General features: G+C 68.0%; 96 protein-coding genes, 1 tRNA gene, 1 pseudogene and 1 riboswitch (2 of these 99 running past the window's edge). Of the genes and pseudogenes, 66 read left to right on the top strand and 32 right to left on the bottom strand.

The window, feature by feature from the left end:
* Positions 1-1,156, bottom strand: partial view of an acyl-CoA dehydrogenase family protein gene (locus HF877_RS11920; protein ID WP_169621368.1) — the 5' portion only. It extends 29 nt beyond the left edge of the window; 1,156 of the gene's 1,185 nt are visible here — the first part of the coding sequence; it begins with the start codon at positions 1,154-1,156; its stop codon lies off the left edge, out of view.
* A gap of 110 nt (positions 1,157-1,266) precedes the next feature.
* On the opposite strand from HF877_RS11920, the gene HF877_RS11915 reads away from it, so the two are divergent.
* The 12 genes from HF877_RS11915 (at position 1,267) to HF877_RS11860 (ending at position 13,170) form a co-directional block, all read left to right on the top strand.
* Positions 1,267-1,452 (top strand): ferredoxin, encoded by a 186-nt coding sequence (locus HF877_RS11915; RefSeq protein WP_169621367.1) that lies wholly within the window; start codon positions 1,267-1,269, stop codon positions 1,450-1,452.
* A gap of 130 nt (positions 1,453-1,582) precedes the next feature.
* Entirely contained in the window at positions 1,583-2,488 is a 906-nt protein-coding gene (locus HF877_RS11910) for a 3-oxoacyl-ACP reductase (RefSeq protein ID WP_169621366.1), read from the top strand.
* 427 nt (positions 2,489-2,915) lie between these two features.
* On the top strand, positions 2,916-3,680 hold the full coding sequence (locus tag HF877_RS11905) for an ABC transporter permease (protein ID WP_169621365.1): 765 nt from the start codon (positions 2,916-2,918) through the stop codon (positions 3,678-3,680).
* A gap of 19 nt (positions 3,681-3,699) precedes the next feature.
* On the top strand, positions 3,700-4,548 hold the full coding sequence (locus tag HF877_RS11900; protein ID WP_169621364.1) for an ABC transporter permease: 849 nt from the start codon (positions 3,700-3,702) through the stop codon (positions 4,546-4,548).
* A gap of 10 nt (positions 4,549-4,558) precedes the next feature.
* The gene (locus tag HF877_RS11895) at positions 4,559-5,737 is read left to right on the top strand and encodes an MCE family protein (protein WP_169621363.1); all 1,179 of its coding nucleotides are present in this window, start codon (positions 4,559-4,561) and stop codon (positions 5,735-5,737) included.
* A gap of 2 nt (positions 5,738-5,739) precedes the next feature.
* Positions 5,740-6,759: an MlaD family protein gene (locus HF877_RS11890; protein WP_169621362.1), complete on the top strand. Its 1,020-nt coding sequence runs from the start codon at positions 5,740-5,742 to the stop codon at positions 6,757-6,759.
* A complete protein-coding gene (locus tag HF877_RS11885) occupies positions 6,756-7,814 on the top strand; it encodes an MCE family protein (protein WP_169621361.1) in 1,059 nt (352 codons plus the stop codon). The genes HF877_RS11890 and HF877_RS11885 overlap by 4 nt, the downstream gene beginning before the upstream one ends.
* 11 nt (positions 7,815-7,825) lie before the next feature.
* Positions 7,826-9,160, top strand: a complete 1,335-nt coding sequence (locus HF877_RS11880) for an MCE family protein (protein ID WP_240952324.1) — start codon at positions 7,826-7,828, stop codon at positions 9,158-9,160.
* Positions 9,157-10,374, top strand: coding sequence for an MCE family protein (locus HF877_RS11875; protein ID WP_169621359.1), 1,218 nt, complete (start codon positions 9,157-9,159; stop codon positions 10,372-10,374). Before HF877_RS11880 ends, HF877_RS11875 begins: the two co-directional genes overlap by 4 nt.
* Positions 10,371-11,786: an MlaD family protein gene (locus tag HF877_RS11870; RefSeq protein WP_169621358.1), complete on the top strand. Its 1,416-nt coding sequence runs from the start codon at positions 10,371-10,373 to the stop codon at positions 11,784-11,786. The genes HF877_RS11875 and HF877_RS11870 overlap by 4 nt, the downstream gene beginning before the upstream one ends.
* Positions 11,786-12,403, top strand: coding sequence for a hypothetical protein (locus HF877_RS11865; protein ID WP_206036971.1), 618 nt, complete (start codon positions 11,786-11,788; stop codon positions 12,401-12,403). The genes HF877_RS11870 and HF877_RS11865 overlap by 1 nt, the downstream gene beginning before the upstream one ends.
* A gap of 212 nt (positions 12,404-12,615) precedes the next feature.
* A complete protein-coding gene (locus HF877_RS11860) occupies positions 12,616-13,170 on the top strand; it encodes a twin-arginine translocation pathway signal (RefSeq protein ID WP_296549168.1) in 555 nt (184 codons plus the stop codon).
* 94 nt (positions 13,171-13,264) lie between these two features.
* Here the strand turns inward: HF877_RS11860 and HF877_RS11855 are convergent, their stop codons facing one another.
* The 3 genes from HF877_RS11855 to HF877_RS11845 all read right to left on the bottom strand — a co-directional run bounded on the left by HF877_RS11855 (position 13,265) and on the right by HF877_RS11845 (position 17,159).
* Positions 13,265-15,376, bottom strand: a complete 2,112-nt coding sequence (locus tag HF877_RS11855) for an FAD-dependent oxidoreductase (RefSeq protein WP_346765124.1) — start codon at positions 15,374-15,376, stop codon at positions 13,265-13,267.
* A 63-nt stretch (positions 15,377-15,439) separates the two neighbouring features.
* The gene (locus tag HF877_RS11850; protein WP_169621357.1) at positions 15,440-16,951 is read right to left on the bottom strand and encodes a trehalose-6-phosphate synthase; all 1,512 of its coding nucleotides are present in this window, start codon (positions 16,949-16,951) and stop codon (positions 15,440-15,442) included.
* 37 nt (positions 16,952-16,988) lie between these two features.
* The gene (locus HF877_RS11845) at positions 16,989-17,159 is read right to left on the bottom strand and encodes a hypothetical protein (RefSeq protein WP_169621356.1); all 171 of its coding nucleotides are present in this window, start codon (positions 17,157-17,159) and stop codon (positions 16,989-16,991) included.
* 191 nt (positions 17,160-17,350) lie between these two features.
* On the opposite strand from HF877_RS11845, the gene HF877_RS11840 reads away from it, so the two are divergent.
* The 3 genes from HF877_RS11840 to HF877_RS11830 all read left to right on the top strand — a co-directional run bounded on the left by HF877_RS11840 (position 17,351) and on the right by HF877_RS11830 (position 20,007).
* Positions 17,351-18,151: an alpha/beta hydrolase gene (locus tag HF877_RS11840; RefSeq protein ID WP_169621355.1), complete on the top strand. Its 801-nt coding sequence runs from the start codon at positions 17,351-17,353 to the stop codon at positions 18,149-18,151.
* 237 nt (positions 18,152-18,388) lie between these two features.
* Entirely contained in the window at positions 18,389-19,777 is a 1,389-nt protein-coding gene (locus tag HF877_RS11835; protein ID WP_169621354.1) for a SidA/IucD/PvdA family monooxygenase, read from the top strand.
* Positions 19,774-20,007, top strand: coding sequence for an MbtH family protein (locus HF877_RS11830; protein WP_072702139.1), 234 nt, complete (start codon positions 19,774-19,776; stop codon positions 20,005-20,007). Before HF877_RS11835 ends, HF877_RS11830 begins: the two co-directional genes overlap by 4 nt.
* A gap of 31 nt (positions 20,008-20,038) precedes the next feature.
* Here the strand turns inward: HF877_RS11830 and HF877_RS11825 are convergent, their stop codons facing one another.
* A complete protein-coding gene (locus HF877_RS11825; RefSeq protein WP_346765123.1) occupies positions 20,039-21,607 on the bottom strand; it encodes a threonine/serine exporter family protein in 1,569 nt (522 codons plus the stop codon).
* Positions 21,608-21,725: 118 nt separating this feature from the next.
* On the opposite strand from HF877_RS11825, the gene HF877_RS11820 reads away from it, so the two are divergent.
* Positions 21,726-21,797 (top strand) — tRNA-Thr (locus HF877_RS11820).
* Between the two features lie 251 nt (positions 21,798-22,048).
* Here the strand turns inward: HF877_RS11820 and HF877_RS11815 are convergent.
* On the bottom strand, positions 22,049-22,522 hold the full coding sequence (locus HF877_RS11815; RefSeq protein ID WP_169621353.1) for a general stress protein: 474 nt from the start codon (positions 22,520-22,522) through the stop codon (positions 22,049-22,051).
* Positions 22,523-22,650: 128 nt separating this feature from the next.
* Here HF877_RS11815 and HF877_RS11810 point away from each other — a divergent pair, with 128 nt between their 5' ends.
* Positions 22,651-23,262 carry a TetR/AcrR family transcriptional regulator gene (locus HF877_RS11810; protein ID WP_169621352.1) on the top strand — a complete coding sequence of 204 codons (612 nt, stop codon included), beginning with the start codon at positions 22,651-22,653 and terminating at the stop codon, positions 23,260-23,262.
* A gap of 37 nt (positions 23,263-23,299) precedes the next feature.
* Positions 23,300-24,169 (top strand): ribokinase, encoded by an 870-nt coding sequence (locus HF877_RS11805; RefSeq protein ID WP_169621351.1) that lies wholly within the window; start codon positions 23,300-23,302, stop codon positions 24,167-24,169.
* 22 nt (positions 24,170-24,191) lie between these two features.
* Here the strand turns inward: HF877_RS11805 and HF877_RS11800 are convergent, their stop codons facing one another.
* The 3 genes from HF877_RS11800 to HF877_RS11790 all read right to left on the bottom strand — a co-directional run bounded on the left by HF877_RS11800 (position 24,192) and on the right by HF877_RS11790 (position 25,747).
* Positions 24,192-25,022: an ABC transporter gene (locus HF877_RS11800; RefSeq protein WP_169621350.1), complete on the bottom strand. Its 831-nt coding sequence runs from the start codon at positions 25,020-25,022 to the stop codon at positions 24,192-24,194.
* Positions 25,023-25,073: 51 nt separating this feature from the next.
* Positions 25,074-25,388, bottom strand: a complete 315-nt coding sequence (locus HF877_RS11795) for a multidrug efflux SMR transporter (RefSeq protein ID WP_169621349.1) — start codon at positions 25,386-25,388, stop codon at positions 25,074-25,076.
* A gap of 11 nt (positions 25,389-25,399) precedes the next feature.
* Positions 25,400-25,466: riboswitch (guanidine-III (ykkC-III) riboswitch) on the bottom strand.
* A gap of 74 nt (positions 25,467-25,540) precedes the next feature.
* Positions 25,541-25,747 (bottom strand): hypothetical protein, encoded by a 207-nt coding sequence (locus HF877_RS11790; protein WP_169621348.1) that lies wholly within the window; start codon positions 25,745-25,747, stop codon positions 25,541-25,543.
* Positions 25,748-25,920: 173 nt separating this feature from the next.
* Here HF877_RS11790 and HF877_RS11785 point away from each other — a divergent pair, with 173 nt between their 5' ends.
* Positions 25,921-27,024, top strand: a complete 1,104-nt coding sequence (locus HF877_RS11785) for an alpha/beta hydrolase (RefSeq protein ID WP_169621347.1) — start codon at positions 25,921-25,923, stop codon at positions 27,022-27,024.
* 6 nt (positions 27,025-27,030) lie between these two features.
* Here HF877_RS11785 and HF877_RS11780 read toward each other — a convergent pair whose 3' ends face one another.
* From HF877_RS11780 to HF877_RS11765, 4 genes are read right to left on the bottom strand one after another with little or no spacing between them, the layout of a single operon-like run.
* Positions 27,031-28,539: an MDR family MFS transporter gene (locus HF877_RS11780; protein ID WP_169621346.1), complete on the bottom strand. Its 1,509-nt coding sequence runs from the start codon at positions 28,537-28,539 to the stop codon at positions 27,031-27,033.
* 45 nt (positions 28,540-28,584) lie between these two features.
* Positions 28,585-29,010: an HIT family protein gene (locus HF877_RS11775; RefSeq protein WP_169621345.1), complete on the bottom strand. Its 426-nt coding sequence runs from the start codon at positions 29,008-29,010 to the stop codon at positions 28,585-28,587.
* Between the two features lie 18 nt (positions 29,011-29,028).
* A complete protein-coding gene (locus HF877_RS11770; RefSeq protein WP_169621344.1) occupies positions 29,029-29,511 on the bottom strand; it encodes a helix-turn-helix domain-containing protein in 483 nt (160 codons plus the stop codon).
* A complete protein-coding gene (locus tag HF877_RS11765; RefSeq protein ID WP_169621343.1) occupies positions 29,508-30,599 on the bottom strand; it encodes a serine hydrolase in 1,092 nt (363 codons plus the stop codon). Before HF877_RS11765 ends, HF877_RS11770 begins: the two co-directional genes overlap by 4 nt.
* A gap of 134 nt (positions 30,600-30,733) precedes the next feature.
* Between HF877_RS11765 and HF877_RS11760 the strand changes: the two genes are divergently transcribed.
* From HF877_RS11760 to HF877_RS11745, 4 genes are all read left to right on the top strand, one after another.
* Positions 30,734-31,399: a nucleoside/nucleotide kinase family protein gene (locus HF877_RS11760; RefSeq protein ID WP_169621342.1), complete on the top strand. Its 666-nt coding sequence runs from the start codon at positions 30,734-30,736 to the stop codon at positions 31,397-31,399.
* A 10-nt stretch (positions 31,400-31,409) separates the two neighbouring features.
* Positions 31,410-32,663, top strand: a complete 1,254-nt coding sequence (gene purD, locus HF877_RS11755; protein ID WP_169621341.1) for a phosphoribosylamine--glycine ligase — start codon at positions 31,410-31,412, stop codon at positions 32,661-32,663.
* 86 nt (positions 32,664-32,749) lie between these two features.
* Entirely contained in the window at positions 32,750-34,570 is a 1,821-nt protein-coding gene (locus HF877_RS11750) for a CocE/NonD family hydrolase (RefSeq protein WP_169621340.1), read from the top strand.
* 31 nt (positions 34,571-34,601) lie between these two features.
* Positions 34,602-35,780: a pyridoxal phosphate-dependent aminotransferase gene (locus HF877_RS11745; protein WP_169621339.1), complete on the top strand. Its 1,179-nt coding sequence runs from the start codon at positions 34,602-34,604 to the stop codon at positions 35,778-35,780.
* 20 nt (positions 35,781-35,800) lie between these two features.
* Here the strand turns inward: HF877_RS11745 and HF877_RS11740 are convergent, their stop codons facing one another.
* Entirely contained in the window at positions 35,801-37,429 is a 1,629-nt protein-coding gene (locus tag HF877_RS11740) for a GMC oxidoreductase (protein WP_169621338.1), read from the bottom strand.
* A gap of 145 nt (positions 37,430-37,574) precedes the next feature.
* Between HF877_RS11740 and HF877_RS11735 the strand changes: the two genes are divergently transcribed.
* The 7 genes from HF877_RS11735 to HF877_RS11705 all read left to right on the top strand — a co-directional run bounded on the left by HF877_RS11735 (position 37,575) and on the right by HF877_RS11705 (position 44,235).
* Positions 37,575-38,183 (top strand): TetR family transcriptional regulator, encoded by a 609-nt coding sequence (locus tag HF877_RS11735; RefSeq protein ID WP_169621337.1) that lies wholly within the window; start codon positions 37,575-37,577, stop codon positions 38,181-38,183.
* A gap of 30 nt (positions 38,184-38,213) precedes the next feature.
* Positions 38,214-39,635, top strand: coding sequence for an adenylosuccinate lyase (purB, locus tag HF877_RS11730; RefSeq protein ID WP_169621336.1), 1,422 nt, complete (start codon positions 38,214-38,216; stop codon positions 39,633-39,635).
* Positions 39,636-39,724: 89 nt separating this feature from the next.
* Positions 39,725-40,321, top strand: coding sequence for a TetR family transcriptional regulator (locus HF877_RS11725; RefSeq protein WP_169621335.1), 597 nt, complete (start codon positions 39,725-39,727; stop codon positions 40,319-40,321).
* Positions 40,318-40,746: an HIT family protein gene (locus tag HF877_RS11720; RefSeq protein WP_169621334.1), complete on the top strand. Its 429-nt coding sequence runs from the start codon at positions 40,318-40,320 to the stop codon at positions 40,744-40,746. Before HF877_RS11725 ends, HF877_RS11720 begins: the two co-directional genes overlap by 4 nt.
* Positions 40,747-40,750: 4 nt before the next feature.
* A complete protein-coding gene (locus HF877_RS11715; protein ID WP_169621333.1) occupies positions 40,751-42,355 on the top strand; it encodes a lactate permease LctP family transporter in 1,605 nt (534 codons plus the stop codon).
* 54 nt (positions 42,356-42,409) lie between these two features.
* Positions 42,410-43,435, top strand: coding sequence for a Dyp-type peroxidase (locus tag HF877_RS11710; RefSeq protein ID WP_169621332.1), 1,026 nt, complete (start codon positions 42,410-42,412; stop codon positions 43,433-43,435).
* On the top strand, positions 43,432-44,235 hold the full coding sequence (locus tag HF877_RS11705) for a family 1 encapsulin nanocompartment shell protein (protein ID WP_169621331.1): 804 nt from the start codon (positions 43,432-43,434) through the stop codon (positions 44,233-44,235). The genes HF877_RS11710 and HF877_RS11705 overlap by 4 nt, the downstream gene beginning before the upstream one ends.
* A 31-nt stretch (positions 44,236-44,266) precedes the next feature.
* On the opposite strand, the gene HF877_RS11700 is transcribed toward HF877_RS11705, so the two are convergent.
* On the bottom strand, positions 44,267-44,752 hold the full coding sequence (locus HF877_RS11700) for a MarR family transcriptional regulator (protein WP_169621330.1): 486 nt from the start codon (positions 44,750-44,752) through the stop codon (positions 44,267-44,269).
* Between the two features lie 47 nt (positions 44,753-44,799).
* Positions 44,800-45,462, bottom strand: coding sequence for an alpha-ketoglutarate-dependent dioxygenase AlkB (locus HF877_RS11695; RefSeq protein ID WP_169621329.1), 663 nt, complete (start codon positions 45,460-45,462; stop codon positions 44,800-44,802).
* Between the two features lie 145 nt (positions 45,463-45,607).
* Between HF877_RS11695 and HF877_RS11690 the strand changes: the two genes are divergently transcribed.
* The 3 genes and pseudogenes from HF877_RS11690 to HF877_RS11680 all read left to right on the top strand — a co-directional run.
* Positions 45,608-46,426 carry an SDR family NAD(P)-dependent oxidoreductase gene (locus HF877_RS11690; protein ID WP_169621328.1) on the top strand — a complete coding sequence of 273 codons (819 nt, stop codon included), beginning with the start codon at positions 45,608-45,610 and terminating at the stop codon, positions 46,424-46,426.
* Between the two features lie 59 nt (positions 46,427-46,485).
* Entirely contained in the window at positions 46,486-47,457 is a 972-nt protein-coding gene (locus HF877_RS11685) for a phosphotriesterase (RefSeq protein ID WP_169621327.1), read from the top strand.
* Between the two features lie 142 nt (positions 47,458-47,599).
* A pseudogene (locus HF877_RS11680) lies at positions 47,600-48,148 on the top strand (N-acetyltransferase family protein); the annotation flags it as partial.
* A 59-nt stretch (positions 48,149-48,207) separates the two neighbouring features.
* Here the strand turns inward: HF877_RS11680 and HF877_RS11675 are convergent.
* Entirely contained in the window at positions 48,208-48,930 is a 723-nt protein-coding gene (locus tag HF877_RS11675) for a 2OG-Fe(II) oxygenase (protein WP_169621326.1), read from the bottom strand.
* A gap of 55 nt (positions 48,931-48,985) precedes the next feature.
* Positions 48,986-49,414 carry a MarR family transcriptional regulator gene (locus tag HF877_RS11670; RefSeq protein WP_169621325.1) on the bottom strand — a complete coding sequence of 143 codons (429 nt, stop codon included), beginning with the start codon at positions 49,412-49,414 and terminating at the stop codon, positions 48,986-48,988.
* Positions 49,415-49,499: 85 nt separating this feature from the next.
* On the opposite strand from HF877_RS11670, the gene HF877_RS11665 reads away from it, so the two are divergent.
* Positions 49,500-51,356 carry an ABC transporter ATP-binding protein gene (locus tag HF877_RS11665; protein WP_169621324.1) on the top strand — a complete coding sequence of 619 codons (1,857 nt, stop codon included), beginning with the start codon at positions 49,500-49,502 and terminating at the stop codon, positions 51,354-51,356.
* A 1-nt stretch (position 51,357) separates the two neighbouring features.
* On the opposite strand, the gene HF877_RS11660 is transcribed toward HF877_RS11665, so the two are convergent.
* From HF877_RS11660 to HF877_RS11645, 4 genes are read right to left on the bottom strand one after another with little or no spacing between them, the layout of a single operon-like run.
* A complete protein-coding gene (locus tag HF877_RS11660) occupies positions 51,358-51,999 on the bottom strand; it encodes an isochorismatase family protein (RefSeq protein WP_169621323.1) in 642 nt (213 codons plus the stop codon).
* A 29-nt stretch (positions 52,000-52,028) separates the two neighbouring features.
* A complete protein-coding gene (locus HF877_RS11655) occupies positions 52,029-53,678 on the bottom strand; it encodes a (2,3-dihydroxybenzoyl)adenylate synthase (RefSeq protein WP_169621322.1) in 1,650 nt (549 codons plus the stop codon).
* Positions 53,679-53,708: 30 nt separating this feature from the next.
* Positions 53,709-54,479, bottom strand: a complete 771-nt coding sequence (locus tag HF877_RS11650; RefSeq protein WP_169621321.1) for a 2,3-dihydro-2,3-dihydroxybenzoate dehydrogenase — start codon at positions 54,477-54,479, stop codon at positions 53,709-53,711.
* Positions 54,476-55,618, bottom strand: coding sequence for an isochorismate synthase (locus HF877_RS11645; RefSeq protein WP_169621320.1), 1,143 nt, complete (start codon positions 55,616-55,618; stop codon positions 54,476-54,478). The genes HF877_RS11650 and HF877_RS11645 overlap by 4 nt, the downstream gene beginning before the upstream one ends.
* Before the next feature lie 177 nt (positions 55,619-55,795).
* Between HF877_RS11645 and HF877_RS11640 the strand changes: the two genes are divergently transcribed.
* The 7 genes from HF877_RS11640 (at position 55,796) to HF877_RS11610 (ending at position 77,413) form a co-directional block, all read left to right on the top strand.
* A complete protein-coding gene (locus HF877_RS11640; RefSeq protein WP_169621319.1) occupies positions 55,796-63,565 on the top strand; it encodes a non-ribosomal peptide synthetase in 7,770 nt (2,589 codons plus the stop codon).
* Positions 63,566-63,657: 92 nt separating this feature from the next.
* A complete protein-coding gene (locus HF877_RS11635) occupies positions 63,658-64,677 on the top strand; it encodes an ABC transporter substrate-binding protein (protein ID WP_169621318.1) in 1,020 nt (339 codons plus the stop codon).
* A gap of 114 nt (positions 64,678-64,791) precedes the next feature.
* Positions 64,792-74,088, top strand: a complete 9,297-nt coding sequence (locus tag HF877_RS11630; RefSeq protein WP_169621317.1) for a non-ribosomal peptide synthetase — start codon at positions 64,792-64,794, stop codon at positions 74,086-74,088.
* 35 nt (positions 74,089-74,123) lie between these two features.
* Positions 74,124-74,345, top strand: a complete 222-nt coding sequence (locus HF877_RS11625; RefSeq protein ID WP_169621316.1) for a phosphopantetheine-binding protein — start codon at positions 74,124-74,126, stop codon at positions 74,343-74,345.
* A gap of 10 nt (positions 74,346-74,355) precedes the next feature.
* Positions 74,356-75,606 carry an enterobactin transporter EntS gene (entS, locus tag HF877_RS11620; RefSeq protein WP_169621315.1) on the top strand — a complete coding sequence of 417 codons (1,251 nt, stop codon included), beginning with the start codon at positions 74,356-74,358 and terminating at the stop codon, positions 75,604-75,606.
* A gap of 90 nt (positions 75,607-75,696) precedes the next feature.
* Positions 75,697-76,371, top strand: a complete 675-nt coding sequence (locus HF877_RS11615) for a YrhK family protein (RefSeq protein WP_169621314.1) — start codon at positions 75,697-75,699, stop codon at positions 76,369-76,371.
* A 118-nt stretch (positions 76,372-76,489) separates the two neighbouring features.
* A complete protein-coding gene (locus tag HF877_RS11610) occupies positions 76,490-77,413 on the top strand; it encodes a DUF5996 family protein (RefSeq protein ID WP_169621313.1) in 924 nt (307 codons plus the stop codon).
* Positions 77,414-77,467: 54 nt separating this feature from the next.
* Here HF877_RS11610 and HF877_RS11605 read toward each other — a convergent pair whose 3' ends face one another.
* The 3 genes from HF877_RS11605 to HF877_RS11595 form a co-directional block, all read right to left on the bottom strand.
* Positions 77,468-77,875 (bottom strand): hypothetical protein, encoded by a 408-nt coding sequence (locus HF877_RS11605; RefSeq protein WP_296551430.1) that lies wholly within the window; start codon positions 77,873-77,875, stop codon positions 77,468-77,470.
* A gap of 75 nt (positions 77,876-77,950) precedes the next feature.
* Positions 77,951-78,823, bottom strand: coding sequence for a siderophore-interacting protein (locus HF877_RS11600; protein WP_169621312.1), 873 nt, complete (start codon positions 78,821-78,823; stop codon positions 77,951-77,953).
* Positions 78,824-78,853: 30 nt separating this feature from the next.
* A complete protein-coding gene (locus HF877_RS11595; protein WP_169621311.1) occupies positions 78,854-80,293 on the bottom strand; it encodes an MDR family MFS transporter in 1,440 nt (479 codons plus the stop codon).
* Between the two features lie 104 nt (positions 80,294-80,397).
* Between HF877_RS11595 and HF877_RS11590 the strand changes: the two genes are divergently transcribed.
* Both HF877_RS11590 and HF877_RS11585 read left to right on the top strand, forming a co-directional pair.
* Positions 80,398-81,282, top strand: coding sequence for a phosphoribosylaminoimidazolesuccinocarboxamide synthase (locus HF877_RS11590; protein ID WP_169621310.1), 885 nt, complete (start codon positions 80,398-80,400; stop codon positions 81,280-81,282).
* A gap of 6 nt (positions 81,283-81,288) precedes the next feature.
* Positions 81,289-83,451 carry a S9 family peptidase gene (locus tag HF877_RS11585; protein ID WP_169621309.1) on the top strand — a complete coding sequence of 721 codons (2,163 nt, stop codon included), beginning with the start codon at positions 81,289-81,291 and terminating at the stop codon, positions 83,449-83,451.
* Positions 83,452-83,700: 249 nt separating this feature from the next.
* Here HF877_RS11585 and HF877_RS11580 read toward each other — a convergent pair whose 3' ends face one another.
* Positions 83,701-85,077, bottom strand: coding sequence for an MBL fold metallo-hydrolase (locus HF877_RS11580; protein ID WP_169621308.1), 1,377 nt, complete (start codon positions 85,075-85,077; stop codon positions 83,701-83,703).
* A 265-nt stretch (positions 85,078-85,342) separates the two neighbouring features.
* Between HF877_RS11580 and HF877_RS11575 the strand changes: the two genes are divergently transcribed.
* From HF877_RS11575 to HF877_RS11545, 7 genes are all read left to right on the top strand, one after another.
* Complete coding sequence (locus tag HF877_RS11575; RefSeq protein WP_169621307.1) at positions 85,343-85,942, top strand: rhodanese-like domain-containing protein; 600 nt, start codon at positions 85,343-85,345, stop codon at positions 85,940-85,942.
* A gap of 2 nt (positions 85,943-85,944) precedes the next feature.
* Positions 85,945-86,814: a sulfite exporter TauE/SafE family protein gene (locus tag HF877_RS11570; protein WP_169621306.1), complete on the top strand. Its 870-nt coding sequence runs from the start codon at positions 85,945-85,947 to the stop codon at positions 86,812-86,814.
* A gap of 117 nt (positions 86,815-86,931) precedes the next feature.
* Positions 86,932-87,201: a metal-sensitive transcriptional regulator gene (locus HF877_RS11565; protein WP_169621305.1), complete on the top strand. Its 270-nt coding sequence runs from the start codon at positions 86,932-86,934 to the stop codon at positions 87,199-87,201.
* A 76-nt stretch (positions 87,202-87,277) separates the two neighbouring features.
* Positions 87,278-87,772, top strand: coding sequence for a glutathione peroxidase (locus tag HF877_RS11560; RefSeq protein ID WP_169621304.1), 495 nt, complete (start codon positions 87,278-87,280; stop codon positions 87,770-87,772).
* 5 nt (positions 87,773-87,777) lie between these two features.
* A complete protein-coding gene (gene bluB / locus HF877_RS11555) occupies positions 87,778-88,473 on the top strand; it encodes a 5,6-dimethylbenzimidazole synthase (protein WP_169621303.1) in 696 nt (231 codons plus the stop codon).
* A gap of 63 nt (positions 88,474-88,536) precedes the next feature.
* Complete coding sequence (locus HF877_RS11550; protein WP_169621302.1) at positions 88,537-89,241, top strand: DUF2334 domain-containing protein; 705 nt, start codon at positions 88,537-88,539, stop codon at positions 89,239-89,241.
* 59 nt (positions 89,242-89,300) lie between these two features.
* Positions 89,301-90,944, top strand: a complete 1,644-nt coding sequence (locus tag HF877_RS11545; RefSeq protein WP_169621301.1) for an FAD-binding dehydrogenase — start codon at positions 89,301-89,303, stop codon at positions 90,942-90,944.
* A 26-nt stretch (positions 90,945-90,970) separates the two neighbouring features.
* Here HF877_RS11545 and HF877_RS11540 read toward each other — a convergent pair whose 3' ends face one another.
* Positions 90,971-91,615: an MBL fold metallo-hydrolase gene (locus HF877_RS11540; RefSeq protein WP_169621420.1), complete on the bottom strand. Its 645-nt coding sequence runs from the start codon at positions 91,613-91,615 to the stop codon at positions 90,971-90,973.
* Positions 91,616-91,749: 134 nt separating this feature from the next.
* Here HF877_RS11540 and HF877_RS11535 point away from each other — a divergent pair, with 134 nt between their 5' ends.
* Together HF877_RS11535 and HF877_RS11530 are read left to right on the top strand one after the other, a co-directional pair.
* A complete protein-coding gene (locus HF877_RS11535; protein WP_169621300.1) occupies positions 91,750-92,229 on the top strand; it encodes a carboxymuconolactone decarboxylase family protein in 480 nt (159 codons plus the stop codon).
* Between the two features lie 3 nt (positions 92,230-92,232).
* Complete coding sequence (locus HF877_RS11530; protein WP_169621299.1) at positions 92,233-93,147, top strand: LLM class flavin-dependent oxidoreductase; 915 nt, start codon at positions 92,233-92,235, stop codon at positions 93,145-93,147.
* A gap of 51 nt (positions 93,148-93,198) precedes the next feature.
* Here HF877_RS11530 and HF877_RS11525 read toward each other — a convergent pair whose 3' ends face one another.
* Positions 93,199-95,445 (bottom strand): heavy metal translocating P-type ATPase, encoded by a 2,247-nt coding sequence (locus HF877_RS11525; RefSeq protein ID WP_169621298.1) that lies wholly within the window; start codon positions 95,443-95,445, stop codon positions 93,199-93,201.
* 180 nt (positions 95,446-95,625) lie between these two features.
* Here HF877_RS11525 and purS point away from each other — a divergent pair, with 180 nt between their 5' ends.
* The 14 genes from purS to purM all read left to right on the top strand — a co-directional run bounded on the left by purS (position 95,626) and on the right by purM (position 112,070).
* Positions 95,626-95,871, top strand: a complete 246-nt coding sequence (purS, locus tag HF877_RS11520; protein ID WP_072701971.1) for a phosphoribosylformylglycinamidine synthase subunit PurS — start codon at positions 95,626-95,628, stop codon at positions 95,869-95,871.
* The gene (purQ, locus tag HF877_RS11515) at positions 95,868-96,545 is read left to right on the top strand and encodes a phosphoribosylformylglycinamidine synthase subunit PurQ (RefSeq protein WP_169621297.1); all 678 of its coding nucleotides are present in this window, start codon (positions 95,868-95,870) and stop codon (positions 96,543-96,545) included. Before purS ends, purQ begins: the two co-directional genes overlap by 4 nt.
* 179 nt (positions 96,546-96,724) lie before the next feature.
* The gene (locus tag HF877_RS11510; protein ID WP_346765122.1) at positions 96,725-97,570 is read left to right on the top strand and encodes an SDR family oxidoreductase; all 846 of its coding nucleotides are present in this window, start codon (positions 96,725-96,727) and stop codon (positions 97,568-97,570) included.
* Positions 97,571-97,615: 45 nt separating this feature from the next.
* Positions 97,616-98,773, top strand: coding sequence for a serine hydrolase domain-containing protein (locus tag HF877_RS11505; RefSeq protein ID WP_169621296.1), 1,158 nt, complete (start codon positions 97,616-97,618; stop codon positions 98,771-98,773).
* Between the two features lie 20 nt (positions 98,774-98,793).
* Positions 98,794-101,043, top strand: a complete 2,250-nt coding sequence (locus HF877_RS11500) for a cytochrome P450 (protein WP_169621295.1) — start codon at positions 98,794-98,796, stop codon at positions 101,041-101,043.
* A gap of 72 nt (positions 101,044-101,115) precedes the next feature.
* On the top strand, positions 101,116-101,730 hold the full coding sequence (locus HF877_RS11495) for a TetR/AcrR family transcriptional regulator (protein ID WP_206036968.1): 615 nt from the start codon (positions 101,116-101,118) through the stop codon (positions 101,728-101,730).
* Positions 101,731-102,013: 283 nt separating this feature from the next.
* A complete protein-coding gene (locus tag HF877_RS11490; protein WP_169621294.1) occupies positions 102,014-103,312 on the top strand; it encodes a M18 family aminopeptidase in 1,299 nt (432 codons plus the stop codon).
* A gap of 97 nt (positions 103,313-103,409) precedes the next feature.
* On the top strand, positions 103,410-104,000 hold the full coding sequence (locus HF877_RS11485; RefSeq protein WP_169621293.1) for a Uma2 family endonuclease: 591 nt from the start codon (positions 103,410-103,412) through the stop codon (positions 103,998-104,000).
* Between the two features lie 67 nt (positions 104,001-104,067).
* Positions 104,068-106,347, top strand: coding sequence for a phosphoribosylformylglycinamidine synthase subunit PurL (gene purL / locus HF877_RS11480; protein WP_169621292.1), 2,280 nt, complete (start codon positions 104,068-104,070; stop codon positions 106,345-106,347).
* A gap of 2 nt (positions 106,348-106,349) precedes the next feature.
* Entirely contained in the window at positions 106,350-108,125 is a 1,776-nt protein-coding gene (locus HF877_RS11475) for an alpha/beta hydrolase (protein ID WP_169621291.1), read from the top strand.
* Complete coding sequence (locus HF877_RS11470) at positions 108,122-108,772, top strand: CPBP family intramembrane glutamic endopeptidase (protein ID WP_346765121.1); 651 nt, start codon at positions 108,122-108,124, stop codon at positions 108,770-108,772. Before HF877_RS11475 ends, HF877_RS11470 begins: the two co-directional genes overlap by 4 nt.
* A gap of 11 nt (positions 108,773-108,783) precedes the next feature.
* On the top strand, positions 108,784-109,170 hold the full coding sequence (locus HF877_RS11465; RefSeq protein WP_169621289.1) for a sterol carrier family protein: 387 nt from the start codon (positions 108,784-108,786) through the stop codon (positions 109,168-109,170).
* A gap of 112 nt (positions 109,171-109,282) precedes the next feature.
* Entirely contained in the window at positions 109,283-110,869 is a 1,587-nt protein-coding gene (gene purF, locus HF877_RS11460) for an amidophosphoribosyltransferase (protein WP_169621288.1), read from the top strand.
* Between the two features lie 127 nt (positions 110,870-110,996).
* Positions 110,997-112,070 (top strand): phosphoribosylformylglycinamidine cyclo-ligase, encoded by a 1,074-nt coding sequence (gene purM / locus HF877_RS11455; protein ID WP_169621287.1) that lies wholly within the window; start codon positions 110,997-110,999, stop codon positions 112,068-112,070.
* Positions 112,071-112,318: 248 nt separating this feature from the next.
* Here purM and HF877_RS11450 read toward each other — a convergent pair whose 3' ends face one another.
* The 4 genes from HF877_RS11450 to HF877_RS11435 all read right to left on the bottom strand — a co-directional run.
* Complete coding sequence (locus HF877_RS11450; protein ID WP_072701946.1) at positions 112,319-112,510, bottom strand: DUF3073 domain-containing protein; 192 nt, start codon at positions 112,508-112,510, stop codon at positions 112,319-112,321.
* 195 nt (positions 112,511-112,705) lie between these two features.
* Positions 112,706-113,662, bottom strand: a complete 957-nt coding sequence (locus tag HF877_RS11445; RefSeq protein ID WP_169621286.1) for an asparaginase — start codon at positions 113,660-113,662, stop codon at positions 112,706-112,708.
* Complete coding sequence (locus HF877_RS11440) at positions 113,659-114,315, bottom strand: MOSC domain-containing protein (protein WP_169621285.1); 657 nt, start codon at positions 114,313-114,315, stop codon at positions 113,659-113,661. The genes HF877_RS11445 and HF877_RS11440 overlap by 4 nt, the downstream gene beginning before the upstream one ends.
* Positions 114,312-115,343, bottom strand: partial view of a folate-binding protein YgfZ gene (locus HF877_RS11435; protein ID WP_169621284.1) — the 3' portion only. 99 nt of this gene lie beyond the right edge of the window; 1,032 of the gene's 1,131 nt are visible here — the last part of the coding sequence; its start codon lies beyond the right edge, outside the window; it ends in the stop codon at positions 114,312-114,314. Before HF877_RS11435 ends, HF877_RS11440 begins: the two co-directional genes overlap by 4 nt.

Genomic DNA, 115,343 nt, shown 5'->3' with positions numbered 1-115,343 from the left:
CGGCCATCGCGATGATGTCGCGCTGGACCTCGTTGGTGCCTCCGCCGAAGGTGAGAATGAGGGAACTGCGGTGCATACGTTCGATCCGTCCGCGCAGCAGCGCGCCCGGAGAGTTCTGACGGATCGTCGACGCGGGTCCCAGAATCTCCATGAGCACACGGTAGGCCTCGGTGGCGAATTCGGTACCGAACACCTTGTTCGCCGACGCCGGCCCGGGCCCGAGCGGCGTCTTGCCGGAACTCGACGCGATATCCCAGTTCATCAACTGGAGGTATTCCGCACGGGCGTGCACCCGCGCCAGGCCCACCTGCACCCATTCCTGGTCCACGACGCGGCGTCCGTCGGGCAGCCTCGTCTGCTGCGCCCAGCGGCGCACCTCGCCGAGCGCGGTGAGCACCGGTCCGGCGGACGTGAGCGCGACACGCTCGTGGTTGAGCTGGTTGGTGATCAGGGACCATCCGGCGTTCTCCTCGCCCACCAGAGCGGACGCGGGGACACGGACGTTCTCGAAATAGGTGGCGCTCGTGTCCGGACCGGCCATGGTGTGGACCGGGGTATACGAGAACCCCTCCGCGTCGGTGGGCACGATGAGAACGCTGATGCCCTTGTGTTTCTTCGCATCCGGGTCGGTCCGCACCGCAAGCCACACGTAGTCGGCGTACGCGATCAGGCTCGTCCACATCTTCTGACCGTTGATCACCCACTCGTCGCCGTCGCGCACGGCCGTGGTGCGCAACGACGCGAGATCCGTGCCGGCTTCGGGCTCGGAGTAACCGATGGAGAAGTGCAGTTCGCCCGCGGAGATGCGCGGGAGGAAATACTCCTTCTGCTCCGCGGTGCCGTAATGCATGATCGTCGGCGCCACCGAATCGATGGTGAGGAACGGGACCGGTGCGCCTGCGATCGCGGCTTCGTCGGTGAAGATCAGCTGGTCCATCGCGGAGCGGTTCTGGCCGCCGTACTCCTCGGGCCAGCCCAGCGTGAGCCAGCCGTCCTTGCCCATCTGCTGCACGATCTCGCGGTAGACGTTGCCGGCCCCGTACTCGCCGGTCGTCGCGGCGAGGGCCTCACGCCGTTCCGGAGTCATGAGATGGGTGAAATAGTGTCGCAATTCCTCACGTAGCGCTTGTTGCTCGGAGGTATAGCTGATGTCCACGAACGCTCCACTTCGCCGCTGCGGGATTAGCGCGAATCATTGCACAGAAATGGAACGCGTTCTAGCCTGAGGCGGTCGGGTCGGTACGAAAGTGAAACGGGGTTCGGGTCATGGATGTCAAGGTCGACTTCGACCGCTGCGAGGCGAACGGCGTGTGTGTCGGGGTGGCGCCCGAGGTGTTCGATCTCAACGACGACGACGAGTTGCTCGTGAAGCACCCGGTTCCCGAGGGTAGTGAGGCGAACGTGCGTGAGGCAATTGCGCAGTGCCCCAGGGCAGCCCTGTCCGAAGGGTGAACTGGGACCCCGTCGCGTCTTGTCATAAACAGGAACACGTTCTACATTCTCTGGACTGTCCCGATGTGGTGCCGGGGACGTCCACCGGGGTGTGGCCGTCCGGCCGGCCCGAATCGCAAGGAGTGCGTGGATGAGTTCTGTCGGCAGCGGTGTGTCCCTCGAAGGCAAGGTCGCCGTGGTCACCGGCGCGGGTGCGGGCCTCGGGCGGGCCGAAGCGATCGCGTTGGCTCGCGCCGGCGCGTCGGTGGTTGTCAACGATCTCGTCGCCAACGACTCCGTGGAGGACACTCTCGCGCAGATCCGCGCCATCGGACCCGGTGCGGCATTCGTGCCGGGAAGCGTCGCCGAGCGCGCGACCGCCGATGCGATGGTTCACGCCGCCGAGAAGGAGTTCGGTGGAATGGACATTGTGGTCAACAATGCGGGCATCACGCGTGACCGGATGCTGCCGAACATGTCCGACGACGAGTGGGACTCGGTCGTCGCGGTTCACCTGCGCGGCCACTTCCTGTTGTGCCGCAACGCCGCCGCGTACTGGCGGGGCAAGTCCAAGGAGGCCGGCGGGCCCGTCTACGGGCGCATCGTGAACACGTCGTCGGAGGCGGGGCTGCTCGGGCCGGAGGGGCAGGCGAACTACGGTGCCGCGAAAGCCGGCATCACGGCATTGACGGTGTCGGCCGCGCGGGGGCTGGCGCGCTACGGCGTGCGAGCAAACGCGATCTGCCCCCGTGCCCGCACGGCGATGACCGAATCGGTCTTCGGCGCCCCGCCGGACGGTGAGGTCGATCCACTCTCGCCCGACCATGTGGCGAATCTGGTTGCCTACCTGGCCTCGCCTGCCGCGGACCACATCAGCGGGCAGGTCTTCATCGTGTACGGGCCGATGGTCGCGCTCATGGCCGCGCCGGTCGTGGAGCAACGGTTCGACGCGGACGTGCAGTGGACACCGGACGCCCTCGCGGCCGAACTGGGGGGTTACTTCGCGGACCGCGATCCGGCTGCGACGTTCTCCGCGTCCGACGCACTGAAACTGTGAACGCTTCCGACTCGCCCGAGCCGGAACTCTCTGCAACCCTGCGTGACACGTATCCTGGGCGAAGGGTACGTATCACGCCGACCGGCCGGTTCCGCGTCGGCAGTGCGCCGCGCGTCGGCGGCAAAGGACACCTGTTCTAGTTTTATCTCCGTTCAATTTCAATATTCAACTGTGTTGAATCGTCTTCCGCGGTTGGGGCGAGCGGGAGAGTAGTGCCGAATCCACGGAAAAACGGCTGATCAATGCGCCTTATGTCCGTATTAACGAGAGTGGGGGCGCGGAGAGTGCGGCCGCGGAAAACACGGATGAATTATCTACAGGATGTTTCTTTGACACGTGAACACGTTCTAGTTACTATGACGCGGGTCACAGCAGATTTCTGCGCACGGTCGGATTTCGGTCGGGCCGGCGAACGAAAGGGGAGACGGTGGTAGATCTCCTCGAGGTTCCACTGCGCGCCGTCGGCGGCCTCTTCGCAATGACCGGCGACACCGCGAGGGCGGTGTTCACCAGGCCCTTCCAGAGACGTGAATTCGTCGACCAGGCGTGGTTCGTCGCGCGGGTGTCTCTCGTGCCGACCGTTCTCGTGGCCATTCCCTTCACCGTCCTGGTGAGCTTCACCCTGAACATCCTGCTCCGCGAGATCGGTGCGGCGGACCTCAGCGGTGCCGGGGCCGCGCTCGGAGCCGTCACGCAGGTCGGGCCGATGGTCACGGTGCTGATCGTGGCCGGTGCCGGAGCCACCGCGATCTGTGCGGATCTCGCAGCCCGCACCATCCGCGAGGAGATCGATGCGATGCGGGTGCTCGGCATCAACCCGATCCATCGGCTCGTGGTCCCGCGCGTACTCGCGTCCACCGTCGTCGCGCTGCTGCTCAACGGGCTCGTCTGCACGATCGGCATCCTCGGTGGCTTCGTGTTCTCCGTCTTCCTCCAGGACGTGAACCCCGGAGCCTTCATCAACGGCATCACGCTTCTCACCGGCTTCGGTGAACTCATGATCTCCCAGGTCAAGGCAGGATTGTTCGGCATGATCGCAGGCCTCGTCGCCTCCTACCTCGGACTCAACGTCAAAGGTGGCCCCAAGAGCGTCGGGGACGCCGTCAATCAGACGGTCGTCTTCGCGTTCATGGCCCTGTTCGTCGTCAACCTCCTCGTCACCGCCGTCGGCATCAAGCTGACGGCCGGATGAGAAACGCGGAGGACACACCATGGCAGTGATCTCCGGGCGATTCCCGAGGGCCGTGCGACGGTTCTCCCGCGCCTCGACGTCGATCGACCGTCTGGGCGAGCAGGCCCTGTTCTACGGCAAGGCGCTCGCGACGATCCCTCGCGCGCTCCGGCAGTACCCGAAGGAAACCCTCCGGCTCGTCGCCGAAATCAGCATGGGGACAGGTGCCCTGGCCGTGATCGGCGGCACCGTCGTCATCGTCGGATTCCTCACCCTGTTCACCGGCGGCATCATCGCGGTGCAGGGGTTCAGTTCCCTCGGCAACATCGGCGTCGAAGCACTCACAGGGTTCTTCGCGGCGTTCATCAACGTCCGCATCGCGGCACCCACCATCGCCGGGATCGGCCTGGCCGCCACCATCGGCGCGGGCTCCACGGCGCAACTCGGTGCGATGCGCGTCTCCGAGGAGATCGACGCACTCGAGACCATGGCCATCCCGTCGATCCCGTACCTCGTCTCCACCCGGGTCCTGGCGGGAATGATCGCCATCATCCCGCTGTACTCGCTCGCGGTGATCGCGTCGTTCGTCGCCAGCCGATTCGCGACCGTCGTCATCTACGGCCAGTCGGCCGGCGTCTACGACCACTACTTCACGACGTTTCTCATACCCACCGACATACTCTGGTCGTTCGTTCAAGCGATCGTGATGGCGATCGCCGTCATGCTCATCCACACCTACTACGGGTTCACCGCCGGCGGCGGACCGGTCGGTGTCGGCGTGGCCGTCGGCAACGCGGTGCGCGCGTCGCTCGTCGCAGTCGTCACCGTCACCCTGCTCATCTCTCTCGCCGTGTACGGCGCGACCGGCAACTTCAACTTGTCGGGATAGGGCGCGGCACATGGACACTCCCTCGTGGAAGAAAAAGCTCGCGGCGTTCGTGCTGGTGGGTGGGCTCGCCGTGATCGTCTTCGTGGCATTGACGATGTTTGCTGCCGGATTCACCTCCACCACGCCCGTCACCGTCACCGCGCAGCGATCGGGCCTGGTGATGGAACCCGACGCGAAGGTCAAACTGCGCGGCGTCGAGGTCGGCAGGGTCTCGTCCATCGAGCACACCCCGGACGGTGCCGTGCTGCGGCTCGCGATGCAGCCCGGACAGATGCACCTCATTCCGTCCGACACGCGCGTGTCGATCGAGTCGACCACCGTGTTCGGTGCCAAGTTCGTCAACCTCGTGGTCCCGGAGGATCCGTCACCGGTACCGCTGCAAGAGGGCGCGGTGATTGCGGCCGACAGTGTGACGGTCGAGTTCAATACGGTCTTCGAGCATCTGTCCGAGGTGCTGACGCAGGTGCAGCCCGAGAAGCTCAACGCCACGCTCGGTGCGCTCTCGGAGGCGCTCAACGGTCGCGGCGATGCGCTCGGGGCCACCCTCGCGGACGCGGACGCCTACCTGGCCGAGATGAACCCCTCGCTCCCGCAGTTGCAATACGACCTGGGAGCTGCTGCCGACGTCGCCAATCTCTATGCGGACACCGTGCCGGATCTGATGACCACGATCGGCAACGTCACCGAGGTCGGTAACACGATCGTCGACGAACAGTCGCAACTCGACCTGTTGCTCATGAATCTCACCGGTCTGGCCGATACCGGTCGTAACGTTCTGGGGGAGAACGAGAACCAAGTGGTCACCGCACTCGACAGCTTGTCGTACACCACCGGGCTCCTCGGCGAGTACTCGCCCGAACTCACGTGCTTCATCATCGGTCTCAACGATGCTCGCATCGCCTTCGAACCGATGGCCGGAACGGGTGAATATGCCGCGCTCACGCTGAGCACGAGCTTCATGGGTGGTGCCACGCCGTACAACGCGGCCCAGGACCTGCCCGTCGTCGGGGCCTCCGGCGGCCCGAACTGCTGGGGCATGCCGGACTACGATCCGCGACGCGACGGGAACGCGAAGTTCGTGGTGACCGATACCGGGACCACGCCGTACAAACCGGCCACGGAGGCATGGGTGCGTTACCCGACGATCTTCCAGTACCTGTTCGGTGACCAACTCGCGGCAGGGCAGTGACGATGCGGCCCACCACGATCAAGTTCCTGATCTTCACGCTCACGATGGTGCTCGTGTTCGCCGGCCTCGCAGTGGTGTTCAGCCAGGCCCGGTTCACCGGAAAAGAGACCTACCACGCGGCCTTCACCGACGTCTCCGGACTGAAATCCGGCGACAAGGTGCGTATCGCCGGTGTCCAGGTGGGGTCGGTCGACGGGGTCGACATCGGGGACGGCAACCACGCGGAAATCGAATTCGGCGTCGATTCCAAGTACACGCTCTTCACCGGCACTCGCGCGACCGTCCGCTACGAGAACCTGGTGGGAGACCGGTATCTGGAACTGCTCGAGGGAGCCGGCAGCGTCGACGTTCTCCAGCCGGGCGGAAGCATCCCGATCGAGCAGACCGAACCTGCTCTCGACCTCGACCTGCTGCTGGGAGGGTTCAAGCCACTGCTGCAAGGGCTCGATTCCCAGCAGGTCAACGACCTGTCCGGCGCGTTGCTGCAAGTGTTCCAGGGGCAGGGCCAGACGCTGGTCTCCTTGCTGGGCAACACGAATTCGTTCACCAATTCGCTCGCGGATCGCGACCGGTTGATCGGCGACGTGATCGACAATCTGAACGGCGTTCTCGGCACCATCGACGACCACGATCGCGAGTTCGCCGAGACCATCGACCAATTGAGTGCCCTCGCCGGTGGGCTGGCCGCAGACCGCGACCCGATCGGCGCCGCGATCCCGGAGATCGCCGGGGGCACTGCGGATCTGGCAGCGCTGCTGCAGAACAACCGGCCCGACCTGCAGTCCGTGATCGCCGAAACCAATCGGTCCATGACACAACTCGATCTGGGTGAGGACGACATCAACCGCACACTCGAACGTCTCCCGTCGGATTACAAGAAACTCATCCGGGTGGGCGCCTACGGCAACTTCTTCCAGTTCTTCCTCTGCGCCAACACCTTCAAGTTCTCCGGACCCGACGGCACCACCGTCAGGTACACGACGGCGAACCACGACACGGGAAGGTGTGCGAAGGTCGAATGAGTGCACCGCGCGAACGCAGTCATCTCCAGATCGGCATCGTCGGTTTGGGTGTGTCCGCCGCCATCGTCCTCGCCGGGTTGCAGTACGACCAGCTCCAGTTCCTCTCGGGCGGGCTGAGCTATTCGGCTCGATTCGAGGACGCGGGTGGACTCGTCGCCGGAGACGAGGTGATGCTCTCGGGTGTCACGGTCGGCGACGTGACCGACGTGAAGCTCGACGGCCAGACCGTACTCGTGAACTTCACGATCCAGGACGGCATCGGCCTCGGCGACGGCACCGGCGCCGACATCAAGACCAACACCGTGCTGGGCCGCAAGTCGCTCGCAGTGCGTCCGGGAGGCTCCGGCGTGATGCGTCCGGGCACGATCATCGAGATCGACCGAACCAACTCGCCGTACTCGCTGACCGACGCGCTCGGCGACCTCACGACCACCGTGTCCGAACTCGATACCGGACAGATCAACGAGTCGCTCGATGCCCTGTCGGATTCGCTGCAGGACACTCCGCCGGAGATACGCGGTGCCCTCGAGGGCATGACCCGGTTGTCCCAGTCGATCAACTCGCGGGACGAGTCCCTGCTGCAGTTGCTCGACCGGGCCGAGGACGTGACCGCGATCCTCTCCGAGCGCAGCGATCAGGTCAACGCGCTGATCGTCGACGCCAACGCCTTGTTCGGCGAGCTGAACCTTCGCCGAGACGCCATCACCGAACTCATCGCGAACATTTCCGCGGTCTCGCGCCAGCTCATCGGCCTCGTCCAGGACAACCAGAGCCAGATGGGGCCGACGCTCGAGAAGCTCAACGCGGTCACCGCGAACCTGCAGGCGAACAAGGACAACATCGCTGGGGCGCTCGACGGTCTCGGACCATACATCAGCGCTCTCGGTGAGTCTGTGGCCAGCGGGCCGTTCTTCAACGCCTACGTGTCGAATATCCTGCCGGCGCCGTGGTGGAAAGCCATCGTGGACAGCCAGGTTGCCCCCGACCTTCTCCCCGAGGATCTCCAGAACGTGATTCCCAAAGAGCCGCCGTCGATCACGAGGGATGGCGAATGAGTACCGACACCATGCCGGTGGACAACCACGAACCGGCGCCTCCGAAGAACTCCCGACTTCCGCGCCGGTTGCTGATCGGTATCGCGGCCGCCGTCGTCCTTGCGCTGGTCGCGGGCTTCGTGTGGTTCGTGCTGCCCGGCCTCGGCAAGCGGACGGTCTATGCCGAATTCGTCTCGACCAGTGGGTTGTACGAAGGTGACGACGTACGCGTGCTGGGTGTGTCGGTCGGGCGCATCACCGATATCGAGCCCGGCGACGACCTGGTTCGGGTGACCATGTCGATCGACGACGCGGTCGACGTGCCGGCCGACGCCGCTGCCGTCGTCATCGCGCAGAGCCTCGTCTCTGCCCGCTTCGTCCAGCTCACCCCCGTCTACTCCGGCGGCGCCGCCCTCGAGGACGGCGCGACGATTCCTCCGCAGCGCACCGCGTCGCCCGTCGAATGGGATCAGATCAAGACCGAACTCATGCGTCTGTCCGAGGCGCTCGGGCCGGAAGAACTCGATCCACAGGGCTCGCTCGGCCGGTTCATCGACACCGCCGCGGAGAACCTCGACGGAAACGGGCAGACCATCCGCTCCACACTGCGAGAGCTGTCCGCGACCATGCATACGCTGTCGGAGGGACGCACCGATCTGTTCTCGACGATCCGGAACCTCCAGACCTTCGTCTCGGTGCTGTCGTCGAGCAACGAGCAGATCGTGCAGTTCGGTGGACGGCTGGCCTCCGTCTCGAATGTGCTCGCACAGAGTTCCGACCAACTCGGGGTCTCGCTCACCGATCTCGGCATCGCGGTCGGCGACGTGCAGCGTTTCGTCCAGGACAACCGTGCCGGACTGACCGAGTCGGTCGAGCGCCTCGCCGACGCCACCGAAGTGCTCGCGCGCAAGCGACCGGAGATCGAGCGGATTCTGCACTCGGGCCCGACGTCGCTGGCCAACTTCTACAACATCTACAAGCCGGCACAGGGGTCGCTGACCGGCGCCCTCGCCATCAACAACCTCGCCAACCCCGTGGAGTGGATGTGTGGGTCGGTCGCTGCCGCCGCGAACGCGACATCCGAACGAAGCGAGGAGTTGTGCCGTCAGCAACTCGGTCCGGTCCTGGCCTCGATGAGCGCCAACTACCTGCCGGTCCTGGCCAACCCGCTCGCCAGTGTGCAGGCCTTCCCCGGGGACATCGTCTACAGCGAACCGTGGCTCGAAGGTGCGTCCGCAGGACGAGGGACCGCACCGCCGCAGGCGGCGCCCGCACCCACGCCGCTCGACGGACTGCTGGGCGGATTACCGAACGTCGCGGTCCCGCAGGACCTGGGGACACTGCTGCAGCCGGGAGGGGGACGATGATCCTGTCGAATGGACGGCGCATCACCGCGGCCGCGGTCGTGCTGGCGGCGACGCTGGCGCTGACGGGCTGTGAATGGGATGGGCTCAACTCTGTTCCCATGCCGGGCACCGCCGGACGCGGTGAAGGCGCCTACCGCGTCGAGATCGAGATGCCCAATGTCACGACGCTGACCCAGAACTCACCGGTCCGCGTCGACGATGTCACCGTCGGGTCGATTGCCGCGATCGAGGTGGACGGATGGCACGCGCTCGTCACGGTGGCGCTCGACAAGGACACCGTGGTGCCCGCCAACGCGACGGCCAAGATCGGCCAGACGAGCCTGCTCGGTTCGCAGCACCTCGAGTTGCTCGCCCCCGTCGACGAACCCGCGCGTGGACGGCTCGCGGACGGCGATCGGATTCCCCTCGAGCGTGCGGGTGTCTATCCGACGACGGAGCAGACGCTCTCGTCGTTGTCGCTGGTACTCAACGGCGGCGGTCTGGCGCAGATCAACGACATCACCACCGAACTCAACGCCGCACTGGTCGGGCGGGAGGATTCCGTCCGCAACCTGCTCCCGCGTCTCGACGAACTCGTGTCCGCGCTCGACACCCAGCGCGGCGATATCGTGTCCGCGCTCGAAGGGATGGACCGGCTCGCGGTCACGGTGAACAACCAGAACGAAACCCTCGTGCGGGCACTGGAGGAACTACCGCCCGCGCTCGAAGTCCTCGTGGACCAGCGGCAGAACCTCACGTCCGCGATGTCCTCGCTCGGTGAGCTGAGCACGGTGGCGAGTCGTGTCGTCGAAAGCTCCAACGACGATCTCAAAGCGAACCTGCAGGGGCTGGCACCGACGTTGCGGGCGCTGGCCGACTCGGGCAGCGCGCTCACCGAAGTCCTCGGCGTACTCCTGACGTACCCCTTCCCTCAGAACGGGATCAACAACGTCATCCGGGGTGATTACGCGAACCTCGCCATGACGATCGACCTCACCCTCGATCGGCTCGACCTGAATTTCCTGACCGGAACCCCACTGGCGGGCCGATTGGCCGGACCGGAGGGAATTCTCGGCAGGGACGCCGGACTCGCCGCCCAGGCCGTCGATCCGTTCCAGGCGCCGCTCGCGCCGCCGCCCGCACAACCCGCCCCGGGACCTGCCGGCACACTCTCGATCCCCGGAATCGGCGAGATCACGATTCCCGGACTTCCCGAGGGAGTGTTCGGACCATGATGCTTTCACGATTCGTTCGTATCCAGCTCTCGATCTTCGCTGTGCTCACCGTGATCGGTCTCGTCGTGATGACGCTGCAGTACGTGCGTCTGCCGGCGCTGCTGGGGGTCGGCCGGTACACGCTCACCGTGGAACTTCCGTCCACCGGCGGCCTGTATCCGCACTCGAACGTGACCTACCGGGGTATCAACGTCGGAACGGTCCAGTCGGTCGCGCTCTCGCCCGCAGGCGTCGACGCGACGCTGTCGATCGGCAGCGACTACAAGATTCCTGCCGATGTGGACGCGGCCGTTCGGAGCGTGTCCGCCATAGGTGAGCAGTATGTCGATCTCGTTCCCCGCGAAGGGGGTTCGAGTGGTGGGTATCTCGCGGACGGCGACGTGGTGCCGGTGGAGCGCGCTACCGTCCCGCAAGAGGTCGGTGCCCTGCTGGACCAGGCGGACGTGTTGCTCGCCAGCATCGGCGACACGCGACTGCAGGCACTCGTGGACGAAGCCTTCGAGGCGTTCAACGGATCCGGTCCCGAATTGCAGGACCTGATCGACTCGACCCGCCTGTTCGTGCAGGAGGCATCGGGGAACAGCGCCGAAACCCGTCGGCTCATCGACGAGGTGGGGCCGCTGCTCGACACTCAGACGGTCACCAGCGACGCCATCCGGTCGTGGACGCGGGACATGGTGACCTTCACCGACCGCTTGCGCGAGAGCGACCCCGATCTGCGGACACTGCTCGAGACCGGTCCGTCGGCCGCGGCCGAAGCCGAAGTGCTGCTGCAGGATCTCCGCCCGACACTTCCGCTCCTGCTCGCGAACCTGGTGAGCGTCGGTGAAGTCGGTGTCATCTACAACTCCGGGATCGAGCAGGTCCTCGTGCTGTATCCGCCGATGACGACCGCGCTGATCACGGCGGCCGGGTCCGGACCGCCGGAGGACGGTGCAGTCGTCGACTTCCATCTCCAGCTTCACGACCCGCCGCCCTGTCTTTCCGGATTCGTCCCGCCGGATCAGTGGCGCAGCCCCGCCGACACCACGATGGTCGACACGCCGGGGGATGTGTTCTGCCAGTTGCCGCAGGACTATCCGAACGCCCAGCGCGGTGCCCGGAACCTGCCGTGCATGGAGTATCCGGGCCGCCGTGCACCGACGCCCGATCAGTGCCGTACCGGCTACACACCGAAATACTCCGACAATCCGTGGCAGGGTCCACCTACGCCGGTAGGGTCCGACAATGTCGTGCCGACGCCTGCGTCATACACCGAAGGCAGCGGTGCTGCGGCACCGGCCGGCGTCACCGCGCGCCGGATCGATCCGCAGACGGGGACGTATATCGGTCCCGACGGCACCGTGTACACCCACGCCCAACTGGGAGACGACCGGAGTTTGGAGACTTTCATGAAGGCACAGCAGGGCTGATGGCGAACGAACACGACAAAGACGGTCCCACCGTCGAGCCCGATACGGTTCCCGACGAGAGCACCACGCCGACGAGTGCGACCGATACCGGGGGCAGCGACACGGCACCGGCTGCCTCCGCGGCACCGGCGGCGCCGACATGGCCCAAACGGGTGGTCGTGGTCGCATCGATTCTGCTGATCGCCGTTGTGGCCGCCGGTGTCTGGCTGATCATCGACCAGCGGTCGGCCGACGAGCGTGACGAGCGACGAGCGGCGTTCGTCCAGGCTGCGCGTCAGACCGTGCTCAACCTGACGACGATCCGCGCCGACTCCGCAGACGCCGACGTGCAGCGGCTGATCGACGGGGCCACCGGCGACTTCAAGGCCGAATTCGAAGGGCGCGAAGGCCCGTTCGTGGAGGTCGTGCAACAAGCCGGCGTCACGACGATGGGGGAGGTGCTCGAGGCCGGAATCCAGAACGAGGACGGTACGTGCGCGTCGTCGCTCGTCGCGTCGCGTGCGATGGTGAGCAATGCCGACCAGACCGAGCCGGAACCACGCGATTTCCGTCTGCGCGTGACGATCTGTGACGAGAACGGCAGACTGCTGGCGTCGAAGGTGGAGTTCGTGCCGTGAGTGAAGACCGGAAAGACAAGCAGGTGACGTCAGTGAACACGGACAGCCAGGCGGACACGAACAGCCGGACGGATACGGCCGGCGAGACGAACACGACCGGCGAGACGAACACGACCGGCGACACCACATCCGGTGAGACCGCGGCCGCGACGGCTTCCTCACCCGGGGATACCGCAGCCGCAGACACCGCTCCGGCTTCCACGGACACGGTCGTGAATTCCGCAGACACCGCTCCGGCACCCGCGGACACCGCACCCGCGCCCGTGGACACAGCACCGTCCTCGCAGTCGTACCTGCGGCACGTCGCGATCGGGCTGTCGGTGCTCGTACTCGTGTTCGCGGTCGTCGTGGGCTGGCTCGCGTACGGAGCGCGGGCCGACTCGGCTGCCGAGGCTGCCCGTACCGAAGCCCGTGTGGCAGCAGAGGAGCAGGCCGTCGCGATGCTCGCCTACACCCACGGCGAGGTGGACGATCAGATCGCCGTGGCGGGCGAGGGCCTCACCGGGGACTTCCGTGACGAGTACACGAATCTGATGAAGAACGTCATCGCGCCGGGGGCCAAGGAGAAGGCCATCAGCGTGCAGGTGAGCGTGCAGGGATCGTCGGTGGTATCCGCCGATGCCGACAGCGCCGTGACCCTGCTGTTCCTCAACCAGATCACCACGAGTTCCGAGAATCCGGAAGCTGTGAGCAGCGGCAGTCGTGTGCGAGTCGAACTCGAAAAACACGACGACCGCTGGCTCGTCAGCCGGCTGACACCGATCTAGGCTCCGGGGGGTCGCTCCCTCAACAGCACCGTGTTCCCGTCAGCACGGTGTTTCTGTCAGAGCACCGTGTTTCTGTCAGAGCACCGTGTTTCTGTCAGAGCACCGTGGCGACGTTCCACGCGGAGTGGATCGCTCCTTCGATGTAGCCGACGTCCGCGGCGTCACCGACCACGTGGATCTCCGGTACCCTGCCCTCGAGCTCGTCGGCGAGCGGCGCCGCGGCCGAGACTCCGGACGCCACGACGACCATATCGGCCGGGGCGGTGAGGGTTTCGTCACCGACGCGGAATTCGACGGTGTCGGCGGTGATGCGCTGCACCTGTGCTCGCCGGTGAATGGTTACGCCGACTTCGCCGGCGTGCCGAACTGCCGTCCAGCGTCGTGGCATGGCCATCGGCACGCCCAGTTGTCCGCCCTCTTCGAGCAGGGTCACCCGGCGCCCACGTTCTGCGAGGAACTCCGCCAGTTCGAGACCGACGAGCGAGCCCCCGACCACGACCACGTCTTTGCCCATGGGCAGGAACTTGCGGGTGACGGCGCGAATCGCCTGTGGGCTCTTGGTGATTCCCGACAGCTTGCCGAGGCGCCCCATGGTGCGGAGGAACAGCGGTTGTTCCGACGTGTCGCCGGCCCCGGTCATCAGGGCTCGCAGCGTATCGCCGGTGTGCACGTGGGGCAGATCGCCACCGGGAACGTCGGGCCGGCCGCGCACCGCGCCGGTGGCGATCACGACGGCATCGGGTGCGAGTGCGGCGACGGAGTGGGCGGTGGCCTCGGTGTTCAGGCGGACGTCGACGCCGAGGCGTTCGATCTCGGAGCGGAGCCACCTCAGCAACTGCTCGTTGTCCGGGGTGGTGAGGGTCGAGAACCAGAGTGTGCCGCCGAGCCGATCCGACTTGTCGAGCACCGTCACCCGGTGTCCTCGCTCGGAGGCGACGCGCGCGACTTCGAGCCCGCCCGGCCCGGCACCCACCACGACGATGTGCTTCGCCGCGGACGTGGGGGTGAACGGCACCAGGGTCTCGTTGCCCAGCGCCGGATTCACCGCGCAGATCGGGGTGTCGTCCCAGAAATTCTCCTGGACACACACATAGCAGTTGATGCACGGCCGCACCTGCTCCGGCGTGCCCGCGGCGAGCTTGCCGACCAAGGAGGGATCCGCGAGCAACTGGCGGCCCATCGCGACGAAATCGGCGTCACCGTCGGCGATGGTCTTCTCGCCCACCTCGGGCAGTACGCGACCGACTGCGATCACCGGGATGCCGACGGCCTTCTTCACCGAGGCTGCCAGGCCCGTGTAGGCGCCGACAGTGTTCGGGAGCGGCCCGTCGGTGAAGTTGGAGAACGGGTTTCGGCCCCAGCCGGTCACGTGGATCGCGTCGGCTCCCGCGGCTTCGAACAACTGTGAAGCGCGCACTGCCTCGTCTGTGCTCAGGCCGTCGGCTTCGCCGAATTCGCGTCCGGCGACGCGCACCAGAATCGCCAGGGAGTCGCCGACTTCGGCCTTCACCGCGCGGATGACCTCGCACGCAAGTCGCGCACGGTTCGCGAACGAACCACCGTATTCGTCGGTGCGCCGATTGTCGGCGCGGCTGAGGAAGGCGCCGAGCACATAGCCGTGCGCACAATGGATTTCGACCGCGTCCGCGCCTGCCGCTTTCACCCGGCCCGCGGCGTCCGCGAAGCAGCGCACGAGCCATGCCAGGTCTTCCTGTGTGGCTTCGTGGTATTCGGCCTGCTTGCCGTGGGTGACCGCAGCCATCTTCTGGAGTTCTTCACCGGTGTTGTCGGCGAGCGCGCTCAGGTCGGGGCTCGAGTTCGGGGTCGAGGGGACGAGCAGCGGCCGATCGTTGACGGTGTCGATCCGTGCCACCTTGCCGTGGTGCGTCATCTGCACGCACAGAGCACTACCGGCCTCGTGGACAGCATCGGCGAGTGCGGTGAGACCGGGGATGAACCTGTCCTCCGACAGTCCGGGTTCCTTGGTGCTGGCGCAGCCGAGCGGATAGGCGACAGCGCAGCATCCGGTGATGATCAGCCCGGTGCCGCCCTCGGCGCGGGCGACGAAATGGTCGATGTCGCCCTGCTCGATCTCGCCGTCGTCACACAGATTCATGTCCATGGCGGGCAGGACGACCCGATTCCGCAGCGTCACGGGCCCGATGGTGCCGGGGGAAAGGAGATGGGGGAAGGTTCCGGTCGTCACACCAAGACGTTATGCCCGCGGGTTGTGTCCCGCGGCATAGTTCCACTCAGTGGGACCGACCGGCTACCCGCTGTTCCCGCTGTTGCCTTCGCCCGGCGTGATCAGTGCGGGTCCCGCGGCGCCGGTGTGCGACAGCGCTTCGAGGAACGAGCGTGCCCACCGGTCGACATCGTGCGTGAGGACCTGACGGCGGAGGGCGCGCATCGTCTTGCGTCCGACGTCGCGGGGTTGTTCGATCGCTGCCTGCATCTTGTCCTTGACGTCCTCCAGGTCGTGCGGATTGCACAGGAAGGACTGACGCAGTTCGGCTGCTGCGCCGGTGAATTCGCTGAGCACCAGCGAACCACCGAGATCGCTGCGGCACGCGATGTATTCCTTGGCGACGAGATTCATCCCGTCGCGCAACGGCGTCACCAGCATCACGTCGGCGGCAACGAAGAAGGCGATGAGTTCCTCGCGCGGCACCGGGCGGTGGATGTAGTGGACCACGGGGCGGCCGACCTCGGCGTACTCACCGTTGATGCGACTGACCATGCGCTCGATCTCGCCGCGCATCTGCACATACGACTCGACGCGTTCGCGGCTGGGAGTCGCGAGTTGCACCATGACGGTGCGGGCCGGATCGACCCGTCCCTCGTCGAGGAGTTCGTTGAGGGCGTCGAGCCGGACGTCGATGCCCTTGGTGTAGTCCAGCCGGTCGACCCCGAGCAGGATGTGGTCCGGGTTGCCCAGCTCTTTGCGGATCGCCTTGGCCCGGTCGCGAATCTTCTTGCTACGCGACTGTTCGTCGAGTTCGCCCGACGCGATGGAGATGGGGAAGGCCCCGACGCGCACCGAGCGGAATCCGACCTGGACCACACCGAGCTTCGAGCGGACACCGATATTGCCGCGCGAGGTCTGGTGGCCGGCGAGCCTGCCCGCCAGGTAGAGGAAGTTCTGGGCGCCGCCGGGGAGATGGAAGCCGATGAGGTCGGCGCCGAGGAGCCCTTCGACGATCTCGGTGCGCCAGGGCATCTGCATGAACAACTCGACCGGCGGGAACGGAATGTGCAGGAAGAACCCGATCGTGAGGTCGGGTCGCAGCATCCGCAGCATCTTCGGCACCAACTGGAGTTGGTAGTCCTGGATCCAGACGGTGGCGTTCGGTGCTGCGGCCTTGGCCGCTTCTTCCGCGAAGCGCCGGTTGACCTCGACGTAGACGTTCCACCATTCGCGCCGGTATTCCGGGCGGACGATGACGTCGTGGTAGAGCGGCCACAGCGTCGCGTTGGAGAACCCCTCGTAGTAGTCGGCGATCTCCTGAGTGCTCAGGGGAACCGAGTACAGCGTGAGGTCGTCCTCGACGATGACGCCGGCATCGGCGTCGGCCACCCCGGCCCAGCCGACCCACGCTCCGTGGTTGGAACGCAGGATCGGCTCGAGGGCGGTGACGAGACCGCCGGGGCTGCGCTTCCATCGGGTCGTGCCGTCCGGCAGGCGTTCGAGATCCACCGGCAGGCGATTCGCGACGACGACGAAATCGGACGGGGTGATCGACTCGGATTCTTCGGTCGCATCCGCGCCGCCTGCTGTCACGTCGTGTCCTCTCGAGGTGCCGGTCCGATGGATCTCGTCAGTACTTTTCGGCCGGGCCGATGCCCAGCATCGACAGCAGCATGCGGCACTCGTCCGCAGTCTCGGCGTAGGCGGCGACGACGCGCTGTGCCTGTCGGGCGGTCTCGTCGGCGACAGGTTCGAGATCGTCGTCGGCGAGAACGTCGGGCGTGGTGGGGTCCGCGGTCATGTGTTCCTCCCGGGTAGCTGCTCGGCGCGAGCATGCATCTGCCTCGACTCTAGGAGAGTGGGACACCGGGGCGCCACCCGCCGGGTGCTGGATCGATCGTGGCCGGGGCCCTCGCGGTACCGTAGGGCTCGTAACGCCGCGCTCGTCGATCTGTGCGCGTTCGTCCCCCGCAGTCTTCGAGGAAGGTCTCCATGCCCATTGCGACGATCAACGGAATCCCGCTGAACTACCAGGTCAAGGGATCCGGCGACCTCGTAGTTCTCGTCATGGGAACCGGTAGCCCCGGCCGGGTGTGGGACCTGCATCAGGTGCCCGCGCTCGTGAAGGCCGGCTACCGCGTGGCCACGTTCGACAACCGTGGCATTGCGCCGTCGGGGGAGAGCCTGAGTGGGATGACGCTCGACGATCTCGTTGCCGACACCGCGGGCCTGATCGAGTTGCTCGGTGGCCCGGCGCATGTCGTCGGCACGTCGATGGGTGCGCGCGTCGCGCAGGAACTGACCTTGGCGCGTCCGGACCTCGTCCGCAAAGCGGTGTTCCTCGCCGGCCATGCACGGATGGACCGGTTCCAGATGACGCTCACCGAGGGGGAGCGGCAGTTGTACGACAGCGGTGTGGAGTTGCCGCCCAAGTATCAGGCCGCGGTGACCGCGGTGATGAACCTGTCGCCCGCCTCGCTTGCCGACGAGAACACCGCACGCGACTGGCTCGACGTGTTCGAGTTCAGTGGCGGGAAGATGTCGCCCGGCGTGCGGGCCCAGTTGGGCATGGACCGCGAGTTCGATCGCCGTGCCGCCTACCGGGCGATCACGAAGCAGTGCCTCGCGGTGGGATTCGCCGACGACCGCATGATTCCGGCGTATCTGTCGCGGGAAGTGGCGGAAGCGATTCCTGGCGCACGGTACGAGGAGATTCCGGACGCCGGCCACTACGGCTACCTGGAGCGTCCCGAGGTGGTCAACAAGGTGTTGCTGGACTTCTTGGCGGCGTAGCGGCCAGGGCACGTGTTCGGCGAGCGCGGTGGGATCGACTTCGATCCCACCGCGCTCGCGTCCGTCCGGGGAAGGGCGGCAGCCGTGTCCGGAAGATAGTGGGAGTCCGGCGGTTCGGAGTCCCCCATGGACGGTCGACCCTTGGTAGGCTCGCTCAACCAAGGTTAGCCTGAGCTACATTCTCAGAGCTTTGGTCGACGGACCTGGGCTCGCGCCCCCGAGTACGGAAGTTGAGTGATGACCGACCGATCCAGCGCTACCGCAGGTGATTCGGAGAATCCGGACGAACCTCGAGGGGACGTGTTCGACCTCGTCGGAATCGGCTTCGGCCCCGCCAACCTCGCTCTGGCCATCGCCATCGAGGAACACAATGCGGCCGATCCGGCCTCACCGCTGCGTGCCACCTTCTTCGAGCGGAGACCAGACTTCGCGTGGCACCCGGGGATGATCCTCGAGGGCGCGACCATGCAGATCGCCTTTCCCAAGGATCTCGTCACCTTCCGGAACCCCACCAGCAGTTACAGCTTCTTCGCGTACCTGCACGAGCGCGGGCGGCTCGCGGACTTCGTCAACCACCAGACGTTCTTTCCGACCCGGCACGAATTCCAGGATTACCTGCGGTGGGCCGCCGACCGTGTCACCGCGGATGTCCGGTACGGAACCGAGATCACTGCCGTCGAAGCGGTCCGTCACCACAACGGCGCAGCCGATCTGTTCGCGATCCACGCAGCCGACGGCAGCGTGGTCCATGCGCGCAGCGTCGTGGTCGGTGTCGGGCTCCGGGCGCAGATCCCGCGCTGGGCCACCGAATCGGCGCGGTGCTTTCACAACCACCAGTTCCTGTTCCACCTGGACACGATGCCCGAGCCGGCGCATCAGCGATTCGCCGTGGTCGGCGCGGGACAGAGCGCCGCGGAAGTGGTGCAATACCTGCACGCCCACTACCCGCAGGCCGAAGTCCACAGCATCTTCAACCGCTTCGGCTACAGCCCGGCCGACGACAGCCCGTACGCGAACCGGATCTTCGATCCTTCGGCAGTCGACGAACTCCACGGAGCGTCGCCCGCGGAGCGGGAGCGGGTGCTCACTCTTCATCGCGGCACCAACTACTCCGTCGTGGCCCCGGAACTCATCGAGGCGCTCTACGCCACCGAGTACCGGGAAAGGGTCAGTGGGCGTCGCCGGCTGTTCATGCGCCGCGCCTCCGAAATCCTCTCCACCACGGAAAGCGCCGCGGGCATCGAGATCGACGTCCGGAACAACCTGGACGGCGCCGTCGAGACATTGATGTGCGATGCGGTGGTCCTGGCGACCGGTTTCGAGCCCGCGCCGCTCACTCCGCTCCTCGGCGACCTCGCGCCGGACGGGCCGGTATTGGTGGTCGACCGTGACTACCGGCTGCCGACGCCGGAGGACATCGATGCCGACATCTACCTGCAGGGCGGCACCGAGAAGACACACGGCCTGACCTCGTCGCTGTTGTCGAACGCGGCGGTACGAGCAGGAGAAATCCTGGCTTCCGTCCTCGGTCGCCGGGAACTGAAGATGTCCGGAGCCCTGGGTGTTGTCGGTGAACTTGATAGGATTCCGGACCATCACACCTACGCAACAAGTGAGGCGAGATGAGCACGAACCCATTTGACGACGAGGACGGCCGGTTCTACGTCCTCGTGAACGACGAGGAGCAGTACTCGCTGTGGCCGACCTTCTCCGAGGTTCCGCAGGGGTGGCGGGTGGTATTCGGCGAAGAGTCGCGTGCCGCGTGCGTCGAATACGTCGAGCAGAACTGGACCGATATGCGTCCGAAGAGCCTTCGCGATGCCATGGAAGCCGACGAAAAGGCTCGTCAGGGCTGACCCTTCGTCACGGCTGATACACCGAATACTTCTACATTCTGCGAGAGTCACGCCCGCGCCAACCGAGGCGCAGCGTGGCTCTCGTTGTTTCGGTTGCCGCGGCGTCGACAATCGGGATCGTGTCCGTGATGGGGATCGGGCCGGTCACCGGTGTCGGGGCCGGCCGGATCGCACGCTTCTTCTCCAGCCTGATCCGGGGGATCCGGCGCAACTGCGGGCGGCGCAGCGACCCGACCTTGAGGATACTTCGCGGGTTGCGGGTGCGCCGCGCGAGCCACTCCCCGAGGGTGACTCCGGCCGCGAGTGCACAGCCGATACCGAATGCCGCGAAGAGCGCGGTCATGCCGATGCTCATCTCGTTGCGCAGCATCGCGTACAGACCGCGATACAGGGCGAGACCGGGAAGCAGCGGAGTGATGCCGGCGACCGCGACGACCAGCGGCGGGGTGAGGGCACGGCGGGCCATCAGGCCACCCGCGAAGCCGATGACGGTGGCCGCCACCGCCGAGGAAATAATGGGACCGAGCGAGAGCCCGAGCGCCAGCTGATAGCCCAGGCTGCCGGCAGCTCCGGCCAGGGCCGCGACGGTGAGTGCGCGGCGCTCCGCGTAACACGCCAGTGCGTAGAACGCGGCGGCGGCGGCACCGGCCAGGATCTTCGTCGGCAACTGGGTGAGATCCGGCAGTGCCGCGTAACTGATCAACGGCAGTTCGGCGCCGAACACCTCCGCGACGCGCAGGGTGGTCGCGACGCCGGCGATGATGCCGCCCGTCATCATGAGTACTTCGAAGAACCTGGCCGACGCCGTGATCGGGGCTCCGGTGATCGCGTCCTGCACGGAACCCACCAGCGACAGACCGGACAACAGCACGGTGACGCCGGCGGCGATGATCAACCCCGGGGACACTTCGAAGCCGAGTGTTTCCCGTAGCCCGTACAACGTGATCGCCGGGGCGGTCGCGATGATGCCGCCTACGAGGTGCTGGAAGAAGAACGGCAGACCGGCGTGGTTGAGGGCGCGGTTGACCCGGTCGATGACGAACGTCGACGCAAAGGCGACGAGAGCCACCAGGGCGTCGCCCCCGAGGAGCACCGAGATCGCCGCGGCCATCCCCGACCACGCGATCGTCGCGACCCAGCGGTTGTACGGGTGGGCCGCCGAGGTAATCGCGAGCAGTTCCTCGTGGGCTTGCGCCGGGGAGATCGCGTCGCGGCGGATTCGGCGCGTCAACCGGTCGACCGCGGCCAGCCGCGTGAAGTCCATCGAGCGGTAGTGCACGACGCGCATCGTGCTCGCGGGCGGCATCGTCTGCCCGCGATAAGCGGACAGCACGATCGAGTTGTAGGTGACATCGACGTCGCACTGCGCGAGGCCGTAGGTCGCGGCGACGAACCGGACCTGCTCTGCGGTGTCGATCGCGCCCGTGCCGGAGGCGAGCAGAACTTCGCCGACGCGGACCGCGACATCGAGCGCCTCGGCGACCACCGCGTCGTCGGTCAGGTCGATCGGCTGCAGCGGCGTGGGTGCTGCGGTGACCGCGTCGATGGTCGCGCGGCGCGTACCCAGGGTCCGGTCCAGGACATCGCCCAGCAGGCTCACTGACCGCCACCTCCGGTACGGGCGGAGACAGGTGGGGCGGTACGCATGCGTTCCACCGTAACGAAACGGGCGGTGTGCGCCGGAGGTGGGACGACCTATATGATGGGCGGCGTTCGCTGCCTCCTTAGCTCAGCGGTAGAGCACTCGCCTTGTAAGCGAGCGGTCAACGGTTCAATCCCGTTAGGGGGCTCGAGAGTGGGTCGATCTGCAGATAACTGCAGGTCGGCCTATTTTTTTCGACATGACGCCCCGGTGGTCGCGGCAGGGTCGGCCTCGAGGTCGACGAGGCTGCGAGTGCCTGCGCCCGGCGGAAGCGGCCCTTCGATCCGCACCCCGCTTCGACCACGCGCGGTGTGGGATCTCACAGCCCGGTCGGTGCTGCAAGACGACTCCGCCCCCGCCACAGGGGCGGGGGCGGAGCACGGTGGATGAGGGGGCAGGTCAGCGGAGAGCGAGCTTCCGACGCGCCTGGTCTTCGAAGTCGCTGTCGACCATCAGGTCGTAGCGGGCTGCCTCGATGCTCTTGCGGGAGACGAAGTCGCGGCGGCCGCCGGTGCTCCAGTGCGCCGCGAATCCCAGGGTTCCGCCCCACACCGCGCCGAAGGCGGCGCCGGCGAGGAGGATGGCCGCCATGCTGGTGGCCGGGAGGAACAGGGCGAGCAGGAATCCGAACAGCAGGCCCGTCCACACGCCGGCGGCCGCGCCGTTGAGTGCCGCTTTGCCGTTGGTCATCCGGCCTTCGATGCTCTCGACGGTCGTCACTCCCTGACCGACGACGCGCAGGTATTCGACCGGAAAGCCCTCGTCGGAGAGGTGGTCGATGGCCCGCTCGACTGCTTCGTATGTGCGATAGCTCTCGAGAAGGGTCTCCGAATCGGTGGCATAGCCCGTCGTCGGTGCGTAGATCTCAGTCATACGTTCCTCCTCGATGTGAATGTAACGATACGTATAGCGTAGCGTAGCGTTTCGTAGCGTTTGATTCGGGTCTTCTTTTCGGAGACACTCAGGATCATGCGGGGCATACTCGCCTGAAAAGGAGTGACATGGTGGTCGATACCGACGCAGATCCGGTGTCCGAATCGCCGCGACGCCCCGGCAAGGCACGCGCGGGAACGGATGCGCGGATCATGCGGGCGGCGCTGGAGATCCTGCGTGTGCACGGACCCCACCGCGTCACCGTGGAGGCGGTCGCCGCCCTGTCCGGTGTAGCGAAGACGACGATCTACCGGCGCTACGCCAACCGCGAAGAGATCCTCGACGCAGCGTTGGACTCGCAGGCGATCACGCCGTGTGTGCCGGACGGTCTGTGTGTCTACGACCGGATGAAGTGGACGCTGGAACAGGTCCGCCGCGCGTTGGCGAGTGACATGGGCATGGGCAGTGTGGGTGCGGTACTCATCGACGAGGATCCGGACTTCACAGAATCGTTCCGGGAGATCATCAATGCCCGCAGCGACGTGGTGGCCGGTGTGCTTCGCGCCGCTGTCGACGCCGGTGCGGTCCGCGCCGACCTCGACATCGACACCGCGGTGTCCATGCTCGTCGGTTCGTATCTCGGTGCGTACCTCCGTCACGGCGAGGTGAGCGAGTCGTGGGCCGACGGTGTCGTCCACGCCATGTGCCCGGAACTCGAACCGGACGCGCACGAGCACTGAGTCGCTCGGCGGACACGCCGTCCGTAGGGTCGAGAAGGTGACAGACGTTCAGGGCTGTGTGGTTGCCGTCGTCGGATCCTTGAATCTGGATCTGACCGCCACGGTTGCGCGGGCGCCCGACGAAGGCGAAACCGTACTCGGCCGACGCCTCGACACCTATCCGGGCGGCAAGGGCGCGAACCAGGCCATCGGCGCCGCACGGATCGCTCCTACCGCCGTCGTCGGCGCCGTGGGATCCGACAGTGCCGCCACTGCGCTGCGTTCCGCGCAGGCGGCCGCGGGCGTGAACACCGACCACCTGCTCAGCGTCCAGGTGCCCACCGGACGTGCGATCGTCGTCGTGACCGACGACGGCCGGAATCGGATCATCGTGATACCCGGAGCGAACTCGAAGGTGTCGGCCACCGACGTCACCGCGGCGCTCGACACGCTGGACCCTGCGGTCGTACTCACCCAACTCGAACTGCTGCCCGCCGCGACGGCGGCCGCCGCCGAGTGGGCGCGTGCCCATCACCGGCGGTTCGTTCTCAACCCCAGCCCGGTTGCCCCGCTCGGCGAGGACGTCCTCGCCGACGCCGATCCGCTCGTCGTGAACGAGAGCGAAGCGCTCTACTACGCGGATGCCTCCGCGGGCGACGACCCGGACGAGATCGTCGCCAGGCTCCTCGAACGCGTCCGGACCGTGGTGATCACCCGGGGTGCGGACGACGTGGTGGTCGCCACCGAGGACTACGTCGAACGCATCGCGGTTCCGAGGGTGCGTGCGGTGGACACGACCGGTGCGGGCGACCACTTCGCGGGAACCCTGGCCGCGCTGCTCGGTACGGGCCACGACCTTTTTGCCGCAGCACACGAGGCCGCGAGGGCCGCGGCGATCCTCGTCGCATCGCACCGTGCCCAGCGCTGACCGGCCGACACGCCGGAGCGTGTCACGTGGGCGGCATCAATTCGCCCTTGCTGCCGCGTAGCCATCGTCCGGGCAGCCTGCCCGCGAGGTCGCCGAGCGGACCGACCGCGCCGCGCAGCAACTCGACGGTTTCCTGAAGCATGTCGACGCTCGCGTTCATCTTGATGATTCCCGGCGTCAACTCCGCGAGGGTGGCGGAGAGCGAGACGATCTGATCGAGGGGGCCACCCCGGGCGAGCAGCCGGTCGAGGGCACCCTGCTCGGCCAGCAACACCTCGAGTGCGCCGCCCTCCGCCAACGCCCGCTCGACGACACCGCCCGGCCGGGTCGCGACGTCGACGATCCCGCCCGGCGACGTCAGCCGCTCCACGGCTCCGTCCTGCGCCAGCAGTCGTTCGAGAGGCCCGTCGGACGCCGTCAGCCGATCGAGCAACCCGCCGTCCGAGAGCAAACGGTCGAGAGCGCCGTCGTCGGCGAGGACCCGGTCCAGCGGCCCGCCGGGAGCGGTCAGGCGATCGAGCGCTCCGCCTGGCACCAGCAACCGGTCGAGTAGTCCGCCCGGAGCGGTCAGGCGGTCGACGGGCCCGCCCGGTTCCAGCAGACGATCGAGCGGTCCGCCGGGACGCAGCGCCTGGCCGAGTGCGCGATCTTCCGAGGTCAGCGTCGAAATCTGCTGTAACAATCCGCGCGAACTCCGGGCCGCGGGCAGACCGACGGCGCCGAGTGCCGAATACGTCTGCGGCGACACCGCGATACGGACCGTACCGACGACAACTTCGGTGATTCCGAGCGCCGTATCGGCCACGGACATACCGACCCGGAGCGGGAGTGCCAAAGCGGAACCGAGGCTCATGGGGTCACTGTAACCGCACGGCCGTTATGCGCCAGGGACCTCGCGCAGCGGTCAATGCACGAGTTTCAAGCCCACGACACAGGCCACGATCCCGCCGATCAACAGCAGCTTGACGAGCGTTGCGGACTCGGTGCCGGTCACCATCGCGTAGCCGACGGTCAGAGCGGCGCCGATACCTACCCACACCGCATAGGAGGTGCCCACCGGAAGCGTGCGCATCGCGTAAGCGAGGCCCGCCATGCTCGCGACCACCGTGACGCCGAAGATCACCGTCGGCCAGAGCTTGGTGAAGCCGTCGGATTTCCCGAGAGCGGTCGCCCAGACCGCTTCGAGAACACCGGAGAGGACGAGAACGATCCAGGCCATGACGCAACGCTCCTACACCGTCTTGTCGCTCGCCGGGTACGGTGCGCTCGTCCGGGGGAAACCGATGACAGCCCCTACCGGCAGATTATGAAGACTCGAGGCGGGAGGCAAGCCGTCACCGCCGGATGTGACGCGTCGGACCACGAACGGCGTCAGGACGCGACGAGCATCTCCGACTCCTCGACCACCGCGGTGCATGCGCATCCGCCGACGAGGTCGGTGCATTCGGCGACCAGCGCATGCCGGACGATCGAGAGGTCCACGCAGGTGTCGTCGGTGCACTCGACTTCCACCGCCGAGTGCAGGATCAACGACCCGTGGCAATGGTCGATTCGGCTGTCGCACTCCCTACACGTCATAGTCCTTTGATAGCACTCGCCACGGACAGGTCGTTCGAGGCGGGTCCCCTGGCGTGTTGCGCGTCGCAGCCGGCAACTTCCCAGCAAGCGCCGCCCGGCCGGGCGCTGTGACCGGGCCGAGTGCCCATACGATCTTGGAACCCGGACCGTTCAGCAAGCAGCGGAGGCATCTCATGGGAATCACGGACTCGGTGACGCGCGCGGTCCACAACGCGTGGTCGTTGTTCGTCGCAGACGGAGTCGCGGCACCTCACCGGACGCCCTCGGTTGTCGTCGGGCAGGGACCGCACCGGACGTTGCGCCGGTTCGGCGCCGAGGACGACGGCGGTGATCCGGTCCTCCTCGTGACGCCGCTCGCTGCGTCGCCCGCGTGCTTCGACCTGATGCCGGACCAGAGTCTGGTGCAGTATCTCGCCGGCCTCGGCCCCAGCGTCTTCGTCGTGGAATACGGCGAGATGAGCGCCGAGGACCGCGACCTGGGACTCGACTACTGGATCGACGACATCGTGCCCGACGCGATCCACCGGGTATCCGAACTGTGCGGCGGCCGCGACGTGGACGTCGTCGCCTGGAGTATCGCCGGAGCCATGGCACTGCTCACCTCCGCCGCGCATCCCGATCTGCCGGTGCGGTCCATCACCGCCTTCGGAAGTCCGCTCGACTTCTCGAAGATTCCCGTGATGGCGCCGCTGCGGCTGGCCGGGAAGATCTGCGCGGAGCCCGCGATCGACGTTCTCGACGCGGTGTTCGGCGGCGTTCCGGCTCCGCTGGTCCAGGCCGCGTACCGCATCACCGCGCTCGACCGGGAACTGACGCGGCCGTGGTTCATCGCCTCCAACATCACCGATGCGGACAAGCTGGGGCGAATGGAATTCGTGGATCGGTTCCAGGAGCAGATCTACGGCTATGCGGGCCGCGCGTTCCGTCAGCTCGCCCGGATCACGGTCGCCAACGACCTGTCGTCCGGGGCGCTCCACCTCGGCGAGCGGATCGTCGACCTGGCCGACGTCACGGTTCCGGTGCTCGCCTTCGCCGGGACAGAGGACATCCTCGCGCCGACCGCGGCCGTCGAACCGGTTACCCGGTTGCTGCCGAACGCACGGGTGCGGTTCGTGCAGGTACCGGGCACGCACCTGGGGATGCTCACCGGTGCCCGTGCGCGCACCACGTCGTGGGCAGAACTCGCCGCGTTCCTCGAGAACCCGCACGGCGACGTTCCGTCACCCGGCGACACCGCGCCGGCCGATGCGGCAGACGCAGCACCGGCCGACGCATAGCCGGTATCAGCCCACCGGTTCGGTCTCAGGCTCCCGCCGCGCGAGGTCCGCGGACTGCGGCTGCTCGGGCACGGGTTCGACCGTCGTGGCGGGCCGTCGGACGAAGAACGCCCCCACCACTGCGATCAGTGAGATCGCCGCACCCCAGACGAGTGCGCCGTGGACACCGTCGCCCAGTGCGGCCACGGGATCGGCGCCGCTCTCGGCACCCGCGACCGTCGTGCGCGTCATCACGGTGATGAACAGTGCGGTCCCGGCAGCGCCGGCGACCTGCTGCATGGTGCTCACAATGGCGCTGCCGTGCGAGTACATCCGCTGGGGGAGCGCACCCAGCGCGGAGGTCAGGAGCGGCGAGAACATCATCGCGAGCCCGATGTTGAGCACGACGTGCCAGGCGATGACGGTGCCGACCGTCGTCTCGGTGCCGAACGACGTCATTCCCCACAGTGCGATGCTCGCGACGACGGCGCCGGGCGCGACGAGCGGGCGCGGCCCGAAGCGGTCGAACAGGCGCCCGACCACGTAACCGAGCACGCCCATGGCCAGACCGCCGGGCAGCAACATCAGGCCGGTCGCCAGGGTGGACTGCCCGAGAACGTTCTGCAGGTAGATGGGCAGCAGGATCAGGGTTCCGAAGAGCGACATCATGCTGATCGACACGAGCACGACCGCGAGGGCGAACGACGGCGTACGGAAGGCGCGCAGGTCCAGCAGCGCATTGTCCCCGAGCCTGATCTGGCGGACCACGAAGATCACCAGCGCCGTGATGCCGACCGCCAACGGAAGCCACGGAGGAAGGAGGGGGTCGCCTTCGGCGGCTTCACCGATGCTGCTCAGGCCGAAAACGAGACCGCTGAACGCGAATGCCGACAGCGCTACCGAAAACGCGTCGAGCGGGATCGCGCGCGGCTCGGTCACGTTCCGGATCCACTTGACGCCGAGTGCCGTGGCAATCGCCGCGATGGGAAGGACCAGCCAGAACATCCAGCGCCACGTCAACTGGTCGAGTACGACACCGCCGATCGTCGGGCCCGTCGCGGGGGCGACGGCGATCACGATCGAAATGACGCCCATCATGCGGCCACGCCGCTCGGCGGGCACCACGTTGAGCACCGTCGTGAACAACAGCGGCAACATCAGGGCCGTACCCACGGCCTGAACCACGCGGCCCAGAACCAGAATCCAGAACACCGGCGCCACGGACGCGATGAAGGTGCCGAGCAGGAAGCTGGACATCGCCACGGCGTACACGGTCCGCAGAGCCAGGCGCGTCATGAGGTATCCGGAGACCGGGATGACCACCGCCATCGTGAGCATGAACGCGGTGGTGAGCCACTGCGCGGTTGCCGCTCCCACGTCGAACTCGATCATGAGCTTGGGAAGAGCGACGCTCATGATCGTCTCGTTCAGGATGACCACGAAGGCCGCGCCGACGAGTACGGCGATCAGACGGCCGGCTCCCGGGGGAAGGGAGCCGGCCGGACGTTCTGGAGAGTGTGGCGGGTGTGAAGACATGTGAGTCTCAACCCACGGGAGGGGAAACTTGTTCCGGGCGTCCCGTCAGGCGGGAACGTTGTCGCCGTGGCCCATCTCCCGGAGCGCCGCACGGATCTTCTCCTGTGCCCGATCGAGGGACTCCGCGGAAGGATCCTTCTCAGCCTTCGCGAAGTCGAAGTCGTCGAGCGAGTGGGCGGGGAACACGTGAAGGTGCAGGTGCGGCACCTCGAGGCCCGCGATCACCAGACCGGTTCGCGGCGTGTCGTACGCGGCGGACACCGCCCGGCCGACGATCCGTGCGACACCGTTGATCTTCGCCCACAGCTCATCGTCGACACTCTGCCAATGGTCGACTTCCTGCCGGGGCACGACGAGCACATGCCCTTCGGTGAGCGGGTTGATGGTCAGGAAGGACACGACGTCGTCGTCCTGCCAGACGAACCTGCCCGGAAGTTCCCCGGAGATGATCATGCTGAACACGGAAGCCATAGGGCGAGGATAGGCGGATCAGAGACGCTCGGCGACATCTGCGGCGGCCAGGGCGAGCACCAGCAGCGGCACCACTTTTTCCGGTGCGATGCGATAGCGGCTGCGTGTTTCCTGTTCGACGATCCGCGCCGCCGACAAGGCCCGCAGGTGATGGTAGAGCCGCCCCGCGGAGGACAACTCGGTCGCGTCCTGGAGTTCGGCGGCGGTGGCGGGACCCCGGAGCAAGGTCCGGACGATGGCGAGGCGTGCAGAACTGCCGAGTGCGTCGAGGACTGTTGCCACTGTCGCCGGATCCAGCGACAGAACCGCACCGGCGTCGTATTCGATGGACCACTGGATGTTCCCGTTCAGCGCGACTGTGCCGCTGTATGCGACCCGGCCGGAGGCGTCCGGTGCGGGCGTGTCGCTCGCTGTTCGGGTACCGGCCGGGGTCGCTCCGGCCTCCAGGTCGTGCACCCGCCGTTCGAGGTCGGTGAGCCGGGCCTCGTATGCGTCGTTCACATCGCGCAGCGTATCCGCTCCGCGGTTGCGGGGTCGTTCGCTGCGGCAGCCAAGAGTTGCTGGTGGGGTAGCGACTCGAGGGCGCTCGTGTACTCGCTCTCCGACATCCCCGCGCTCAGGAGCACTGCCGTCGCGATACTCCCGTCCTCCCGGCGGAAGGTCATGGCTTCGGTGAGCACGCCCGGTAAGCTCCCGCCCTTGAATCCCACGCCTGCGAATCCCTCGGGTGCGGGCTGCCATTCGAGGTGCTCGCGAGCGATGTCGGCGCCCGGTCCGAACGATCCGTCGGCGATGGCTCGGTGAAGTCGGGCGAGGTCCGCAGCCGACCCGGCATTCCCGAAACGCTGGATGCGGTCGACGTCGGCGAACACGTCGTCGCCCAGTTGTGCGGCGCTCATGATCTCGTCTCGAAAGCGAGGATCGTCGGCGTAACGGCGGGCGGCAGGCCACACCGCGGCTTCGTCCAGCGAGGAATCGAAGAGTGCCAATGTGGTGCCGAGCATCGTCGGTGGCCGGAAGTCCGACCAGCCACCTCGCGCTGCTGCTGCGGTGAGGGCGTCGTCGCCCAGCCTGTCGCGGAGGTAGTCGGGCACCGCGTTGTCGCTTTCGCGAACCATGGCTGTGACCATCTCGTCCAGCGTGACCACCGCAGCCGGACCGGTGGCGTCGAGCCGTTCCAGAGCAGCGGGGTGTGCGTTGCCGTCGGTATTCGGTAGGTACCAGCGCTCCCACTCGGTGACCGGAACCCGCTCGAGGGGGTCGAGCCGGCCTTCGGCGACGGCCTGCGCGTACGCAGCCAGATGCACCACCTTGACCGCGGAGGCGAGTGGGTGCGGTTCGTCGCTGCGGTGGTCGAGGACGGTGCCCTTGCCGTCGTCCAGTGCGATCGCAACCGTGTCGGTGTTTTCGGCGACGTAGCCGATCCATCCTTCCGCCGTTGTGACGTCGGCCTCGGGCACGGCCTCGCAGTCGGCGGCGCGGGGGACAGGGGCTGCGCCCGCGGAATCGGGCTCCGCGGCAGCACCGGCACAGCCGGTCAGGGTCAGTGCCACGGCTATGGCAACGCACGGGATCGACCTACTCGCCATGGGAACTCCTCTTTGTCCTGTCGCTACTCGGTGAGTGGACGCTACTACAAGATTCCGGAATTCCGGAAGTCCGAATATTTGGATCGAGCGACCACGAACCGGCCCGATGCCGCGACCGTCGTATCGTCAGCACCATGGAGGCCCCCGAATCCGTGCGCTCGGCACCGCTGCGGGAGCTCGTGGACGAACTCGTCACCTATGTGCTCGCGGGACTACCGGCGGACCGGCGCACCGTGGTGGGCCTGTGCGGCCCCCCGGGCGCGGGAAAGAGTCGCGCGGCCTGGTTGCTCATGAAGGCCCTGCGACGTGCGGGGATCGCCGCCGGGCAGGTACCGATGGACGGATTCCACCTGTCGAACCGGCAACTCGAAGCCCGGGGCGCACGCTCGAGAAAAGGAGCACCCGACACCTTCGACGTCGCGGGCTTCCGGAACATCCTCGAGCGGATCAGAGCCCGGGGCGACGACACGATCTACGCACCGGATTTCTCCCGGCCGCTCGACGAGCCGATCGCCGCGGTTCATGCCGTGGCCCCGGACGCCCGTGTGGTGATCACGGAGGGGAACTACCTGCTGTTCGAGGAGGACGGCTGGGCCGAGATCCGGCCGCTGCTCGACCTCGTGATCTACCTCGACGTCCCCGATCGCACGCTCACCCGCCGTCTCGTGCACCGGCACCGCACCCACGGCCGGGCCGACGACCAAGCCCGCGATTGGGTGCACACCGTCGACCTTCCCAACGCTGCGGCCGTCGCCCGGACCCGCTGCCGCGCCGATCTGGTGTGGAAACCGGTCCCGTAGTCTGTCGTGCGTGCGCGTACTCGTTATCGGCTCCGGTGCCCGTGAACATGCTCTCGTCCTGGCCCTGAGCCGTGACCCCGCGGTGACCGCGGTGATGGTCGCCCCCGGCAACGCCGGGATCGCCACGATCGCCGAGCAGTTCCCGGTGGACGCGGCCTCCGCCGACGAGGTGGTGGCACTGGCAACCGCGCAGAAGGCCGATCTCGTCGTCATCGGCCCCGAGGTCCCGCTCGTGCTCGGTGTTGCCGACGCCGTCCGCGCGGCGGGCATTCCCTGCTTCGGTCCGTCCGCCGACGCCGCGCGCATCGAAGGGTCCAAGGCGTTCGCCAAGGATGTGATGGCCGCTGCCGGAGTGCGCACCGCCCGCAGCGAGGTCGTCGACACACCGGCACAGATCGACGAGGCCCTCGACCGGTTCGGGCCCACCTGGGTCGTCAAGGACGACGGTCTCGCGGCCGGCAAGGGGGTCGTGGTGACCGCCGACCGCGACGCTGCCCGCGACCACGCCGCGGAGATCATCGAGAACGGCCATCCGGTCCTGCTCGAGTCGTTCCTCGACGGCCCCGAGGTCTCGCTCTTCTGCCTGGTGGACGGCGAGACCGTCGTACCGCTGCTCCCCGCACAGGACCACAAGCGGGTGGGCGACGGCGACACCGGCCCCAACACCGGCGGGATGGGTGCCTACACCCCGCTTCCGTGGCTGCCGGAAGGCAGCGTCGAGCGCATCGTCGACGAGGTCGTGAAACCCGTTGCGGCCGAAATGGTCCGACGGGGCTGCGGGTTCTCCGGGCTGCTGTACGCGGGTCTGGCAATGGGTGCGGACGGGCCGGCCGTCGTCGAATTCAACTGCCGGTTCGGAGACCCCGAGACACAGGCCGTGCTCGCGCTGCTCGAGTCGCCGCTCGGCGGTGTGCTGCACGCGGTCGCGACCGGCACGCTGGAGAGTCTGCCTCCGTTGCAGTGGCGCGACGGAGCCGCGGTGACGGTCGTGCTCGCGGCCGAGTACTACCCGTCGACCCCGCGTACGGGCGACGTGATCACCGGTGCGGAAGGCCCCAACGTGCTCCACGCCGGAACGAAGCGCGGGCCGCACGGCGAGTTGCTCTCGTCCGGTGGCCGCGTGCTCAGCGTGGTCGGTGTGGGCGACGACCTGGCTGCCGCCCGTGCCGACGCCTACGCCACGCTCGACGGAATCAAGCTCCCGGGCGGGCATTTCCGCCGCGACATCGGTCTCGCCGCGGTGGAGGGCCGCATCGCGCTGTAACCGGCGGGCCGAGCCGGGTAAATCTTGCGCCTGCCAGGTGCATGTTGCACACTCTGTGCATCTTCTGACGTGCCAGGGGTGAAAGCATGGTTTCGTGGAAACGAACACTCACGCAGGATCCGACACCGTTGTGGCACCACAATGTCGTGAAGTACCCGCTTCCCGACGACATCGTCGTCGAGCGTGATCTTCCGATCCCGACAGCGGACGGCACACTCCTCCGCGCCGACGTATACCGGCCGCGAGATGCGGCCGACGAGCAGTGGCCCGCGCTCGTCGCCGTCACCCCCTACGGCAAGAACGCCGGCATCGACGACTACCCGATCGATTTCGCAGCGCTCGCGGCATCCGGCACATTCGTCGGCGACCTCGAACTGAGTGAGGCGACGTCGTTCGAAGCCCCCGACCCCGCGTATTGGGTGCCGCGCGGATACACCGTCGTGGTCGCGGACATGCGCGGCTGTTTCGCCAGCGACGGTCGTCCCCGGTTGCTGCTCGGCCGTGCCGCCGCAGACGCCGCGGCCGTGATCGAGTGGACTGCGGAACAGTCCTGGTGTACCGGCAAAGTGGGTCTCGCCGGCGCGTCGTACCTCGCCACGCTGCAGTGGTACACCGCTGCACTCGCGCCGCCGCACCTCGCGGCGATCGCACCGTGGGAGGGCATCACCGATCCCTGCCGCGACACGCTCACCCATGGCGGAATCCCCGAGACCCGCTACAGCGAGTTCTGGTACCGCGCGATGCATACCGGATCCAAACCGGCGTCGGCGTCCTTGCGCCGCCTCACCCCGTGGCTTCTGCGGCGGTTTCCCGACAGGTTCCGGCACGTCGCCGCACCGCCCAAACTCGAAGACGTCACCGTGCCCGCGCTCGTGGGGGCGTCGTGGTCCGATCAAGGTCCCCGCAATCGCGGGTCGGTCGAGGGATACACCCGTATCGGATCGGCCGACAAGTGGCTCTACACCCACGGACGCAAGATGTGGCAGACCTACTACAGCCCCGAGGCGCTCGACGTTCAGCGCCGGTTCTTCGACCGCTTCCTCAAAGAGGAGGACAACGGGTTCGACACAGTGCCGCGCGTGCGTCTCGAAACCAGGCACGACCTGCGCACCTACTCGGAGAGATTCGAGCAGGACTGGCCCATCCCCGACACGCGATACGTGCCGCTGTATCTCGACCACGGCACGAGTTCGCTCGAGCCCACGGTGCCCGACGAACCGCAGTCCCGGCGCACGTTCCCCGTCGCGGGTGACGAACTGACCTTCACCACCACCTTCACCGAAGACACCGAGATCACCGGGCACACCGCCCTGCGGTTGTGGGTCCAGGCGAAGGACGCCAACGACATGGATCTGTTCGTCGGCCTGAAGAAACTCGACTCGTCCGGAGAGGACGTGTGGTTCGAAGGGCACGGCGGCTACGAGAAAGGCTTCGTCGCGCACGGCTGGATCCGTGTATCGCATCGCGCGCTCGATCCCGAGGCGTCGACCGCGTACCGGCCGGTCCTGGATTACACCAAGTACTGGCCGCTGCTGCCCGGCCAACTCGTGCCTGTCGACATCGAGATCATGCCGCACAGCACCTTCTTCGAGGCGGGTTCGACGCTCGTGCTCGTCGTCACCGGCCACGACCTCGACGACAATCCCGCGGTCGGGCACGACCGCACCGTCAACAAGGGTTTCCACATCGTCCACGCCGGTGGCGACTTCGATTCGCATCTGCTTCTTCCCGTGGTTCCGGCCCGCCCGCCCGCCGCGCTCGAGGGCGCCGCCGGTGGCGGGAACGAAGGGGACGCAGAGCAGTGCGGCGAGACACCGGGGCTCCCGAACCGGGCCGCGCGGTTCGTCGCCCCGGACGAAATGCCGATCGCGTGGTCGGTCGTCGGGCGGCAACGGGTCGGCCTCTAGGGCGCTGGTCGGGCGTACTAACGTCGAGGATGTGCGCACCGAATCGCAACGCTCCGGTATCGAGACCTTCCACGTCATGGACGTGTGGAAGGCGGCAGCCGAACGGCAGCGCTCCCACGGCGACGTCCTGAGCCTGGCGGCGGGCCAGCCCTCGACTCCCGCGCCCGCGCCCGTGCTCCGCGCGGCCGGACTGGCCATCGATGCGGAACTGCTCGGTTACACCGAAACCTTCGGGATTCTTCCGCTCCGCGAAGCAATCGCCGCGTACCACCACGACCGCTACGGAATCGATGTCGACGCGGACGACGTGGTCGTCACCACGGGATCGTCGGGCGCGTTCACACTGCTGTTTCTCGCTGCTTTCGACCCGGGCGACACGGTGGTGGTCGCACGACCCGGATATCCCGCCTACCGCAACACTCTCGCAGCGCTCGGATGCACTGTCGTCGAACTCGACTGTGGCCCGGAGACGCGGTACCAGCCGACGGTGGCGATGCTCGAGGCACTCGACTCTCCGCCGGCCGGTCTGATCGTCGCGAGTCCCGCCAATCCGACGGGCACTATGATCGAACCCGCCGAACTCGCAGCGCTCGCCCGCTGGTGCGACGAGCACGACGCGCTGCTCGTCTCCGACGAGATCTATCACGGCATCGAATTCGGGACGCACGGCTCGCCCGCGACATCGACGGCCTGGGCGACCTCCCGGGACTCCGTGGTGGTCGGTTCGGTGTCCAAATACTTCTCGATGACGGGATGGCGCCTCGGCTGGATGCTGGCACCCGAATCGCTGCGTCCCGCGCTGCAACGGCTCGGATCGAACATGACCGTGTGCCCTCCGTCGATCGCGCAGTTCGCCGCGATCGAGGCGTTCGGCACCGAGGCACGGACCGAACTCGACGGCCACGTGGAGCGCTACGCGGTGAACCGCGAGTTGCTGCTCGACGGACTGCCCGATCTCGGTATCACCGAACTCGCCCCTGCGGACGGTGCGTTCTACGTCTACGCCGACATCCGGCACCTGCTGCTCTCCGGGGAGACGTCCACGGCCTGGTGCGCGCGCCTGCTGCACGACACCGGTCTCGCGCTCGCACCCGGCGTCGATTTCGACACCGTGCGCGGCGACGGCACCGTGCGGTTGTCCTTCGCGGGTGCCACCGCGGATGTCACCGCCGCACTCGACCGGCTCGCGGGATGGCTTCCGCTGCCGTGACCTGCGGTCCGGCCGGTGTCCTAGCCGCCGTCCGCGACGATGCGGGCCAGGTTGCGTTCGGCGAGGGCAGCGATCGTCAACGACGGGTTCACCGTGCCCGTGCTACCGGGTATCAGGGCACCGTCCACGACGTACAGGCCGGGATGACCGTGCACGCGCCCGTAACCGTCGGTGGCGTCGCCCAGGACCGCCCCGCCGAGCGGATGAGCCGTGAACGACGCGTTGACGTCCTCCGCCATCGGCGGGGCGCCCGGGACGGTGCCACCGGCCGCGGCCATCGCGTTGTGCACCGTGCGCAGCGCGTCGACACTCGCGAGTTCACCGCCGGCAGGCCAATCGACGATCGTGCGGCCGGTGGCGGCGTCGTAGACCATCTCCGCGCGAGTGGGGTCGAGCGTCATCCCGAGCGAGGCCAGCATCCCCACGTCCTTGGCGGTGCCCGCGACGAACCAGTTCTCGAGGCTCAGCGGCAGACCCGACTCGTCGACGATCCGCGATGCGGACGGTGCGCCCTGGTCACCACCGAACCCGTCCGTCAGGGCCAGGGAACGCACCAGCACCGCGTCCCCGTTGGTGCCCCAGCCCCGGCCGACGTGCTCGTTCAGGCGCGGCAGCGACCCGGTGTGGCGTGCCTCGACCAGCAACTCGGTCGTGCCGATCGACCCGGCGCCGAGCACCAGGCGGTCGCACGTGAGGGTCGTGGTGTTCAGGACCGCGCCGGTCGGGTCGACGGCCTGCACCTCGACCCGGTACCGGCCGTCGGGCTCCTGGCCGACCGCGAGCACCCGGTGCCCGTGACACACGAGGGCGCGTCCCGTCGCCTCTGCTGCCGGAATGTAGTTCTGTGTCAGGTCGAACTTGGCCCCGTTGGAGTTGCCGAGGTTGCTCTCGCCGGCGACGGCCGAGCGGCGTACCGAGCCGGCCAATTCGGCGCGGATCACGTCCCAGTCCCAGATTCCGTCGATCCGGTGCGGCGAGTATCCCGCGGCCCGCGCGTCGTCGTCCCAGCGGCGGGAGTGCGTGAACTCCGGAGCGTGATAGATGTCGTCGGGCATGGCGTCGAGGCGCAGCATCGACCGGACCTTGGGATACCAGGTCGAGGCCATGTCGTCGTAGCTCAGTGAGTTGCCGAAGACGTGCTCGAAGAAGCGCTGTTCGGGTGCGATCATCACGCCGGAGAACACGATCGACCCGCCGCCGACGGCAGCGCCACGCCACACCGACATGTGCGGATAGTCGACGACATCGAGGACTCCGGCGAAATCGTCGCAGTGCACCGGGATTCCGGTCGGGCCGGTGAAATGTGTGCGGTGGTAGTAACCGCGACCGTCGGCGAGCAGATCGGACGTGAACACCTCGCGCCACGGATCGCGCGGCCAGCGCATCCCGCGCTCGAGGACGGTGACGCGGCTGCCGGCTTCCGCGAGCCTGAGCGCGGCGACACTCGCACCGAACCCCGAACCGACGACGATCACCTCGGAATGCTGCGGAGGCACCGGCGACGGCGCGAACAGTTCGGGAAGGGTGTTCCGATAGGTGTCGAGCCCGACGGGCAACGCCGACGCGACCCGGACCGGGCCGCCCGGCACTCCGAGGGCGGCAACGGCGGCACCCAGTGCGGAGGCCTGAAGCAAGCGGCGACGTCTCATCCCGGTACGGCTCCGATCGTTCGTGAAAAAGGCGAAGCGGGCCGCGCAGTCCGGGCCCCCATCTGACGACTGCGGCGCAATCGTACCGGGTGGTATCAACTGGCGTTTTCCCCTGGTGAGCGCGGCAGGCTGTCACGATGTGACTGTGACTATCGCAGCCACACCGAAAGGGGAACGGCGCCGTCAGGCGCTGGTCGAGGCTGCTGCCGATCTGATTCTCGAGGAGGGAATCGGCGCGGTACGCCACCGCGCCGTCGCTACGCGGGCGGGCTTGCCACTCGCTTCGACCACGTACTACTTCGACTCCCTCGAACACCTCGTCCTGTGCGCCATGCAGCACAACGGCGCGCGGGACGTCGAAATGATGCGCGCGCGTGTCCGCGACGTTCCGGCGTGCCCCCGCAGCCTCGAGAAAACCGCCGACCTCGTTCTCGACCTGCTCGTCGGGAAAGCGGTGTCCGACGACGACCGCGACCGGCTCGTCGCCCGCGTCGAAGGCTGCGTGGCCACGGTGCGCCATCCGGAACTGCGTGAAGCGCAGGTGGGCATCCGGGAGCAGGTCGACGAGGTGCTGACCGACCTGCTCGAACGGTGCGGTCGCGCGGTCCGGGTACCGCAGTTGCACACCCTCGTGGTGGTGGTCGACGGGGCGGTGTTGTGCGGGCTCGGCGACCTCGATCCCGACCCGCGCGCCCTGGCGAGGACGATTCTCCTCGATGTCATGCACACGGTCGCGCCGCCTGCCGAACCATGAGTCCGGGCACGGAACGTAAACTGGCCACTCGTGAGCCACATCCCGAACGTCCTTGCCACTCGCTACGCCAGCCCCGAACTGCGGGAGTTGTGGTCACCGGAGCACAAGATCGTGCTCGAACGGCAGCTGTGGATCGCAGTGCTGCGTGCGCAGGCGGAACTCGGGATCGATGTGCCGGCCGAGGCGATCGCCGATTACGAACGGGTCGTCGACCAGGTCGACCTCGCGTCCATCGCCGACCGCGAGCGCGTCACGCGCCACGACGTGAAGGCCCGTATCGAGGAGTTCAACGCCCTCGCCGGCCACGAGCATGTCCACAAGGGCATGACGAGCCGCGACCTCACCGAGAACGTCGAGCAGCTGCAGATCCTGCGGTCACTGGAGCACGTCCATGCGCACGGTGTCGCGGTGGCCGCGCGACTCGCCGAACGGGCCGCGGAGTACTCGTCGTACGTGATGGCGGGCCGGTCGCACAACGTGGCCGCGCAGGCCACGACGCTCGGTAAGCGCTTCGCTTCGGCGGCCGACGAACTGCTGCTCGCGCTGCAGCGGGTCCGCGAGTTGATCGAGCGGTACCCCCTCCGCGGAATCAAGGGACCGATGGGCACCGCGCAGGACATGCTGGACCTGCTCGGTGGGGATGCTGCCAAGCTCGCGCAGCTCGAGGAGAAGATCGCGCAGCACCTCGGGTTCTCCCACGTGTTCACCAGCGTCGGGCAGGTCTACCCGCGCTCGCTCGACCACGACGTCCTCTCGGCCCTCGTGCAGGTCGGTGCCGCGCCGTCGTCTCTCGCGCACACCATCCGGCTGATGGCCGGGCACGAACTGGTGACCGAAGGTTTCCAGCCCGGCCAGGTCGGGTCGTCCGCGATGCCCCACAAGATGAACACCCGGTCGTGCGAGCGGGTCAACGGGCTGCAGGTCGTGCTGCGCGGGTACGCGTCGATGGCCGCCGAACTCGCCGGTGCGCAGTGGAACGAAGGCGACGTGTTCTGCTCCGTGGTGCGGCGCGTCGCGCTGCCCGACGCGTTCTTCGCGATCGACGGCCAGGTCGAGACCTTCCTGACCGTGCTCTCCGAATTCGGCGCCTATCCCGCCGTGATCGACAAGGAACTCGTCCGCTATCTGCCGTTCCTGGCGACCACCAAGGTGCTCATGGCCGCGGTGCGCGCCGGTGTCGGACGGGAGACCGCGCACGAGGCGATCAAAGAACACGCGGTGTCGGTGGCACTCGCGATGCGTGAGCAGGGCCGCGAACCGGACCTGCTCGACCGGCTCGCCGCGGACGACCGGCTTCCGCTCGACCGTGCCGCGCTCGACGAGGCGCTCGCCGACCGGTCGGCGTTCGTCGGCGCTGCCGACGCGCAGGTGAGCGCGGTCATCGCGGCCGTGCAGGAGCTGGTGGACCGTTACCCGGACGCAGCGCGTTACTCGCCGGCGCCGATTTTGTAGTAAGTAGGGGGCGGCTACGGGGGAGTCCCGAGGGGATAGCTGCACACACAGGGGAGGAAGCAGTGCTCGAGAAAATGAGCCCGGGAAGGGTGAGAAACGCGACGCGCACGCGCACAGCGTTGCTGGACGCAGCGCTCGAAGTGTTCTTGCGCGACGGGTATTCCGCAGCGGCGACGGAGGACATCGTGGCCGTCGCGGGGGTGACGCGCGGCGCGCTCTATCACCACTTCGTGAACAAGCGCGATCTGTTCCGGGGTGTCGTCGAGCGGGTGCAGAGGGAGGCGGAGCAGACGCTGCATCCCGGCGAGGTCGACGATCCGTGGGACGGTTTCACCACGGCGGTGCTGGCGTCCCTCGACGTGGTCAACGACCAGCCCACTCGCCGACTGTTGCTCATCGAGGCGCCGGCGGTGCTGGGGTGGACCGAAGTGCGGGAGGCACATCGGCATTCCACCCTGCGCGTCGTCGAGGAGATGCTTGCAACGCTCGCTCCCGACACGCATCGGTCGTCGTCCACGCGCACCTCGGTGCTCGCCCATCTGCTCGTCGCTGCCGTCGAGGAAGCCATGCTCTACCTCGCGCACAGCGACGATCCGGTCGGTGATCGTCCCGCGGTGCAGGCGGAACTGCTCCGCCTGCTCGGCACCGCACGCGAGCCGGTTGCCGCGGAGGCGCCGGGCCGGTGAGCGAGTGCATCTTCTGCGCCATCGTGGCCGGTGACGCGCCGGCGAGCATCGTGCTCGACGAACCGGACGTCCTCGCCTTCATGGACATCCGGCCGTTCACACCGGGGCACCTGCTCGTGGTGCCGAAGCGGCACGCGTCGGGTCTGGCGCAGCTCGACCCGGCCGACGGCGCGAAGGTGTTCGCCGCCGGTCAGCGCATCGCCACCGCGATGCGGTCGGGTGACCTGCCGATCGACGGCGTGAACCTCTTCCTGGCCGACGGTGTCGCCGCCGGTCAGGAAGTGTTTCACGTCCACCTGCACCTGGTGCCGCGCACGAGTGGCGACGGATTCGGTATCCGTGCGCGTGCGCAGACGCCGAACCGTACGGTGCTCGACGGCACCGCAGACGCACTTCGGGCCGCCGTGGAGTCGTTCGGGGCATGATGCGGTGACAGGTTCGTATATCCAGCCGATCTCGCCGATCGGCGGCTCGCTCGCGTGGTCGGCACTCGTCGCGGCGCTTCCGCTGTTGACGATGCTGGTGCTCCTCGCGGTGTTCCGTTTCAAGTCGCACGCGGCGGCGGCGGTGGCCGTGCTGGTCGCGCTCGTCGTCGCCGTCGCCGGGTACGGCATGCCCGTCGGGTCGGCGCTCAGCGCGGGGCTCGAGGGTGCGGTCTTCGGTCTGTTCCCGATCATGTGGACCGTCCTCAACGCCGTGTGGGTGTACCGGCTGACGGTCGAGTCCGGTCACTTCGACGTGCTGACCCGCGCGTTCGCGCGGATTTCCCCGGACCACCGCATCCTGACCATCGTCATCGCATTCCTGTTCGGTGCGCTGCTCGAGGCGGTCGCCGGGTTCGGCACTCCCATCGTCGTCGCGACGGTGGTGCTCATCGGGGCCGGATTGCCGCCGGTCCGCGCGGCAGCGGCGTCGCTCCTCGCGAACTCGGTGGTGACGCCGCTCGGGGTGATGGGTACGCCGATCCTGACGATGTCGCGGGTGTCGGAGATTCCGGTCGACGAGATCGGCCCGGTGGTGGCCCGTCAGGTGTGCCTGCTCGCGGTGTTCGTGCCGCTGGTGCTCGTCGCGGTGGTGGGCGGTCGCCGCGGTGTGCGCGAGACGTGGCCCGTCGCGCTCGTGGTCGGTGTCGCGTTCGGTGCCGCGCAGTTCCTGTGCGCGAGCTACCTGACCGTGGGCTTGAGCAACATCGCGGGAGCGGCGGCCGGTCTGGTCGCACTCCTGATCGTGCTGAAGGTGCGGACACCGCGCCCGGACGCGGCACGTACCGGTGGGAACGACGGGATCCAGGACACTCGGCGGCGGATGATCGAGGCGTTCGCGCCGTACGCGCTGATCGTGGTCGTGTTCCTCGTCAGCCGTCTCGGCCCGGTGGAGTCGTTCCTGTCCAACGCCACCTTCTCGTTCACCTGGCCGGGTCTCGACGTGACGGGCGCCGACGGCAGGGTTCCGACGGCGGAGACGTTCACGCTCAACCTGCTCACGGCTCCGGGATCGCTCGTGTTCGTCGCGGCGCTGCTGTCGACGGTCGTGCTCCGAGTGGCAGCAGGAGACGCGCTGCGGTGCCTCGTCGCTGCGGTCGTGCAGCTGCGCTGGTCGTTTGCGACCGTGACGGCTGTGCTGGCCCTCGCGTACGTGATGAACCTGTCGGGCCAGACCACCACCATCGGCCAGTTCCTCGCGGGAGCCGGCGCCGCGTTCGCGCTGCTGTCTCCGCTGCTCGGCTGGCTCGGTGTGCTGGTCACCGGATCCAACACCGCGTCCAACGCGATGTTCGGCAGTCTCCAGGTCTCCGCCGCACAGCAGGCGGGGCTCGACCCGACCGTGCTGGTGGCGGGCAACATGGCCGGCGGGACCGCCGGTACCCCCATCGCGCTGCAGAACCTGGCGCTGGTGTCCTCGGTGCAGGGGCTGTCCGGACGAGACGGGTTGCTGATGCGGCGCCTCTGGCCGATCAGCGTGGCCATGGTCGTCGTGCTGGCTGTGCTCGTCTGGTTGCAGACCACAGCAGTCTTGTCGTGGATGGTGCCGTAGTACGTTCGGGGACGTAGTGGCACTGGGGCCGCTCGCGTGAACTACGGTGAGAGGGTGGCGCGTTCCCAACCGATCTTGACTCCGCTCACCGAAGCGGCGATCTTTCTCGTCCTCACGATCGACGAAGGTCGAGAAGGCGAAGTGCGCAGTCTCCTCGAAGATCTGTCCGGCCTGCGACGGTCCGTCGGTTTCCGGATTCCGGACGGTGGGCTGTCGGTGGTGACGGGCATCGGGTCGGAGATGTGGGACCGACTGTTCGACGGGCCGCGTCCCGCAGAGCTGCATCCCTTCGTTCCGCTCGACGGCGGCCGGCACCGCGCGCCGTCCACCCCGGGCGACCTGTTGTTCCACCTGCGCGCGTCGTCGACGGATCTGTGTTTCGAACTCGCGGCGAAGATCAACGACCGGTTGCGCGGCGCGGCGACGGTCGTCGACGAAACGCACGGTTTCCGCTACTTCGAGCGTCGCGACCTTCTCGGATTCGTGGACGGCACCGAGAACCCGGAAGACGAGGAGGCGGCGGCTGCCGCACTCGTCGGCGACGGGGATCCCGAGTTCGCAGGCGGCAGTTACGTGATCGTGCAGAAGTACCTGCACGATCTGTCGACCTGGAACGCCATCAGCGTCGAAGAGCAGGAGCGCGTGATCGGCCGGACGAAACTGGACGACATCGAACTCGACGACGCCACCAAGCCCGCGAACTCACACGTCGCCCTCACCACCATCGAGGACGACGACGGTGAGGAACGCCAGATCCTGCGGGCGAATATGCCGTTCGGCAGCTTCGGTGCCGACGAGTTCGGTACGTACTTCATCGGATACGCCGCGACGCCGGATGTGACCGAAGAGATGCTGCGCAACATGTTTCTGGGCAATCCGCCCGGCAACTACGACCGCATCCTCGACTTCTCCACGGCCGTCACGGGTTCGCTCTTCTTCTGTCCCTCGTCGGAAATGCTCGAAGATCTTCCGCCCGCACCGGCGGACGCACCCGGAACTGCCGACACGAGTGCATCGACGCCGTCGGATGCGGACGGGTCACTCGGAATCGGTGCTCTCAGAAGGAGTTCAACGCTGTGAACAATCTCTATCGTGACCTTGCTCCGATCACCGACGCGGCGTGGGCCGAGATCGAGGAGGAGGCGACCCGCACGTTCAAGCGGCATGTCGCGGGCCGCCTCGTGGTCGATTTCTCGGGCCCGCACGGGACAGATTTCGCCGCGGTCGGTCTCGGCCGGCTGGGCGAGGTCGAGTCACCCGCGGCGGGTGTTCGCGCGCGTCAGCATCGGGTGGCGCCGCTGGTCGAACTGCGGGTGCCGTTCACTCTTTCGCGCGAAGAACTGGACAACGTCGAGCGAGGCGCCAAGGACGTCGATCTCGATGCCGTCAAGGAAGCTGCGCGCCAGATCGCGTTCGCCGAAGACCGGGCGATCTTCGAGGGTTACGCCGCCGCCGGTATCGAAGGCATCCGCGCGTCGTCGTCCAACACCGCGTTGCAACTGCCCGACGATCCGCGCGACATCCCCGAGACCATCAGCCAGGCGCTGTCCGAGCTGCGACTCGCAGGTGTCGGCGGGCCGTACCACGTGCTGCTCAGCGCCGACGAATTCACCAAGGTCAGCGAAACGTCCGACCACGGCTATCCGATCCGGGAGCAGATCAGGCGCCTTATCGACGGGGACATCATCTGGGCTCCCGCGATCGATGGAGCGTTCGTCCTCACCACCCGTGGCGGGGACTACGACCTGCAGGTCGGACAGGACCTCTCGATCGGTTACCTCTCGCACGACAGCGAGAACGTCCAGCTGTACTTCCAGGAGTCGTTCACGTTCCTCGTGTACACGAGCGAAGCGTCGGTGCCGCTGATCTCGCAGGGCTGAGTCTCCCTCGCCGAAGCCCGGGGGCCTGCATTCAGCGGGGCGGGTCCCCGGCCTTCAGAGCTGCGGCGTTGACCCGGACGAGAGCGGTGTGCAGCGCCTCGAGTTCGGCGACGTCGACGCCCAGGGAATCGAACACCTGGCCGGGCACGGACTCCGCGTCGTGGCGCAGGGCACGGCCTTCGTCGGTGAGGTCGACGACCAACTGCCGTTCGTCGATCGTGCTGCGTTCGCGCGTGAGCAGTCCGAGCGCTTCGAGCCGCTTGAGCAGCGGGGACAGCGTCGGGGAGTCGAGTTGCAGCACCCGCCCGATGTCCTTCACCGTCATCGGGGCGTGCTCCCAGAGGGCCAGCATCACCAGGTACTGCGGGTGGGTGAGGCCGAGCCGGTCCAGGATCGGCCGGTAGACGGCGAGAACAGCGCGGTTCGCGACGGCGAGCGCGAAGCACACCTGCCGGTCGAGTGCCAGAGGATCGTCGCCGGAGGAGGAGAACTGCGCTGCCGGGGTATCGACGCTCATGGCCCGACAATACCGAACACGGCGACGGTCGTATCCGGGTGATCGGCTCAGGCCAGTCCCGTCGAACGCAACGTGATGTTCAGCCGGCCGCCGGGGAGTCCCACCTGTGCGCTACCGGTGTCGGGGAAGACGGCGGGCACGCCGTGGAAAGCGAAACGCGACGGCCCGCCGAACACGAACAGGTCGCCGGATTCGAGACGGACATCGGTGTAGGGACGGCCGCGGGTCTCGCAGTTGCCGAACCGGAAGGTGCACGCGTCGCCGATGCTCAGCGACACGATCGGGGCCGCGACCCGTTCGTCCTTGTCCTGGTGCATGCCCATACGTGCGTCGTGATCGTAGAAATTGACGAGTGCGGCGTCCGGTGCGTAGGCGGTTCCCGCGTCGGCGTCGTCGTACGCGTCGGCAACCGCGCGCCGGCCGAGATCGGCGAGCAGGTCCGGAAACGGCGCGACCGGTGCGCCGTCGACGTCGATCGCCGTGCGGGTGTACCGGTACGGGGACCAATGCCAGCCGAGGCACACCGTACGTACGGACATCTGCCCGCCGCCGGGTAACACGGTGTGCCGCATCGGCGCCGGGCGCCGCGACCACTCGCGGCACAGTTCCACCAGGCCGCGCTGTTCGTCGATACTCAGCCACCCGGGTACGTGCACCGCACCGGGGGCGACCTCACGACGGGGGCGGGGCAGGGGGAACAATTCGTTCACGGGGGACGCTTCGATTCTCGGACGGGTGGTGGCAGGCGTACCCCTCCAGGATGCCAACTGCCGACACGGACGACGAGGTGCCCCGCCAAGCGTCACCTTCGCCCTATAGTCCGGGGCATCGCGCATCACGGCTGAGAGGGTTCCGGTGAAGGTTGACGGCAAGGTAGCCATCGTGACCGGCGGGGGAGGCGGAATCGGTGGTGCTCTCGCCGCTCGCCTCGTGCAGGAGGGTGCCCGCGTGGTCGTGGCCGACCTCGATGCGGACGCTGCGCGGCGCGTCGTGGACGAGATCGACGCCACCTCGGCGATCGCAGTGGGCACAGACGTCTCCGACACCGAAGCGATTCGTGGCCTCGTCGAGCGAGCGGAAGCAGAATTCGGACCGGTGGACCTGTACTTCGCGAACGCGGGCATCACCGGCCCGCCCGGGCTCGATATTGCCGAATCCGCGTGGGACCAGGTACTCGATGTCAACCTCCGGGCGCACATCCGGGCCGCGAACATCCTGGTGCCCGGATGGGTCGAACGCGGCTCAGGGTATTTCGTCAGCACCGCGTCGGCTGCCGGTCTTCTCACCCAGATCGGGTCCGCGGCGTACTCGGTGACCAAGCACGCCGCGGTCGGGTTCGCCGAGTGGTTGTCGGTCACCTACGGCGACCAGGGGGTCCGGGTCTCGTGCCTGTGCCCGATGGGTGTCAACACGCCACTGCTGTATGCCGGAAAGAACTCCGATACCGAACTCGGCGCGCTGGCCACCCGTGCGGTGACCGGTGCCGGTGCGGTTCTGGAACCGGACGACGTCGCGGAGGTAGTGCTCCGGGCACTCGAAGACGAGCACTTCCTCATCCTTCCGCATCCGGAAGTCCTCGAGATGTACCGGCACAAGGGTGCCGACTACGACCGATGGCTGAGCGGTATGCGCCGGTACCAGAACATCCTTCGTGGGCAGTCGGCGCAACAGTAGGAGCGCGGTCCCGCCGAAACCCGATCCGTATCCGCTCGTGGTGACATAGCGTCTGCGCCATGGCTTCTGTCGACACCGTCCGCGGCCCCGCCGACACCGGTGATCTCGGTCGTGTCCTCATGCACGAACACGTCTTCGTGCTCGGGGAGGAACTGCGCGAGAACTACCCCGGCTACCCGACGAGGTGGGACGAGGAACTGCGCGTCGACGACGCGATCTCGAAACTGCGCGCATTGTCCGACCGTGGGATCGACACGATCGTCGATCCCACCGTGATCGGACTCGGCCGGTACATACCGCGGATTCAGCGCATCGCCGAACACACCGACATCAACATACTGGTGGCGACGGGGCTGTACACGTACAACGAACTGCCGTTCCAATTCCACTATGTCGGAACGGGATTGCTGTTCGACGCCCCCGAACCTCTCACCGAACTGTTCGTCCACGACATTCGTGAGGGCATCGCCGACACCGGTGTGAAGGCGGCGATGCTCAAGTGCGCGATCGAGGCGCAAGGTCTCACGCCGGGGGTCGAGCGGGTGATGCGCGCGGTGGGCCGGGCCCACGTCGAAACGGGAGTCCCCATCACCGTGCACACCAATCCGCACACCGGATCCGGCCTCGTGGCGCAACAGGTGCTGGCCGAAGAAGGTGTCGATCTGACGAAGGTCGTGATCGGGCACAGCGGAGACTCCACCGACCTCGAGTACCTCCGCAAGATCGCCGACGCCGGGTCGCTCCTCGGAATGGACCGGTTCGGTCTCGATCTGCTGCTGCCCTTCGAGCAACGCGTCGATACCGTTGTCGCACTGGCGGAGAGCGGATACGCGGACCGCATGGTGCTCGCGCACGATGCGTCGTGCTTCATCGACTGGTTCCCGCACGAGGTCAAGGAACTTGCGGTACCGAACTGGAACTACAACCACATCAGTGACGATGTGCTGCCGGTGCTGCGCGAGCGCGGTGTCACCGACGAACAGATCACCACGATGCTCGTCGACAATCCGCGGCGGTTCTTCGAAACGTGAGGCTGCCGCCGAGCCGCGTCTGCAGTCATCCGTATCAGCATCGACGAGTGCGACCGTCGATGCTGATCAATACAGTGGAGTCATGACATCGCACGGTTTGCCGGTCACGGTTGCTCGCGGCGTCGGGGTGGACGCCGACACCGATAGGGCGGTGAAGGGAGCCCTCACCGGTCGCTCCCGCCACCCTGGGGACCGCCCTGCCGACGTGACGGTGCGCCCGCTCGAGGATCGAGACTGGGATGCGGTGCGGCGGATCTACGGTGAGGGGATCGCCACCGGCACCGCGACCTTCACCACCGAGGTTCCCGCCCGTGAGGTACTCGACGAGCTGTGGCTGCCCGGCCACCGGTGGGTCGCCGAGATCGACGGGTGTGTCGTCGGCTGGGCGGCGTTGAGCCCGGTATCGAGTCGCGAGTGCTATGCCGGGGTGGCGGAGAACTCGATCTACGTCGCCGACGGGATGCGTGGGCGCGGGGTCGGCAGAGTGCTGCTACGCACCCAGGTCGACGCCGCCGACGAGGCGGGTTTGTGGACGTTGCAGACCTCGATCTTCCCGGAGAACCGCACCAGTCTCGCTCTGCACCACGCGGCGGGATTCCGCACCGTGGGTATCCGCGAACGAATCGGCAAGCTCGCCGGCGTCTGGCACGACACCGTCCTGCTCGAACGCCGGTCCGAAACGGTGATCTGACAGACCCGGCCTACCTTGCGGGACCGGGCATCGTCGGCCGCGGATTCTCGCCCGCACGCTCACGCGGCGTCGTGCAGCACCAGCCCGAGCGTGCGCCGCAGTCCGGACCGGACGGTGCTCACACCGTGCCGCACCGGCGACCGCGTCCATCCGCGTGCACCGCGTGTCGGGCGGTCGCGCGTGGTGAAGATCAAGGCGTGCCCTTGCTCGATCACGGTGGCAGTACCGCGGGACTGGGCTCGGGGACATTGCTCGAGGAGCAGGAACTCGCCGCCGGTGTAGTCGAGACCGGGACGGTCGAGCCCGATCACCACCTGCAGCGGGAACGCGAGATCGCCGTAGAGGTCGCGGTGCAGCGCGTTCCAGTCGCCGCCTGTGTAGCGCAGCATCAGCGGCGCCGGCTTGCTCTGGCCGGCAGCGTGACACATTTCCAGCCACTCGTCGAAGTCGTCGGGCCAGGGTGCGGGATCACCCAATCGCTCGGCCCACTCGCGCGCGGGGGCGAGCAGGCGCCGGTAGAAGGCGGCGCGGAGTTGGGCGACCGGGCGGGGGACGGGCGCGCCGAAGTACTTGTAGGTTCCGTGGCCGTAGCGGTGGCGGGCCATGTCGACGGTCGTGCGGAATCGGGTGTCCTCGTCCCACAGCGACGAGATCTCGGCACGCTCGGCGTTCCCGAGGAGCGGGCCGGTGGCGGCGCAACCGTAGTTGTCGAGGTCGTCGACGAGCTGCGGCCAAGGGAGATCATCGATGCGGGCGGGCAAGGTCGAGGTGTGCTGCGTCATGCTTGCTCCTTCGCTCTCGTACCGTAAACGCACCGGAGCGCGAGAACGTGAGATCTCAGCGAGGAGCGTCGTCGACGAGCTTGCGAAGCAGCCGGGCGAGGTCGGCGCGTTCGGAGGGGTCGAGCCGGGCGAACACCTCCGCGGCGTCGGTGTCACGTGCCGCGTCGAGTTCGTCCAGAACTGTGCGACCGTTATCGGTGAGCTGCACACATACCGCGCGGCGATCGGCGGGATCGGGAAGGCGCTCGGTCAGTCCACGGGATTCGAGGCGGTCGACGACCTCGGTCGCCGACCGCGGCGCGATACGCAGTGCCTTTGCGACCACGCCGAGGCGGATCGGGGTGTCGGTGTCGCCGATGACCCGGAGTGCGCGGTGTTCGTGTGGGGACAGCTCCCACGGGTTCAGCAGGTCGTGCCAACGTCGCCGCAAGGTGCGGGTGGCGCCCATCAGAAGGTCGCGCAGCACAACGGGAGAATCGGACATGACCGGACTATACCTCACTTGACAGTTACCTCTTAATGAGGCAACCTCAGTAATTACGTACGAATCATGAATCGAGGTGGTGTGCATGATGCATCCCCCACCAGGTCGAGGCGGTCACCCCGGTGGCCGCGGAAAAATCGATCCCAAAGACGTCGAGCAACTGCGCGAATCTCCCGTCAGCCTGCGCCGGATCGGCGCGCTCTTCGCCCCTTATCGTCGTCAGATCGCCCTTGTCGTGGTGCTGATCGTGGCGTCGTCCGCTGTGTCGCTCGCGACGCCGTTCCTCGTGCGCGCCGTCATCGACGACGCGATTCCGCACCAGAACGTGAGCCTGTTGCTGTGGGCCGTGGGCGGCATGCTCGCGGTCACCGTGATCAGTTCACTGTTCGGAGTGGTGCAGACCTGGATCTCCACCACGGTCGGCCAGCGAATCATGCACGGCCTGCGAACCCGGGTGTTCAGCCACCTGCAACGGCAGTCCCTGAGCTTCTTCACCCGCACCCGTGGCGGTGAAATCCAGTCGAGACTGACCAACGACATCGGCGGCATGCAGTCCGTCGTCACGACGACGGCCACCTCGCTCGCCGCCAACATCACGACCGTGGTCGGCACCGCGATCGCCATGGCTGTGCTGAGCTGGCGGTTGTCATTGCTGTCGCTGATCGTGCTTCCGCCGGCCATCTGGCTCACCCGCCGCGTCGCCCAGATGCGACGGGCGATCACGACGCGCCAGCAACGCCGGCTCGCCGACATCCAGACCCAGATCGACGAAGGCCTGTCCGTCAGCGGCGTACTGCTCGGCAAGACTCTCGGCACCGGTCCCGCGCTGGCGGACAAATTCGCGAAGACCTCCGCCGATCTCGCCGACCTCGAGGTGCAGGCGCAACTGTCGGGGCGGTGGCGCATGGCCACCATGAACATCGTCTTCGCGGCGATTCCGGCGGTGCTCTATCTCGTCGCAGGTCTGCCCGCGACCTCGGGCGGCATGACCATCGGCACGCTCGTCGCATTCACGGGACTGCAGGGCGCGCTGTTCCGTCCCCTCATGAGCCTGCTCGACGTCGGCGTGTCCGTCACCAGTTCGCTCGCGCTGTTCAGCCGCATCTTCGAGTATCTCGATCTGGCCGTCGACATCGAAGAACCCGCCCACCCGGTCCCGGTCGACCCCGAGAAGATCTCCGGCAGGGTCCGATTCGAGAATCTCGGCTTCCGGTACGAAGGGGCACATCGCCTCGCGCTCGAGGGGATCGACCTCGACATACCGGCCGGTGCGCAGGTCGCGCTCGTGGGCGAGACCGGTTCGGGCAAAACCACGCTCGGGTCACTGATGGCACGGTTGTACGACCCCACTTCCGGCCGGGTGACGATCGACGGCATCGACCTGCGCGACATGCGGCTCGCCGATGTAGCGGCTCTCGTCGGTGTCGTGTCGCAGGAGACCTATCTGCTGCACGCCACCGTCCGGGAGAATCTGCGCTACGCGAGGCCGGACGCCACCGACGCGGAGATCGAGGACGCCGCGCGGGCAGCGCACATCCACGACCTGATCACCTCGCTGCCCGACGGCTACGACACCGTGGTCGGCGCACGCGGACACCGGTTCTCCGGTGGCGAGAAGCAACGAATGGCGATTGCCCGCACGCTGCTGCGGGACCCGCGGATCCTGGTGCTCGACGAGGCGACCAGTGCCCTCGACAACGACACCGAACGCGCCGTGCAGCAGGCGCTCGACAACGCCCGGGCCGGGCGGACGACCATCACCATCGCACACCGCCTCTCCACAGTGCGCGACGCCGACGAGATCGTCGTCCTCGACCACGGACGCATCATCGAGCGGGGCACCCACGACGCGCTCGTCGCGCGCGGCGGCAAGTACGCGGCACTCGCGCGACGCGACGGCCGCACGCTCGCCGAGCACACCGACCGGTCCGTGGGCGTGTGAGTCAGGCGCGCACCGACGAGAGGGCGCCCACCACCTCGTGCGTCGGAAGCACGACCGCGCACCGCGAGGCGACGTAGCTCAATGCGTCGGCGTGCTCGCGTTGGGAGAAGTCGGCCGTGGCGTCCGAGACGAAGAAGACCTGGATGTCGTTCATGAACCCGTCCAGGGCCGTCGTCAGGCACCCGATGTGCGCGTACACGCCGGTGACGATCAGCTGGTCGCGGCCCCACGCGCGCATCCGTTCGAGCAGATCGGTGCGGATGAAGGCGCTGTAGCGCCATTTGGTGAGCATGGTGTCGCCGGCGTGCGGTGCCAACTCCGCGATGATCGACGTCTCGGCGGGGTCCTCGGACAATCCGGGGCCCCAGAAGTCGGACAACAGCGCACGGTCGGCCGGGTCCTGGTCTCCCGGCTGCGCGGTGTACACGACCGGAGCGCCGACATCGTGAGCGGTGTTGCGCAGCAGGTCGATATGGGGAACCACCGTGGCCAGCGGATCGGCCGCCCGGTCGAACGAGCGCACGAAGTATTCCTGCATGTCGTGCACCAGCACGACGGCGCGGTTCGGATCGATCGACCACGACACCACGTTCGTGGGCTGCTCGTCGGGAAGGGAATAGGACACGGACTTCGGCAGAGCCATCGGATCTTCGCTTTCTGCGGTGTGGTCGGTCAGTTCTGGAGGGTGGCGGCCAGCGCGCGACGCAGTTCGTTGCGGCTGATCTTGCCGACACCGGTCACCGGAAACGCGTCGACGAAGCGCACCTTGTCCGGGATCTTGTACGCCGCGAGTCCGCGCTCCCGCAGGAAAGCTTTGAGCGCGAGCGCTTTCGGCGCCTCAACCTCGGTGACGACGAAGGCACACGTGCGTTCGCCGAGGTACTGGTCGGGCATGGCGACCACGGCGGCATCGAGCACCGCGGGGTGCGCGACGAGATGGTTTTCGACCTCCTCCGCGGCGATCTTCTCGCCGCCCCGGTTGATCTGGTCCTTGGCGCGGCCTTCGACCACGATGTAACCGTGCTCGGTGATCCGCACGATGTCGCCCGTGCGATAGAACCCGTCGGGAGTGAATGCCGTCGAATTGTGTTCGGGCGCATTGTAGTAACCGCGGATCGTGTACGGGCCCCGGGTGAGGAGATGGCCGGGGGCACCGAACGGGACGGGCTCGTCGGCGTCGTCGACGACACGGATCTCGTCGTGCGGGCTGATCGGACGTCCCTGGGTCCGGATGATCGTCTCGTCGTCGTCGTCGAGGCGGGTGTAGTTGACGAGGCCCTCTGCCATGCCGAAGACCTGCTGCAGCGTGCAGCCGAGTTCCGGGCGCACCCGCTTGGCTGCCTCCGCCGGGAACTTCGCGCCACCGACCTGCAGTACCTCGAGCGACGACAGGTCGTGTTCGGTACGGGCCCGTGCGGACAGCCATGCCAGTGCGAGCGGCGGGACCAGCGAGGCCATCGTCACCCGTTCGCTCTCGATGAGTGCGAAGGCGGTGTCCGGACTCGGATCCGGCGCGAGCACGACCGTGCCGCCTGAGTGGAGGACACCGAGAATCCCGGGCGAGCTCATCGGGAAGTTGTGTGCCGCAGGAAGCACGACCAGCATACGGGTGCGCTCGTCCACTCCGCAGATCCGGGCGGAGTCGCGCACAGAGTAGAGGTAGTCGGCGTGGGTGCGGGGGATGAGCTTCGGGGTTCCGGTGGTACCACCGGACAGTTGGAGGAAGGCGACGGACTCGGCATCGACGTCGGCGAGCGGCGCGGGTTCGTGCGTGCGCAGCGATGCCAGGGAGGTGAACTCGGCGCAGTCTCCGGCGACGATCACTGCGGGCGGGTTCTCCAGAGCGCCGGTCACCTCACGGGCGAGCGTGCGGTAATCGAATCCGCCGTGCTCGGCGGCGACGATATAGGCGGCAGCGTCCGAGAAACGGCAGAAGTAGCCGATCTCGGAGGCGCGGTGCGCCGGCAGAGCGAATACGGGCAACGCCCCGATGCGGAAGACCGCGAAGAGGACTTCGGTGTATTCGACGATGTTCGGTAACTGGAGCACGACCCGGTCGCCGGCACGAACACCGGCATTCAGGAGCCCGGTGGCGATACGTGCGGCGGACTCGTCGAGGTCACGGTAGGTGAGGTGCCGCCGCGCCCCGGTGGCGTCCGGTCCCACGACCGCGACCCGGTCGCCGAAGTGCGCTGCGCGGGTGGGCATGAACTCCGCGAACGTCTCGCCGGTCCAGTAACCGGCGCCGCGGTACAGCTCACTGAAATCCTCGGGGAAACGGGCGATGTCGGCAAGCGCGCTGCGCCGGAGGCCGGAGGTCACGAATGATTCCTTTCGGGAACGGAAGGGGTCTCAGGCACGAAGGGTCGCGCCACCGTCGACATACAGGGCTTGCATGGTGATGTGCCGGGCGCGGTCTGAGAGAAGGAACTCGATGGCGTCCGCGATGTCGGACGGTTCTGCGATGCGCCCGAGCGGGATTCCGACCTTGAACTGTGCGGGGTCGCCCTCGATGGCGCTACGCGCACCGTTGTCGTCGTCGGGGTCCTCCCACAGCGACCGTTGCATCGCGGTGTCGGTGGAGCCGGGGGCGACGATATTGGCGCGGATTCCGTAGGGCGCCAGTTCCAGTCCGGCGACCCGCACGATCATCGCCGCGGCCGCTTTCGAGGATCCGTAGGCGCCCATGCCCATCCGGGGAACACCTGCGGAATTCGAGCCGACCACGACGATCGACCCCGAACGGCGCTCCCGCATCACACGTCCCACGGCGCGCAGGACCGCGACCAGTCCGGTCACGTTGACGTCGAACATGCGCTGCCAGTCGTCCGGATCGGAGTCGAGTACGGATCCGGTGGTGAACACTCCCGCGACGTGGGCGAGTCGCTCGAGGGGACCGTGGTCGGATTCGATGTTGCCGACGGCGAACTCGACCGCGTCGTGGTCGCGGATATCGACGGGGTACACAGGGGTTTCCTCACCGATCAGTGCTGCGGTCTTGCGGAGTCCGACGGGGTCGCGGTCCATGAGCGCGAGTCGGTGTCCGGCGCGGGCCAGGGTCACCGCTGTGGCACGTCCGATACCCTGTGCGGCACCGACGACGAGGGTGACGGGGGCGCTCATCGCCGCACCCCGAGCGCATCGAGCACGGTGCCGAATTTGACGGTGGTCTCGGCGAGTTCGTCTGCGGGATCGGAATCGGCGACGATGCCGCCACCGGCATAGGCGGTGAGGGTGAGACCGTCCGCGTCGAGCACGGCGCACCGGATCGTCACCATCCACTCGCCGTCACCGTCGGCGTCACACCACCCGACGGCCCCGGCGTAGAACCCGCGGTCGCCTTCGACATCGCGGATGAACTCGCGCGCCGCCTCGGTGGGCGTGCCGCAGATCGCGGGAGTCGGATGCGCCGCGAGGGCGAGGTCGAGCGCTGTGGTGGTGCGGTCGCGCAGGCGGCCCGAGACCGGTGTGCCGAGATGCCACAACTGCTTGGTGCTCGTCAGCGACGGCCGGTCCGGGATGTCGAGGTCGGTGCACAGCGGTTCGAGTACGGCGCGCAGCGCACGGACGACGTGCGCGTGTTCGGCGAGATTCTTGGCGGACTCCGCGAGACGCTCGGCGGTCGCGCGATCCGAGTCGGGGTCGGCGTGACGCGGTGCCGATCCGGCGAGCGGATGTGCCGTGACGAGATCGCCCCGTCGCCGGATGAGCACCTCCGGACTCGAGCCGATCAGATGCCGTCCTCGCCAGGAGCCTCCGGCCGGGGTGAGGTCGACCGCGAATCCGTTGCCGGCGGGGTCGTTCCCGGCGAGTCGTGCGAGGAGGTCGGCGGTCAAGACCGGCCGTTCGGCGCGCAGTCGGAGTGCGCGTGCGAGCACGACCTTGACGAGGTCGTCGTCGGGGGAACGCAGCAGAGCGAGTGCGGCGGCCACACGGTCGACGTGTGCCTGCTCGGCAGGAATCGCGTGGGCGATACGGATGGTGGGGAGATCGGGCCTCGAGACGCCGAGCGGCGTGGAGGTGTGCCGCAGCGAACGCGGTGCTGTGAGGGCGGCGGGGTGCGCGGGGTCGAAGGGAAGCGCACCGGCGAGAGCGCGCACGCGCCCGGTTCGCAGAGCCTCGGCCGCGGCATCGGCGCGGTCGAACCGGTCGTCGAGTCCTTCGGCGATCACGGTGCCGTGCGGGCGGGACAACACGAACGGGCGCGGCACGGTCCGCTCGGCACAGTCGGGTGTCGGTGCGTCGACAACCGATGTTTGCATGCTCGAACCTCTCGATAGCGGAGTGAGAAGGCGGATCGAGCGCAAGGTGCACAAGATCGCTTCAGCAACATATACGGTTAGCCTTACCTTTGGTACTGTTCCGCATTGCCGAGAGTTGCGCAACACGGGTGTTCTGCTCGGGCCCAAGAGTTTTCGAACGCAGAAAAGGGGATGACAGTGCCCACGTCCAGGCCGTCGACTTCGGGACTTGCGCTTACGCGCGCCCAGACGGGCGTATGGTTCGCTCAGCAATTGACCCCCGACAACCCGATTTTCAACACCTCGGAATGCCTCGAACTACGCGGATCGGTCGATGCGGACGCCCTGGTGGCGGCGGTGCGCCGCGCCGCCGACGACTGCGAGGCCCTGGTCGCCGCCTTCGAAACCCAGCCCGACGGTACGGTCGTCCAGTTTCCCGGACGCAGACAACTCGCCGACCCGCCCGTCGTGGACGTGCGCGGCGCGCCGGACCCGTGGGCCGCCGCCCACGAGTGGATGACGAACGACCTGGCACGCGCCATCGATCCGTCCGTCGACGTGTGTCTGCGCGCCGCCGTACTGCGCCTCGCGGACGACCGTGTCGTGTTGTACGTGTGCGGGCATCACCTCGTGTTCGACGCGTTCGGGTTTTCCCTGTTCAACCGCCGCATCGGCGAGCACTACACCGCGCTCGTCGCCGGTACCGAGCCGCCCGCGCACCGCTTCGCACCGGTCGAACCGGTCGTGCGGGAAGAGGAGAGCTACCGCGAGTCGGAGGCTTTCGCCGCCGACCGGGCGTTCTGGGCCGACTACCTCGCGGACGTCGAGGAGGCGGTGGCACTGAGCCCCGGGGCGAGCGGAATCGCGCGTCGTTCCCGGGCCGTCCGGTTCACCCTCGACGCGCAGCAGCAGAACGCGCTCGCCGCACTCGGCAAATCCGCTCGCGGAAGCTGGGGCGACGCGGTGACCGCCCTGGTCGCCGCGTACCTGCGCGGTGCGACCGGACGGGACGACATCACCATCGGATTCCCGGTGATGAACAGGCTCGGTTCCGCCGCACTGAATGTGCCGATGACGGCGGTCAACGTCGTGCCGTTGCGGCTGCGCCCCGCCGCACGCGACAGTCTGTCCGGCCTCGTCGGGCAGGTCCGCGATTCGGTTGCCCGGTGCCGCAAGCACTACCGCTACCGCGGTGAGGACATCCAACGCGACCTGCGCCTGCCCGCCGGGTCGCGCGGCGTCATCGGCCCGTCCGTCAACGTCAAACCGTTCGGCGACCGGTTCCGTTTTGCCGATATCACCGCCGCCGTGCACTCGATCGCCCGCGGACCGCTCCAGGATTTCATGATCACGGTGCGGCCCCTGGACGAGAGCGCCGGCCTGGAGGTCTTCGTCGACGCCGACGCCGACCTCTACGACGAGGACGACCTGCGGCTTCACGCGGCACGTCTCGAGCAGTTGTTCGATTCCGTGACCACCCTCGATCCGGCAACATCGCTCGCGCAACTGCCGATCCTCCTTCCCGCCGAGCGGACACGAATCCTGGAGCGCTGGAGCGCATCTCCGGACATACCGGTCGAACCGGGCCTGACTCTCCTCGATCTGCTGCACCGGCAGGCCGCCGCGACACCCGACGTGCCGGCGCTCGCGGACGCCACAACCACGCTGACCTACGCGGAGTTGCGCACCCGGGTCGACCGGCTCGCGCGATATCTCGTGTCCGTGGGACTCGGCGACGCTGCCGAACCGCGGATCGCGATTGCACTGCCGCGTACGGTCGACGCCGTCGTCGCGATTTTCGCAGTGCTCGAAACCGGCGCGGCGTATGTGCCGCTCGACATCGACCAGCCACTCGAGCGCCTCGCGTACGTGCTGTCCGACGCATCGCCCGTATACGTGCTCACCGACCGCACCACGGACGGACGGGTTGCGGACGCCGACGGTGCCACCCGCCGGATTCTCCTCGACGACACCGACACCGACACCGACATCGGCGGCCGTGTGGAGACAGATCTGCCACCCGTCGGACGGTCGGGGCCCACGCCCGACTCGGTCGCGTACGTCATCTACACCTCCGGATCCACAGGACGGCCCAAGGGCGTGATCGCCCCACACCGCGGCCTGGTCAATCTCCTGCACAGCCACCGCGAGCAGGTGTTCACCCGCGCCGCACGCGAAGCCGGGCACGACCACCTGCACCTCGGACTCGCGTGGTCGCTCGCGTTCGACGCCTCCGTGCAACCCCTGCTGTGGATGCTCGCCGGGCACACCCTCCACATCGTCGACGAATCCGCCCAGCGCGACCCCGCACGACTGACCGAACAGGCGTTGCGCGAGGACTGGGACTTCGTCGAACTGTCGCCGGCGCAACTCGACCACGTCGTCGAGGACGGGATGCTTCCCGAGAACACCGTCTCCACCCTCGGCTTCGGCGGTGACGCGGCCACCGGCCGGCTGTGGGAGAACCTGCGCGCGCGCCGCGGCGCCGCGTTCAACTTCTACGGCCCCACCGAGTGCAGTGTCGACGCCCTCGTGGCCGAGGTGCACGACAGCGAGACTCCCGTGGTGGGGCGACCGGTCGCGAACTTGCGCGCCTACCTCCTCGACAGCGGTCTCGCCCCGGTGCCGCCGGGAACGGAGGGGGAGCTGTACCTGTCCGGTCCGGGTGTCGTCCGCGGTTATCTCGACGCGCCCTCCCTCACCGCGACCCGGTTCGTCGCGAACCCGTTCGGGACGGGCTCGGCCGATCCCGTCCACGCGCGCCTCTACCGCACGGGCGACCGCGCGATGTGGACGGAGGACGGGAACATCGTCTACCGCGGCCGCGTCGACAACCAGGTGAAGGTGCGCGGGTTCCGCATCGAACTCGGGGAGGTGGACGCGGCGTTGCTGCGGCTTGCCGGTGTGGTGCACGCCGTGTCGGCGATTCACACGGACGCTGCCGGTACTACACAACTCGTGGGCTACCTCGTCGGCGATGCACTCGATCCGGCGGTCGCCCGGGCGCAACTGACCGAGTGGCTCCCGGCACCGATGGTGCCTGCTGCACTCGTCGTGCTGGGTGAGCTACCGCTGACCTCGAACGGAAAGCTGGACCGGAAGGGGCTTCCCGCACCGGATTTCGCCACGCTCGTCTCCTCGCGACCTCCGGCCACCGAACTCGAACGCCGCCTGTGTGAGCTGTTCGCAGAGATTCTGGGCCTCGACAGCGTCGGCGCCGACGACGACTTCTTCGCACTCGGTGGACACTCGCTCTCGGCAGCGAAGCTTCTCGCCCGGGTGCGGGACACTCTCGGTGTCGAACTGGCGATCCGGGAAGTATTCGACCATCCGACGGTGGCCGGACTGGCTGTGCGCTGCGAGAGCGCGGGTCTGGACGCCGGGCCCGCACGACCACCGCTGGTCGCGAGGAAGCACGGGGACCTCGTCCCGCTGTCGTTTGCGCAGCAACGGTTGTGGTTCCTGTTCCGGATGGAGGGGCCCAGCCCCACGTACAACGTTCCTCTGACCGTGCGGTTGCACGGCGACGTCGACGCCGACGCGATGCGCCGTGCCGTCGCCGACGTCGTCGCCCGCCACGACAGCCTGCGCACGGTGCTGACCGAACGGGACGGAACCGGGATGCAGCGGGTACTCGAGCACGTCGAGACGCCGTTCGCCGTCGTGGAGACCGGCCCGGACACGGTGGAGGCGGACGTGAGGTCGGCGGCGCGCTACGCATTCGACCTCGAGCGCGAAACCCCCGTCCGGGTGCGGCTGTTCACCGTCGCGCCCGGCGAGAGCATCCTGTTGCTGCTCGTGCACCACATCGCGAGCGACGAACTGTCCACGCCGATTCTGCTGCGGGACCTCGGAACCTTCTACTCCGCGCACACAGGTGCCGCCGTCACCGAGCCGGCTCCACTGCCCGTCCAGTACACGGACTACGCGGTGTGGCAGCGTGAACTGCTCGGCGACCCGAAGGACCAGACCGGGCTCGCCGGACGGCAACTCGACTTCTGGCGCACCGAGCTCGCGGGTCTACCCGCGGAACTCGAGCTGGCAACCGACCGGCCCCGCCCGGCCGTGGCATCGTTCGCCGGTGGCGGCGTCGAACTCGCGGTCCCGGCCGGACTCGCCGACGCGGTCCGCGCCGCCGGCCGCGACACCGGCACGACGATGTTCATGATGGTGCACGCCGCCGTGGCGCTCGCGCTCTCCCACAGCGGGGCGGGGGAGGACATCCCGATCGGCTCACCCACCGCGGGCCGGCCCGCCTCCGAACTCGACGATCTCGTGGGGTTCTTCGTCAACATGGTGGTCCTGCGCACCGACCTGTCCGGTGACCCGACCGTGCGGGAACTGCTGGCCCGCATCAAGAACGCCGACATCGCCGCGTACGCCCACCAGGACGTGTCGTTCGACCGGGTCGTCGAGGCCCTCGACCCTGAGCGAAGTGCCGCCCGCCACCCCCTGTTCCAGGTGATGGTGCAGTACCGGAACCCGCCTGCCCTGCGTGCGTTCGAGCACCTGGCGCCCGAGGTGTCCCTCGTCCCCAACGATGCCGCGATGTTCGATCTGACATTCGACGTCGTGGACACACCGGACGGGTCCATGCGGGTACGCGTCGAATACGCCCGTGATCTGTTCGACCACGACACCGCCGAGTCTTTCGCCGCGCGCGTGGTGCGTGGGTTCGCCGCTCTGGCCGGAGACCCCGACCGTCCCCTGTCCCGTGTCGACCTGCTCTCCGGCGCCGAACGCGACTGGCTTCGCGCCGGCCGGCCGGCACCGGAATCCGCACGCCCGGAACCCGTTCCGGAGACGCTGGTCGACCTGTTCGACCGCACGGTTGCCGCAGCGGCGCATCTCCCCGCCGTCGTCTCCGCGGAGGAAACCCTGACGTTCGGGGAACTCGACGCGTGGTCCGACCGGATCGCGTGTCATCTCGTGGATCGCGGCGTCCGGGCAGAAACGGTCGTCGCGCTACGGCTCCCGCGGGGAAGCGCCGTGGTCGCGGCGATTCTCGGTGTCTGGAAGGCGGGCGCGGCGTACCTCGCGATCGACCCGAACTACCCGCTCGAGCGCATCGACTACATGATGCGCGATGCAGGGGTGACCGTCGCGCTCGACGAGAGTGCCGTCGCGGAGTGCGGCGACGCGAGCATGCCGTCGCCGGCCACGGAACTGCGCGGTCGCGCCCGTGCGGACAACGCCGCCTACGTGGTCTACACCTCCGGTTCCACCGGTCTGCCGAAGGGCGTCGTCGTGCCGCACCGCGGTGTGGTGAATCTCTGGGAGACGGTGCGTTCCGGCACCTACGGTGACCCGGCAGAACAGCGGCTGCGGGTGCTGCTCAGTTACACCTTCGCGTTCGATTCCTCGGTCGACCAGTTGCTCGCGATGCTCGGCGGCCACACCGTGCACGTGCTCCCCGAAGAGTTGACCGCCGACGCAGACGGCATCGTCGGCTATGTCCGCGGCCATCGGATCGACGCCCTGGACTGCGCGCCGGTGCTGATGACGCAACTCGTCGCGGAAGGGCTTCTCGACCCCGCCGCGGATCACCGCCCGTCGGTGGTCGCCGTCGGCGGCGAGGCCGTGCCCGCCGAGCTGTGGGCCCGGCTCGCCGCCACCCCGGGGCTGCGCGCACTGAACATCTACGGACCCACCGAGTGCACGGTGGACGCGACTGCCGCAGTCATGACGGCGGACGTGACGCCGCATATCGGCGAGCCCATCGCCGGGGGTCGTGCGCTCGTCCTCGACCGGTACCTGCGCCCCGTGGCGCCGGGTGTGCCGGGTGAGCTGTACGTCGGCGGTCCCCACGTGACCCGCGGATACCTCGGCCGGCACGGCCTCACCGCCGGAAGGTTCGTGGCCGACCCGTTCGGTACACCGGGGAGCCGGCTGTACCGCACCGGCGACACGGTGCGGTGGACATCCCGGGTGCCCCATCGTCTCGAATATCTCGGCCGCGCCGACGATCAGGTCAAGATTCGCGGGTTCCGTATCGAACTCGGTGAGGTCGAGGCGGTACTCGCCGGACATCCGGACGTGACAGCCGCCGCTGTGCTCGCCCGCGAGGACGAACCCGGACGCAGACGTCTCGTCGGCTACGTCGTGCCGGGGACTGCGCAGGTGGACGGTGACGCGGTCCGGGCATACACGGCCGAACGGCTGCCCGACCACATGGTGCCCGCTGCGGTGGTGGTGCTCGAGGAGTTCCCGCTGACCGCGAACGGCAAGGTGGACCGGGCCGCGCTCCCCGCCCCGGTGTTCGCACCCGCGACGGCCGGCCGGGTGGCGGGCAACGACATGGAACGGCGGCTCTGCGCCGTGGTGGCGGAAGTGCTCGGACTCGACGCGGTCGGCCTCGACGACGACTTCTTCTCTCTCGGTGGTGATTCCATCGTGTCGATCCAGCTCGTGGCCAAGGCCCGCGCGGCGGGTCTGCGGTTCACCGCGCGGCACGTTTTCGAGCACCGGACCGTCGCCGGTCTGGCCCGCGTCGCCGAGGTGGATACAGGCCGGCAGGAAACGGATGTCGCGGCGGCGCTCGGCAGCATTCCGGCGACGCCCATCGTTCACGACCTGCTGGACCGAGGGGGACCGTACGCCAGGTACGCGCAGTCCAGGCTGCTGCGTACCCCGGAAGGCCTCACGCTCGGCGAACTGACCGGCGCCGTGCAATCCCTGCTCGACGTCCACGACGCGCTGCGTTCGGTGTTCGACTCGGCTGCACGCGTTCTCGAGGTCCTGCCGGTGGGTGCGGTGTCGGCTGCGCACGTGGTCACCCGGGTCGACATCTCCGGCCTGGACGACCCGTCCGCGGTGATGGTCGCGGCGACCGAGGAGGCGTACGCGGCGCTGGACCCCGGGTCCGGGGAACTCGTGCGCGTCGTGTTCTTCGATCCGGGCCCCGGCGTGCAGGGCCGGGTGCTGCTCGCGGTGCACCACCTGGTGGTGGACGGGGTGTCGTGGCGGATTCTGGTCCCGGACCTCGCCGAGGCCGTCGCGGGTACCGCGCCGCTCCGGTCCGGTACCCCGCTGCGTGTCTGGGCTCGCGGCTTGCTCGAGGCCGCGCCGGCGCGACGAACCGAACTGCCGTTGTGGCGTCGTATCACGGCGCCCGGCGGCCGTGCTGCCTTCGCCTCCCGCCCTGTCGATCCCACGCGGGACACGATGTCCGCGACGGCGCAGGCGCATGTCGACGTGCCGGTCGCAGTGACGGAGGCTCTGCTCACGACGGTGCCCGAGCAATTCCACGCGGGTGTCGACGACGTTCTGCTCACCGCGCTGGCACTGGCCACAGCCCGGGTGTGTGGCGCGGGTGCGGTGGTGGTGGATCTCGAAGGGCACGGACGAGAAGAGCAGGTGGTGGCCGGCGCCGATCTGTCGCGCACCGTCGGATGGTTCACGAGCCTGTACCCGGCCAGGCTCGACGTGTCGGGGGCAGACCTCGACGACGCCTTCGCAGGTGGCCGGAATGCCGGTGAGGCACTCAAGAAGGTCAAGGAGCAGCTTCGCGAGATCCCCGACAGCGGTGTCGGATTCGGGATTCTCCGGCATCTCGACGAACAGGGACGGCACGTTCTCGCGTCGGCGGCCGCCCCCGAGATCGGGTTCAACTACCTGGGCAGACTGACGCTGGGTGAGGCGGAGGGACAGCCGTGGTCGAGTGCGCCGGAGTCGGCCGGTCTCGGCGGTGCCACCGAGGCAGACATGCCGGTGAACCACGCGCTCGAAATCGGCGTCTTCACCGAGGAAACGGGGGAGGGGCCGGTGCTCCGGGGCACGTTCGGCTACAGCCCGGCACTGGTGCCCGAGCACGTGGTCGCAGACCTCGTGGAGTGCTGGGTTGCGGCACTGGAGGCGCTGGCCGGACACGCGGCGTCGGGGGATGCCGGTGGATTCACTCCGTCGGATCTGACTCTCGGTGGCCTCGATCAGTCGGAGATCGACGAGTTCGCCTTGGAATTCGGATGATCGTGACGCTTGGCGTGGCCAATTGTTTCGGTTAGCCTAACCAATCGTGACCGGGGGTACATCCCGGCGAGAACACATCTGGGAGAAACGTCATGCGGGTTCTTGAACGTAGCCGGGCGCGTAGCGTCGCGGTTCTCGGTGCGGCTGCGCTGCTCACGGCCGGCCTGGTGGGCTGCTCGAGCGACAGCGGCGATGCCTCGGACAGCACGGAGGCGGCTGCTACCCGGACGTTCGAGGCGCAGAACGGCTCGATCGAGATCCCGTCCGATCCGCAGCGCATCGTCGCCTGTGGCTACGCCGCGTTCCCGCTCATCCAGGCCGGGGCGAACCTTGCCGCGGTGTGCGAATGGACCCGCGAGATCGGGAGCATGGACGAGGAGACGCTCGCCGCGTACGAGGAACTGCCGAAGGTGGCACCCGACGGAGCAGCGAGTGAGCTGAACTACGAGGCCATCACGGCTGCCGAGCCCGACCTGATCATCATGGGCGTTCCGGCCCGCGTGCAGTCCCAGGTCGACATGGCCAAGCTCGAGGCCCTTGCGCCGGTCGTGTTCCTCGGCCCCACCAACCCCGGCGACTGGCGCTCGCTCGGCGAGCAGTACGCCGACGCCGCCAACGTCGGTGACGCCTACGGGGAGTTCAAGTCGGAGTACGAAGCGCGTGCCACCGAGATCGCGGACAAGTACGCGGATACCCTCGGCAGCCTGAACTTCGCCGGCCTGTGCAGCACCTGCGGCACCGAGCCGGGCGAGTTCTTCCGCGAGTACAAGTCGTCCTACACCACCAACCTGTTCGACGACCTCGGCTTCACGTTCCCCGGCGAGCCCGTCGATCCCGCAGACGTCCACGGCGAATACGTCTCGCTCGAGCAGCTGCCGCAGAACCTCGCGGACGCAGACGTGATCGTCTACGGCCTCGAAGCGGACGGCTCGGTCTCCGCCGAACTCCAGGAAGTCTTCGACTCGCCGCTGTGGCAGAACCTGCCCGCCGTCAAGGCCGGCAACCTCGTCGGCGTCCAGCACGCCAACGCCGCCACGTACGAAACCGCGCTGCTCGCACTCGACTCCATCGACGCCGCGCTCGACAAGTTGCCCGCGAACCAGAAGCAGTAACACCGTCGCGGTCGACCACCGCGGCTGCCATCGACCGAACGGCCCCCGATGTCCCCGACTCGGGGGCCGTGTTCGTCGTGCCCGACACGCCCGTCTCCGCCCCGGAAAGCTGCCATGACTCGCTCCACTGCGCTCGAAGACATCGTTCCGCTCTCGCCGCTGCAGCAGGGTCTGCTCTACCTGAGCACGATCGCCGCTCCCGCCGAGCCGGCCGGCAACGACGGCAGCGCCGAGCCCGACGCGTACACCGTGCAGTCGGTGCTGCGTCTGTCGGGAACGGTGGACGAGGATCGCATGCGCACGGCAGCGCAGGCGCTGCTCGACCGGCATGCGTCGCTGCGGACGTGTTTCCGGCCCCGCAAGGACGGGCGCACCGCAGGACTCGTCGTACGCGGTGTCGAAGCGCCCTGGCGCAGCGTGGATCTGACGGGAACACCGGGCCCGGAAGCGGAACGGCGCATACAGGACCTGATCGACGCCGACCTCCGCCACTGGTTCGACCTCACCCAGCCCCCGCTCGTGCGATGGCACTTCGTCAGGTTCGGTGCCGACGACGTGCGGCTGCTCCTCACCACGCATCACATCGTCGTCGACGGATGGTCCACGCCGATCATGGTGCGGGAGCTTCTCGAGCTGTATGCGGCGGGCGAACCCGCCGCGCGCGCCGGTACGGTGCTCGGCCCGGTGCGGCCCTATCGCGACTACCTGGCATGGCTGGAACGGCAGGACCACGGCACCGCGCGGCAGCTGTGGCGCGAGACCCTCGCCGAATTCACCGAGCCCAGCCTGGTCGCCCCGCCCGGATCCACCCGCGCCACCGAGCCGTGCGCCGAGCTGGCCGTCACCGTGCCCCCCGGCCTCGCCGAGCGTCTCGGCACGCTGACCCGCACGGCAGGCGTCACGTTCAACACCGTGCTGCAGACCGCCTGGGCGATGCTCCTGTCCGGTCTGCTCGGGCGCGACGACATCGTGTTCGGCGCGACCGTGTCGGGCCGCCCACCCGAACTCGCCGGCGTCGAATCCATGGTCGGCTTGTTCATCAACACCGTCCCCGTCCGTGTCCGGCTCGACCCACGCGGCACCGTCACCGAGACGCTGCGGCGGGTCCAGCTCGATCAGTCGCGCACGGTGGACCACCAGTATCTCGGGCTTTCGGACATCCAGCGCGACGCCGGGATCGGCGAGTTGTTCGACACTCTCACCATCTTCGAGAGCTACCCGGTGGACCGCGAGGCGCTCGAGCGCGCGCAACAGTCCGGCGGCGTCACCATCGCCGGTGTGGAGGCACACGACGCCACCAACTATCCGCTCGTCCTCACCGCAGGACTCGCCGACGACCTCGTCGTCAAGCTCGACTACCGTCCGGCGCTGTTCACCCGTGACGATGCGGCGGCCCTCGGGTCCCGGCTCGTCGCGATCCTCGAGGCCCTTGCGTCCGATGCGGAGGCACCCGTCGCAGCACTCGACGTGTTGCCCGGGGCGGAGCGCGAGCAGGTTCTCGGAGCATGGTCTTCGGGAGCCGGGTCTTCGGGAGCCCGGTCTTCTGCGGCTGCGGACCCTGCCACGGGGACCGTCGTGGATGCGCTCACCCGGCAGTTCCGGAAGCGTTCCGGCGATCTCGCGGTGGTGAGTGGCGACCAGCGGCTCACGTTCGACGACCTGGGCACCGAGTCCGCCCGTCTCGCACAGCTACTCATCGCACGAGGTGTGGGTCCCGACGACCGTGTCGGACTCGCACTGCCGCGCACTGCCGTGATGGTCGAGGCGATCGCGGCGGTGCTCACCGCAGGCGGGGCGTACCTGCCTCTCGACCCGTCGTACCCGGCCGACCGGCTGAAGCATATGGTGACCGACGCTGCGCCGGTCGTCGTGATCAGTACGTCCGGAGTCGCCGGAGAACTCGGTGACGTGCTCGCCGGAGCCGACGTGCTGCTGCTCGACGATCCCGCTGTGGAACGGACCCGTGCAGAGTTCCCGGCGCGCCCGGTCACGGACGGTGACCGCCGCGCACCGCTGCGAGCGGGACATGCCGCCTACGTGATCTATACGTCCGGTTCGACGGGGACTCCGAAGGGGGTCGTCGTCTCCCACGACAATCTCGCAGATCTTCACGCGGCCCAGAGAAAGACGTTGATGCTGCCCGGGATACGGGAGCCGCGCGGGAGTCAGTGGCGTGTGCTGCTGACGTATCCGTTCGCATTCGACTCCGCCGTCGCCGCGCTCACGTGGCTGTTCGACGGGCACACCCTGCACCTCCCGGACGACGACCGCCGGACCGACGTGCACTACCTCGTCGAGTACGTCCGCGCCCACCGCATCGACTACGTCGACACGGTGCCCGTACTCATGACCCGCTTGCTCGAGGGTGGCCTCCTCGATCCCGCACACCACCGGCCGGCCAAGGTGACCGTCGGCGGTGAGGCCGTGAGCGGTGACCTGTGGCGCACGCTCGCCGGATCCGGCGTCGAAGCCTTCAACTGCTACGGCCCCACCGAGTGCACCGTGGATGCCTCGTACGCGCGCATCTCCGGCGGGCCGGTCACGATCGGCGGGCCGACGCCGGGCACCCGGCTGTACGTGCTCGACCACTGGTTGCGGCCCGTCGCGCCCGGAGTGGCAGGAGAGTTGTATATCACCGGAAACGGCGTCGCGCGAGGGTATCTCGGACGACCGGGCCTGAGCGCCGACCGCTTCGTGGCCGACCCCTGTGCCGGGTCCGGTGAGCGCATGTACCGCACCGGAGACGTAGTGCGCTGGACCCGGGCGGGCGTTCTGGAATACGTGGGCCGAGACGACGACCAGGTCAAGATCCGCGGCTACCGCATCGAACCCGCCGAGGTCGAGGCCGCGACCGACGCCTGTCCGGGCGTGCGGGCGTCCGTGGTCGTTCCGCACACGGACGGCAAGGGCGTGACCAGACTGGTCGCCTACGTGGTGGCCGACGACGCCCTCGAGCCCGGGAATCTGCGTACCGCCCTCGCCGCGCGCCTGCCCGAGTACATGGTTCCCGCCACGGTGGTCGTGCTGCCGGCTCTTCCGGTGACGGCGAACGGAAAAATCGACAAGAAGGCCCTTCCCGAACCGGATTTCGCGGCTCTGACCGGTTCCGGCGAGGCGACTACGGAACTCGAGACGACGTTGTGCAGCGCGTTCGCCGACGTACTCGGTCTCGAACGCGTAGGCGTCGACGACGACTTCTTCACCCTCGGCGGGGACTCCATCGTCTCGATTCAGCTGGTGGCGCGACTCCGGGCCGCCGACATCCAGGTCACCGCGCGTCAGGTGTTCGAACTGCGCACCGCGGCCGCGATCGCGGCGGCGCACGACACCGCGCCCGCAGCGGAGGCGGGACGCGAGACGACCCCGGCCGTCGGACCGGTTCCGCTCACCCCGATCGTCTACGACACCCTCACGCACATGTCTGCCCACACGCTGCGGACGTTCACCCAGTCCCGCCTGCTGGTGACACCCGCGGGTCTCTCCACCGGCGACCTCGTCGCCGGTGTGCGTGCTCTGCTGACAACCCACCACATGCTCCGGTCGCGCTTCACCGTCGAGGCCGACGGGAACGCGCCTGCCTCCTGGACCGTGCCCGAGGAGGTACCCGACGCCGAGGGGCTGGTCCGGCACGTGGACGTGCGTGGACTCGACTCCGGCCGGTGGCAGGCAGAGTTCACCGCCGCCCAGGACGCCGCCCGGGCCGCGATCGATCCCGCTGCCGGCGTGATGGTGCAGCTCGTCTTCTTCGACGCCGGACCCGAGGTGCCCGGCCGCGTGCTGGTGACGGTGCACCATCTCGTGGTCGACGGGGTGTCCTGGCGCATCCTCGTCCCGGACCTCGCGAGTGCGGTCGACGGTGCCCGCCGTGGTGCCGCCCGTGCGCTCGAGGAACCGCGAACCTCGTTCCGGGACTGGGCGACCGGACTCGCGGAGGCCGCACACTCGGATCGGGTGACACAGTCCCGCTCGGTCTGGTCGCGATCCTGCACCGACACCGCGGGCGGCGCGAGCGAGCAGACCGCGCTCGGTTGCCGCGCGCTGGACCCCGCCCGCGACACGGTGTCGACATCGGCGTCGGTCGAGGTACAGGTTCCCGGCGACATCACCGCACGCATCCTCACCTCTGTACCCGCCGCCTTCCGCACCGGCGTCGCCGATGTCCTGCTCGCAGCCCTTGCGATGGCGGTGACGTCGGTCCGCGGCGGATCGGCGGTCCGGGTGCACCTGGAAGGACACGGCCGCGAGGAGCACATCGTGCCCGGCGCCGACCTGTCCCGCACGGTCGGCTGGTTCACCTCGATGTATCCCGTCGTCCTCGACCTCGGCGCATCTCCCGACAACCCTGCCCTCTGCCTCGCCCACGTCAAGGAGTCGCTGCGCGCGGTACCGGACAACGGAATCGGATTCGGGATCCTGCGGCGCCTGTCCGGCGGGGACGACGACCTGTTCACCGGCTACCGCGCTCCCGAGATCGTCTTCAACTATCTCGGACGCATGACGCTCGGGGAGACCGCGTCGGCTCCGTGGTCGGCGGCTCCCGAGGCTGCCGCGCTCGGCGGATCCGTCGACCCGGCCACGCCGCTCGATCATGTGCTCGATGTCAACGCGATCACCGACGACGGCCCGGACGGTCCGGTGCTGTCCGCCGAATTCACCTATGCCACCGGCCTACTGGACGCCGTGACGGCAGAGCGGATCGCCCGCGCCTGGGGCGAGGCGCTCGCCACCCTGTCCCGTGTCGCAGACGAACCCGCCGCAGTTTCCCTCACCCCGTCCGATCTGACGGCGACCGGGCTGACGGTCGAGGAGACGGCGGAACTCGGCCGCGCGGGCACCGGCGGGCTCGAGGACGTCGTACCGCTGACCCCGCTGCAGCGCGGCATGTACTTCCTGTCGGGTCTCGACGAGGACGGCGTCGACGTCTACACGATGCAGTCGGTTCTCGATCTCGACGGTGTGATCGACACGGTGTTGCTGCGCCGCAGCATCTCTCGTCTGATCGAACGGCATGCCGTGCTGCGCACCGGCTTCCGGATCTCCGCTTCGGGTGTCCCGATCGGGGCCGTCGCAACCGCGGTCGAGACGCCGTTCGAGGTGATCGACCTGTCCGCGGACGCCGACCCTGCCGGACGCGCCGACGCATTCGCGGAGTCCGACCGTGTGGACCGGTTCGCTGCCGACACCGCACCGCTCGTCCGCTTCCGCCTGCTGCAGTTGTCCGACGACCGGTCGCGCCTGGTGTTCACCGCACACCATCTCGTCCTGGACGGGTGGTCCACGCCGCTGCTGGTGCAGGAACTGTTCCAGATCTACGCGGCCGGTGGTGACACATCGGGTCTGGCCCGGGCGGTGCCGTTCACCGACTACCTCGCCTGGCTCGACCGCCAGGACGGTGCCGCCGGACTCGAGGTGTGGCGCGAGGCGTTGTCGGGTGTCGAGGAACCGACACTCGTCGCACCAGCCGGGTCGTCGATGCAGGCCGAACTGCCCGGCGAACTCTCGATCGAGGTTCCGGACGCGTTGTCGGAGCGGCTTCTGTCCGTGAGCCGCTCCCGCGGTGTCACGGTGAACACCGTGGTGCAGACGGCGTGGGGACTGCTGCTCGCCGCGCTCACCGGACGGCCGGACGTGGTGTTCGGTGCGATCGTCTCGGGGCGCGTGCCGGACGTCCCCGGTGTGGAGTCGATGATCGGACTGTTCATCAACACCGTCCCCGTGCGGGTCCGCACTTCCGCCGAGGAGTCGGTCGCAGAGTTGCTCTCGCGCATGCAGTCCGAGCAGAACCGGGTGATGGATCACCAGTACGTCGGTCTCGCGGACGTGCAGCGCGCCGTAGGAGTGGGCGAACTGTTCGACACCCTGCTGGTGTTCGAGAACTATCCGGTGGACCGCGACGCCCTCGATCGCGCCCAGCACGACAGCGGAGTCCGGGTGTCGGCGATGAACGGCACGGACGCCACCAACTTCCCCCTCGTCCTCGTCGCGGGGTTGCAGGACACGCTGCGCCTGGTGCTCGAATACCAGCCGGCGGTCTTCGGTGAGAACGACGCCGCAGCGGTAGGACAGCGGCTCGTCCGGATCCTCGAGCAACTCGTCGCAGACCGGCCGGTGCCCGTCGCGCACCTCGACGTGCTGACCGACGCGGAACACCGGAACGTGCTCGGCCGGTCGGACACCCCGCACGCGCCCGCGTCGGGAGCGGCCACGGTTGCCGACCTGCTCGACGCGCAGATCGCCCGCACCCCGGACGTTCCGGCGGTCGTGTCCGGTGCGGTGACATTGTCGTTCGCAGAACTCGGGGACCGGTCGGCCCGTCTGGCACGTCTGCTGATCGGTGCCGGTGTCGGCCCCGAGACGGTCGTGGGATTGGCCCTGCCCCGGTCCGAGCACATGATCGTGGCCATCGCCGCCGCGATCCGGTCGGGCGGCGTGTACGTGCCCATGGATCCGTCCTATCCCGCCGACCGCCTGGCACACATGATTGCGGACTCCGGACCGTGCGTCATCGTGACCACCGCAGACGTCGCCGGCCGGATCGACGCCGTCGCGGGGGAGACCCCCGTGGTCGTGCTCGACGACCCCGCGACCCGGAAAGCCCTCGCGTCGCTGCCCGCGACCCCCGTGACCGACGCGGACCGTCGCGCGGTGTTGCACCCGGACAACGGCGTGTACGTGATCTACACGTCGGGATCGACCGGCGTGCCGAAGGGCGTCGCCGTCACCCACGCGAATTTGCTCAACCTGTTCGACAGCCACCGCGCCGACCTCTACGTGCCCACGGTCGCCGCGTCGCAGCGCGAGGTCGTCGGCGTGGGCCACGCGTGGTCGTTCGGCTTCGACGCGTCGTGGCAGCCGACGCTCTGGATGTTCGACGGCCACACCGTGCACGTCTTCGACGAGGACACGATGCGCGATCCGGAACGGATGGTCGCCTACACGATCGAGCACCGTCTCGATTTCCTCGAGGTCACCCCGTCCTTCCTCGACCGGATGCTCGCCGCAGGGCTCTACGACCATCCGCACCGTCCCGCCACGGTGGGATTCGGCGGTGAAGCCGTCAACCCCGCGTCGTGGCGCCGCCTCCGGGAACTCACCGACGGGCGCGCATTCAACCTGTACGGACCGACCGAATGCACCGTCGACTCCCTCGTCGGCAAGGTCACCGACGCCGATACACCGTGTCTGGGCAGAGCGGTGCACGGCGGCGGCGCGCACGTCCTCGACGCGATGCTCAGGCCCGTTCCGACGGGCGTGGCGGGCGAGCTCTACATCTCCGGAGACGGTGTCGCACGCGGCTATCTCGGCCGTCCCGACCTCACCTGCACCCGGTTCGTCCCGAACCCGTTCGGCAGCAGTGGATCCCGGTTGTACCGCACCGGCGATGTCGTCAAGCGGGTGGCCGGGGCGGACGGTCACACCGTGCTCGAGTTCCTCGGTCGCGGCGACGACCAGGTCAAGATCCGGGGTTTCCGCGTCGAACTCGGCGAGGTCGAAGCGGCCCTCACGGCCGTACGCGGCGTACGCGACGCGGTCGTGGTCGCGCACACCGACAACCGCGGCGTGGTTCGACTCGTCGGCTACGTGACACCGGACGGGGACGTCGACCCGGCCGCCGTTCGGGCTGCGACCGCGGTGACATTGCCCGACTACATGGTCCCCGCCGTCGTCACGGTGCTCGACCGATTCCCCGCGACCGTCAACGGCAAGGTCGACCGGAAGGCACTGCCGGAACCGGATTTCGCGGCGCTCGTCGGGTCGCGGGAACCGAGCACTCCCGCAGAGGCGGCGCTCGCCGCCGTCGTCGCAGACGTCCTCGGACTGGACCGCGTCGGTGCCGACGACGACTTCTTCTCCCTCGGAGGAGATTCCATCGTCTCGATGCAGCTCGTCTCGAAGGCACGTGCTGCCGGTGTGCGGATCACGACCCGTCAGGTCTTCGAACTGCGCACCGTCGCGGATCTGGCCGCGGCGGCCGACACGGCCGGTCCGGTGCACGAGCGGGTCTACGGCACCGGCGAAGCGATCGGTGACGTCCCGCTCGTGCCGATCGTGTGGGAGGCACTCGGTTGGGGAAGCGACCTCGGCCGCTTCTCCCAGGCCCGGTTGCTCGTCGCTCCGTCCGGGCTGACTGTGCCCACGTTGCAGACGGCCGTCACGGCGCTGCTGGATGTGCATCCGATGCTGCGATCTCGGTTCCGCGCCGGGGGTGCTCGTCCGACGTGGACGGTCCCGGCGGAGCGCGCGCCGGAGGTCCCCGCCATCGATGCACTGGTCCGGCGCGTCGACGCGACGCATCTCGGTGAGGCCGGCGTCGACGACCCGCGGTGGCAGGACCTGTTCGCTGCCGAACGGGAACGGGCCTATTCCTCGCTCGACCCGGACGCGGGCGTGATGCTCCAGGTGGTGTGGTTCGATTTCGGGCCCCGGACCGCGGGTCGTGTCCTCGTCGCCGTTCACCACCTGGTCGTGGACGGGGTGTCGTGGCGGATCCTGGTCCCGGACCTGGCGGACGCGGTCGAGCAGGCCGCCGGTGGCGGAACCATTCGGCTCGCCGCCTCCGGTACCCCGTTCCGCGCCTGGGCCACCGGACTCGTGGAGGCGGCACGATCGGAGCGGGTCGTCGAGTCCTGGCCGGCCTGGGAACCCGCCCTGTCGACATCCGAGCCGTCCCTGGGAGAGCGTGGCCTCGATCCTTCCGTCGACACCGTGTCCGCGCTCCGCTCGGTCCGCGTGCGTGTCCCGGTCCCGGTGACCGAACGGGTGCTCGCCGGCGAGTCGATCAACGAGGCGCTGCTCACCGCGCTCGCTCTGGCAGTGGCGTCGGTGCGTGGCGGGGACACCGTGCGTGTCGAACTCGAGGGACACGGCCGCGAGGAGGATGTGGTGCCGGGCGCCGACATCTCCCGCACGGTCGGATGGTTCACCTCTATGTTCCCGGTTGCCCTCGACCTCACCGGAATCGACATCGGCGACGCGCTCGAGGGCGGCCCGGCCGCAGGTGACGCACTCGCCCGCGCCACCCGGTCGTTGCGCGCTCTGCCGGACAACGGGATCGGTTTCGGTGTGCTGCACCGCTTCAATCCGGAGTTCGCGGACCGGTTCGCCGGGTACCGCCGACCCGAGGTGGTGTTCAACTACCTCGGCCGGATGACGCTCGGCGAAGAGACCGGCGCCCCGTGGTCGGGTGCCCCCGAGGCGCCGGCACTCGGCGGGTCGGTGGATCCGTCGACACCGCTCGATCACGTCCTGCACGTCGACGCGATCACCGAGGACACCGAGGACGGTCCCGTCCTGGACTGCGAATTCGCCGCGGCCACCGGAGTTGTCGGCGCCGGCACCCTCGAGTTGCTGTCACAGCGCTGGGTGCAGGCACTGACCGCCCTCACCGGTCGCCGATCCCCGGTCGCCTGAACGACTTTCGAACCGTCAGCAGAAGGAGACAGAACATGTTGGACCGCGCGACCATCTTCGCCGATACCGCCCGCATCCTGGAGGTGGAGCCGGACGAGCTCGACCCGGCCGTGAATCTGGTGGACCAGGGCCTCGATTCGGTGCGCCTGATGGCGCTGATCGAACAGTGGCGTGGCGCGGGCGCAGACATCGATTTCGTGTCGCTGGCATCCGAACCCGACCTCGAGCAGTGGTGCGCCCTGCTCGCCGGACAGTGAGCGGATCGCCGTGGCCCTCCTCGAGAAACTGACCATCGACCTCGATCCGATCCGGACCAGTCGCGAATTCCGGTACCTGTTCACCGCGCGGGTGGTGTCGCTGCTGGGGCTCGGGTTCCTCATCGTCGCGGTCCCGGTGCAGGTCTACCAGCTCACCGGATCCACCGCCCAGGTCGCGGCAGTGACCGCGGTCCTCGGAATCACCACGTTCGCCGCGACTTTCGTCGGCGGTGTCCTCGCGGACCGGTTCGACCGTCGCAACGTGATCGCCATTGCGCGGGGGACCGCGGCGGTGGCTTTCGCGCTGCTTGCCGTCAACGCCTACCTGCCCGAGCCACAGATGTGGGCGATCTACCTCATCTCCGTTGTCGACGGGGCGGCGGGCGGTATCTCGGCGACCGCCCTGATGGCCGTCACCCCCAGCCTGGTTCCGCGCGACAAGCTCGCGGCGGCCGGAGCCCTCATGGCGCTCACCGCAGATCTCGGCTCGATGGTCGGCCCGGCACTGGGTGGTGTCGTGATCGCCGCCGGTGGCGTGGGCCTGGCCTATGCGCTCGCCGCGTTCACCACCGTGATCACCACCGTCTGCATCACCCGGCTGCCACCGCTGCCGCCGGCGACGGTGTCCGTCGAATCACCGCTGAGATCGATCGCCGCGGGCTTCACGTACGCGTTCCGCAACCGGGTGATCGGCCAGGTGCTCGTCGTAGGTTTTGCCGCGATGCTGCTCACCGGCTGGGCCGTGCTGCTCCCGGCGTTCGCCGACCGCGTGCTCGGCGCGGGGCCGTCGGTGGTCGGGTTGCTCTATGCCGCGCCGGCTGTCGGTGCCGTCCTCGGTTCGCTCACGAGCGGCTGGACGGGTTCCGTCCGTCGGTCGGGCCTGGTCGTCTTCGTCCTCATGGCCGTCTCGGCCGCAGGGCTCGCCGGAGCGGGCGCGACCGGCGTGACCGCGGTGGTGCTGCTGGGCCTGGCAGCGTACGGATTCGGCGACTCGCTCGCCGATGTGATGCGGTATGCGACGGTGCAGCGCAACACGGCCGACGAGTACCGCGGGCGTATCGCCGCGGTGTGGTCTGCTCAGGTGACTGCGGGTACGTCGCTCGGTGCGATCGCCGCCGGTGTGATCGCGTCGGTGGTGCCGATGTCGGTGGCACTGACGGTGTACGGAGTCGCCGGTATCGTGCTCGTCGTCGTGATGTGGGCGTCGTTCCCGACGTTGCGGCGGTTCGTGGACGACGATCGGCTCGAACCTGTCTCCTGACCACGGTCGGCGTCCGGTGTAGCCGCAGACCCGGCCGTTCGATCGAACCGTCCACGTCCGGTGTGCAGAAACGCCGCTTATCGTGACCGCATGGGGTGGCACCGCCAGAATTCGGGTTTCCGGGGTCCGTCGTTGGGGTTTGCGCTGGGTTCACTGTTGTTCGCGATCGGGGCGGCCCCCGGCTACGCGACGACGGTCGGTGCCCATATCGGCAACCTCACCTACTTCGCCGGTTCGCTGTTCTTCACCGCGGCCGCGTTCGCCGAGTTCCGGTTCACCGGGCGGGTTACTCCCGGACCGTCGACGTCCCGTGTCAACCGGTACGACTGGTGGTCCGCCCTGACCCAGTTCGTCGGCACCGTGCTGTTCAACCTCAGTACAGGTGCCGCCGTGATCCGCAGTCTGTCGGCACCCGAACGAGACGAGTTCGTCTGGCAACCGGATATGTTCGGGTCGCTGTGTTTCCTCGTCTCGAGTGGACTGGCCGTCGTCGCGACGACCGATGTCGACGGCCTGTGGGATCCGCACGCCCGCAACTGGGCCAGCACGTGGCTGAATGCGGTCGGTTCGATCGCGTTCGGTGTCTCCGCGGTCGGATCGCTCGTCGTCCCGGCCACGCAACGGCTCGAAAGCGCGACGGCCGCGAATCTCGGCACGTTGACCGGCGCGGTGTGTTTCCTCGTTGCTTCGCTGTTGATGCGTGCCCCCGGCCCCCCGCGGTCGCCGGTGGACGGCACGCCGCGGGGGCGACCCTCCCGTTCGTGAAGACTGTCGATTTCGAGCAAGCACCCGGCGTGATTTCCTCCCGTCCAGCCGAGTCTCGCCCGGCGCGCGCAAAAGTCGGTAAGAATGCGGTAATCGAACTCCGACCGTGGGAGGTGCCGTGAACCGATCCGTCGAGCGTCCGGACGACGAGTGGCCGAGTCTGCGTGTCGCCGACTGGGCCGCCACCCGCGACACCCTGCACATGTGGCTGCAGATCGTGGGCAAGATCCGGTTGGTCCACTCGCCGCCGGTCAACCATTGGTGGCACACGACGTTGTACGTCACGCCACGCGGCTTGGGTACCTCGTCGATTCCCTACCGCGGCGGTGTGTTCGATCTCGAATTCGATTTCTGCGAGCACAACCTCGGGATCCGTTCGAGCGACGGAGGCCGTAGCGCCGTCCCGCTCACGGCGCAGCCCGTGTCGGAGTTCTACTCGCGCACCTTCGGCGCCTTGGATGAACTGGGCATCGAGACCCGGATCCATGGTGCGCCCAACGAGGTCGACCCGGCGATCCCCTTCGCGCAGGACCACCAGCACAGCACGTACGACCCCGACGCGGCACACCTGTTCTGGCGGCAACTGCTCCGAGCCGACCGTGTCCTGCAGCAGTTCCGGGGCGAGTACCTGGGCAAGGTCAGCCCGGTTCACTTCTTCTGGGGAGCAATGGATCTGGCCTGCACCCGATTCTCGGGCCGCACCGCACCGCCACATCCCGGCGGAATTCCGCACTGCCCCGACGAGGTGATGACCGAGGCCTACTCGCACGAGCTGAGCAGCTGTGGATTCTGGCCCGGCGGTGGAGACGAGGGCGCCTTCTACTCGTATGCCTACCCCGCTCCGGACGGCTACGCGGACCGTCCCGTGCGCCCGGATGCCGCGTACTACTCGTCCGAACTCGGCGAGTTCGTGTTGCCCTACGAGGCGGTGCGCACGGCAGCCGACCCCGACGCGGAAGTGCTGGGTTTCCTCCGCAGCACCTACGACGCCGCAGCGGATCTCGGGAACTGGGATCGCGCGCACCTCGAGCGTTCGACCTAGCGGACGGCTCGGAAGCCGGCCAGTCGGCGCTGCCCACCGCCGGGGGCGGGCTCGTCAGAAGTGTGCGTTCCGGACGCCGTGCGCCCACAATTCGATCGCCGCGTAGCCGTCGCCGACTCCTTGCGTGTACGCCACCAGTGCACCGTAGAGGCGGCTGCCTTCCGCGGCCAATTCGATGGTGCCCACCCAGTCGGCCGCACGCGCCATGACGTGCGCCGAGATGTCCGTGACGTCGCGCGTCGCGCCGGAGACCGCGGTGAACGACTCGTCCGCGATCCGGAACGTCTCGGTCACGCCCCGCCAGTAGTACTCGGCGTCCATCGCTGAACGCAGTGACTGATAGTCGGTCGTGTCCTGCATCGCCCTGGCATTCCGGAGCTGGTTCGCCGCATGCTCGGACGATCCCAGCGGGACGTATGTCATGTCGTCGACGGTCTCGTTGCCTGCACGTCTGGTCCTCACCGCAGAGATGGTGCCCGATCGCGCGGCAGAACGAAACATCCGGTCTGTAACGATCCGCGCGACCGGGGTGGGTCCTCAGTGAGCGTGCTGGTGATCGTGGTCGTGATCGTGGGGGAGGACCTCGTCGTGTTCGTCCTCGACCCGGTCGTGGTCGGCGGTCTTGCCGTAGCCGGTCTCCGTCATCCCGCGTCGCCAGTAGCCGATGACGAGCGTGGCTTTACGATCGAATCCTGCCTCGTTCCGCAGCCACTTGCGCATCGCCAGCACGGTCTTCGACTCCGCCGACACCCACGCGAACTTCGTGACGTCACCCCCGGGGATCTCGATCGCGGTCGCGGCGTCGAACAGTTGATCGGTGGTGCCCGCGGGTGCGCCGTGGCGGTGGATCCAGCGGATCTCCACGCCGTCGGGATGGCGCAGGTCCTGCTGCTCGTGTTCGTCGGCCACCTCGATCAGGGCGACACCGCTGGCGTCTTCGCGCATGTGCTCGAGCATCCGCCCGATGGCGGGCAGGGCCGTCTCGTCACCGACGATCAGATACCAGTCGGCCTCACCGGCGGTCACTCCGCCCGCGCCCGCGGCAGCGATCACGTCCCCCGGGCGGGCATGTTCGGCCCAGCCGCTCGCGAGGCCCTCGTCGCCGTGCTTGACGAAATCGATGTCCATCTCGGCGGTCTCGGGGTCGAGGCGGCGGACCGTGTATGTGCGAACCTGCTGTTTCACGGTCGGATCGGGCCATGCGAGCCGCCCCCATCCGTTACGGGCCGGCACCTCGAGTCGACCGTTCGCGCGGGGAAACACCAACTTGATGTTCGGCACCCGGCCCGGGACGGAGGCATATTCGGCGACGCCGGGGCCGGCGAACGTGATCCGGCGCATGTGAGGCGTGATGTCCTCGACCCTCGCCACTTCGATGAGGACGGGGAGCATCCCGTATTCGTTGGTCATAGCGGACACCTTAGGGCACCCTGACCACATTCAGGCAGAGTCGGATTCCGATTGCCGGCGGTTCGGAATGAGTGCGACACAGAAGGTGAGGACGACCGCGCAGACGAGCACCGCTGTGAAGACGGGTGCGACGGACGCCGCAAGCTCCGCGGCGTCCGGGACGGATCGGCCGGTGGGCGCATCGGAACGGGACAGCGCGGTGTTCGCGAGCGCACCGAACACGGCGACACCCACGGCGCTTCCCAGTGCGCGGGCGAAGGCATTGGCACCGGTGACCACACCCCGCTCGGCCCACTCGACACTCGATTGTGCGGCGATGAGTGCGGGGCTCGCGATCAGGCCCATTCCGAGACCGATGAGCACGCAACAGCCTGCGACGTGCCACGGCGAGGATCCGATTCCGAGCCGGGTGAGCAGGACCGCCCCGGCCAGCAACGGCACCGCACCGACCAGGCCGGTCAGCCGGAACCCGATCCGCAGATACAACCGGCCGGACTGCGACGCCGCTATGGGCCAGCCGATGGTCATCGTGGCGAGGGCGAATCCGGCGACCAGCGCGGACGTACCGAGAGCACCTTGCACGAACGACGGGATGTACGACGTCAACCCGAGTACGACCGCGCCGACGAGGGCCGAGACGGCGCTCGTGGTGATCAGGACCCGGCGGGTGAGCACCCACATCGGCAGGATCGGTTCGGCCGCGCGGGACTCGATCCATCCGAAGACCACCAGCAGGGCGATCCCACCGGCGAAGATGCCGATGCTCATGCCCGAGGACCACGCCCACGACTGGCCACCCTCGAGCAGGCCGAGGATCACGAGCGCGGCGCCCGCGGCGAGTGTCACCGCGCCCGCCCAGTCCACGCGTCGCGCGCTGCCGGAGGGACGGTCCTCGTGGAAGTTGCGGACGATCACCCATGCGGCGATCGCGCACAGCGGCACGTTGATCCAGAAGATCCACCGCCACGACCAGAAGTCGGCGAAGACCCCGCCCAGGGCCGGACCCACGACCGCGGACATCCCCCACACACTGGCGAGATATCCCTGTGCCTTCGCGCGCTCGGCCACGGTGTAGATGTCACCGGCGACGGTCTGCGCCATGGGCAGCACGGCACCTGCACCGAGGCCCTGGACGGCGCGGAACGCGATGAGGGCGGGCATGCTCCACGCCAGCGCGCACAACACCGATCCCAGCGCGAAGACCGCGATGCCGAACAGCAGCACCGGCGTGCGGCCGAAGGTGTCCGACAACTTGCCGTACACCGGGACCAACACCGCCTGCGTGAGCAGGTAGTTGGAGAACAGCCAGGGGAACTGGGTGAATCCGCCGAGGTCGGCGACGATCGTGGGCACCGCCGTCGCGAGGATCGTGCTCTCGAGCGCAACCAGGGAGGTCGCGAGCATCAAGGCGATGAGGATCGGCCCGCGCTCGGAGCGGAATCCGACATCCACCCGTGACGATGCAGTCATGACGCCCCTGTCCTGGCTCGAACACCGGTTCCGGACCATTGTCGTCGATGGGATATCCGCCACGGCGTTCGGTCCCCGTCCGCATCGCGCACTAGGGTGTCAGCGTGCGTCCTTCACTCGAGTCCTATCCCCACCTCGCCGGCGGCAAGGTCCGTGATCTGCATGTCGTCGACGACGAGCACCTGCTTCTCGTCGCCAGCGACCGGATCTCGGCCTACGACCACGTGCTCGACACGCCCATCCCCGACAAGGGCCGGGTCCTCACCGCGATGAGCGTGTTCTTCTTCGATCTGCTCGATGCGAACAACCACCTCGCCGGCGAACCCGACGACGAGCGCATCCCGGAAGAGGTACTCGGCCGCGCGCTCGTGGTGAAGCGGCTAGAGATGGTGCCCGTCGAGTGCGTCGCGCGCGGTTTCCTCACCGGGTCCGGCCTGCTCGACTACCGCGCCACCGGCGCGGTGTGTGGCGTCGCGCTTCCCGAGGGTCTCGTGGAGGCGAGCATCCTGCCCGAACCGATCTTCACTCCGGCCACGAAGGCCGCGCTCGGTGATCACGACGAGAACATCACCTTCGACGAGGTGGTCGAGAAACTCGGTGTGAATCTTGCGATGAAGTTGCGTCAGGACACCCTCGACATCTACGGCCGCGCCGCGATGTACACCTCCGAGCGCGGCATCCTGCTCGCGGACACGAAGCTCGAGTTCGGCCTGGACAAGGCCGGCAATCTCGTTCTTGCCGACGAGGTGCTCACTCCCGACTCGTCGCGGTACTGGGATGCCGCCGAGTACGAGGAGGGCAAGGTGCAGCCGAGCTTCGACAAGCAGATCGTCCGTAACTGGCTCACCAGCGAGGAATCCGGCTGGGACCGCGCGTCCGACACTCCGCCGCCGGCGCTCCCGCAGTACATCGTCGACAAGACGCGTGCGCGGTATATCGAAGCCTACGAGCGTATTTCCGGGCTCTCCTTCGACGATTGGATCGGCTGAACGCAGATGACCTCCTCGAATTCGACCCCGCCGGTCGCCCAGAAGGTTCCGCACGAGCGTGTCCATCACGGCCACACGTTCGTCGACGACTACGAATGGTTGCGCGACAAGGAATCACCCGAGGTCGTCGCGTACCTCGAGGCCGAGAACGCGTGGACCGACGCGCAGACCGCACACCTGGCGCCGTTGCGTGAGTCGATCTTCGAGGAGATCAAGTCCCGTACGCAGGAAACCGACATGTCGGTTCCCGCTCGTATGGGCAACTGGTGGTACTACGCACGGACCGTCGAGGGCAAGCAGTACGGCATCCAGTGCCGGGCCCCGATCACGGACGCGGACGACTGGACGCCGCCCGAGGTCACTCCCGGCGTCGACCTGCCGGGCGAACAGGTGCTGCTCGACGGAAACGTGGAAGCCGAAGGGCACGAGTTCTTCTCCATCGGCGCGTTCTCGATCAGCCAGGACGGCACGCTGCTGGCGTACTCGACCGATGTCGTCGGTGACGAGCGGTACACGCTGCGCTTCAAGAATCTCGAGACCGGTGAACTGCTCCCCGACGAAATCACCGGCACCGCACCGGGAGCCACATGGGCCCTCGATCACAGCCACGTCTTCTATCAGACGGTGGACGAGTCGTGGCGCCCCGACACCGTGTGGCGGCACAAACTCGGGACCCCGCGCGACGAGGACGTGAAGGTCTTCCACGAGCCCGACGAGCGGTACTGGGTGTCGATCGGCTCGACCCGCAGCGAGAAGTATCTCATGATCTGGGTCGGGTCCAAGATCACCACCGAGGGCTGGATTCTCGAATCCGATGATCCCACAGGTGAATTCAGAGTTCTCCTCCCGCGTCGTGAGGGTGTCGAGTACGGCGCCGAGCATGCGGTGATCGGCGGCCGGGACCGGCTGCTGATCATGCACAACGATGTCGACCCGGAGACGGGGGAGAAGGCCGAGAACTTCGTCCTCGCCGAAGCGCCGGTCGACGACCCGTCGTCGCTGCGCACCCTCATCGGGCACCGCCACGACGTGCGCCTCGAAGACGTCGAGGCGTTCGAGGGTCACCTGGTGCTCGGCTACCGGCGCGAGGCGCTCACCCGGATCGCGGTGTGGCCCCTCACCGACGACGGATACGGCGAACTCACCGAACTCGAGTTCGACGAGGAACTGTTCGCAGTCGGTCCGGGTGGCAATCCCGAGTGGAAGCAGCCCGTCCTGCGCCTCGGCTTCACCTCGTTCATCACCCCGACCCGTGTCTACGAGTACGTCGTGGCCACCGGCGAACTGCTGCTGCGCAAATCGCAGCCGGTGCTCGGCGATTTCGATCCGGCGCGCTACGAACAGCGCCGCGAATGGGCCACCGCCGAGGACGGCACCAGGATTCCGCTGTCGATCGTGCAGCGCAAAGACCTGGCGGACGGGCCGGCTCCGACCTTGCTGTACGGCTACGGATCCTACGAAGCCAGCATCGATCCGGGATTCTCGGTAGCCCGACTGTCGTTGCTCGACCGCGGCATGGTGTTCGTGGTCGCGCACGTGCGCGGCGGCGGCGAGATGGGCCGGCACTGGTACGAGAACGGTAAGACCCTGACGAAGAAGAACACCTTCACCGACTTCGTCGCGTGCGCGCGGCATCTCGTCGACGAAGGTGTGACCGGCCCGGACCGGCTCGTGGCGGACGGCGGCAGCGCGGGCGGCCTGTTGATGGGTGCGGTCGCCAACATCGCTCCCGAACTGTTCGCGGGCATCCTCGCGAACGTGCCGTTCGTCGACCCGCTGACCTCCATCCTCGATCCGTCGCTGCCGTTGACGGTGATCGAGTGGGACGAGTGGGGCAACCCGCTCGACGATCCCGAGGTGTACGAGTACATGCGCTCCTACAGCCCGTACGAGAACGTCGGAGCCCACGACTATCCGGCGATCCTCGCGATCACCAGCATCAACGACACCCGCGTGCTGTACGTCGAACCCGCCAAGTGGGTCGCGAAGTTGCGAGCCACCAAGACCGGCGACTCGCAGTTGCTGCTCAAAACCGAAATGAGCGCGGGGCACGGTGGTGTCTCCGGTCGCTACGAGAAGTGGCGCGAAGTGGCTTTCGAGTTCGCGTGGGTGCTCGAGACGTCGGGTGCCTATCGCGCGGAGACCGCGCCGCGACCCGCCGGGTCGTAACCGGCGGGTTCGTGCGACTGCTGCCCGGTCAGCGGCGGAACAGGGACCGCAGCGTCCGAGCCGGGCTCGGCGCCGGAGCGGTGTCCTGACCGCAGGTGCAGCGGTCGCCGGCGGGTACGGATCGCATGACGGCGTCGACATGCTGTCCGCAGCCGCCCCATCCGGTCTTCCGGCAGTTCGGGCAGGTGACGGGGTAACACATGGGGTTCTCCTTCTTCGTTGTTGTCGGTCCGGCTCCGGCCGGAACGATCAGGCCGCGACGTGGCTCTCGGCCCACGCGTTGTAGCCGCCGGTGAGATCCGAGACGTTGTCGAAGCCGTGGGCGCGGAGCAACGACGCCGCCACGCTCGAGCGCCATCCACCGGCGCAGTGCACCACGATGGGCTTACCCGTCGGTACCTGCCCGAGCCGAGTGCGCAACTGTGCCAACGGGATCGGCACCGCACCGGGGATCGTGCCGAGTTCGCGCTCACCGGGGTTGCGGATGTCGACGAGGGTGACGGTGCCGGCGGCGAGCAGGGTGTCGAGTTCCTCGACGGAGGTGCGGGGTGCGGTCCGAACCAGTTCGGTCAGCTCGACCGGGAACATGCCGTCGGCGACGGCGAGATAGCCGATCGCGTTGTCCGATCCGATCCGGGCGAGGCGTACCGCCGCCTCCTGTTCCTCGCCGGGGTAGGTGATGAGCACGATCCTCTCGCCGACCTCGGCGACCATGCCACCGGTCTCGGCGAAGCGTCCGTCGAAACCGACGTTGACCGATCCGCGCAGGTGCCCGGCGGCGAAATCGTCGACGCTGCGTGCGTCGAGAACACGGGTGCCCGCGGTGAGCTCGGTCCGGACCTGAGCCGGAGTCAGCATCGGGATGGTGTGGTCCTGGGCGAGCAGCGGGTGGATCCGCTTGTTCATGGCGGCATCGGCCGAGAAGTACGACGGTGCGGCCGGCTGGCCCTCGGTGATCAGCGCGACGAAATCGTCTTCGCTCATCGGCTGCACCGAGGGGTTGCTCACTCGCTGCTCTCCGATCGTGGAGGTCAGCTCGGTGGAGAGATTCTTTCCACAGGACGAACCGGCACCGTGGGCGGGCATGACCGTGACCTCGTCGGGCAGTGTCAGCAGTTTCTCGTGCACGGTACGGAACATCGCCCGGGCCAGGTCGCTGGTGGACCCGTCGCCGAGGTTGACCAGGTCCGGCCGGCCGACGTCGCCGATGAAGAGCGAGTCGCCGGTGAGTACCGCGGACGGTGCGGCGTCGGGACGCTCACGCACGACCACCGAGATCGATTCCCAGGTGTGCCCCGGCGTGGAGAGGATCTCCAGGTGGACTTCGCCGAGGGAAAGTTGCTCCCCGTCCCGTAGCCGTCGGATGGGGTAGTCGGTCTCGGCGGCCTCGCCGAAACCGATCCATGCGCCGGTCGCATCCACCAGTTCGAGGTGGCCGGAGACGAAGTCCGCGTGGAAGTGGGTGTTGATGACGCCTTCGATGGTGAGGTTGTGCTTCGCGGCGTCGTCGAGATAGTCACCGATATCGCGGCGCGGATCAACCACGATCGCCCGGCCGGTGCTCTCGTCGCCGATCAGGTACGACGCGTGGGACAGGCACTCGATGTAGTACTGCTCGAGAATCATGGGTTCCTCCGTTGCTGATTCCGGGTCTGTGAACAGCGTGGCATATACCCCCTGGGGTATGTCAAGTACCCCCCGGGGTATCGTGCTGCACAGAGTTTCGTCTCCGGCTCCCGCATGGGGAACCCCGGAGTGCTAGGGAAGCTCCCGCAGCAGATCATGGTTTTAGATACCCCTAGGGGTATGTGTACGATGAGTTCCCAGAATACCCCATGGGGTAATTGCGTCGCCTAGTGCGCACACAACCCAGAATCGAAAGGCCCTCCTTATGACCACGTCCGGTCCCGCCACCCTCGACCCGAGTGCGCTCCACGAACTGATCGGCGCCGATGCGAACGTGCGTGTCGTCGACGTCCGCACCCCCGGCGAGTTCGAGTCCCTGCACATCGCGGGCGCCTACAACGTGCCCCTCGACCTGCTGCGCGAGCACCGCGACGAGTTCCTCGCCCACCTCGACGAGAGCATCGTCCTGGTGTGCCGGTCCGGGCAGCGTGCGACGCACGCCGAGGAGACCCTGCGCGAGGCGGGGCTGCTCAACGTGCACATCCTCGAGGGCGGGATGACGAGTTGGGAAGGGCAGGGTCTGCCGGTCGTTCGCGGTGCCGCACGCTGGGAACTCGAACGCCAGGTTCGTCTGCTCGCGGGCTCGCTGGTACTGGGCTCGGTCCTGGGCAGTGTCGCCGTGCCCAAGCTCAAGTGGCTCGCCGCCGGCATCGGTGGCGGTCTGAGCTTTGCGGCACTGTCGAATACGTGCGCGATGGGCATGATGCTGTCGAAGCTGCCCTACAACCGCGGCGCCACCTGTGATCCGCAGACGATCGTGGCACAGTTGACCGCTTCCAGCGGCACTGCAGCCGAAGGGAACTGATCGTGATCGCGCTGACCGTGTCACTGGCGGTCCTTGTCGGCGTCACCCTCGGGTTGCTCGGCGGCGGAGGATCCATCCTGACCGTCCCTCTGCTCGCCTACGTCGCGGGCATGGACGCCAAGGAAGCGATCGCCACCTCCCTGCTCGTAGTCGGTGTCACGAGCGCGGTCGGCGCGATCTCCCACGCGCGGGCGGGCCGCGTGCAGTGGCGCACCGGCATCCTGTTCGGTGCGGCGGGCATGGTCGGTGCCTACGCCGGTGGCCTGTTCTCGCGCTTCATTCCCGGCGGCATCCTGCTGCTCGCGTTCGCGGCCATGATGATCGCCACCGCGGTCGCGATGCTGCGCGGCCGCAAGAACAAGGCAGCAACCGGAAGTGCTGTTCCCGCTATGCCGGTCGGGAAGATTCTGCTCGACGGCGTGGTCGTCGGGTTGGTCACCGGTCTGGTCGGTGCCGGTGGTGGTTTCCTCGTCGTGCCCGCGCTCGCGCTCCTCGGCGGACTGCCCATGCCCATCGCCGTGGGTACCTCACTCATCGTGATCGCCATGAAATCCTTCGCGGGGCTCGGTGGCTACCTCTCGTCCGTGCAGATCGACTGGCGCCTGGCGGCGATGGTGACCGGCGCCGCGGTGGTCGGCAGCCTGATCGGTGGCCGGCTCACCTCGAAGATCGATCCGGATACGCTGCGTAAGGGCTTCGGGTGGTTCGTTCTGCTGATGTCCTCCGTCATCATTGCGCAGGAACTGCATCCCGCTGTGGGAGGCGCGGTCGCGGTCCTCACGCTGGTTGCCGCCGGCACCGCCTATGCGTGCACACGCACCTCCCGCTGTCCGCTGCGGCGATGGCGTCAGCTTTCCGTCGCCGCCGGGTGACGCGAGAGGATGCGCCTCCGCATCACCCGGCGGTCCCGATCGGGCCGTCGAGCTGTGAGACGAGGGGGGCGATACCCCAGGGGGTACGATGACAAGACATTCGCGAAAGGAATCGACATGGTCGGCGACGACGAAAGCATCACCCAGGTCCTCAATCGGTTGCGCCGTGCTCAGGGGCAGCTCGCCGGAGTGATCGCGATGATCGAGCAGGGCCGTGACTGCAAGGACGTCGTCACGCAGCTCGCCGCGGTCTCCAAAGCACTCGACCGTGCCGGCTTCAAGATTGTCGCCAGCGGCCTGCGGGAGTGCATGACCGATTCGGGTGACGGAAACAAGGAGCCGATGACCGAGGCGCAACTCGAGAAGCTGTTTCTCGCTCTCGCCTGAGTGCATCGACGACGCTGTCGTCCCGGGCGGGGCCGCCGTCCCGAACGGTCCGGTGCGGGCACGCTAGCTTGTAGGCATGACCACCGACCTCCAGAACATCTCGATCAACACCCTCTCGGGTGAGCCCACCAGCCTCGCGGCGTTCGAGGGGCACGCGCTGCTCGTCGTCAACGTCGCGTCCAAGTGCGGACTGACCCCGCAGTACGGCGCACTCGAGCAGCTCGCGAACGACTACGCCGACCGCGGCCTCATCGTGATCGGCGTGCCGTGCAACCAGTTCATGGGACAGGAACCGGGAACGGCCGAGGAGATTCAGGAATTCTGCTCGGCCACCTACGGTGTGACCTTCCCGCTGCTGGAGAAGATCGAGGTCAACGGCGACAGCCGCCATCCGCTGTATGCCGAACTCACCAAGCACGCCGATGCGTCCGGTGAAGCCGGTGACATCCAGTGGAACTTCGAGAAGTTCCTGATCGCCCCGGACGGTACCGTCGTCGATCGTTTCCGTCCCCGCACCGAACCCGACGCCCCCGAGGTCATCGAGGCCATCGAAGCAGTCGTGCCGGCCTGACGATCATGTTCACCGCTCGAGCGCGCGAGGCGCTGTACGACATCATCCGCATGCGCCGCGACGTGCGCGCCGAGTTCAGCGGGGAGGCGATTCGCGAGGAAGCGCTGCACCGGGTTCTCGCCGCTGCCCACCACGCACCGAGCGTGGGTAATACGCAGCCGTGGGATTTCGTGGTGGTCCGTGATCCGGAGCGCCTTGACGCTTTCGCCGAGCACGTCGCCGGATGCCGGAAGGCATTCGCCGATTCGCTGCCCGAGGACAAGCGGCGGACCTTCGACCCCATCAAGGTCGAGGGCATCGCCGAATCGCGTACCGGCATCGTCGTCACCTACGACCCGTCGCGCGGCGGGAAGCACATCCTCGGGCGGCATACCGTCGACGAATCCGGCTTGTTCTCAGCGGTTCTCGCCATCCAGAACCTCTGGCTCGCGGCTACGGCGGAGGGCCTGGGCGTCGGGTGGGTCTCGTTCTACGAAGAAGAATTCCTCCGCGACTTCGTCGGAGTCGAGGACCCCGTCCGACCGATCGCCTGGCTGTGCCTCGGTCCCGTGACACGCCTGCAGGAGGTTCCGGACCTCGAGCGGTTCGGCTGGAGACAGGGCCGCCCCCTCGGTGAGGCCGTGCACTTCGAATCCTGGGGGAAGCACGACGAGGGACTGAACGGCGCGAGACTGCCGGAACGTCGCGACGCCGACGTGTGATCGCCCCGCAGTCGTCGTTCGAGCGACGACTCGCGTTCACCGCCGGATGCGACGGTGGAACCCGTGAACGGACAGTTGATCGTCTCGGTCTCCGGAATCACGGACACCACACGGGGAGTCGTCGACGGGTTCGCGCGGGAGATGGACGCTCGCGCAGTGCCGCTGTCGCTGTTCGTCGCCCCCAGGCTCGCCGGGCATTACCTGCTGGTGCGTGACGCGCACACGCAGGAGTGGCTGCTCGAGCGCCGCGAAGGGGGCGACGCCATCGTGCTGCACGGATACGACCACGGTGGTGAGGCCGGACGGCACGCCGAGTTCTCGGCACTACCGGAACACGAGGCGCGACTGCGCCTTCTCGCCGCCGACCGTGTGCTCGACAGGACCGGGTTGCGCACGCGGTTGTTCGCCCCGCCGCGGTGGCGCGCATCGTCCGGCACCGTTGCGGCGCTGCCACAGGTCGGGTTCCGGACGGTGGTCGACGGGACGGGGGTCCACGACCTGGCCGGCGGCACAGTGACGAGATCCCGTGTCTACGGCGTCGGTGACGGCGCGCCGTCACGGCCGTGGTGGTGCCGGGTAGTGGTGAGCGAGGCCGCGCGAGTGACGCGTCGGGGCGAACCGCTCCGGCTTGCCGTTTCCGCGCCGGTTCTGGCCGCAGCCGGCCCCCGGCGGGCCGTGCTCGCCGCGGTCGACGCCGCACTGCGTCACGGCGCCGAACCGGCGGTCTATCGCCGGCCGGCGTCCTCGACGGGGCGCGTCACCGTCTGAGGAGTTGCGTGGGCGACTGTTTGTCCCGAGCCGTGCGTTCGCTCGGTACTGTTTGCGGCATGGACGCAGATGTGATCGTGGTGGGGGCGGGCCTTGCGGGACTCGTGGCGACGGGAGAACTCGTCGACGCAGGCCGGAAGGTGATCCTGGTGGACCAGGAGAATGCGAACAACCTCGGGGGACAGGCATTCTGGTCGTTCGGCGGACTGTTCTTCGTCGACAGTCCCGAGCAACGGCGTCTCGGTATCGAGGACTCGTACGAACTGGCCCTCCAGGACTGGATGGGCACGGCGGGCTTCGACCGCGAGGTCGACGACCGCTGGCCACGCCGGTGGGCGCAGGCGTACGTCGAATTCGCGACGGGGGAGAAGCACGCGTGGCTCAAGCAGCGCGGGCTGAAGATCTTCCCGATGGTCAACTGGGCCGAGCGTGGCGGTTACGACGCTGCGGGACACGGCAATTCGGTTCCCCGTTTCCACATCACGTGGGGCACGGGACCGGCTCTCGTCGAGATCTTCGCTCGTAAGGTCCGGGAGGGCGTCGACCGGGGACTGGTCACGCTGAAGCACCGGCACCAGGTCGACGACCTGGTGATCACCGACGGAGCGGTGACAGGGGTGCGAGGCACCGTGCTCGAGCCGACCGACGCCGCTCGCGGTGTCGCTTCGTCGCGGGTGGGAGTCGGTGAATTCGAGTTCGCTGCCGGAGCCGTGATCGTCACTTCGGGCGGTATCGGCGGCAACTTCGAACTCGTGAAGAAGAACTGGCCCCAGCGTCTGGGCGAGCCGCCGAAGCGGATGCTCACCGGTGTTCCCGCGCACGTCGACGGGCGGATGCTCGAGATCACCGAGAACGCCGGTGGCAACATCGTCAACCGCGACCGGATGTGGCACTACACCGAGGGCATCACGAACTTCGACCCCGTGTGGCCGAACCACGGCATCCGGATTCTGCCCGGACCGTCGTCGCTGTGGCTCGACGCCACCGGCACTCGCCTGCCGGTTCCGCTGTTCCCCGGTTTCGACACCCTCGGCACTCTCGAGCACATCGCGCGCACCGGGCACGACCACACCTGGTTCCTCCTGGACCAGAAGATCATCGAGAAGGAGTTCAGTCTCTCCGGATCGGAGCAGAATCCCGACCTCACCGGCCGGGATGTCCGCTTGCTCCTGCAGCGCATCCGGTCGGGTGCGCCCGGACCTGTGGATGCGTTCATGCGGCGTGGCGTCGACTTCGTCGTCCGCGACAACCTCGCCGACCTCGTCGCCGGAATGAACGAGCTGACGCCTGATACGCCGCTCGACTACGAGCGGGTGCGTTCGGTCGTCGAGTCGCGGGACCGGGAGATGACGAACAAGTTCACGAAGGACCTGCAGGTCGTCGCGATGCGTGCGGCCCGCACCTACAAGCCGGATCGCATCGCCCGCATTGCGTCGCCGCACCGGATCCTCGACCCGAAGGCCGGCCCCCTGGTCGCGGTCAAACTGCATCTCCTCACCCGTAAGACGCTGGGAGGCCTCGAAACCGACCTGTCGTCGAGGGTGTTGCGTGCGGACGGCTCGGTGTTCGACGGGCTGTACGCGGCAGGCGAGGTCGCGGGCTTCGGAGGCGGTGGCGTACACGGCTACCGCTCGCTGGAAGGCACGTTCCTCGGCGGATGCATCTTCTCCGGCCGCGCCGCCGGGCGGGCGGCGGCGCGGTAAACCCCCTCGGCGGCGCCGGGTGCGGATCAGACTTCGACGTCGTCCTCGTACGGCAGTACCCGGAACTCGGTGCCGTCGGAGGCCATGTCGGAGTACCGGCCGTAGAAGATGCCGTTCGCCTGATCGGTGATGATGCCCTGGTGGATCGGCACCGCCACCCGGGGATTCACGGCACGCAGGTAGTCCACGGCTTCCCAGATCTTGAGCCACGGCGCCGCTGCCGGGAGTGCGAGTACGTCCACCTTCTCGGACGGGATGTACAGCGAGTCTCCCGGGTGCATCAGGCGTGCCGGGTTCTCCGCGTCTCCGACGAGGAATGCGGTGTTGTCGATGACCGCAAGGTCGGGGTGGATCACCGCGTGGCGGCCGCCGGTGCCCCGGATCGTCACGTCGCCGACCGTGAACCGGTCGCCGGGCCGCACCGCCGACCAGTCGCCCTCGAGAAGTTCCGCGGACTGCGGATCCGAGAACAGGGCAGCGCCGGGGTTGGCGTCGAGAAGCGCCGGGAGGCGGGCGGGGTCGGCGTGGTCCGGGTGCTGATGGGTGACCAGAATCGCGTCGAGGCCGGTGATCCCCTCGAATCCGTGCGAGAAATTGCCCGGGTCGAAGAGGATCTTCTGCCCGAGGTGTTCCACGAGGATGCAGGAGTGGCCGAAGTGGGTCAGTCGCATGCCTCCGAGTATGCCGTCCGCAGTATCGGTCGCGAGCCGGATCTCCGGTGCGTGCGCGAGCCCGATGGTACGTTGCGTAGTCAACTAATCGGTGCACATGCACGACGGATCGCCGACCGGCCCGAGGAGCGGACATGACCGAAACCCGAGAGCCCCGCGTTCTGATCGACAAACAGACCCGGCCTGTCTACCGGGCGCAGGTCGCCGTCGCCGGCGCGGTGCGCGAGGCCGTCGCGAAGGCCGGGCTCGAGCGGTCCCTCGTCGAACTCGTCAACATCCGGGTCTCGCAGATCAACGGTTGCGCCTACTGTCTCGACATTCACGTCCGCGAGGCGCTGAAGGCAGGCGTGTCGACGACGCAGCTCGCGGTGTTGTCGGTGTGGCGGGACACCGAGCTGTTCACCGATGTCGAGCGGGCGGCGCTCACCCTCGCCGAATCGGTGACAGTGCTGCCCTCGAGCTACGAGCAGGACCGCGACTACGCGGAGGCCCGAGCGCACCTCACCGACGACCAGCTCTCAGCCGTCGCATGGGTGGCCATCACCATGAACGCGTTCAACCGCATCTCGATCGTCAGCCGCCACGCCCCGCGCTCCGAGTCGGAAGGATCGTGACACGTGCCCGACTACCGGCAATCCCTCGAATTCGGCAGCTTCCTCACACCGTCCGCCGGTGACCCGGCCCGGGTGGTGGATCTCGCTCTCGTGTCCGAACGCGCCGGGCTCGATCTGGTGACGATCCAGGATCACCCCTACCAGTCGCGTTTTCTCGATACCTGGACCTTGCTCAGCTGGATCGCGGCCCGGACGACGACCGTCACCGTCGCGCCGAACGTGGCGAACCTTCCCCTGCGCGGACCGGTGATCCTCGCACGCAGCGCCGCGTCACTGGACCGGCTCAGCGGCGGCCGCGTCGAACTCGGACTCGGCTCGGGTGCGTTCTGGGATGCGGTGGCGGCCAACGGAGGTCCGCGCCGAAGCGCCGGGCAGGCGGTGACGGCGCTGGCCGATGCGATCGCGGTGATTCGGGCGCTGTGGTCCGACGAGAAGGGCGGGGCGAAGGTCGACGGCGAGTATTACTCGCTGTCCGGTGCGAAACGCGGCCCTGCTCCCGCACACGATCTCGGAATCTGGGTCGGCGCCTACGGCACCCGCATGCTCGGACTGACCGGGCGACTTGCCGACGGCTGGCTGCCGAGTTCGTTCGCCGCCGGGCCCGACGTCCTGGGAGAGATGAGTGCGCGGGTCGACGACGCCGCTCGGGAGGCCGGGCGCGAACCCGCGGAGATCCGCCGCCTGTACAACGTCACCGGCACCTTCGCCGATGTTGCCGACGGTTCGTTCCTGCACGGTCCGGCGGAGGTGTGGGCCGAGCAGCTCGCCGAGCTGACTCTGCAGCACGGCACGAGCACGTTCGTTCTCGCGAGCGACGCCTCGACGGACCTCGAACGCTTCGCAGCCGAGGTCGCGCCGCGGGTGCGCGAACTCGTTGCTGCCGAACGCGGCGAATGGGAGTCGGCGATATCGCGATAGCGATGGTGTGCGAGATCGGAAGATCTCGCACACCACCACCGTCGCCCGGGGTCAGCGGGGCGCGAACCTGCGCAGGCGCAGACTGTTGCTGACCACGAACACCGAGCTGAATGCCATTGCCGCGCCCGCGATCAGCGGGTTGAGCAGCCCCAGCGCGGCGAGCGGCAGCGCCGCGACGTTGTAGGCGAACGCCCAGAACAAATTGCCCTTGATGGTGCGCAGCGTTGCCCGCGCGAGGCGGATGGCGTCGGGGGCGGCCCGTAGATCGCCTCGGACCAGGGTCAGATCCGACGCCTCGATGGCGACGTCCGTTCCCGTGCCCATCGCCAGCCCGAGGTCGGCCTGGGCCAGCGCTGCCGCGTCGTTGACGCCGTCGCCGACCATTGCGACGACCCTGCCCTCGGACTGGAGACGCTCGATCACCTGAACCTTGTCGGCGGGCATCACTTCCGCGATGACCTCGTCGATGCCGACCTGCTTCGCGACCGCCTCGGCCGCGCCGCGGTTGTCACCCGTGAGCAGCACGGGACGAAGACCCAGGTCACGGAGTTCGGACACGGCGGCACGGGAACCGTCCTTGACCGTGTCGGACACCACGACGACCGCACGGACCGCACCGTCCCAGGCCACCCAGATCGGCGTCCGGCCTTCGGATTCGGCCGCCTCGGCTTCTCGTCGGAGGTCGGGTGCCGGTGCGAGCGACCATTCGTCGCGCAGCCAGGACAGCCGCCCGGCGAGCACGGCACGTCCGTCGACCACACCGGAAACCCCGCGTCCGCCGTGGTTTTCGAAACTCGCCACACCGGACAGCGGGCGCGTCTGTGCGGCGTGGTCGGCGATCGCCCGCGCGATCGGATGCTCGGATGCGTGTTCGAGCGACCCCGCGAGATGCAGTACTTCGTCGGCGGATTCGTCCGGCGCCACATGAACGGAGGCGACGGTCATCTCGCCCGTGGTGACGGTTCCGGTCTTGTCGAGTACGACGGTGTCGACGCGGCGCGTGGATTCGAGGATCTGCGGGCCCTTGATGAGGATGCCGAGTTGCGCTCCGCGGCCTGTGCCGACGAGCAGCGCTGTGGGAGTCGCGAGACCCAGCGCGCACGGGCACGCGATGATCAGCACCGCGACCGCCGACGTGAAGGCAGCCGAGACGGGATCGTCGGTGAACAGCAGCCACGCGGCGAGGGTGAGCAGCGACAGCCCGATCACGATCGGGACGAACACCGCGGAAATCCGGTCGGCGAGGCGCTGGACCTCGGCCTTCCCGTTCTGTGCGTCCTCGACGAGGCGCGCCATCTGGGCGAGTTGGGTGTCGGAGCCGATGCGGGTCGCCCGGACGGTGAGGCGACCGCCGGCGTTGACGGTCGCACCGACCACGGCGTCGCCGGGCGCGACCTCCACGGGCATCGACTCACCGGTCAGCATCGACTCGTCGACGGCCGACGAACCCGATTCGACGACGCCGTCCGTCGCGATCTTCTCGCCGGGACGCACCACGAACACGTCACCGACGGCGAGCTGGTCGACCGGGATGCGGGTTTCGGTGCCGCCACGCAGCACCGCGACGTCTTTGGCTCCCATGTCGAGCAGCGCCCGCAGGGCGGCGCCGGAGCGGCGCTTCGCCCGGGCCTCGAACCAGCGACCCGCGGTGATGAAGGTGGTGACGGCCGCGGCGACCTCCAGGTAGATGTGCTCCTCACCGCCGCCCGAGGCGAACAATTCGAAGGTCATCTTCATGCCTGGCATACCGGCGTGGGTGAAGAACAGCGCCCACAGCGACCACAGGTATGCAGCGGTGACACCGACGGAGATGAGGGTGTCCATCGTCGCGGCACCGTGCCGCAGGTTGGTCCAGGCCGCGCGGTGGAAGGGCAGGGCGCCCCACACGACGACCGGTGACGCGAGGGTCAGGCACAGCCACTGCCAGTTGTCGAACTGCAGGGCCGGGATCATCGACAGCGCGACCACGGGGACGGTGAGCAGGGCCGACACCGTCAGGCGCTGTTTCCATTGCGCGGCTTCGTCGGATTCGGGTCCGCTGTCCTCGCCGGCAGCGTGCTGCGTCCGGGGAGGTGCGGGCAGTGCTGCGGTGTAACCGGTGGCTTCGACGGTCGCGACGAGGTCTTCGGGCGTGATGTCGCCGCTGTAGCTGACCTTCGCCTTTTCGGTCGCATAGTTGACCGACGCGGTGACGCCGTCCATCCGGTTGAGCTTCTTCTCGACGCGCGCGGCGCAGGAGGCGCACGTCATCCCACCGATGGTGAGTTCGACGTCACGCGTCGTGTCAGCGGTCGTCATGTGGATACTCCTTCGATGTCGTTCCTCCTTTATACCCCTAGGGGGTATGTGTCCGCTACTCACTGGGGGCGGTGGCCGGCGGGGCAGCGGCCGGTTCCGGCTCGAGCGGCCTGAGCCGGTAAACTTCGATGGGTCCGGTGTCCGTTCCCGGGCGCCAGCACTACTACCGAGGAGCAGCACGTGGCGCGTGTCGTCGTCGAAGTCATGCCCAAGGCCGAGATTCTCGACCCTCAGGGTCAGGCCATTGCCGGGGCGTTGTCGCGGCTGGGCTTCGCGGGCGTGACCGACGTCCGCCAGGGAAAGCGATTCGAACTCGAGGTCGACGGCAGCGTCGACGACGCCCAGGTGGAGAAGATCGCCGAAGCGCTCCTCGCCAACACCGTGATCGAGGACTGGGCGGTTCGCCGGATCGACGGTGACGCATGAGCGCACGCATCGGGGTCATCACGTTCCCCGGCACGCTCGACGATATCGACGCAGCCCGGGCGGTGAAGCTTGCCGGCGGCGAGGCCGTGAGCCTGTGGCACGGTGACGCCGACCTCAAGGGTGTCGACGCGGTCGTCGTGCCCGGTGGGTTCTCGTACGGCGACTACCTGCGGTGCGGCGCCATCGCGCGGTTCGCTCCGGTGATGACCAAGGTCGTCGAGGCGGCGCGCGGCGGAATGCCGGTGCTCGGCATCTGCAACGGCTTTCAGGTGCTCGCGGAAGCGGGCTTGCTGCCCGGCGCGCTGACCCGCAACGCAGGTCTGCACTTCGTGTGCCGCGACCAGTGGCTGAAGGTCGAATCGAACTCCACCGCGTGGACGTCGCGCTACGAGCAGGGTGCCGAGATCCTGGTACCGCTCAAGTCCGGCGAGGGCCGTTACCAGGCCTCGCAGGAAGTGCTCGACGAACTCGAGGGCGAAGGCCGTGTCGTGTTCCGCTACGTGGGCGAGAACCCGAACGGATCCCAGCGTGGCATCGCGGGCATCGCGTCGGCGAACGGCCGGATCGTCGGCCTGATGCCGCACCCCGAGCACGCCACCGAGGCGCTCACCGGCCCCAGCGACGACGGACTCGGCATCTTCTACAGCGCGCTCGACGCGGTGGTCAACGCCTGATCTCCTGACGCACCGAAACCCCCGCCGTCCGATGGACGGCGGGGGTTTTTCGTTGGTCCGTCCATTCTTTGCAGTCGTTTTAACGCCGAAATACCCATCCTCACCTGCGGTGGAAAAGTTTCACTAGACATACGTCTACCCAAAATGTCATGCTCTGCATCACCGGTGGCGGAGGCCGAGTGAGCCAGCTACCGCACATTCCCGAGGAGATTCGTATGCAGTTCCAGGACAAGGTCGTTTTCATCACCGGTGCCGCGTCAGGCATGGGTCTTGCCACCGCGCAGGCATTCGCCGACCAGGGCGCCGTCGTCTACGGCGCGGACATCTCCGCCGACAACCTCGCTCGCGACTTCGCGGCGCTCCGGGGAGCCCACGCCGTTCCCCTCGACATCGCCGACAGTGCCGCCGTGCGCGAAGCCTTCGCCACCGTCGAGCGTGAGCACGGCCGACTCGACGTGCTCGTCAACGCGGCTGGCGTCAACGCGCCCAACAAGGCTGCGCTCGACGCCCTCAACGCCGAGAACTACAAGGGCTTCGAGGCGATGAAGGAAGGCCGGCAGCACAACCCTGAGTTCTACGAAACCATCACCGACGAGGACTTCGACCGCGTCCTGAAGATCAACCTGTACGGCCCCTTCTACACGATGCGTTCCGCTGTGCCGCTGCTCAAGAAGGCAGGCGGCGGCGCGATCATCAACTTCTCCTCGGCCGCCGCGCTGATGTCGGTGGCGATGCCCGCGTACTACCCGGCGTCCAAAGCCGGTGTGCTCGGCCTGACCCGGGAGGCTGCCACCGAACTGGCTCCCTTCAACATCCGCGTCAACTCCCTTGCGCCCGGGGCCGTCGACACGCCGCTGTTCCGCCAGAGCGACGAGGAGTTCTCCGACTTCCTCATCTCGATGCAGCCGATCAAGCGGCCCGCGACCCCCGAGGAGATCGCCAAGACCGTGCTGTTCCTTGCGGGTGCCGAGGGCTCCTACTACACCGGGCAGACGTTCTCGCCGTCCGGCGGATTGGTCATGTAACCCACCGCTGATCCCCGCCGCACCGAGAGAAACAGGACCGACACCATGCCTGCTCTGGACCCCACCGCACTCACCCGGCTCACCGACGAGATCCGCCGCGACATCGACCACGGCGACTACGACGGCGTCAACATCATCGTCGCGCGTCACGGCGACATCGCCCTGAACGAAACCCTCGGCTACGCCGAACGCGCCACCGAGACCGCGCTGCGGCCGGACAACGTCTTCCGCATCCTGTCGATGTCGAAGGCGTTCACCAACACGCTCGCGTACCGCGCACTCGGCGAAGGCAAGCTCGCACTGTCGACGCGGGTCGTCGACATCATCCCCGAGTTCTTCGGCACCGATGTCTTCCGCTCGGTGCGCAAGGACCGCATCAACCTCCACCACCTCCTCACACACCGCTCGGGAATGCCCGCCACCCCGAATCCCGGCCTCGGACCGGACCGCTTCGGGGTACTCGCCGACGTGATCGACGCGCTGTGCTCCGTGGACGTCGTCAACGAACCCGGGACCACCCTCAACTACGCGCCGTCGATCAACCACGCCCTCATGGGTGAAATGGTCCGTCGCGCATACGGTTACGACCACTTCCGGGACCTCGCGCGCGATCTCGTCTTCGAGCCGCTCGGGATGACGCGGACGGCGTTCGGCATGCCCGCAGCCTGGCGCGCGGACGCGGTGCCGCTCAAGGCATACGTACCCGACAACGGCTGGCTGTCGCCGGCCGACATCGAAAACCTCAACGACACCATCACCGAGGCCGCGGAGATCCCGTGGGTCGGTGCCGTCAGTACCGCGGAGGACATCTTCGCCTTCGCCGAGATGTTCCGCCGCAAGGGCGAAGTGAACGGACAGCACCTCGTCGCTCCCGTGGTCGTCGACCAGGCCACGACCCTGCAGACCGGCGACATGCCCAACGACCTGTATGCGGGCATCGCCGCGAGTCGCGGATGGGAAACCCCGCCCGGCAACTTCGGACTCGGATTCTCCTTGTCCGGCACGGGTCCCCACGCATCGTTCTTCGGACCCTTCACCTCCCCCCGCACCTTCGGCAACTACGGTGCCGGGTCGTCCCTGTTCTGGGTCGACCCCGAACTCGACATGACGTTCGTATTCCTGTCGGCCGGCTGCATGGACGAAGGCGACAACGTCGCCCGATTCCAGAAGCTCTCCACCATGGCCGCCGCGGCCGCCCTCTGACTCCTCCGGGAAGACCTGACATGACCCTCACGCCTGAAGCTCCCTCCGCTTCCCGGTGCCCTGTCGCGCACGGTTTCGACGCACTGAGCGACGACTACTTCACCGACCCCGCAGCACATTTCGCGAAGTTCCGGGACGAGACGCCCGTGTTCTTCTACCCGTACCTCAACGCGTGGATCGTCAACCGCCGCGAAGACGTCGAGACCGTGCTCGCCGACTGGCAGCGGTTCACCTCCGGCGGCAACAGCGGCACCATCGACGTCCCCGAACAGTTCCGGGCAATCGTGCCACCGGACCTGATCACGCAGATGCTGGTGGGCTCCGATCCGCCGAGCCACACCGACCACCGGTTCGTCGCGCAGCGCGGGTTCACCAAAGAACGCATGGAGGCGCTGCAGCCCGAGATCGAGGCGCGCGCACACCGCGTCGTCGACGGCTTCGAGGCACGCGGCTCCGGCAACCTCGTGACGGACTACGCGCTCGAACTCACCACGCAGACGATCATGGCGCACATGGGTCTCGGGTACGAGCACGACGCGATGATGCGCCAACTCCGGGACGACTTCGCGATGATCCTCGCGTCGGCTGCCGAACCGATGGCCGAGCCGATGCGGACGCAGGTGTGGCAGCGCTACATCGATGCGACCCTCGTACTGCGCCGCATCATCGACGAGCGTCGTGAGAACCCCGGCACCGATCTGATCTCCGATATGGCGATCGTGAACGACAAAGACGGCAACCGGATGCTGTCGGCGGCCCAGATCGCCGTGCATCTCACCGAATTCGCGATGGCCGGCGTCGATTCGACCACCCAGGCGGTCTCGAACGCGGTGCTGTTCCTCGCGCGGAACCCGGAAACCCTCGCCGAGGCGATCGAGGATCCCGCACTCTGGCAGCGAGTGTTCGAGGAGACCGTGCGACGCAGGCCGTCGTCACCGTTCGCCGCGCGCCAGGCGCAGCAGGACATCGAACTGGGCGGCGCGCACATCCGGAAGGGCGACATGGTGTGGCTGGCGCTGGCCAGCGCCAACACCGACCCGGCGCGGTGCCCGCACCCGTTCGAGTTCGACATCCACCGCCCCGAACCCGAGAACCACCTCGCGTTCACCCAGGGCCGGCACACCTGCCTCGGCCAGGCACTCGCCCGGGTCCAGGGCGCGACGGCACTGCAGGTGCTCTTCGAACGGCTCCCGTCGTTGCGTCCCGCGGCGGAGGTTCCCCTCGACTTCCTGCCGATCGCGCTGCTTCCGGTGCGCCGGACCCTGCCGGTGACCTGGGATGTCGCCGACATCGAGCGAGCGAAAACCAAGACCGCCCGGCACATGGAACTCACGGTGCTCGAGCGCCGCGACGAATCCGACGGGGTGGTGTCGCTGACCCTCGGCCACCCCGACGGCGGCGCGCTGCCCACGTGGAAGCCGGGCGCGCACATCGAAGTTCGGCTCGGCGACGGCGACGACGCCCTGCTGCGGCAGTACTCGCTGTCGTCGTCTCCGCAGGACAGCACACGCTGGCGGATCGGTGTGCTCCGCGAACCGGATTCGCGCGGTGGATCGCAGTACGTACACGACCGGCTGCGGGACGGCGCGACCGTCACGGTCGGCTTCCCCCGCAACAACTTCCGTCTCCGCCCGGCTGCGCGGTACGTCTTCGTGGCCGGGGGGATCGGCATCACCCCGATCCTGCCGATGATCGCGCAGGCCGAGGCCGACGGTGCCCGCTGGGAACTGCTCTACGGCGGCCGCACTCGCGCGTCGATGGCCTTCCTCTCCGAACTCGAGCGGTTCGGCGACAAGATCACCGTGTGCCCGCAGGACGAGACCGGTCTGCTGGATCTGCGTACGTTGCTCGCCGAGCCCACCGAGGACACGCTGATCTACTGCTGCGGTCCCGAACCGCTCCTGCAGGCGATCGAAGCCGCGAGTGCGCACTGGCCGGTCGGGTCGCTGGTGACGGAACGCTTCGCCGCCAAGAAGATCGTGCGCACCGAACCGGATGTGGCGTTCGACGTCGACTTCGCCCGATCCGGGATCACCGCCACGGTGCCCGCCGGGAAAACGGTGCTGGACGTGGCGGAGGAGAACGGCATCGAGGCGTTGTCGTCGTGCAAGGAAGGGACGTGTGGCACCTGCGAGGTCCGGATTCTCGCGGGACGCGCCGACCATCGGGATTCGATCCTCACCGCCGGTGAGCAGGAGCGGAACGAGACGATGATGATGTGTGTCTCGCGCGCGGAGAAGGGGTGCTCGAGGCTGGTGCTCGACGCCTGACCGTGCGAAAACTCGATCGGATTCCGGCTGCGGGACCGGTAGGGTTTCGTGCGACGAGAGGCGGGAGGGCGAGTGGCACCGAGAACGGCGGTCGTGCCGAAGATGACGCGGGTCGAGCAGAAACGCGCGACGCGTGAGGCACTCATCGAATCGGCGCGGGCACTGTTCGTCGAATCGGGATACACCTCCACCACGGCCGAGGCGATCGCCAAGGCCGCGGGGGTGTCCCGCGCGACGTTCTACCTGCACTTCCGGTCCAAGGCGGAGATCGTGCAGTGGCACATGTCGGCGCTCGAACAGCCGATCCGGGACGACTACCGGCGCCTCGACGCGTTCGAGGACCCGTCGCTCGGCGACGTCACGGACTGGCTGAACGAGCACGCGCTGTTCTGGCGGGCGCACCGGGCCGAGTTCGCGAGCATGGAGCAGGCGCTCTCGCACGAGCCTCTCGTGTCCGACGAGTGGTTCGCCATGTTGCGCCGTGTCGCGTCGGGTATGGACAACCTGCTGGGGCGGCAGTCGGACGACGACGCCCGGTTGCGGGCACGCCTCCACGTGACGTCCATGCTGATGTCGACCGACCGCAACTTCCACTTCGCGCTGGTGCAGGGGCACGACGAGAATTTCGAACGGCTTGTCTCCGTGCTCGCGGAGCAGTGGTTGTTCTGCCTGCACCGCACAGGCTGACGACATACGGAACGAGGGATCTCGCGCGCCGTCCCGATCGGCTGCGAGATCCCTCGTCCGTGAAACCCGGAGCTCAACCCCCCGATCGGGTCCCGGGCCGGCGCCCCCGTTTCGTTCGATGGAGGCACCGACCACCAGTGTGCCCGGCTCGCCCCGGTTTGTCCTGACAACTCGTCGCCGATTTGTCCCCAAAGCGGCTTCGACGCCGTCATCCGAGCTCCCGGCGGGGTCTCTCGCGTCAGGGGTATCCGGTCGGAGGATCCGGAAGTGCGAGGATGCAGACATGCCTTCGATGACGCAAGCGGATGCCCCGGGACTGTGCAACTTCGTCGACATGTCGCCGTCGCCGTTCCACGTGTGCGCGACCGTCGCGGCCGCGCTGAACGACGCGGGCTTCACCGAACTCGACGAGTCGCAGCGTTGGCCGAGTGAGCCGGGACGGTACTTCCTGGTCCGCGGCGGATCGCTCGTCGCGTGGAGCACCGAAGGCGACGACACCGATCCGGCGCGGCCCTTCCGCATCGTCGGCGGGCATACCGACAGCCCCAACCTGCGGGTGAAACAGCATCCCGACCTCGCGTCCGCCGGGTGGCGGCTCGTCGGACTCGAGCCGTACGGCGGAGCCTGGCTCAATTCCTGGCTCGACCGCGACCTCGGTGTGTCCGGGCGGCTGACGGTGCGCTCGGGATCCGGTTCCACCGACGTGCTCGTGCGCGTCGACCTTCCCGTACTGCGTGTTCCGCAGCTGGCGATCCACCTGTCCGAAGACCGCAAAGGCGTGCAACTGGACCCGCAGCGGCATCTCAACGGCGTGTGGGGCATCGGCAGCGAACCCCGCTCGTTCCTGGCGTATGTCGCCGGGCAGGCCGGGGTGGACGCCCGGGACGTGCTCGGATGGGAACTGATGACACACGATCTGGCGCCGAGTTCCCTGGTCGGCGCCGACGGTGAACTGGTCAGCGCACCGCGCCTGGACAACCAGGTCACCTGCTACACCGGGCTGCAGGCGATGCTGCACGCCGCCGATCACGTGGCGACTCACGCCGGCCCGGTGCCGCTGCTCGCCCTGTTCGACCATGAAGAGGTCGGCAGTATGTCCGACCGGGGTGCGTTCTCCGACCTGCTCACCACCGTCCTCGAACGCATCGCGCTGGTGCGCGGCGGCGGCCGTGAGGATTACCTTCGGGCGCTGGCGGGGTCGGTCGTCGCGTCGGGGGACATGGCCCACGCGACCCATCCCAACTACGCGGAGCGTCATGAACCCGCCCACCGGATCCTGGTCGGCGGCGGCCCGGTGCTCAAGGTCAACCAGAACCTCCGCTACGCGACCGACGCCGCCGGGGCGGCAGCGTTCGCGCTCGCCTGTGAGCAGGCCGGCGTGCCGTTGCAGCGATACGTGCACCGGGCCGATCTGCCGTGTGGCTCGACGATCGGTCCGATCACGGCATCGCGCACGGGACTGACCACCGTCGATGTGGGGGCGCCCCAGCTCGCGATGCACTCGGCCCGCGAACTCATGGGAGCCGCCGACGTCGCGAGCTACGCCGATGCTCTCGCTGCGTTCCTGACGCCCGCGATCTGAGCCGGATCTCCGAGACCGGCGGTTCCCGAGACCGCTGCGCACTCCGGTGACAGACTGAGGTGGTCCTGTCCGGCCCGCAATGAACGGGAGTGTTGGCGTGAGCAGCCCGTCCTATCCCGATCACCTGCTGACCCTCGACGAGTGGGTTGCGCTCCCGGACCACGAGAACCATCACGTCGAGGTGTGCGAGGGCGTTCTCGTCGTCGCACCGGCACCGGGCGCCGCACACGATCACGCCGAGATGGTCCTTGCGATGCAACTGGACCGCCAGTTGCCCGACGACCTGTGCGTGCTCGGCGGCGTCGAGGTGCTGGTGTCGGAGAACCCGCTGACGGTGCGGGTGCCCGATGTGATCGTCGTGGACCGGACGCTCGTGGACGCCGACCCCGATCGCGCTCCGATCACCGAGGTGCGGCTCGTGGCGGAGATCACCGTGCCGGGCACCGCCCGCACCGACCGGGTCACCAAGTTCTCCGAATACGCCGAGGCAGGCGTGCCGCAGTACTGGATCATCGATCTCGACGGACCGCCGGTGGTCGCGGTGTTCACCCTCGAAGACGGCTGGTACCGCTACGACGGCGAGCACACCGGCACGACCGTCCTGAAAGCGGTGGGTCATGACGTCACCCTCGAGCTTCCCGGCCTTGCCCCCGCACCGGTGACGCCTGCCGAGCCCTCGCCCCGATAGACTGGCTCCCGGCAGTGCCCGCCCGGCCTGCTGTTTTCGATCCCAGAGTGAAGGGACCCGACGCCCAGTGTCACCGCACGTGGATACCGTCACCCACGCCGCCGAATCTCCTGATGTCGCTCAGCCCTTCCGGGAGCTGGGACTCAAGGACGACGAGTACGCGCGCATCAAGGAAATCCTGGGGCGCCGCCCCACGGACGCCGAACTCGCCATGTACTCGATCATGTGGTCCGAGCACTGCTCGTACAAATCGTCCAAGGTGCACCTGAAGTACTTCGGCGAGACCACCACCGACGAGATGCGTGCCTCGATGCTCGCGGGCATCGGCGAGAACGCCGGCGTCGTCGACATCGGCGACGGCTGGGCCGTCACCTTCAAGGTCGAATCCCACAACCACCCGTCGTACGTCGAGCCCTATCAGGGCGCCGCGACCGGTGTCGGCGGCATCGTCCGCGACATCATGGCGATGGGAGCCCGGCCGATCGCGGTCATGGACCAGCTCCGCTTCGGCGACCCGAGCCACCCCGACACCCGGCGCGTCGTCGACGGTGTCGTGCGCGGTGTCGGCGGATACGGCAATTCGCTGGGTCTGCCCAATGTCGGTGGCGAAACCGTGTTCGACGCCTCGTACCAGGGCAACCCGCTCGTCAACGCGCTCTGCGCGGGCGCGATGCGCGTCGAAGACCTCCACCTGGCATTCGCGTCCGGAACCGGCAACAAGATCATTCTGTTCGGAGCCCGCACCGGCCTCGACGGCATCGGCGGCGTCTCGGTTCTCGCGTCCGAGACCTTCGACGACAGCGCGGGCGGCCGGCCCAAGAAGCTGCCGAGCGTGCAGGTCGGCGACCCGTTCACCGAGAAGGTGCTCATCGAGTGCTGCCTCGACCTGTACCGGGAGAAGCTCGTCGTCGGCATCCAGGATCTCGGCGGTGCCGGACTGTCCTGCGCGACATCCGAACTCGCCGCGGCCGGTGACGGGGGAATGCACATCTCCCTCGAGCGCGTCCCGATGCGCGCGACCGGCATGACCCCGGCCGAGGTGCTCTCGTCCGAGTCGCAGGAACGCATGTGCGCGGTGGTCGCTCCCGAGAACGTCGACGCCTTCATGGCGGTCTGCAAGAAGTGGGACGTGCTCGCAACCGTGATCGGCGAGGTCACGGACGGAGATCGCCTCGTCATCGACTGGCACGGTGAAACCGTGGTCGACGTGCCCCCGCGCACCGTCGCCCACGAGGGCCCGGTCTACGAGCGTCCCGTGCAGCGCCCCGAAGGCCAGGACGCGCTGGTGGCGAACACCACCGCCGGGCTGAAGCGTCCGGAGACGGCCGCCGAACTCGAGGCCACGCTGCGCAAGATGCTCGCATCACCCGCGCTGTGCAGCCGCAAGTGGATCACCGAGCAGTACGACCGCTACGTGCGTGGCAACACCGTGCTCGCCGAGAACGCCGACGCCGGTGTCATCCGGATCGACGAGGAGACCGGCCGCGGCATCGCGCTGGCCACCGACGCGTCGGGCCGCTACACCCAGCTCGATCCGTACACGGGCGCGCAACTCGCACTCGCCGAGGCCTACCGCAACGTCGCCACCACCGGTGCGACCCCGAAGGCCGTGTCGAACTGCCTCAACTTCGGTTCGCCGGAGGACCCGGCCGTGATGTGGCAGTTCCAGCAGGCCGTGCGCGGTCTCGCCGACGGCTGCGCGCAACTCGGAATCCCCGTCACCGGCGGCAACGTCAGCTTCTACAACCAGACGGGCTCGACGCCCATCCTGCCGACGCCGGTCGTGGCTGTGCTCGGCGTGATCGACGACGTGCATCGCCGCATTCCCACCGGGCTCGGTCTCGAACCCGGGGAGACGCTGATCCTGCTGGGGGAGACCCGCGACGAGTTCGACGGGTCCATCTGGGCGCAGGTCGAGCACGACCATCTCGGCGGCGTGCCCCCGAAGGTCGATCTCGAACGGGAGCGGTTGCTGTCGGAGATCCTGCTCGCCGGTTCGCGTGACGGACTGATCTCGGCTGCCCACGACCTGTCCGAGGGCGGTCTCGCGCAGGCCGTCGTCGAGGCGGCGCTCGCAGGCGAGACCGGTTGCCGGATCCTGCTGCCCGAGGGCGCAGACCCGTTCGTCACGCTGTTCTCCGAATCCGCCGGACGGGTGCTCGTCGCAGTGCCTCGCACGGAGGAATCCCGGTTCACCGGGATGTGCACCGCACGCAACATGCCGTGGGTGCGTATCGGTGTCGTCGACGAGGGCTCCGACTCCATCGAGGTCCAAGATCAGTTCTCGATTCCGATGGACGAACTTCGAGAGGTGTGGGAAGGCACCCTCCCGGCTCTGTTCGGGTAGCCGTGCCGGCGAGCCAGGTCGATCGCCTGGCGGCGATCGCGGCCCGACGGGGCCGAATCGTCGCGGCGGTCAGCGACTTCGGTGACCGCTATCCTCTGCCCGCGCGGGTGTGGGGACGGTTGAGCCTGGACTTCACCGGCATCGCCTTCGCTTCACTGTTCTTCTGCTGGTCGTTGACGCCGTCGCTGCTGCCCCGGGACTGGTTGTTCCAGGGCATCGTCGGCGGCATCAACGCCGCCATCGGCTACGGCGTCGGGTGCGCGGTCGGGTGGGCCGTCCACCGCTTCCTGCTGTCCGGCAGGCGGTGGTGGCCGCCGCCGCTGCCCGTCGTCCGGGCGTTCAAGGTCGCGATACCGGTCGCGGGAGTCGTCGCGGCTCTCGTCGCACTCGTTCTCGCCGCCGACGACCAGCGTCAGCTCGCCGCGCTCATGGGGTCGGAACGGACCACCACCAGCGGATATCTGCGCACCATCCTGCTCAGCCTCGGAGTCTCCGCCGGTCTGATCGGACTCTGGCGCGCCCTGCACGACATCGGCCGCTGGGTAGCCGGGCAACTGATCCGCCGTGCCCGCGTGCCGCTCGGGCTGGCCCGGACGCTCGGTGTGCTCGTCGTCGTGCTCGCCACGTTCATGCTCATCGACGGAGTATTGCTGCGCGGCGCATACTTTTTCACCAATCAAGCGTTCAGTCTGCACGACGACACGACCCGTGAGGGAACTCTCCAGCCGGCCGAGCCCACGAAGTCGGGCAGCCCCGATTCGCATGCACCCTGGGAATCCCTCGGGTTCCAGGGCAGAGATTTCGTCTCGCGCGGCCTCGACGCCGGCGAGCTGAGCGCCATCAACGGCGTCCCCGCGCAGGACCCGATCCGGGTGTACGTCGGGCTCGACTCCGCCGACACCCCCGAAGAGCGTGCGGATCTCGTTGTCGCCGAACTCGAACGCACCGGCGCGTTCGACCGGTCGGTGCTCGCGTTGATCCCGACCACCGGTACCGGGTGGGTCAATCCGACAGCTGCGCAGGCGATGGAACTCGTCCACAACGGCGACCTCGCGATGGTGGCGTGGCAGTACTCGTACCTGCCGAGCTGGATCTCGTTCCTCGCCGACCGCGAGAAGGCCGCCGCGGCAGGGGAGATGCTCATCGACCGCGTACGAGAGCGCTGGACGCAGCTGCCGGAGGACGACCGCCCGAAGCTGTACATCTACGGCGAGAGCCTCGGCACCCAGTCCGGCGAGGGAGCGTTCGACAGCATCGGCGAGATCCGCTCGAGTGTCGACGGGGTCCTGTGGGTCGGTCCACCGAACTCGAACCGATTGTGGCGGCAGATCGTCGAGAGACGAGATCCCGGCACACCCGAGGTGTTGCCGGTGTACGCGGACGGACTCGTCGTGCGATTCGCCGGCGGAAGCGAATCCGTTCCCGAACCCGACGCGGCGTGGCTGGCGCCGCGCGTGCTCTACATCCAGCACACCTCCGATCCGGTGGTGTGGTGGTCTCCCGACCTGATATTCAGCCGACCCGACTGGCTCGCGGAACCACCGGGGCACGACCGGCTGCCGCAGATGCGGTGGTTCCCGTTCGTGACGTTCTGGCAGGTGTCCGCCGATCTGACGAACGCGGCCGGGGTGCCGGACGGGCACGGCCACAACTACGGCACCGCGGTGCTCGACGGCTGGCTGGCGATTGCGCGGCCGGACGGATGGACCGCCGACGACACCGAACGAGCCCGCACCGCACTCGAGCAGTTGCGGGGCGTGCAGGGGCCGGAGAAGTGACGCCGGGGTCGTGGCGAGGGGTGGTCGCGTCCGCCGCGACGCTCGCGCTCGGTGCGGCCCTGCCCGCAGTCCGGTCGGGCCCTCGGGGTCGAGGGTTGCTCGCCGCCGCGGCGGGAGTGAGCGCGGTCCTGGCGACTCGTGCGTCCGGAGTGTCCGCATCCGCTCTCGGATTCGATCCCGCCCGCACCCGGGACGGGCTGCGGTGGGGTGGGGGCGCGGCGACGGCGGTCGCGGCGGGGTACGTCGTCGCGGTAACGGTGCCCGGACTGCGCGCGCACTTCGTCGACGAGGGGCGCGCATACCGTCCGGACTTCTACGAGTGGATCGGGCTGCACATACCGGTCGGCACGGTGGTCGCGGAGGAGTTGCTGTTCCGCAGCGCCTTGACGGCCCTGGTCGGTCCTGTCCCACAGGCCCTCGTCTTCGGCCTCTGGCACATCCGCCCGGCCAGGATCGAAGGCGACAGCGTTGCCGGCACGGTGCTCGTCACCGCGCTGTCGGGTCTGGTGTTCGCGTGGTTGCGTGTACGCAGCGGCAGCATCCTGGCTCCTGCGCTCGCGCATCTGGCCGTCAATGTGGGCGGGGCTGTCGCAGTCCGGATCGCTACAGTCCGGGCAGCGAAAGGCACACACGTGCGCCGGGATTAGGCTCCGGAAACATGGCACCACGTAGAACTGTCGATCCCGCCGAGCTGAGAGCCGCACTCGACCGCGTCGAGCCGTGGGTCTCGGGACGCAGCGACGACAGGCCGGCCCGCGCCGATCTGGCGGCCGCGGTGCGGCTCAGCGCACGAACCCTCGAACAGATCGCACCCGGCTCCAGCGTCGAGGTGCGGGTGCCGCCGTTCGTCGCGGTGCAATGCGTCGAAGGCCCCCGGCACACGCGAGGGACGCCTCCCAACGTCGTCGAGACCGACGCACTCACCTGGTTACGTCTGGCGGTGGGCCGGCTCACGTTCGACGAGGCGGTCGCCGTAGGGTCGATCGACGCCTCGGGAAGCCGGGCCGGCGAGATCGCGCACTGGCTTCCGCTGCTCCGCTTGTGATGCCCGAATTGCGCGGTCCGCACCGCCCGAGCGGGGACGACGGTCGGAGTCCCGGCCCGTGGCCCGTAGAATGAAACCGCCCCGCCCTTGTCCAGCCTCAGGGAGCACCTCCGTGACCAGTGCCGATCTGTCGGTTCACACACGTAATCTTCTCGCCTCCGACGAACCCGAGAACGAACCGCGCGAGGAGTGCGGCGTCTTCGGAGTGTGGGCTCCTGGCGAAGACGTGGCCAAGCTCACTTATTACGGCCTCTATGCTCTACAACACCGCGGCCAGGAGGCGGCGGGCATCGCCGTCGCCGACGGCTCGCAGGTCCTCGTGTTCAAGGACCTCGGTCTTGTCAGCCAGGTCTTCGACGAGCAGACGCTCGCCGCGATGCCCGGCCACATCGCGATCGGCCACTGCCGCTACTCGACCACGGGTTCGACGACGTGGGAGAACGCGCAGCCCATCTTCCGGACCACCGCGTCCGGTTCCGGGGTCGCCCTGGGCCACAACGGCAACCTCGTGAACACCGCGGCTCTGGCCGAACGTGGCCGCCGGCTCGGCGTGCTCGACCCGAAGCGTCCCGGCGCAGCGAACTCGGACTCCGACACCGTCGGGGCACTGCTGGCGCACGGTGCACGGGACAGCACCATCGAAGAAGCGGCCATGCAGTTGCTGCCGACCCTCCAGGGCGCCTTCTGCCTGACCTTCATGGATGAACACACCCTCTACGCGGCGCGCGATCCGTGGGGAATCCGGCCGTTGTGCCTGGGTCGCCTCGATCGTGGCTGGGTGGTCGCGAGCGAGACAGCGGCCCTCGACATCGTGGGCGCATCGTTCGTCCGCGACATCGAGCCCGGTGAGCTTCTCGCGATCGATGCGAACGGCGTGCGCTCGTCGCGGTTCGCCGCTCCCGAGCCCAAGGGCTGCGTGTTCGAATACGTGTATCTCGCCCGCCCGGACTCCACCATCGCCGGCCGGTCCGTCCACGCGACGCGCGTCGAGATCGGTCGTCGGCTGGCCAAGGAGCACCCGGTCGACGGTGACCTCGTCATCCCGGTTCCCGAATCGGGTACGCCCGCAGCAGTCGGGTACGCGCAGGGATCCGGCCTGCCGTACGGCCAGGGCCTGATGAAGAACGCCTACGTGGGCCGCACCTTCATCCAGCCGAGCCAGACGATCCGCCAGCTCGGGATCCGGCTCAAGCTCAACCCGCTGCGTGAGGTCATCCGTGGCAAGCGGCTCGTCGTCGTCGACGATTCGATCGTGCGGGGCAACACCCAGCGCGCCCTCATCCGCATGCTTCGCGAGGCGGGAGCCCTCGAGATTCACGTCCGGATCGCGTCGCCGCCGGTGAAGTGGCCGTGCTTCTACGGGATCGACTTCGCGTCGCCGGCCGAACTCATCGCGAACGGTGCCGGTACCCGCGATCGCGACAACGACGACGAGCACGATTACGACCTGATGGTCGAGATGGTGCGACGCTCGATCGGAGCCGACTCGCTCGGCTACATCTCGATCGACGGAATGATCGGCGCTACCGAGCAGCCCGCAACCCGGTTGTGCGCTGCGTGTTTCGACGGCCATTACCCCATCCCGCTTCCCAACGGGCATGCGGTCGTCAAGGACTCGCTCGACGGCGTCGTCGACACGGATTCCCCGACCCCGACGGTCCTCGAGAACGCCAACGCAGACGTTCTGAGTCGGCCGTAGAACCTGGTCGGGTACCGTAAGTCCCGCGGTCGGCACTGTTCGGCGTGCGTTCTGCATGCCCCGTGACGGATACCGGCCACCCTTTATCAGTAGATCGAACACAACTCGAGGCTGGAGCCGACAACTCATGACCGAGGAGACAACCCCCGGAGCTTCCTACGCCGCAGCGGGCGTGGACATCGAGGCCGGTGACCGTGCCATCGAACTGTTCGCGCCGCACGCGAAGAAGGCCACCCGCCCGGAGGTGCTCGGCGGTCTGGGTGGGTTCGCGGGCCTCTTCGCGCTCAAGCGCGACTACAAGGAACCGCTGCTCGCGGCGTCCACCGACGGCGTGGGGACCAAGCTCGTGGTCGCGCAGGCGATGGACAAGCACGACACCGTCGGCCTCGACCTCGTCGCGATGGTCGTAGACGACCTCGTGGTGTGCGGCGCCGAACCGTTGTTCCTGCAGGACTACATCGCCGTGGGCCGCGTCGTTCCCGAGCGGGTCGCCGAGATCGTCGCCGGCATCGCCGAGGGTTGCGTCCAGGCGGGTTGCGCACTGCTCGGTGGCGAGACGGCGGAACACCCCGGCGTGATGGCCGACGGCGACTACGACATCTCCGCGACCGGCGTGGGCGTCGTGGAGGCCGACAAACTGCTCGGCCCCGAGCGGGTCCGTCCCGGCGACGTCGTGATCGCCATGGGCGCGTCGGGCCTGCACTCGAACGGATACTCGCTCGCTCGCAAGGTGCTGCTCGAGATCGGCAAGATGAGCCTGACCGCGCACGTCGACGAGTTCGGCCGCACCCTCGGTGAGGAACTGCTCGAGCCGACCCGCATCTACGCCAAGGACTGCCTCGCGCTCGCTGCCGAGACCGAGGTGCGTACCTTCTGCCACGTCACCGGTGGCGGTCTCGCCGCGAACCTCGCGCGCGTGATGCCGAAGGGTCTTGTCGCAGAACTCGATCGCACCACGTGGAGCCCGGCGCCGGTGTTCGGTCTCATCGCCCAGCGCGGCCGTGTCGAGCGCGCCGAGATGGAGAAGACGTTCAACATGGGCGTCGGCATGGTGGCGATCGTGGCTCCGGAGGACGTCGATCGCGCCCTCGCGGTGCTCACCGCCCGCCACATCGATTGCTGGACCCTCGGTACGGTCCGCCGGGCGCAGGACGGTTCCGACGATCGGGCGATCCTGGCGGGCGACCACCCGCGCTTCTGAGCCTTCACCACACAGGTCCGGTCCCTCACCCGATGGGTGGGGGACCGGACCTGTGTCGTGTGAAAGCTGGTGGCCGACTGTGTGTTCCCGCCTGCCGAACGAAGAGCGGTGCAGGAGGGTAGCTACGCCGAAAGGTGGACCGTCGCGGCGTTACCACCGCTGGGCCCACTCGGTAAAAAGCCGACTACACCACTGACGGAGGGGGTGCCGAATTCTCGGCTGCCCCCTCCGTCAGAGAGAAAGGTGAGTCAACGACGAAAATCGTCGTCGTAATCGTCGTCCCAACCGGAACGCTGGTCTGCGAAGACCTCGTCACGCTGCGAGTTGGTTACACCGCCAGACAACTCTCGTTGGAGGTTCTCGAAGTCGGTGGACGGCGAGCTGTACTTGAGTTGCCGTGCAACCTTGGTCTGCTTTGCCTTAGCCCGGCCGCGGCCCATGACTAACCCCCTCGCGCTTTGACGGGGCGGCCTGGGGAAATTTGGCGGCCCCGGTGAGTTGAGTATTTTCCTGTGGCCCACTTTAGCGTGGAAAAGTCGGTTCCGCTCCCACGCACCTGTCCGGGCCGGTGTCCTTTACGTCTCAAACGGACCCGACCAGCGGCAATGAAGATCTCGCGTCGTGGAATGTGCCCTTCAGAACACCCCCGGGACGGCCCGAACGGTGCCGACGCGTACCCCCCCGCCCGAAACCGGCTGGGAGGCGAGCGTCGCGAGGACCTCCGCGTCACCGACGCCGAGCCGGTGGAGCAGGGCCGAGGAAAGCGGTAGCCGGGCGCGTTCGTGGCCGTCGTCGATCTTGAAGGCGAAGGAGGTTCCGTCCGGGAGCGCCCCGGCGTGGACCCCGTCCGCGCCGGCTTTGCACAGCAGACCCGGGACGGCACGCATCAGACTCAGATCGTCCTTGCCGGTGCCCGAGATGAGGAAGGGGTGTTCGCGGATCGCGTCGGCGACCGCGCGTTCGGGTGTGCCGGACCCGGCGGTGGCAAGACGCGCGTACGCACGCGCCAGATTGATCAGCGGTACCGGCACGATCGGCAGGCCGCAACCGTCGATGCCGAGATCCGCGTCCTCGATGTCTCCGGTGAGATCCGCGATGGTCGCGACGACGCTCTCCTGCAGCGGGTGGTGCGGGTCGAGATAGGTACCGGTGTCCCAGCCCCGGGCAGCGCACACGGCCAGCATCGCGGCGTGCTTGCCGGAGCAGTTCATGTACGCGGCGCGGGGTGCCCGGCCCGACGCGAGCACCTCGGCCCGGGCCAGCTCGTTGCCCGGCAGATCCTCCGGGCACTGCAGATCCTGCTCGCCGAAGCCGTGGGCGGTGAGAAGTTTCTCGACCAGCTCGACATGCTCGGTTTCGCCCTCGTGTGACGCTGTGGCGATCGCGAGTTCGGCAGAACTGCGCGGCACGAAACCCGACCGCAGCATCGCGACGGCCTGGAGGGGCTTGTTCGACGAGCGGGGGTAGATCGGGGTGTGCACCTCGCCGAGGGAGACCACCACCTCACCCTGCGGGTCGAGCACGATCAGCGATCCGCGGTGGACGCACTCGCGGAAGCCCGACCGCACCACCTCGACCAGTTCGACGCTCACTGCTGTTCCGCCTTCCGGCCGGCGATCCGCCGGCGTGCCTTCTCCGCCACTGTCGGCGCGAGATCGTCTTGCTGGTCGAGCATCACGGCGAGCCGTTCCGGGTCACGGCCGGTGAACAGGTCCCGCACGGTGACGCCGTGACCGGGGACGTCCTCGACGGTGATCGTGTCGCCCGCCCGGACGGATCCTTCCGTGACCACCTTCAGGTACGCACCGGTGTCCGCACGCGCGGTGAAGCGCGCGCCCCAGCGCGGTTCCTCCGACCAGTTCCCGAACGTTCGGCACGGCGTGCGCGGTCCGGTGATCTCGAGCAGCAGGCCGCCGTCTCCGACCCGCCAGCGTTCCCCGATGACGGCGTCGGTCGGCGACATGCCGCTCACCCGGAGATTTTCGCCGAACCACCCGACGGGAAGGTCGCGGCCGAGTTCGGTCGCCCAGCGGCGAGCCTCGTCGTCCCCGTACGCGTAGACCGCTTTGTAGCGGCCGCCGTGGTTGGCGGTGTCGCACTGGCGATCGCCGGCGAGACCGGACTCGCCGACGTGGACCTCACCGTCGACGGGTCGTTTGTCGATGGCGGTCACCGGGACGCGCCGCAGTCCGGTGTCGCGGAGCGCGTGCACGACGCACACCGCCTCGACCCGGCCGGCGGTCACCGGCCGCGCAACCGCTCGACGGCCTGCCTTCCGGCCTGCACGGTGTCGTCCTGCGGTATCGAGTCCGGATCGATCGACGCGGCACACGGACCGGCGACGAGCGGCGTGTCCGGGGTGATGGTGCGTTTGACGAGCGCCAGCGCGACGGGACCGAGTTCGAAATGGTCCACGATGGTGCCGATCCGCCCGACCGTCCTGCCGCCGGCCGTGACGGCGTCGCCGGTCTCGGGCCGTCCGTCCGCCGAGCCGTCGAGGTGCAGGAGGACCAGGTGCCGTGGCGGCTTGCCGAGGTTGTGGACGCGCGCCACGGTCTCTTGACCCCGGTAACAACCCTTGTCGAGGTGCACGGCTCCGTGCTCGCCGGGCCCACCGATCCACCGCACCTCGTGCGGGATGGTGCGGTCGTCGGTGTCGATGCCGATGCGAGGCCGCATGGCGACCACTCGCAGCGCGTCGTAAGCCCACGTACCTGCCGGGCGTGCGCCGGCGGACACGAGGGCGGTGAACGTCTCGACGAGCCGGTCACGGGGAATCAACAGGTCGTAGGAATCGTCGGTGGGCCAGGGCATCCGTCTGACGAACCCGCCGCCCGGGAGTGCGACCGCCGCGTAGGGCTCCGCCGGCAGGGCCTCGAGACCGAGGACGCCGAGGATGCCCGGGCTGCCCGCGTCGGGCCCCAGGAGGGACAGGACGGCCATGTCGTTGCCGTCCCGCGGTTCGGCCTTCGACCAGAACACCATCTTGGTCAGGAATCCGAGAAGGTCCGGTCCGCGGCTCGGTTCGGTGTCGATCCAGGTGACACCGTCGAGGTCGGTCTGCACGAAGTGGTGTTCGACCCGGCCGTTCACGTCGAGGCTGAGGTTCTCGGCGGACGTACCCGGGGGCAGCGCGGCGACGTGCTGGCTCGTGATGGTGTGCAACCACGACAGGCGTTCGTCGCCGGAGATGGCGATGACGTACCGCGTGGAGCGGTCGACGATCGCCGCGCCGGTGGTCGCGGCGCGTTGTTCGCCGAGGGGGTCACCGTA

This window comes from Rhodococcus sp. BL-253-APC-6A1W, from assembly GCF_012843405.1.
Lineage (GTDB): Bacteria > Actinomycetota > Actinomycetes > Mycobacteriales > Mycobacteriaceae > Rhodococcus.
Note: the sequence above shows the minus strand (reverse complement) of the source record. Positions and strands in the feature narration are given on the sequence as shown.

Excerpts from the sequence above, each read along its gene's own strand:
- HF877_RS11915 (WP_169621367.1), top strand. The coding sequence starts at position 1,267 with ATGGATGTCAAGGTCGACTTCGACCGCTGCGAGGCGAACGGCGTGTGT.
- HF877_RS11910 (WP_169621366.1), top strand. The coding sequence starts at position 1,583 with ATGAGTTCTGTCGGCAGCGGTGTGTCCCTCGAAGGCAAGGTCGCCGTG.
- HF877_RS11900 (WP_169621364.1), top strand. The coding sequence starts at position 3,700 with ATGGCAGTGATCTCCGGGCGATTCCCGAGGGCCGTGCGACGGTTCTCC.
- HF877_RS11895 (WP_169621363.1), top strand. The coding sequence starts at position 4,559 with ATGGACACTCCCTCGTGGAAGAAAAAGCTCGCGGCGTTCGTGCTGGTG.
- HF877_RS11890 (WP_169621362.1), top strand. The coding sequence starts at position 5,740 with ATGCGGCCCACCACGATCAAGTTCCTGATCTTCACGCTCACGATGGTG.
- HF877_RS11885 (WP_169621361.1), top strand. The coding sequence starts at position 6,756 with ATGAGTGCACCGCGCGAACGCAGTCATCTCCAGATCGGCATCGTCGGT.
- HF877_RS11880 (WP_240952324.1), top strand. The coding sequence starts at position 7,826 with ATGCCGGTGGACAACCACGAACCGGCGCCTCCGAAGAACTCCCGACTT.
- HF877_RS11875 (WP_169621359.1), top strand. The coding sequence starts at position 9,157 with ATGATCCTGTCGAATGGACGGCGCATCACCGCGGCCGCGGTCGTGCTG.
- HF877_RS11870 (WP_169621358.1), top strand. The coding sequence starts at position 10,371 with ATGATGCTTTCACGATTCGTTCGTATCCAGCTCTCGATCTTCGCTGTG.
- HF877_RS11865 (WP_206036971.1), top strand. The coding sequence starts at position 11,786 with ATGGCGAACGAACACGACAAAGACGGTCCCACCGTCGAGCCCGATACG.
- HF877_RS11845 (WP_169621356.1), bottom strand. The coding sequence starts at position 17,159 with ATGACCGCGGACCCCACCACGCCCGACGTTCTCGCCGACGACGATCTC.
- HF877_RS11840 (WP_169621355.1), top strand. The coding sequence starts at position 17,351 with ATGCCCATTGCGACGATCAACGGAATCCCGCTGAACTACCAGGTCAAG.
- HF877_RS11835 (WP_169621354.1), top strand. The coding sequence starts at position 18,389 with ATGACCGACCGATCCAGCGCTACCGCAGGTGATTCGGAGAATCCGGAC.
- HF877_RS11830 (WP_072702139.1), top strand. The coding sequence starts at position 19,774 with ATGAGCACGAACCCATTTGACGACGAGGACGGCCGGTTCTACGTCCTC.
- HF877_RS11815 (WP_169621353.1), bottom strand. The coding sequence starts at position 22,522 with ATGACTGAGATCTACGCACCGACGACGGGCTATGCCACCGATTCGGAG.
- HF877_RS11810 (WP_169621352.1), top strand. The coding sequence starts at position 22,651 with ATGGTGGTCGATACCGACGCAGATCCGGTGTCCGAATCGCCGCGACGC.
- HF877_RS11800 (WP_169621350.1), bottom strand. The coding sequence starts at position 25,022 with ATGAGCCTCGGTTCCGCTTTGGCACTCCCGCTCCGGGTCGGTATGTCC.
- HF877_RS11795 (WP_169621349.1), bottom strand. The coding sequence starts at position 25,388 with ATGGCCTGGATCGTTCTCGTCCTCTCCGGTGTTCTCGAAGCGGTCTGG.
- HF877_RS11790 (WP_169621348.1), bottom strand. The coding sequence starts at position 25,747 with ATGACGTGTAGGGAGTGCGACAGCCGAATCGACCATTGCCACGGGTCG.
- HF877_RS11785 (WP_169621347.1), top strand. The coding sequence starts at position 25,921 with ATGGGAATCACGGACTCGGTGACGCGCGCGGTCCACAACGCGTGGTCG.
- HF877_RS11780 (WP_169621346.1), bottom strand. The coding sequence starts at position 28,539 with ATGTCTTCACACCCGCCACACTCTCCAGAACGTCCGGCCGGCTCCCTT.
- HF877_RS11775 (WP_169621345.1), bottom strand. The coding sequence starts at position 29,010 with ATGGCTTCCGTGTTCAGCATGATCATCTCCGGGGAACTTCCGGGCAGG.
- HF877_RS11765 (WP_169621343.1), bottom strand. The coding sequence starts at position 30,599 with ATGGCGAGTAGGTCGATCCCGTGCGTTGCCATAGCCGTGGCACTGACC.
- HF877_RS11760 (WP_169621342.1), top strand. The coding sequence starts at position 30,734 with ATGGAGGCCCCCGAATCCGTGCGCTCGGCACCGCTGCGGGAGCTCGTG.
- HF877_RS11750 (WP_169621340.1), top strand. The coding sequence starts at position 32,750 with ATGGTTTCGTGGAAACGAACACTCACGCAGGATCCGACACCGTTGTGG.
- HF877_RS11740 (WP_169621338.1), bottom strand. The coding sequence starts at position 37,429 with ATGAGACGTCGCCGCTTGCTTCAGGCCTCCGCACTGGGTGCCGCCGTT.
- HF877_RS11700 (WP_169621330.1), bottom strand. The coding sequence starts at position 44,752 with ATGAGCGTCGATACCCCGGCAGCGCAGTTCTCCTCCTCCGGCGACGAT.
- HF877_RS11685 (WP_169621327.1), top strand. The coding sequence starts at position 46,486 with ATGGCTTCTGTCGACACCGTCCGCGGCCCCGCCGACACCGGTGATCTC.
- HF877_RS11675 (WP_169621326.1), bottom strand. The coding sequence starts at position 48,930 with ATGACGCAGCACACCTCGACCTTGCCCGCCCGCATCGATGATCTCCCT.
- HF877_RS11670 (WP_169621325.1), bottom strand. The coding sequence starts at position 49,414 with ATGTCCGATTCTCCCGTTGTGCTGCGCGACCTTCTGATGGGCGCCACC.
- HF877_RS11665 (WP_169621324.1), top strand. The coding sequence starts at position 49,500 with ATGATGCATCCCCCACCAGGTCGAGGCGGTCACCCCGGTGGCCGCGGA.
- HF877_RS11660 (WP_169621323.1), bottom strand. The coding sequence starts at position 51,999 with ATGGCTCTGCCGAAGTCCGTGTCCTATTCCCTTCCCGACGAGCAGCCC.
- HF877_RS11650 (WP_169621321.1), bottom strand. The coding sequence starts at position 54,479 with ATGAGCGCCCCCGTCACCCTCGTCGTCGGTGCCGCACAGGGTATCGGA.
- HF877_RS11645 (WP_169621320.1), bottom strand. The coding sequence starts at position 55,618 with ATGCAAACATCGGTTGTCGACGCACCGACACCCGACTGTGCCGAGCGG.
- HF877_RS11635 (WP_169621318.1), top strand. The coding sequence starts at position 63,658 with ATGCGGGTTCTTGAACGTAGCCGGGCGCGTAGCGTCGCGGTTCTCGGT.
- HF877_RS11630 (WP_169621317.1), top strand. The coding sequence starts at position 64,792 with ATGACTCGCTCCACTGCGCTCGAAGACATCGTTCCGCTCTCGCCGCTG.
- HF877_RS11625 (WP_169621316.1), top strand. The coding sequence starts at position 74,124 with ATGTTGGACCGCGCGACCATCTTCGCCGATACCGCCCGCATCCTGGAG.
- HF877_RS11615 (WP_169621314.1), top strand. The coding sequence starts at position 75,697 with ATGGGGTGGCACCGCCAGAATTCGGGTTTCCGGGGTCCGTCGTTGGGG.
- HF877_RS11600 (WP_169621312.1), bottom strand. The coding sequence starts at position 78,823 with ATGACCAACGAATACGGGATGCTCCCCGTCCTCATCGAAGTGGCGAGG.
- HF877_RS11595 (WP_169621311.1), bottom strand. The coding sequence starts at position 80,293 with ATGACTGCATCGTCACGGGTGGATGTCGGATTCCGCTCCGAGCGCGGG.
- HF877_RS11585 (WP_169621309.1), top strand. The coding sequence starts at position 81,289 with ATGACCTCCTCGAATTCGACCCCGCCGGTCGCCCAGAAGGTTCCGCAC.
- HF877_RS11580 (WP_169621308.1), bottom strand. The coding sequence starts at position 85,077 with ATGATTCTCGAGCAGTACTACATCGAGTGCCTGTCCCACGCGTCGTAC.
- HF877_RS11575 (WP_169621307.1), top strand. The coding sequence starts at position 85,343 with ATGACCACGTCCGGTCCCGCCACCCTCGACCCGAGTGCGCTCCACGAA.
- HF877_RS11565 (WP_169621305.1), top strand. The coding sequence starts at position 86,932 with ATGGTCGGCGACGACGAAAGCATCACCCAGGTCCTCAATCGGTTGCGC.
- HF877_RS11560 (WP_169621304.1), top strand. The coding sequence starts at position 87,278 with ATGACCACCGACCTCCAGAACATCTCGATCAACACCCTCTCGGGTGAG.
- bluB (WP_169621303.1), top strand. The coding sequence starts at position 87,778 with ATGTTCACCGCTCGAGCGCGCGAGGCGCTGTACGACATCATCCGCATG.
- HF877_RS11545 (WP_169621301.1), top strand. The coding sequence starts at position 89,301 with ATGGACGCAGATGTGATCGTGGTGGGGGCGGGCCTTGCGGGACTCGTG.
- HF877_RS11540 (WP_169621420.1), bottom strand. The coding sequence starts at position 91,615 with ATGCGACTGACCCACTTCGGCCACTCCTGCATCCTCGTGGAACACCTC.
- HF877_RS11535 (WP_169621300.1), top strand. The coding sequence starts at position 91,750 with ATGACCGAAACCCGAGAGCCCCGCGTTCTGATCGACAAACAGACCCGG.
- HF877_RS11525 (WP_169621298.1), bottom strand. The coding sequence starts at position 95,445 with ATGACGACCGCTGACACGACGCGTGACGTCGAACTCACCATCGGTGGG.
- purQ (WP_169621297.1), top strand. The coding sequence starts at position 95,868 with ATGAGCGCACGCATCGGGGTCATCACGTTCCCCGGCACGCTCGACGAT.
- HF877_RS11505 (WP_169621296.1), top strand. The coding sequence starts at position 97,616 with ATGCCTGCTCTGGACCCCACCGCACTCACCCGGCTCACCGACGAGATC.
- HF877_RS11500 (WP_169621295.1), top strand. The coding sequence starts at position 98,794 with ATGACCCTCACGCCTGAAGCTCCCTCCGCTTCCCGGTGCCCTGTCGCG.
- HF877_RS11490 (WP_169621294.1), top strand. The coding sequence starts at position 102,014 with ATGCCTTCGATGACGCAAGCGGATGCCCCGGGACTGTGCAACTTCGTC.
- HF877_RS11465 (WP_169621289.1), top strand. The coding sequence starts at position 108,784 with ATGGCACCACGTAGAACTGTCGATCCCGCCGAGCTGAGAGCCGCACTC.
- purM (WP_169621287.1), top strand. The coding sequence starts at position 110,997 with ATGACCGAGGAGACAACCCCCGGAGCTTCCTACGCCGCAGCGGGCGTG.
- HF877_RS11450 (WP_072701946.1), bottom strand. The coding sequence starts at position 112,510 with ATGGGCCGCGGCCGGGCTAAGGCAAAGCAGACCAAGGTTGCACGGCAA.